The sequence below is a fragment of the Glycomyces sp. NPDC046736 genome, assembly GCF_040645615.1.
Classification (GTDB): Bacteria; Actinomycetota; Actinomycetes; order Mycobacteriales; family Micromonosporaceae; genus Glycomyces.
Genome location: NZ_JBEYYO010000019.1, coordinates 1 through 108,250, shown reverse-complemented (window position 1 = coordinate 108,250; position 108,250 = coordinate 1). Strand labels below are relative to the sequence as shown.

118 protein-coding genes and 1 tRNA gene (1 of these 119 cut by a window edge) are annotated in these 108,250 nt (G+C 70.9%); 71 read left to right on the top strand and 48 right to left on the bottom strand.

Annotated elements, in window-relative coordinates:
• Positions 1-3,423, bottom strand: the 5' portion of a protein-coding gene (dnaE, locus tag AB0B28_RS18420; protein ID WP_360122611.1) for a DNA polymerase III subunit alpha. Its footprint begins 120 nt before the window's first position; 3,423 of the gene's 3,543 nt are visible here — the first part of the coding sequence; its start codon is at positions 3,421-3,423; its stop codon lies beyond the left edge, outside the window.
• A gap of 75 nt (positions 3,424-3,498) precedes the next feature.
• A complete protein-coding gene (locus AB0B28_RS18415) occupies positions 3,499-4,359 on the bottom strand; it encodes a helix-turn-helix transcriptional regulator (RefSeq protein WP_360122608.1) in 861 nt (286 codons plus the stop codon).
• 129 nt (positions 4,360-4,488) lie between these two features.
• Between AB0B28_RS18415 and AB0B28_RS18410 the strand changes: the two genes are divergently transcribed.
• From AB0B28_RS18410 to AB0B28_RS18400, 3 genes are all read left to right on the top strand, one after another.
• Positions 4,489-4,872, top strand: a complete 384-nt coding sequence (locus tag AB0B28_RS18410; protein ID WP_360122605.1) for a hypothetical protein — start codon at positions 4,489-4,491, stop codon at positions 4,870-4,872.
• A gap of 145 nt (positions 4,873-5,017) precedes the next feature.
• On the top strand, positions 5,018-5,998 hold the full coding sequence (locus AB0B28_RS18405; RefSeq protein ID WP_360122602.1) for a DUF4192 domain-containing protein: 981 nt from the start codon (positions 5,018-5,020) through the stop codon (positions 5,996-5,998).
• Positions 5,999-6,244: 246 nt separating this feature from the next.
• Positions 6,245-6,850 (top strand): molybdenum cofactor guanylyltransferase, encoded by a 606-nt coding sequence (locus AB0B28_RS18400; RefSeq protein WP_360122599.1) that lies wholly within the window; start codon positions 6,245-6,247, stop codon positions 6,848-6,850.
• A 479-nt stretch (positions 6,851-7,329) separates the two neighbouring features.
• Here AB0B28_RS18400 and AB0B28_RS18395 read toward each other — a convergent pair whose 3' ends face one another.
• Both AB0B28_RS18395 and AB0B28_RS18390 read right to left on the bottom strand, forming a co-directional pair.
• Complete coding sequence (locus AB0B28_RS18395; RefSeq protein WP_360122596.1) at positions 7,330-8,253, bottom strand: rhomboid family intramembrane serine protease; 924 nt, start codon at positions 8,251-8,253, stop codon at positions 7,330-7,332.
• A gap of 10 nt (positions 8,254-8,263) precedes the next feature.
• Positions 8,264-8,776, bottom strand: a complete 513-nt coding sequence (locus AB0B28_RS18390; protein WP_360122593.1) for a peptidylprolyl isomerase — start codon at positions 8,774-8,776, stop codon at positions 8,264-8,266.
• A gap of 116 nt (positions 8,777-8,892) precedes the next feature.
• On the opposite strand from AB0B28_RS18390, the gene AB0B28_RS18385 reads away from it, so the two are divergent.
• The gene (locus AB0B28_RS18385) at positions 8,893-9,255 is read left to right on the top strand and encodes a hypothetical protein (RefSeq protein WP_360122590.1); all 363 of its coding nucleotides are present in this window, start codon (positions 8,893-8,895) and stop codon (positions 9,253-9,255) included.
• A 386-nt stretch (positions 9,256-9,641) separates the two neighbouring features.
• Here AB0B28_RS18385 and AB0B28_RS18380 read toward each other — a convergent pair whose 3' ends face one another.
• Positions 9,642-10,739, bottom strand: a complete 1,098-nt coding sequence (locus AB0B28_RS18380) for a PLP-dependent aminotransferase family protein (RefSeq protein ID WP_360122587.1) — start codon at positions 10,737-10,739, stop codon at positions 9,642-9,644.
• 288 nt (positions 10,740-11,027) lie between these two features.
• Between AB0B28_RS18380 and AB0B28_RS18375 the strand changes: the two genes are divergently transcribed.
• Together AB0B28_RS18375 and AB0B28_RS18370 are read left to right on the top strand one after the other, a co-directional pair.
• Positions 11,028-11,546 (top strand): YbhB/YbcL family Raf kinase inhibitor-like protein, encoded by a 519-nt coding sequence (locus AB0B28_RS18375; protein WP_360122584.1) that lies wholly within the window; start codon positions 11,028-11,030, stop codon positions 11,544-11,546.
• Positions 11,539-12,696, top strand: a complete 1,158-nt coding sequence (locus AB0B28_RS18370; protein WP_360122581.1) for a thiolase family protein — start codon at positions 11,539-11,541, stop codon at positions 12,694-12,696. Before AB0B28_RS18375 ends, AB0B28_RS18370 begins: the two co-directional genes overlap by 8 nt.
• A 130-nt stretch (positions 12,697-12,826) precedes the next feature.
• Here AB0B28_RS18370 and AB0B28_RS18365 read toward each other — a convergent pair whose 3' ends face one another.
• Entirely contained in the window at positions 12,827-13,087 is a 261-nt protein-coding gene (locus tag AB0B28_RS18365; RefSeq protein WP_360122578.1) for a cell division protein CrgA, read from the bottom strand.
• A 379-nt stretch (positions 13,088-13,466) separates the two neighbouring features.
• Here AB0B28_RS18365 and AB0B28_RS18360 point away from each other — a divergent pair, with 379 nt between their 5' ends.
• From AB0B28_RS18360 to AB0B28_RS18340, 5 genes are all read left to right on the top strand, one after another.
• A complete protein-coding gene (locus AB0B28_RS18360) occupies positions 13,467-14,462 on the top strand; it encodes a class E sortase (protein ID WP_360122575.1) in 996 nt (331 codons plus the stop codon).
• 1 nt (position 14,463) lies between these two features.
• Positions 14,464-14,754 carry a hypothetical protein gene (locus AB0B28_RS18355; protein WP_360122572.1) on the top strand — a complete coding sequence of 97 codons (291 nt, stop codon included), beginning with the start codon at positions 14,464-14,466 and terminating at the stop codon, positions 14,752-14,754.
• 21 nt (positions 14,755-14,775) lie between these two features.
• Positions 14,776-15,354: an aminodeoxychorismate/anthranilate synthase component II gene (locus AB0B28_RS18350; RefSeq protein WP_360122569.1), complete on the top strand. Its 579-nt coding sequence runs from the start codon at positions 14,776-14,778 to the stop codon at positions 15,352-15,354.
• Positions 15,355-15,462: 108 nt separating this feature from the next.
• Positions 15,463-15,900, top strand: coding sequence for a hypothetical protein (locus AB0B28_RS18345; RefSeq protein ID WP_360122566.1), 438 nt, complete (start codon positions 15,463-15,465; stop codon positions 15,898-15,900).
• Between the two features lie 37 nt (positions 15,901-15,937).
• The gene (locus AB0B28_RS18340; protein ID WP_360122563.1) at positions 15,938-16,798 is read left to right on the top strand and encodes a YihY/virulence factor BrkB family protein; all 861 of its coding nucleotides are present in this window, start codon (positions 15,938-15,940) and stop codon (positions 16,796-16,798) included.
• On the opposite strand, the gene AB0B28_RS18335 is transcribed toward AB0B28_RS18340, so the two are convergent.
• Both AB0B28_RS18335 and AB0B28_RS18330 read right to left on the bottom strand, forming a co-directional pair.
• Positions 16,795-17,457 carry a response regulator transcription factor gene (locus AB0B28_RS18335; RefSeq protein WP_360122560.1) on the bottom strand — a complete coding sequence of 221 codons (663 nt, stop codon included), beginning with the start codon at positions 17,455-17,457 and terminating at the stop codon, positions 16,795-16,797. The genes AB0B28_RS18340 and AB0B28_RS18335 overlap by 4 nt on opposite strands.
• A complete protein-coding gene (locus AB0B28_RS18330; RefSeq protein ID WP_360122558.1) occupies positions 17,454-18,611 on the bottom strand; it encodes a sensor histidine kinase in 1,158 nt (385 codons plus the stop codon). The genes AB0B28_RS18335 and AB0B28_RS18330 overlap by 4 nt, the downstream gene beginning before the upstream one ends.
• 191 nt (positions 18,612-18,802) lie before the next feature.
• Between AB0B28_RS18330 and AB0B28_RS18325 the strand changes: the two genes are divergently transcribed.
• The 6 genes from AB0B28_RS18325 to AB0B28_RS18300 all read left to right on the top strand — a co-directional run bounded on the left by AB0B28_RS18325 (position 18,803) and on the right by AB0B28_RS18300 (position 22,669).
• Positions 18,803-19,807 (top strand): carboxymuconolactone decarboxylase family protein, encoded by a 1,005-nt coding sequence (locus tag AB0B28_RS18325; RefSeq protein WP_360122555.1) that lies wholly within the window; start codon positions 18,803-18,805, stop codon positions 19,805-19,807.
• Entirely contained in the window at positions 19,800-20,213 is a 414-nt protein-coding gene (locus tag AB0B28_RS18320; protein ID WP_360122552.1) for a DUF6220 domain-containing protein, read from the top strand. Before AB0B28_RS18325 ends, AB0B28_RS18320 begins: the two co-directional genes overlap by 8 nt.
• 206 nt (positions 20,214-20,419) lie before the next feature.
• Positions 20,420-20,956: a hypothetical protein gene (locus tag AB0B28_RS18315; protein WP_360122549.1), complete on the top strand. Its 537-nt coding sequence runs from the start codon at positions 20,420-20,422 to the stop codon at positions 20,954-20,956.
• A gap of 101 nt (positions 20,957-21,057) precedes the next feature.
• Positions 21,058-21,627 (top strand): NUDIX domain-containing protein, encoded by a 570-nt coding sequence (locus AB0B28_RS18310; protein WP_360122547.1) that lies wholly within the window; start codon positions 21,058-21,060, stop codon positions 21,625-21,627.
• Positions 21,624-22,154, top strand: coding sequence for an NUDIX domain-containing protein (locus tag AB0B28_RS18305; protein ID WP_360122544.1), 531 nt, complete (start codon positions 21,624-21,626; stop codon positions 22,152-22,154). Before AB0B28_RS18310 ends, AB0B28_RS18305 begins: the two co-directional genes overlap by 4 nt.
• A complete protein-coding gene (locus AB0B28_RS18300) occupies positions 22,151-22,669 on the top strand; it encodes an NUDIX domain-containing protein (protein ID WP_360122541.1) in 519 nt (172 codons plus the stop codon). The genes AB0B28_RS18305 and AB0B28_RS18300 overlap by 4 nt, the downstream gene beginning before the upstream one ends.
• A gap of 50 nt (positions 22,670-22,719) precedes the next feature.
• Here the strand turns inward: AB0B28_RS18300 and gndA are convergent, their stop codons facing one another.
• Positions 22,720-24,150, bottom strand: a complete 1,431-nt coding sequence (gene gndA / locus AB0B28_RS18295; protein WP_360122538.1) for an NADP-dependent phosphogluconate dehydrogenase — start codon at positions 24,148-24,150, stop codon at positions 22,720-22,722.
• Between the two features lie 144 nt (positions 24,151-24,294).
• On the opposite strand from gndA, the gene AB0B28_RS18290 reads away from it, so the two are divergent.
• From AB0B28_RS18290 to AB0B28_RS18275, 4 genes are all read left to right on the top strand, one after another.
• On the top strand, positions 24,295-25,659 hold the full coding sequence (locus AB0B28_RS18290) for a cystathionine beta-synthase (RefSeq protein ID WP_360122535.1): 1,365 nt from the start codon (positions 24,295-24,297) through the stop codon (positions 25,657-25,659).
• Positions 25,660-25,750: 91 nt separating this feature from the next.
• On the top strand, positions 25,751-26,395 hold the full coding sequence (locus AB0B28_RS18285; protein WP_360122532.1) for an SRPBCC family protein: 645 nt from the start codon (positions 25,751-25,753) through the stop codon (positions 26,393-26,395).
• On the top strand, positions 26,392-26,769 hold the full coding sequence (locus tag AB0B28_RS18280) for a metalloregulator ArsR/SmtB family transcription factor (RefSeq protein WP_360122529.1): 378 nt from the start codon (positions 26,392-26,394) through the stop codon (positions 26,767-26,769). The genes AB0B28_RS18285 and AB0B28_RS18280 overlap by 4 nt, the downstream gene beginning before the upstream one ends.
• A gap of 184 nt (positions 26,770-26,953) precedes the next feature.
• The gene (locus tag AB0B28_RS18275; protein ID WP_360122526.1) at positions 26,954-28,147 is read left to right on the top strand and encodes a glycosyl hydrolase family 18 protein; all 1,194 of its coding nucleotides are present in this window, start codon (positions 26,954-26,956) and stop codon (positions 28,145-28,147) included.
• A 57-nt stretch (positions 28,148-28,204) separates the two neighbouring features.
• On the opposite strand, the gene AB0B28_RS18270 is transcribed toward AB0B28_RS18275, so the two are convergent.
• Entirely contained in the window at positions 28,205-28,933 is a 729-nt protein-coding gene (locus AB0B28_RS18270; protein ID WP_360122523.1) for a TetR/AcrR family transcriptional regulator, read from the bottom strand.
• Positions 28,934-29,044: 111 nt separating this feature from the next.
• Here AB0B28_RS18270 and AB0B28_RS18265 point away from each other — a divergent pair, with 111 nt between their 5' ends.
• A complete protein-coding gene (locus tag AB0B28_RS18265; RefSeq protein WP_360122520.1) occupies positions 29,045-30,247 on the top strand; it encodes a DUF418 domain-containing protein in 1,203 nt (400 codons plus the stop codon).
• A gap of 99 nt (positions 30,248-30,346) precedes the next feature.
• Here the strand turns inward: AB0B28_RS18265 and AB0B28_RS18260 are convergent, their stop codons facing one another.
• Positions 30,347-31,123, bottom strand: coding sequence for an MHYT domain-containing protein (locus tag AB0B28_RS18260; RefSeq protein ID WP_360122517.1), 777 nt, complete (start codon positions 31,121-31,123; stop codon positions 30,347-30,349).
• 280 nt (positions 31,124-31,403) lie between these two features.
• Positions 31,404-33,065, bottom strand: coding sequence for a fumarate hydratase (locus tag AB0B28_RS18255; protein ID WP_360122514.1), 1,662 nt, complete (start codon positions 33,063-33,065; stop codon positions 31,404-31,406).
• Between the two features lie 250 nt (positions 33,066-33,315).
• Here AB0B28_RS18255 and rpsF point away from each other — a divergent pair, with 250 nt between their 5' ends.
• From rpsF to rplI, 4 genes are read left to right on the top strand one after another with little or no spacing between them, the layout of a single operon-like run.
• Complete coding sequence (gene rpsF / locus AB0B28_RS18250) at positions 33,316-33,606, top strand: 30S ribosomal protein S6 (RefSeq protein ID WP_360122511.1); 291 nt, start codon at positions 33,316-33,318, stop codon at positions 33,604-33,606.
• 40 nt (positions 33,607-33,646) lie between these two features.
• On the top strand, positions 33,647-34,150 hold the full coding sequence (locus tag AB0B28_RS18245) for a single-stranded DNA-binding protein (RefSeq protein WP_360122508.1): 504 nt from the start codon (positions 33,647-33,649) through the stop codon (positions 34,148-34,150).
• 46 nt (positions 34,151-34,196) lie between these two features.
• Positions 34,197-34,442: a 30S ribosomal protein S18 gene (rpsR, locus tag AB0B28_RS18240; RefSeq protein ID WP_270116456.1), complete on the top strand. Its 246-nt coding sequence runs from the start codon at positions 34,197-34,199 to the stop codon at positions 34,440-34,442.
• 13 nt (positions 34,443-34,455) lie between these two features.
• Positions 34,456-34,917 carry a 50S ribosomal protein L9 gene (rplI, locus tag AB0B28_RS18235; protein WP_360122504.1) on the top strand — a complete coding sequence of 154 codons (462 nt, stop codon included), beginning with the start codon at positions 34,456-34,458 and terminating at the stop codon, positions 34,915-34,917.
• Positions 34,918-34,968: 51 nt separating this feature from the next.
• Here the strand turns inward: rplI and AB0B28_RS18230 are convergent, their stop codons facing one another.
• Positions 34,969-35,358 carry a hypothetical protein gene (locus AB0B28_RS18230; RefSeq protein ID WP_360122501.1) on the bottom strand — a complete coding sequence of 130 codons (390 nt, stop codon included), beginning with the start codon at positions 35,356-35,358 and terminating at the stop codon, positions 34,969-34,971.
• Between the two features lie 322 nt (positions 35,359-35,680).
• Here AB0B28_RS18230 and dnaB point away from each other — a divergent pair, with 322 nt between their 5' ends.
• The gene (gene dnaB / locus AB0B28_RS18225; RefSeq protein ID WP_360122498.1) at positions 35,681-37,126 is read left to right on the top strand and encodes a replicative DNA helicase; all 1,446 of its coding nucleotides are present in this window, start codon (positions 35,681-35,683) and stop codon (positions 37,124-37,126) included.
• 223 nt (positions 37,127-37,349) lie between these two features.
• Here the strand turns inward: dnaB and AB0B28_RS18220 are convergent, their stop codons facing one another.
• The 3 genes from AB0B28_RS18220 to AB0B28_RS18210 all read right to left on the bottom strand — a co-directional run bounded on the left by AB0B28_RS18220 (position 37,350) and on the right by AB0B28_RS18210 (position 40,132).
• Positions 37,350-38,636, bottom strand: a complete 1,287-nt coding sequence (locus AB0B28_RS18220; RefSeq protein ID WP_360122495.1) for a glycosyltransferase family 87 protein — start codon at positions 38,634-38,636, stop codon at positions 37,350-37,352.
• 252 nt (positions 38,637-38,888) lie between these two features.
• On the bottom strand, positions 38,889-39,290 hold the full coding sequence (locus AB0B28_RS18215; protein ID WP_360122492.1) for an ATP-binding protein: 402 nt from the start codon (positions 39,288-39,290) through the stop codon (positions 38,889-38,891).
• 116 nt (positions 39,291-39,406) lie between these two features.
• Positions 39,407-40,132, bottom strand: coding sequence for a glycerophosphodiester phosphodiesterase family protein (locus tag AB0B28_RS18210; protein WP_360122489.1), 726 nt, complete (start codon positions 40,130-40,132; stop codon positions 39,407-39,409).
• Between the two features lie 122 nt (positions 40,133-40,254).
• On the opposite strand from AB0B28_RS18210, the gene larB reads away from it, so the two are divergent.
• The 3 genes from larB to AB0B28_RS18195 are packed head-to-tail and all read left to right on the top strand — an operon-like array spanning position 40,255 to position 42,802.
• Complete coding sequence (gene larB / locus AB0B28_RS18205) at positions 40,255-40,941, top strand: nickel pincer cofactor biosynthesis protein LarB (RefSeq protein WP_360122486.1); 687 nt, start codon at positions 40,255-40,257, stop codon at positions 40,939-40,941.
• Positions 40,938-42,383: a LarC family nickel insertion protein gene (locus AB0B28_RS18200; protein WP_360122483.1), complete on the top strand. Its 1,446-nt coding sequence runs from the start codon at positions 40,938-40,940 to the stop codon at positions 42,381-42,383. Before larB ends, AB0B28_RS18200 begins: the two co-directional genes overlap by 4 nt.
• A gap of 44 nt (positions 42,384-42,427) precedes the next feature.
• A complete protein-coding gene (locus tag AB0B28_RS18195) occupies positions 42,428-42,802 on the top strand; it encodes a PH domain-containing protein (protein WP_360122480.1) in 375 nt (124 codons plus the stop codon).
• Positions 42,803-42,891: 89 nt separating this feature from the next.
• Here AB0B28_RS18195 and AB0B28_RS18190 read toward each other — a convergent pair whose 3' ends face one another.
• The 4 genes from AB0B28_RS18190 to AB0B28_RS18175 form a co-directional block, all read right to left on the bottom strand.
• A complete protein-coding gene (locus AB0B28_RS18190; RefSeq protein WP_360122477.1) occupies positions 42,892-44,424 on the bottom strand; it encodes a multicopper oxidase domain-containing protein in 1,533 nt (510 codons plus the stop codon).
• A 266-nt stretch (positions 44,425-44,690) separates the two neighbouring features.
• Complete coding sequence (locus AB0B28_RS18185; RefSeq protein WP_360122474.1) at positions 44,691-47,825, bottom strand: AAA family ATPase; 3,135 nt, start codon at positions 47,823-47,825, stop codon at positions 44,691-44,693.
• 21 nt (positions 47,826-47,846) lie between these two features.
• On the bottom strand, positions 47,847-48,092 hold the full coding sequence (locus tag AB0B28_RS18180) for a hypothetical protein (protein ID WP_360122471.1): 246 nt from the start codon (positions 48,090-48,092) through the stop codon (positions 47,847-47,849).
• 141 nt (positions 48,093-48,233) lie between these two features.
• Entirely contained in the window at positions 48,234-50,315 is a 2,082-nt protein-coding gene (locus AB0B28_RS18175) for an MMPL family transporter (RefSeq protein ID WP_360122468.1), read from the bottom strand.
• A 95-nt stretch (positions 50,316-50,410) separates the two neighbouring features.
• On the opposite strand from AB0B28_RS18175, the gene AB0B28_RS18170 reads away from it, so the two are divergent.
• A complete protein-coding gene (locus AB0B28_RS18170) occupies positions 50,411-50,920 on the top strand; it encodes a MarR family transcriptional regulator (RefSeq protein ID WP_360122465.1) in 510 nt (169 codons plus the stop codon).
• Here the strand turns inward: AB0B28_RS18170 and AB0B28_RS18165 are convergent.
• The 6 genes from AB0B28_RS18165 to msrA all read right to left on the bottom strand — a co-directional run bounded on the left by AB0B28_RS18165 (position 50,893) and on the right by msrA (position 56,819).
• The gene (locus tag AB0B28_RS18165) at positions 50,893-52,068 is read right to left on the bottom strand and encodes a deoxyribodipyrimidine photo-lyase (protein WP_360122462.1); all 1,176 of its coding nucleotides are present in this window, start codon (positions 52,066-52,068) and stop codon (positions 50,893-50,895) included. The two genes, AB0B28_RS18170 and AB0B28_RS18165, sit on opposite strands and share 28 nt — an antisense overlap.
• A gap of 62 nt (positions 52,069-52,130) precedes the next feature.
• Positions 52,131-52,763 carry a fasciclin domain-containing protein gene (locus AB0B28_RS18160; RefSeq protein WP_360122459.1) on the bottom strand — a complete coding sequence of 211 codons (633 nt, stop codon included), beginning with the start codon at positions 52,761-52,763 and terminating at the stop codon, positions 52,131-52,133.
• 43 nt (positions 52,764-52,806) lie between these two features.
• The gene (locus AB0B28_RS18155) at positions 52,807-54,294 is read right to left on the bottom strand and encodes a molybdopterin-dependent oxidoreductase (RefSeq protein WP_360122456.1); all 1,488 of its coding nucleotides are present in this window, start codon (positions 54,292-54,294) and stop codon (positions 52,807-52,809) included.
• A gap of 490 nt (positions 54,295-54,784) precedes the next feature.
• On the bottom strand, positions 54,785-55,516 hold the full coding sequence (locus AB0B28_RS18150) for an anti-sigma factor (protein ID WP_360122453.1): 732 nt from the start codon (positions 55,514-55,516) through the stop codon (positions 54,785-54,787).
• Positions 55,513-56,136: an ECF RNA polymerase sigma factor SigK gene (sigK, locus tag AB0B28_RS18145; protein WP_360122450.1), complete on the bottom strand. Its 624-nt coding sequence runs from the start codon at positions 56,134-56,136 to the stop codon at positions 55,513-55,515. The genes AB0B28_RS18150 and sigK overlap by 4 nt, the downstream gene beginning before the upstream one ends.
• An 80-nt stretch (positions 56,137-56,216) precedes the next feature.
• On the bottom strand, positions 56,217-56,819 hold the full coding sequence (gene msrA / locus AB0B28_RS18140) for a peptide-methionine (S)-S-oxide reductase MsrA (RefSeq protein ID WP_360122447.1): 603 nt from the start codon (positions 56,817-56,819) through the stop codon (positions 56,217-56,219).
• An 86-nt stretch (positions 56,820-56,905) separates the two neighbouring features.
• Here msrA and AB0B28_RS18135 point away from each other — a divergent pair, with 86 nt between their 5' ends.
• Positions 56,906-57,271, top strand: a complete 366-nt coding sequence (locus AB0B28_RS18135; protein ID WP_360122444.1) for a VOC family protein — start codon at positions 56,906-56,908, stop codon at positions 57,269-57,271.
• Between the two features lie 103 nt (positions 57,272-57,374).
• On the opposite strand, the gene AB0B28_RS18130 is transcribed toward AB0B28_RS18135, so the two are convergent.
• A complete protein-coding gene (locus tag AB0B28_RS18130; RefSeq protein ID WP_360122441.1) occupies positions 57,375-57,638 on the bottom strand; it encodes a hypothetical protein in 264 nt (87 codons plus the stop codon).
• A 112-nt stretch (positions 57,639-57,750) separates the two neighbouring features.
• Between AB0B28_RS18130 and AB0B28_RS18125 the strand changes: the two genes are divergently transcribed.
• From AB0B28_RS18125 to AB0B28_RS18115, 3 genes are all read left to right on the top strand, one after another.
• Positions 57,751-58,923 (top strand): cystathionine gamma-synthase, encoded by a 1,173-nt coding sequence (locus tag AB0B28_RS18125; protein ID WP_360122438.1) that lies wholly within the window; start codon positions 57,751-57,753, stop codon positions 58,921-58,923.
• A gap of 66 nt (positions 58,924-58,989) precedes the next feature.
• Positions 58,990-60,357 carry an amidase family protein gene (locus AB0B28_RS18120; protein WP_360122435.1) on the top strand — a complete coding sequence of 456 codons (1,368 nt, stop codon included), beginning with the start codon at positions 58,990-58,992 and terminating at the stop codon, positions 60,355-60,357.
• 150 nt (positions 60,358-60,507) lie between these two features.
• Positions 60,508-60,580 (top strand) — tRNA-Ala (locus AB0B28_RS18115).
• A 96-nt stretch (positions 60,581-60,676) separates the two neighbouring features.
• Here the strand turns inward: AB0B28_RS18115 and AB0B28_RS18110 are convergent.
• Together AB0B28_RS18110 and AB0B28_RS18105 are read right to left on the bottom strand one after the other, a co-directional pair.
• Positions 60,677-62,236, bottom strand: a complete 1,560-nt coding sequence (locus AB0B28_RS18110; RefSeq protein ID WP_360122432.1) for an alpha/beta fold hydrolase — start codon at positions 62,234-62,236, stop codon at positions 60,677-60,679.
• 25 nt (positions 62,237-62,261) lie between these two features.
• Positions 62,262-62,729, bottom strand: coding sequence for a hypothetical protein (locus AB0B28_RS18105; protein ID WP_360122429.1), 468 nt, complete (start codon positions 62,727-62,729; stop codon positions 62,262-62,264).
• A 166-nt stretch (positions 62,730-62,895) separates the two neighbouring features.
• On the opposite strand from AB0B28_RS18105, the gene AB0B28_RS18100 reads away from it, so the two are divergent.
• On the top strand, positions 62,896-63,477 hold the full coding sequence (locus AB0B28_RS18100; RefSeq protein ID WP_360122426.1) for a helix-turn-helix domain-containing protein: 582 nt from the start codon (positions 62,896-62,898) through the stop codon (positions 63,475-63,477).
• 105 nt (positions 63,478-63,582) lie between these two features.
• On the opposite strand, the gene AB0B28_RS18095 is transcribed toward AB0B28_RS18100, so the two are convergent.
• Positions 63,583-64,134, bottom strand: a complete 552-nt coding sequence (locus AB0B28_RS18095) for a TetR/AcrR family transcriptional regulator (protein ID WP_360122423.1) — start codon at positions 64,132-64,134, stop codon at positions 63,583-63,585.
• Between the two features lie 79 nt (positions 64,135-64,213).
• On the opposite strand from AB0B28_RS18095, the gene AB0B28_RS18090 reads away from it, so the two are divergent.
• Positions 64,214-65,140, top strand: a complete 927-nt coding sequence (locus AB0B28_RS18090; RefSeq protein ID WP_360122420.1) for an SDR family NAD(P)-dependent oxidoreductase — start codon at positions 64,214-64,216, stop codon at positions 65,138-65,140.
• Between the two features lie 50 nt (positions 65,141-65,190).
• Here AB0B28_RS18090 and AB0B28_RS18085 read toward each other — a convergent pair whose 3' ends face one another.
• On the bottom strand, positions 65,191-65,796 hold the full coding sequence (locus tag AB0B28_RS18085) for a TetR family transcriptional regulator (protein WP_360122417.1): 606 nt from the start codon (positions 65,794-65,796) through the stop codon (positions 65,191-65,193).
• A gap of 88 nt (positions 65,797-65,884) precedes the next feature.
• On the opposite strand from AB0B28_RS18085, the gene AB0B28_RS18080 reads away from it, so the two are divergent.
• A complete protein-coding gene (locus AB0B28_RS18080) occupies positions 65,885-67,378 on the top strand; it encodes an MFS transporter (RefSeq protein WP_360122414.1) in 1,494 nt (497 codons plus the stop codon).
• 60 nt (positions 67,379-67,438) lie between these two features.
• On the opposite strand, the gene AB0B28_RS18075 is transcribed toward AB0B28_RS18080, so the two are convergent.
• Together AB0B28_RS18075 and AB0B28_RS18070 are read right to left on the bottom strand one after the other, a co-directional pair.
• Positions 67,439-68,080 (bottom strand): response regulator transcription factor, encoded by a 642-nt coding sequence (locus AB0B28_RS18075; protein ID WP_360122411.1) that lies wholly within the window; start codon positions 68,078-68,080, stop codon positions 67,439-67,441.
• Entirely contained in the window at positions 68,077-69,207 is a 1,131-nt protein-coding gene (locus AB0B28_RS18070) for a histidine kinase (RefSeq protein WP_360122408.1), read from the bottom strand. The genes AB0B28_RS18075 and AB0B28_RS18070 overlap by 4 nt, the downstream gene beginning before the upstream one ends.
• A gap of 128 nt (positions 69,208-69,335) precedes the next feature.
• Here AB0B28_RS18070 and AB0B28_RS18065 point away from each other — a divergent pair, with 128 nt between their 5' ends.
• Positions 69,336-71,243, top strand: coding sequence for a protein-arginine deiminase family protein (locus tag AB0B28_RS18065; RefSeq protein WP_360122405.1), 1,908 nt, complete (start codon positions 69,336-69,338; stop codon positions 71,241-71,243).
• A gap of 159 nt (positions 71,244-71,402) precedes the next feature.
• Here AB0B28_RS18065 and AB0B28_RS18060 read toward each other — a convergent pair whose 3' ends face one another.
• Positions 71,403-71,912, bottom strand: a complete 510-nt coding sequence (locus AB0B28_RS18060; RefSeq protein WP_360122402.1) for an Lrp/AsnC family transcriptional regulator — start codon at positions 71,910-71,912, stop codon at positions 71,403-71,405.
• 89 nt (positions 71,913-72,001) lie between these two features.
• Here AB0B28_RS18060 and AB0B28_RS18055 point away from each other — a divergent pair, with 89 nt between their 5' ends.
• Together AB0B28_RS18055 and AB0B28_RS18050 are read left to right on the top strand one after the other, a co-directional pair.
• The gene (locus tag AB0B28_RS18055) at positions 72,002-73,198 is read left to right on the top strand and encodes an MFS transporter (RefSeq protein WP_360122399.1); all 1,197 of its coding nucleotides are present in this window, start codon (positions 72,002-72,004) and stop codon (positions 73,196-73,198) included.
• Between the two features lie 171 nt (positions 73,199-73,369).
• On the top strand, positions 73,370-73,600 hold the full coding sequence (locus AB0B28_RS18050) for a hypothetical protein (protein ID WP_360122397.1): 231 nt from the start codon (positions 73,370-73,372) through the stop codon (positions 73,598-73,600).
• On the opposite strand, the gene AB0B28_RS18045 is transcribed toward AB0B28_RS18050, so the two are convergent.
• Complete coding sequence (locus AB0B28_RS18045; RefSeq protein WP_360122394.1) at positions 73,593-74,552, bottom strand: WYL domain-containing protein; 960 nt, start codon at positions 74,550-74,552, stop codon at positions 73,593-73,595. The two genes, AB0B28_RS18050 and AB0B28_RS18045, sit on opposite strands and share 8 nt — an antisense overlap.
• Before the next feature lie 107 nt (positions 74,553-74,659).
• Between AB0B28_RS18045 and AB0B28_RS18040 the strand changes: the two genes are divergently transcribed.
• The 8 genes from AB0B28_RS18040 to AB0B28_RS18005 all read left to right on the top strand — a co-directional run bounded on the left by AB0B28_RS18040 (position 74,660) and on the right by AB0B28_RS18005 (position 79,062).
• A complete protein-coding gene (locus AB0B28_RS18040; protein WP_360122391.1) occupies positions 74,660-75,103 on the top strand; it encodes a VOC family protein in 444 nt (147 codons plus the stop codon).
• Between the two features lie 141 nt (positions 75,104-75,244).
• Entirely contained in the window at positions 75,245-75,649 is a 405-nt protein-coding gene (locus AB0B28_RS18035) for a YbaB/EbfC family nucleoid-associated protein (protein ID WP_360122388.1), read from the top strand.
• Between the two features lies 1 nt (position 75,650).
• Entirely contained in the window at positions 75,651-75,971 is a 321-nt protein-coding gene (locus tag AB0B28_RS18030; protein WP_360122385.1) for a type VII secretion target, read from the top strand.
• Positions 75,968-76,669 (top strand): hypothetical protein, encoded by a 702-nt coding sequence (locus tag AB0B28_RS18025; RefSeq protein WP_360122382.1) that lies wholly within the window; start codon positions 75,968-75,970, stop codon positions 76,667-76,669. The genes AB0B28_RS18030 and AB0B28_RS18025 overlap by 4 nt, the downstream gene beginning before the upstream one ends.
• 3 nt (positions 76,670-76,672) lie before the next feature.
• Positions 76,673-77,659: a GH-E family nuclease gene (locus AB0B28_RS18020; RefSeq protein WP_360122379.1), complete on the top strand. Its 987-nt coding sequence runs from the start codon at positions 76,673-76,675 to the stop codon at positions 77,657-77,659.
• A 3-nt stretch (positions 77,660-77,662) separates the two neighbouring features.
• Positions 77,663-78,397, top strand: coding sequence for a hypothetical protein (locus AB0B28_RS18015; protein WP_360122376.1), 735 nt, complete (start codon positions 77,663-77,665; stop codon positions 78,395-78,397).
• Positions 78,398-78,399: 2 nt separating this feature from the next.
• Positions 78,400-78,729 carry a hypothetical protein gene (locus AB0B28_RS18010; RefSeq protein ID WP_360122373.1) on the top strand — a complete coding sequence of 110 codons (330 nt, stop codon included), beginning with the start codon at positions 78,400-78,402 and terminating at the stop codon, positions 78,727-78,729.
• Between the two features lie 3 nt (positions 78,730-78,732).
• Complete coding sequence (locus AB0B28_RS18005; RefSeq protein ID WP_360122370.1) at positions 78,733-79,062, top strand: hypothetical protein; 330 nt, start codon at positions 78,733-78,735, stop codon at positions 79,060-79,062.
• Between the two features lie 257 nt (positions 79,063-79,319).
• On the opposite strand, the gene AB0B28_RS18000 is transcribed toward AB0B28_RS18005, so the two are convergent.
• Genes AB0B28_RS18000 through AB0B28_RS17990 form a run of 3 tightly spaced genes read right to left on the bottom strand, consistent with a single transcriptional unit; the run spans position 79,320 to position 81,864 of the window.
• The gene (locus AB0B28_RS18000) at positions 79,320-80,111 is read right to left on the bottom strand and encodes an ABC transporter permease (protein WP_360122367.1); all 792 of its coding nucleotides are present in this window, start codon (positions 80,109-80,111) and stop codon (positions 79,320-79,322) included.
• Positions 80,108-80,887 carry an ABC transporter permease gene (locus tag AB0B28_RS17995; protein ID WP_360122365.1) on the bottom strand — a complete coding sequence of 260 codons (780 nt, stop codon included), beginning with the start codon at positions 80,885-80,887 and terminating at the stop codon, positions 80,108-80,110. Before AB0B28_RS17995 ends, AB0B28_RS18000 begins: the two co-directional genes overlap by 4 nt.
• Positions 80,884-81,864: an ABC transporter ATP-binding protein gene (locus tag AB0B28_RS17990; protein ID WP_360122362.1), complete on the bottom strand. Its 981-nt coding sequence runs from the start codon at positions 81,862-81,864 to the stop codon at positions 80,884-80,886. Before AB0B28_RS17990 ends, AB0B28_RS17995 begins: the two co-directional genes overlap by 4 nt.
• 85 nt (positions 81,865-81,949) lie before the next feature.
• Here AB0B28_RS17990 and AB0B28_RS17985 point away from each other — a divergent pair, with 85 nt between their 5' ends.
• Positions 81,950-84,667, top strand: coding sequence for an AAA family ATPase (locus AB0B28_RS17985; RefSeq protein WP_360122359.1), 2,718 nt, complete (start codon positions 81,950-81,952; stop codon positions 84,665-84,667).
• 21 nt (positions 84,668-84,688) lie between these two features.
• Here AB0B28_RS17985 and AB0B28_RS17980 read toward each other — a convergent pair whose 3' ends face one another.
• On the bottom strand, positions 84,689-85,015 hold the full coding sequence (locus AB0B28_RS17980; RefSeq protein WP_360122356.1) for a rhodanese-like domain-containing protein: 327 nt from the start codon (positions 85,013-85,015) through the stop codon (positions 84,689-84,691).
• Positions 85,016-85,051: 36 nt separating this feature from the next.
• On the opposite strand from AB0B28_RS17980, the gene AB0B28_RS17975 reads away from it, so the two are divergent.
• On the top strand, positions 85,052-85,678 hold the full coding sequence (locus tag AB0B28_RS17975; RefSeq protein WP_360122353.1) for a helix-turn-helix domain-containing protein: 627 nt from the start codon (positions 85,052-85,054) through the stop codon (positions 85,676-85,678).
• Between the two features lie 6 nt (positions 85,679-85,684).
• Here AB0B28_RS17975 and AB0B28_RS17970 read toward each other — a convergent pair whose 3' ends face one another.
• Entirely contained in the window at positions 85,685-86,047 is a 363-nt protein-coding gene (locus AB0B28_RS17970; RefSeq protein WP_360122350.1) for a metalloregulator ArsR/SmtB family transcription factor, read from the bottom strand.
• Between the two features lie 108 nt (positions 86,048-86,155).
• Here AB0B28_RS17970 and AB0B28_RS17965 point away from each other — a divergent pair, with 108 nt between their 5' ends.
• From AB0B28_RS17965 to AB0B28_RS17920, 10 genes are all read left to right on the top strand, one after another.
• Positions 86,156-87,637, top strand: a complete 1,482-nt coding sequence (locus AB0B28_RS17965; RefSeq protein WP_360122347.1) for an FAD-dependent oxidoreductase — start codon at positions 86,156-86,158, stop codon at positions 87,635-87,637.
• A gap of 35 nt (positions 87,638-87,672) precedes the next feature.
• Positions 87,673-88,176: an AAA family ATPase gene (locus tag AB0B28_RS17960; protein ID WP_360122344.1), complete on the top strand. Its 504-nt coding sequence runs from the start codon at positions 87,673-87,675 to the stop codon at positions 88,174-88,176.
• Positions 88,173-88,568 carry an arsenate reductase ArsC gene (locus AB0B28_RS17955; RefSeq protein ID WP_360122341.1) on the top strand — a complete coding sequence of 132 codons (396 nt, stop codon included), beginning with the start codon at positions 88,173-88,175 and terminating at the stop codon, positions 88,566-88,568. The genes AB0B28_RS17960 and AB0B28_RS17955 overlap by 4 nt, the downstream gene beginning before the upstream one ends.
• A gap of 136 nt (positions 88,569-88,704) precedes the next feature.
• Entirely contained in the window at positions 88,705-89,184 is a 480-nt protein-coding gene (gene crcB, locus AB0B28_RS17950) for a fluoride efflux transporter CrcB (protein WP_360122338.1), read from the top strand.
• Positions 89,181-89,555: a fluoride efflux transporter CrcB gene (gene crcB / locus AB0B28_RS17945; protein ID WP_360122335.1), complete on the top strand. Its 375-nt coding sequence runs from the start codon at positions 89,181-89,183 to the stop codon at positions 89,553-89,555. Before crcB (AB0B28_RS17950) ends, crcB (AB0B28_RS17945) begins: the two co-directional genes overlap by 4 nt.
• Before the next feature lie 111 nt (positions 89,556-89,666).
• Positions 89,667-89,993, top strand: a complete 327-nt coding sequence (locus AB0B28_RS17940; RefSeq protein ID WP_360122332.1) for a hypothetical protein — start codon at positions 89,667-89,669, stop codon at positions 89,991-89,993.
• Positions 89,994-90,005: 12 nt separating this feature from the next.
• On the top strand, positions 90,006-90,968 hold the full coding sequence (locus AB0B28_RS17935) for a hypothetical protein (protein WP_360122329.1): 963 nt from the start codon (positions 90,006-90,008) through the stop codon (positions 90,966-90,968).
• Positions 90,965-92,005 carry a hypothetical protein gene (locus tag AB0B28_RS17930; RefSeq protein ID WP_360122327.1) on the top strand — a complete coding sequence of 347 codons (1,041 nt, stop codon included), beginning with the start codon at positions 90,965-90,967 and terminating at the stop codon, positions 92,003-92,005. The genes AB0B28_RS17935 and AB0B28_RS17930 overlap by 4 nt, the downstream gene beginning before the upstream one ends.
• Positions 92,006-92,039: 34 nt before the next feature.
• Complete coding sequence (locus AB0B28_RS17925; RefSeq protein ID WP_360122324.1) at positions 92,040-92,360, top strand: YbaB/EbfC family nucleoid-associated protein; 321 nt, start codon at positions 92,040-92,042, stop codon at positions 92,358-92,360.
• Entirely contained in the window at positions 92,360-92,755 is a 396-nt protein-coding gene (locus AB0B28_RS17920) for a YbaB/EbfC family nucleoid-associated protein (protein ID WP_360122321.1), read from the top strand. The genes AB0B28_RS17925 and AB0B28_RS17920 overlap by 1 nt, the downstream gene beginning before the upstream one ends.
• Here AB0B28_RS17920 and AB0B28_RS17915 read toward each other — a convergent pair.
• Entirely contained in the window at positions 92,752-93,180 is a 429-nt protein-coding gene (locus tag AB0B28_RS17915; RefSeq protein WP_360122318.1) for a hypothetical protein, read from the bottom strand. The genes AB0B28_RS17920 and AB0B28_RS17915 overlap by 4 nt on opposite strands.
• A 75-nt stretch (positions 93,181-93,255) precedes the next feature.
• The gene (locus AB0B28_RS17910; protein ID WP_360122315.1) at positions 93,256-93,567 is read right to left on the bottom strand and encodes a metalloregulator ArsR/SmtB family transcription factor; all 312 of its coding nucleotides are present in this window, start codon (positions 93,565-93,567) and stop codon (positions 93,256-93,258) included.
• A gap of 93 nt (positions 93,568-93,660) precedes the next feature.
• Here AB0B28_RS17910 and AB0B28_RS17905 point away from each other — a divergent pair, with 93 nt between their 5' ends.
• Positions 93,661-94,353, top strand: a complete 693-nt coding sequence (locus tag AB0B28_RS17905; protein ID WP_360122312.1) for an alpha/beta fold hydrolase — start codon at positions 93,661-93,663, stop codon at positions 94,351-94,353.
• Positions 94,350-95,735: an MFS transporter gene (locus tag AB0B28_RS17900; RefSeq protein WP_360122309.1), complete on the top strand. Its 1,386-nt coding sequence runs from the start codon at positions 94,350-94,352 to the stop codon at positions 95,733-95,735. Before AB0B28_RS17905 ends, AB0B28_RS17900 begins: the two co-directional genes overlap by 4 nt.
• An 11-nt stretch (positions 95,736-95,746) precedes the next feature.
• On the opposite strand, the gene AB0B28_RS17895 is transcribed toward AB0B28_RS17900, so the two are convergent.
• Positions 95,747-96,637, bottom strand: coding sequence for an alpha/beta hydrolase (locus tag AB0B28_RS17895; RefSeq protein WP_360122306.1), 891 nt, complete (start codon positions 96,635-96,637; stop codon positions 95,747-95,749).
• Positions 96,638-96,717: 80 nt separating this feature from the next.
• Between AB0B28_RS17895 and AB0B28_RS17890 the strand changes: the two genes are divergently transcribed.
• From AB0B28_RS17890 to AB0B28_RS17865, 6 genes are all read left to right on the top strand, one after another.
• Positions 96,718-97,389 (top strand): helix-turn-helix domain-containing protein, encoded by a 672-nt coding sequence (locus AB0B28_RS17890; protein WP_360122303.1) that lies wholly within the window; start codon positions 96,718-96,720, stop codon positions 97,387-97,389.
• Between the two features lie 154 nt (positions 97,390-97,543).
• The gene (locus tag AB0B28_RS17885) at positions 97,544-98,377 is read left to right on the top strand and encodes a CPBP family intramembrane glutamic endopeptidase (protein WP_360122300.1); all 834 of its coding nucleotides are present in this window, start codon (positions 97,544-97,546) and stop codon (positions 98,375-98,377) included.
• Positions 98,374-99,528 (top strand): histidine kinase, encoded by a 1,155-nt coding sequence (locus AB0B28_RS17880; protein WP_360122297.1) that lies wholly within the window; start codon positions 98,374-98,376, stop codon positions 99,526-99,528. The genes AB0B28_RS17885 and AB0B28_RS17880 overlap by 4 nt, the downstream gene beginning before the upstream one ends.
• Before the next feature lie 32 nt (positions 99,529-99,560).
• Positions 99,561-100,178 (top strand): response regulator transcription factor, encoded by a 618-nt coding sequence (locus AB0B28_RS17875; RefSeq protein WP_360122628.1) that lies wholly within the window; start codon positions 99,561-99,563, stop codon positions 100,176-100,178.
• A 100-nt stretch (positions 100,179-100,278) separates the two neighbouring features.
• Positions 100,279-100,791 carry a SigE family RNA polymerase sigma factor gene (locus tag AB0B28_RS17870; protein WP_360122294.1) on the top strand — a complete coding sequence of 171 codons (513 nt, stop codon included), beginning with the start codon at positions 100,279-100,281 and terminating at the stop codon, positions 100,789-100,791.
• A gap of 11 nt (positions 100,792-100,802) precedes the next feature.
• Positions 100,803-102,287: a hypothetical protein gene (locus AB0B28_RS17865; RefSeq protein WP_360122291.1), complete on the top strand. Its 1,485-nt coding sequence runs from the start codon at positions 100,803-100,805 to the stop codon at positions 102,285-102,287.
• 226 nt (positions 102,288-102,513) lie between these two features.
• On the opposite strand, the gene AB0B28_RS17860 is transcribed toward AB0B28_RS17865, so the two are convergent.
• From AB0B28_RS17860 to AB0B28_RS17845, 4 genes are all read right to left on the bottom strand, one after another.
• Complete coding sequence (locus tag AB0B28_RS17860) at positions 102,514-103,275, bottom strand: NAD(P)-binding domain-containing protein (protein ID WP_360122288.1); 762 nt, start codon at positions 103,273-103,275, stop codon at positions 102,514-102,516.
• A gap of 98 nt (positions 103,276-103,373) precedes the next feature.
• Positions 103,374-103,853 (bottom strand): RDD family protein, encoded by a 480-nt coding sequence (locus AB0B28_RS17855; protein WP_360122285.1) that lies wholly within the window; start codon positions 103,851-103,853, stop codon positions 103,374-103,376.
• 35 nt (positions 103,854-103,888) lie between these two features.
• Positions 103,889-105,466, bottom strand: coding sequence for a multicopper oxidase domain-containing protein (locus tag AB0B28_RS17850; protein WP_360122282.1), 1,578 nt, complete (start codon positions 105,464-105,466; stop codon positions 103,889-103,891).
• A complete protein-coding gene (locus AB0B28_RS17845; protein ID WP_360122279.1) occupies positions 105,459-105,902 on the bottom strand; it encodes a hypothetical protein in 444 nt (147 codons plus the stop codon). Before AB0B28_RS17845 ends, AB0B28_RS17850 begins: the two co-directional genes overlap by 8 nt.
• 84 nt (positions 105,903-105,986) lie before the next feature.
• On the opposite strand from AB0B28_RS17845, the gene AB0B28_RS17840 reads away from it, so the two are divergent.
• Positions 105,987-106,868 (top strand): LysR family transcriptional regulator, encoded by an 882-nt coding sequence (locus AB0B28_RS17840; protein WP_360122276.1) that lies wholly within the window; start codon positions 105,987-105,989, stop codon positions 106,866-106,868.
• Entirely contained in the window at positions 106,858-107,451 is a 594-nt protein-coding gene (locus tag AB0B28_RS17835; RefSeq protein WP_360122273.1) for a GrpB family protein, read from the top strand. Before AB0B28_RS17840 ends, AB0B28_RS17835 begins: the two co-directional genes overlap by 11 nt.
• Here the strand turns inward: AB0B28_RS17835 and AB0B28_RS17830 are convergent.
• Positions 107,421-108,077 carry a response regulator transcription factor gene (locus tag AB0B28_RS17830; RefSeq protein WP_360122270.1) on the bottom strand — a complete coding sequence of 219 codons (657 nt, stop codon included), beginning with the start codon at positions 108,075-108,077 and terminating at the stop codon, positions 107,421-107,423. The two genes, AB0B28_RS17835 and AB0B28_RS17830, sit on opposite strands and share 31 nt — an antisense overlap.
• Between the last annotated feature and the right edge of the window lie 173 nt (positions 108,078-108,250).

Below are 108,250 nucleotides of genomic sequence, written 5' to 3'. Positions count from 1 at the left end.
TTGGACTCGCACTTGCGCTTCGCCGCGGTGGGTCTTGAACGTGTCGGAGAGCTTCTCGATGAGCGCGGGGTTGACCGCGGCGGCGCGCAACGCGAGGGTGATCGGCGCGGAGTTCGACTCGGGGCCGGTCGAGGTGTCGAGCACGGCGAGGTCTTGGGCGATGAGCTGCGCGGTGCCGTCGCGGCGGTCGAGTTTGCCCTTGACGCAGCACACGAGGTCGTCGGCGAGCGATTCGGACACGAGCTCGTACGTGTTGGGGAAGAAGCGGACCTCGATCGAGCCGTGCAGGTCCTCCAAGGTGGCCGAGGCCCAGAGCTTCCCCTGCTTGGTGACGCGTTTGGCGACGTTCTGGAGGATCCCGGCGACGCGCACGTTCGATCCGTCTGCGATCTCCTCGCCGTGGAGCGCGGCGATCGGGCGGTCGGCGTTGGAGGAGAGGAGCCGCTCGAACCCGTTGAGCGGATGGTCGGAGACGTAGAGGCCGAGCATCTCGCGTTCGAACGCGAGCTTGTCGCGGCGGTCCCATTCGTCGTCGGCGATCGTCAGGTCCACGCCGAGGGTCTCGGTGGTGTCGGCCATCATGCCGCCGAACAGGTCGAACTGGCCGCGGGCCTCCTCCTTCTTGATCGAGACCATCGCGTCGATGGCCTTCTCGTGGACCTCCGCGAGGCCACGGCGGGCGTGCCCGAGCGAGTCGAACGCGCCGGCCTTGATCAGCGACTCCACGGTCCGCTTGTTGCACACCGCGGCGGGGACCTTCTGGAGGAAGTCCTTGAAGTCGGCGTAGGAGCCCTTCTCCTCCCGCGCCTCGATGATCCCGGCCACGACGTTCGCGCCGACGTTGCGCACCGCGCCCATCCCGTAGCGGATGTCCTTGCCGACCGGGTGGAACATGTGCCGCGACTCGTTGACGTCCGGGGGCATGACCGTGATGCCCATGCGGCGGCATTCGGAGAGGTAGATCGCGGCCTTGTCCTTCGAGTCGCCCACCGAGGTGAGCAGCGCGGCCATGTACTCGGCCGGGTAGTTGGCCTTCAGGTAGGCCGTCCAGTAGCCGATGAGCGCGTACCCGGCGGCGTGCGACTTGTTGAACGCGTACCCGGCGAAGGGGAGCATGATGTCCCACAGGGTCTTGATCGAGTCCTTGGAGAACCCGTTGGCCTGCATGCCCGCCTCGAACGACGCGAACTGCTTTTCCAGCACGTCGAGCTTCTTCTTGCCCATGGCCTTGCGGAGCATGTCCGCTTGCCCCATCGTGAACCCGGCGAGCTTCTGCGCGATGCGCATGATCTGCTCCTGGTAGACGATCAGCCCGTACGTCTCGGCGAGGATGTCCTCCAGCGCCTCGGCCAGTTCGGGGTGCAGCGGCACGACCTCTTGGCGCTTGTTCTTGCGGTCGGCGTAGTTGTTGTGCGAGTTCGCGGCCATCGGGCCGGGCCGGTACAGGGCGTTGACGGCGATGATGTCGTTGAACTCGGTGGGCTGCATGCGCTTGAGGAGCTCGCGCATCGCCGCGCCGTCGAGCTGGAACACCCCGAGGCTGTCGCCGCGCGCGAGCAGCTCGTACGCCTTCGGGTCGTCGGTGGCCAGCGCGTCCAAATCGAGGTCGATGCCCTTGTTGAGCTTGATCGCCTCGATCGCGTCGCCGATCACGGTGAGGTTGCGCAGGCCCAGGAAGTCCATCTTGAGCAGGCCGATGTCCTCACAGGAGGGGTAGTCCCACCCGGTGATGATCGACCCGTCGGGCCTGGCCCACATCGGGATGCAGTCCACGAGCGGCTGCGAGGAGAGGATCACCGCGCACGCGTGCACGCCCGCGTTGCGGATCAGGCCCTCCAGGCCCAGCGCGGTGTCGAAGATCTGCCGGACCTCGTTGTCGCTCTCCAGGAGCCCGCGCACCTCCCCGGCCTCCTTGTAGCGCGGGTGGTTCGGGTCGACGATCCCCGACAGGGGGATGTCCTGCGCGGCGACCGGCGGCGGCAGCGCCTTGGTGATCCGCTCGGCGATCGAGAACCCGGGCTGGCCGTGGTGGACGCGCGCCGCGTCCTTGATCGCGGCCTTGGTCTTGATGGTGCCGAACGTGATGACCTGGGCGACGAACTCCTTGCCGTACTTCTCGGTCGCGTACGTGATCATCTCGCCGCGGCGGCGGTCGTCGAAGTCGATGTCGATGTCGGGCATCGAGACGCGCTCGGGGTTGAGGAACCGCTCGAAGAGGAGGCCGTGCTCGATCGGGTCGATGTTGGTGATCTTCATGGCGTACGCGACCAGCGAACCGGCCGCCGACCCGCGGCCGGGGCCCACGTAGATCCCGATCGACCGGGCGTAGCTGATGAGGTCGGCGACGACGAGGAAGTACGAGGGGTACCCCGCGTTGATGATGACGTTGAGTTCGAGTTCGGCCCGCTCCAGGTACTCGGCGGGCACGTCCCGGCCCTCGAAACGGTCCTTCAAACCGGTCGCGACCTGCTCGCGCAGCCACGTCCCCTGGTCGTGGCCCTCGGGGACCTCGATCACCGGCATCCGGTCCTGCACCGCGAAGATGTCGTCATAGGACTCGACCATCTCGGCCACGAGCAGCGTGTTCTGGCAGCCCTCCTGCCACAGGTCGTCGGTCTTGATCCCGTACATCTGCTCGGCCGAGCGCAGGAAGTAGCCCTCGCCGTCGAACTTGAACCGCTTCGGGTCGTCGAGCGTGGTCCCCGACTGGACGCACAGCAGCGCCGCGTGGGTGGACTTCTGGTCCTCGGTCACGAAGTGGGAGTCGTTGGTGACCAGCGGCCGCAGCTTCATCTTCTGCGCCATCTCGTACAGCTCGTTCTTGACGCGCATGTCGATCTGGTTGTCGTGGTCCATGATCTCCAGGAAGAAGTTCTCCTCCCCGAAGATGTCCCGGTAGTCCGAGGCGGCCTGATAGGCCTCCTTGGTCTGCCCCAGGCGGAACCGGGTCTGGACCTCACCGGAGGGGCAGCCGGTCGTGGCCACGATCCCCTCCCCGTACTGGGCGATGAGCTCGCGGTCCATGCGCGGCTTGTAGTAGTAGCCCTCGAACGAGGCCATGCTGGAGAGCCGGAACAGGTTCCGCAGGCCCTTCGAGTTCTTCGCGACCATCGTCATGTGCGTGTACGAGCCCGCGCCGGAGAGGTCGTCGGCCCGCTGGCTCGGCTCGCCCCACCACACGGGCTTCTTGTGGAACCGGTCCTGCGGGGCGATGTACGCCTCGATGCCGAGGATCGGCTTGATTCCGGCCTTCTTCGCCTCTTGGTAGAACGCGTAGCCGCCGTACATGTTGCCGTGGTCGGTCATGGCGATCGCGGGCTGCCCGAGGCGCTGCGCCTCGGCGAACAGGGGTTTGAGCTTCGCGGCCCCGTCGAGCATCGAGTACTCGGTGTGCACGTGCAGGTGGACGTACTGGTTCGACACGCTTCGCTCCCGCTCTGACCTGTGGTTTCGCCCGCTGACGGTCCCGGCTGCCGGGCCCGGTGCGGACCTTTAAGCCTAGTCTGCCGCCCGGTGCGGCCGCACCGGCTCCACGCCCGCGATGCCGCCCGACTCACCCCCGGCGGCGGCCTCGGCGAACACCCGCGCGGTGGCCTCGTCGAGCGGGAAGAACAGCTCCACGGCCAGCTCGGCGACGGTGATGTCGCGGGGCGCGCCGAACGTGGCGATGGTCGAGAACAACGACAGCTCACCCCGGGCGGTCCGCAGCCGGATCGGCAAGGCGAACGGGCTCGACGCGCGCTCCTTGAGATCGTCCTCGCCGACCGGTTCGCGCGCCGAGACCTCGGCGATCAGCTCGGTCAGGCGCTCGTCGTCGGCGATGTCGGCCTGCGCGCGAAGGCGGTCGTGGAAGTACTGCCGCACTTCGGCGAAGTTCCGCAGCCGCGGGGCCAGGCCGCGGGGGTGGAGCGCGAGGGTCGCGAGGTTCACCCGGCCGCCGAGCAGGCCGGGGTCGACCTCGTCGAGGAGCGGGGCGAGCCCGGCGTTGTGGTCGAGGAGGTTCCCGTAGCGGTCGACCACCACCGCGGGGAGCGGCTCGTGGTGCTCCAGGATCAGCGCGATCGCCTCCCGGGCGGCGGCGAGGCGCTCGTCCCAGTAGTCGGTCTCGGCCCACGCGGGCGCGTATCCGGCGGCCACAAGCAGCGCGTTCCGCTCCCGCAGCGGCACGTCGAGCGCTTCGGCCAGGCGCAGCACCATGTGGCGGCTCGGTTCGGCGCGGCCGGTCTCGATGCGCGAGCAGTGCCGCGCTGACACGCCGGTGGCCACCGATAGGTCGAACTGGCTGAGGCGGCGCTGGGCGCGCCACTGCCGCAGCAGCGCGCCGAACGCGGTGAGTGCGGGAGGACTCTGAACGGTCACGGCCGCAACGATAATCCGGTGCCTGTCCGAAGACCATGACCTGTGAGGTCATTGCGTCCAGCCCGGGTCGGCCGCAGGATCGACCACAGCACGGGCCGTCCGGCCCGGCACGAACGACCTGGAGGAACCATGACCGCAACGACCACTTCTCTGCGCACGGTGCTGCGGGTGGACGCCGTGGCCTGCGCGGCGTTCGGCGTCGCGATGACCGCGGGCGCGCCGCTGGCCGACCGCTTCCTCGGGCTCGGCACCGCTTGGGCGGTGCCGCTGGGGGTCTACCTGCTCGGCTGCGCGGCGGCCCTGGTCCTGATCGCCGGGTATCCGAACCTGGTCCGCGGCCAGGTGGCCGCGATCGCGGTGAACAACGCCGTCGCGGCAGTCGCTTTGGCGGCGTTGCCATTCACGGGCCTGGTCGACTTCACGGCCGCCGGTTACGTCCTGATGTTGGCGAGCGCGGTGCTGGTGGCGGGCTTCGCCGCGATCGAAGCGGCCGGGGCCCGCGCGCTCGCGTGACCGCCTCGGGGAGGGGAGTGGTGCATATACCACTCCCCTCGATACCCGACAAGTTATCCACAGGGCGAATTTGGTGCGAATTGGGTTATCCACAGGGCAAAAAATAATTCTTGCCAGTAGTTGACATATGACCGACAGTTGATCCATGAACGCGACACAGACCAGCATCCGCATCAAAGGCCCCACCGATCTCCTGACCGTGATCCCGCCACTGCTGGGGTTTCACCCGTCGAACAGCCTGGTCGTGTCCGGGCTGGTCGACAGCCGACTCGAATGCACCTTCCGAGCCGGCCTGCCCGGATCGACCGACCACATGGAGCACCTGACCGATCTGTCCCCGCAGCTCGAACTCAACAACTGCAACGGGTGCGTGATCGTGGCCTACGGCGAGAAGGAACTCGCCGAAGCATCGATCGCGCACGCCGCCGCGCTCCTGGACCGCGCGGGCATCGAACCGAAAGACCTGCTGCGGGTCACCGAGGGCCGGTGGTACTCGCTCACCTGCGACAAGCCCTGCTGTCCGGCCGAGGGCCTGCCAGTCCCGGAGACCTCGGCGGCCTCGTGCGAGATCGCGATCGCCGGCGCCTACGCCGCCCCGAACCGGGCCGCGATCCAAGCCGGGCTCGCCCCGGCCCCCACGGGCCGCCGCGCGGCGGTCTCCCGCGCGGTGTGCGACAAGCTCACCGAGGAAGCCGGCCTCGACTGGAGCGGCCAGCGCTCGGCCGACCTGCGCGCGATCGACCACTGGATGGCCGCGAAGACCCTCCCGGGCCCGGCCGACATCGCGGCGGTCGGCCTGGCCTTGGGCGACCTGGACATCCGCGACTACGCGGTGCGGCGCATCTCCTCGGGCGAGTTCGAATCGAACCGGATCGACCTGTGGATCTGGGTGGCCCGCCACATGGAGGAGGACCTCCGCGCCCCGGCGGCCACGGTGGCGGGCTACGCGGCCTACCGCTCGGGCAACGGCGTCCTGGCGCTCGAATGCTTCGAGCTGGCCTTGCGCTCGGCGCCCAACTACCGCCTGGCGCAACTGCTCATGGCGGCCCTCCAAGCGGGCTACCCGCCCTCGGCGCTCACCAAGGTCGGCTACGCCGACCGAGAGGAGGCCGAGGTGGGCAACTGAGCAACCCGAACCCCACCGGCCCAACCCGAACCGCAGGCAGGACTCCGGTTTCGACCGAAAACAACCGGACTGCGAGCAGTAATCCGGCTTCGGCCCCGAAGCAATCCGAGACCCGCCTGTCGATCCGCAAGCGACCCAAGAGAACCGGAAGAGAGGTGCGATGAGCATTCGAAACCCACACCGCAGGCGCTCCACCGCCCTGGACACGAGACCCCACGATCACGGGGTGATCGCTAGTCTGGTGGCATGGCTGAACTCCCGAGCGGTTTCGCCGCGATCATCCTGGTCGGCGGCAAGGCCCGGCGGTTCGCCGGGTGCGCGAAGAGCGAACTGGTCGTCGGTGGCGCGACGATCCTGGAACGGATGCTGTCGGCCTGCGAGGGCGCGGCTGCGAGAGTGGTCGTGGGCTCGCGGCCCTCCGCATCGGCCGCCCTCCCGGGCGGGGTGACCGGGCTGGTGGAGGACCCACCGGGTTCGGGCCCTGCCCACGCGGTGGCAGCGGGTCTGCGGGTAGTCCCCGAGGACTGCACGAGAGTGGCGATCCTCGGCGGTGACCTGCCGTTCCTGACACTGGAGGCGCTGCAACTGCTCATCGCCAACTCCGAGCCGGAGAACACCGGCGCGGTGTACGGCGACGACGCGGGGCGCAAACAGTGGCTGTGCGGCCTGTGGCCCGCAAGCCGAGTTCGCCAGAACGCGGCAGCGGTCAGTCCGGGGGCCCCGGCGAAGTCGCTCTTCGCCGGCATCGAAGTCAACGTCGTCCCCTGGAACGCGGCCAGCCCGCCGCCCTGGTTCGACTGCGACACCCCGGCAGACCTCGACCAGGCCCGAACCTGGGCCACCGACACGTAGCGGACCGGTCCCCGACCGGCCCCGCAGGACGGTCAACGCCGACCGTCGGCCGAACGCGAAAAGCGTCCCGGCCAGGCACACCATGCACGACAACAACCAGGGCGGGTGGGGCGAGGGGGTGGGGTGGGGGTGGGGTGGGGGCGGGGGGGGGAGGGGCCCCCGGAGCGACTCGAGCTCCAAAAGCCCGATCGCGCCGCGACCCCTCCAAGTCAAGGACCCCGGAGCGACTCGAAGTCCCACCGATCCGACCACTCCGAACGAATCTTCGAGTCGGAGGGCGCGGGAGCGTCCGCCGCAGATTCGATCGCGATGCAAGTCCCTACCCGAAGAATCCGAGGAAGACCATCGCCAGTCCGCCCCGCGAAACTCCGGGCCCGGCACGCGGCCCAAACCGCGAGCGTTGTTCGGTGAGGGCAAAGAAAACGCCGGCGGAGCCGGCGTTTTTGCTTCGAGCCGAGGCCGCCTGGCGGCGGCCTCGGTCAGATGACGTCGTAGGTGTTGTCGAGCGAACCGGTCTGGAAGAACGTGATCGCCGCGAGCGCGACCAGCAGGAGCGCGAACCACACCCAGTGGAGCTCGCGGCGCCCGCGGGGAGTGAAGATGAGGAGTGCTCCGCAGATCAGGCCGCCGATGAGGCCGCCGACGTGGCCCGCGAGGCTGAAACCGCCGATGATCGTGAACACCAGGTTGAGTCCGATGAGGACATAGATGCCGCGGTTATCGCGTTTGAGCTTGCGGTTGACCATGATCAGGAGCCCGAACAGGCCGTAGACGGCGCCGGAGGCGCCGGCGGTCCAGGTGAACGGGGAGAACAGGTAGACCGCGACCGAGCCGGCCAGCCCCGAGAGCATGTACACCGCGAAGAACCGGGCCGGGCCGAGGTCGTGTTCGAGCACCCGCCCGAACATGTACAGCACCACCATGTTGAACAGCAGGTGGATGAACCCGTAGTGCAGGAACATCGCCGTGATCATGCGGTAGTACGCGCCCTCGGACACCGTGCTCGCCGAGACGACGGTACCGAACAGGTCCACCCCGCGGCCCGTGTACGGCGGCAGGTAGCCGATCTCCGCGCCCATCTGGTGGAGCGGAGTCAGCACTGAAGACATCAGCGGCGCCAGGCTCCCGGCCGAGATGATCGCCGCGATGAACACCGCGACGTTCGCCCCGATGAGGACCTTGGTGACCGTGCCGGCCGAGCCCGAACCCGCGGCGCCGCCGAACGACGAGCGCGCTTGGCGCGTCGTTCGGCGGCCCTGGGCCACGCATTCTGGGCACTGGAAGCCCACCGACGCGTCGATGCTGCAATCGGCGCAGATCGGCCGCTCGCAGCGCTGGCAGCGCAGGTAGGTCTGGCGGTTCCGGTGGCGATAGCAGACCGGGGCAGACTGCTCGTCGCTCATCGAGGCGTCGTTACTTCTCGAGGACGACGGATTCGATGACGATGTCGTTGACCGGGCGGTCCATCGGGCCGGTGGCGGTCTTGCCGATCCGGTCCACGACGGCCTTGGAGTCCTCGTCCACGACCTTGCCGAAGATCGTGTGCTTGAAGTTCAGGTGCGGGGTCGGGCCCAGTGTGATGAAGAACTGCGAGCCGTTGGTCCCGGGCCCGGCGTTCGCCATCGCGAGCAGGTACGGCTCGCCGAAGTGGAGGTCGGGGTGGAACTCGTCGGCGAACTTGTAGCCGGGGCCGCCGCGGCCGGTGCCGGTCGGGTCGCCGCCCTGGATCATGAAGCCGTCGATGACCCGGTGGAAGATCACACCGTCGTAGTACGGGCCCGAGCCGGCCGCGCCGGTGTTCGGGTCGGTGTAGTCCTTCGTTCCCTCGGCCAGACCCACGAAGTTCGCCACGGTCTTGGGCGCGTGGTTGTCGAGCAGTTCGATCGTGATGTCGCCGGCATTGGTCTTCAGCGTCGCCTTCGTCATGGCGTCAATGGTGCCAGACGACCGAGGTTGGTCCAACTTTCTCCCCCGTTTCCCTCGACGGGTGTCACAGCCCGGTGCACGATGAGACCGACAGGCACCTAGAGGAGGCAATAACGATGGGCTTCAGCCGACACGCCACGACTCCCCGCCGGGAGGCCGTGGACCATTTCACGCAGGGAGTGACCTCGTTGAAGAACGCGGGCTTCGCAGCGGCGCGGGGGACGCGGGACGCCGCGGCGCCGAAGGTCAACGTCGTACTCGCCAAGGTCGGGCTCAAGAAGCCCCCGGCCCCGAAGTGGCCGTGGGTGGCCGGCGCGGTCGGCGCCGGGCTCGCGCTCGGGGGCGCGGCGTTCTACCTGTGGTACCGGCAGCGCTCCGAGTCGATCGGTGAGGCGCTTCTCGCGGAAGAGCTCCTCGACGAGGCCGATCTGGACGACCGGGTGCTCTCCGAGCAACTGGTCGACAGCGTCACCCGGTAGGTGGCCGCCCGGCCTCGGGCCGGGCGCTGCGGTGGAAGAGAAAACTGGAGAGGCACTGGCCGGCGGGGGCGCCGGCCAGGTGCCGGACGTGGCCGCACAGGTCGCGGCAGCATCGGGGGCCCGCGTTCGCGCGGGTCCCCGAAAGCGTTGCGCACAAAGGCAACGCCGGACCGGTGCCTCGCCCTGGGGGGGAGTGGGCGAGTCCACCGATCCGGCGTCATGGGGGCGGGAATACCGGCCTATGCGCGGCGGAGCCGCGACCACGCACCGATTCTCGCCCCCGCTTCGCGTCCTGGGAAGGGCGGCGCGGTGGCGGTTATACGCCATGGCGCATAACCGCCATCCATTCTCGACGTAACGTCACCGAACGAGAACGGACGGTGCCGTCAGCGGCCCTTGGAGGTCTCCACGGCCTTCGCGAGGCGGCGCACGCCCTCGTCGATCCGGTCGGCCTTCACCGCCGAGTAGGCCAGACGCAGGCAGGACTCGCCGCCTTCGAGCACGAAGTCGGTGCCCTTGACGACCTGCACGCCCTCTTCGGCGGCCGCGGCCGCGACCTTCGCGCAGTCCACACCCTCGCCGAGGTCGACCCACAGGAAGTAGCCGCCGTCGGGGACCACGAACTCCGCGTCCGGCAGGTACGCGCGCAGCGAGGCCGCGAGCTGGTCGACCCGCTCCTCGAGGGCGGTCCGCACGGTCGCGATCGAGCGGTCCAGGCGCCCGGAGACCGCGAACTGGTGGATCGTGGCCTGCGCGAACATGTTCGGCGCGATGTACGTGTTGGTGGCGGCCTCGGCGATGCGCTTGATGAGTCCGGCCGGGCCGACCAGGTAGCCGGTGCGCAGGCCCGGGCACACGGTCTTGGAGAACGAGCACGCGTACACGACGCGGTCGTGCTCGTCCTGATCGAGCATCGTCGGGTGCTGCTCGCCGCGGAAGCGGATGTCGAAGTACGGGTCGTCCTCGAAGATCGTGAAGTCGTACTCGTTCGCGAGCTGGAGCAGCCGCACCCGCTTCTCGCCCGAGAGCGACACGCCCGCCGGGTTCTGGAAGTTCGGGATGATGTGCGCGAGCGTCGGGCGGACCCCGCCCTTGAGGATCGACTCCAGCTCGTCGACGTCGAGGCCGTCGGCCTGGACGCGCACCGGGTGGAGCTCGCCGCGCCGCTGGCGCAGGCCCAGGAGCGTCCGGTCGTAGCTGGGGCGCTCCACGATCACCGGCGAGTCGGGCTTGACCAGCTGGTCGAACAAGAATGCGTCGGCCTGCATCGAACCGTTGGTGATCAGCACGTTCTCGGTGTTCACGCCGTGCTTGGCGGCGATCCACTCGCGCAGCGGGCCGTAGCCCACGGACGTGCCGTAGCCGGTGACCCCGGCCGGATCGGCGTCGAGCGCGGCGACCGCGGAGGCCTTGAGGCCGTCGGTGTCGACGATGTCGAGGGACGGGGCGCCCCGGGAGAAGGAGATGACGTCGGTGTTCGGCATGCAACCAGCGTAAGCGGCCCATAGGGCGGACGTCGACCGGCATGTGCGCCCTCACGGCCCGGCACCTGGAGGCAGGTGCGGGCACCCGGCGGCAGTGAACGGCCCGCCCGGCTCGCCGAGGCGTGCGCGGCCGACTCGGGCCGGGCCGCGATACGGTGCAGTGGTGGGCCTTTCGGGCCCGGGTCGTGCGTCACGAACCTCGGTTCACCCGGATCGGTGAAGCACGACCGAAGGCCGGACACTCGGCCCGGCGGGCCGACGCCCGCGGGACCCAGAAGGAGGAGGACGATGACGTCGCTCGACCGCACACAGGCCCCCTGGCCCTACGATTTCCTTCCCCCGCTCCCCTCGTTCACCGTCGTCTCCGACGACGTGGCCGAAGGCGTGCGCCTCGACCTCGCCCAGACCGCCGGGGCCGACGTGTCCCCGCACCTGGCCTGGTCGGGCTTCCCCGCCGAGACCGCCGCGTTCGCCGTGACCTGCTTCGACCCCGACGCGCCGACCGGTTCGGGCTGGTGGCACTGGATGCTCCTGGGCCTGGACGCCTCGGTGACCGAACTGGCGACCGGGGCCGCCGCCGCGCCACCCGCGGGAACCGTGCAACTGCGCAACGACTCGGGGAGCGTCGGCTACGCGGGCGCCGCGCCGCCTCCCGGCGACCCCGACCACCGCTACCTGTTCGCCGTCCACGCCCTCAAGGCGCCCGTGGACGTGCCCGAGGACGCCTCGATGGCCGTCGGGGCGTTCCACTTGACGTTCAACGCGATCGCCCGCGCCGTCATCGCCCCGGTGTACCGCAATGCCTGAAGCCGTGATCCTCGCCGCCGCCCGCACCCCGCTGGGCCGCCGCGGCGGCGCCCTCGCCGACGTTCACGCCGTCGACCTGGCCGCGCACGCGATCAACGCGGCGCTGGTGCGCTCGGGGCTGGACCCCGACGCCGTGGACGACGTGGTCCTCGGCTGCGTCTCGCAGGTCGGGGAGCAGTCCTGGAACGCCGCCCGCAACGCGGTGCTGGCCGCGGGCTGGCCCGACGCGATCCCCGGCACCACAGTGGACCGTCAGTGCGGGTCCAGCCAGCAGGCCCTGGCGTTCGCGGCCGCTTCAGTCCTGGCCGGGCACGCCGACGTGATCGTCGCCGGCGGGGTCGAGTCGATGTCGCGCGTCCCGATGGGTTCGAGCGTCGGCGCGGGCGCGGGGACGCCGTACGGTCCGGCGGTGCGGCTGCGGTACGCCGCGCACGTCGACGCCGAGGCGCCGGTGCCGTTCAACCAGGGGCTGGCCTCGGAGCTGGTGGCCGAGCGCTACGGGATCTCCCGCGAGGCGATGGACGCGTTCGCGCTGGCCAGCCACGAGAAGGCGGCCGCGGCCAGCGATTCGGGAGCGTTCAAGGCCGAGATCGCGCCGATCGCGGGCGTGGACGCCGACGAGGGGATCCGGCGGGACACGAGCGTCGCGAAGCTCGCCGGGTTGAAGCCCGCGTTCAAAGCGGACGGGTCGGTCACGGCCGGTTCGTCCTCGCAGATCTCGGACGGGGCCGCGGCGCTGGTGGTCACCACCGACGAGCACGCGCGGCGGCTGGGGGTGCGGCCGCTGGCGCGGATCGCGGCGGCGTGCACGGTCGGGTCGGACCCGGTGCTCATGCTCGACGGGCCGATTCCGGCCACGGCGAAGATTCTGCGCCGCTCGGGCCTCGACCTGGACGAAATCGACGTGTTCGAGGTGAACGAGGCGTTCGCGGCCGTGCCTTTGGCGTGGCTGGCCGAGACCGGGGCGGACGAGGACCGGCTCAACCCACGCGGCGGGGCGATCGCGTTGGGGCACCCGCTGGGGGCGTCGGGGGCGCGGCTGGCCGCCACGATGCTGTCGTGGATGCAGGACAACGACGCCCGCCGCGGGCTCCAGGTGATGTGCGAGGGCGGCGGGATGGCGAACGCGACGGTGCTCGAACTGCTGTGAGGCGAAAGCGGCGATATCACGATATTTCGTGATAAATCCGCCCTTAGGGACCCCTGGCATGAAGTTTACGCCGGGGGTCCGACATCAGTTCCGGAGAGTGGGACGCGAGGGGATCTCAGGTCGCTCGGGATCAGCGCCACTTCGAGAGTACTAGCAGGGCGCCGACCATGCAGGAGAAGCCGACGGCGAGGTTCCAGTAGCCCCACGCGGCGACCGGGTAGGCCATGCCGGAGAGGTAGAACAGCGTGAGCCAGCCGATGCCGAGCACGATGAGGACCACGGCGGCGATCGGCACCCAGGTCGGGCTCGGTTCGTAGCTCTCGCCCGAGGCGGTGTTCTTTCCCGCGGCGGTCGAGTAGACCTTCTTCTTGCGCATGCGTGACTTCGGCATCGACGACTCTCCAACTGAGGGACATGTCCGGCGTCCAGGGTACCGTCCGCCGGTGACGGGCCGTCCGCGCGGCATCGCGTAGCTCACACTCCGGATGCGCGGCAGCGCACCCCGGGTCCGTTCGAGCCGGTGAGCTGGGACGGGCCCGGGCCGGTGGACGGTTCGCAAGGCAGCGCGGAAGTCCCCCGGACCCTGGGGAATGGGCCCCCGGTTTTCAAGGGTGCCAGGAGGGTCCGACATTCCGGGCGGGGGCGGGCGGGCCCGGCGCACGTTCGGGCGATACTGCGGTTCGCGGTGCATCACTACGATGGCCTCGCGCGTTATGGTTACGACATCCCCAGGCGTTGAGAACACCGGCACGACGGAGGCGAAGCACCAGGTGAGCGATCAGGACTGGTCCCCCTTCGCGAATGAGCCGCCGAAGCCGCGGCCGGGCGGGGCCCCCGGGGCCGGGCGGGCCGGCGTCCCCAGCGGTCAGGCCAAGGTGCCGCGCCCCGAAGGCACCCCGAGCCCGCCGCTGCCGACCGAACCGGATTTCGACACGACCACCGCGCTGCGGCCCCCGCGCCTGGCGCGGGCCTCGCTCGTGCCCGAGCCGGACGGGACCGCGATCCTCCCGGTGATCGCCGACGACATGCCCGCTCCCCCCGGTGCCGAGAGCGCCTCGCGCAAGAAGCAGACGGTCAAGCGCCACCGCGGCGAGGCCGGGCTGCGGGGCACCGTGCGGGGCCTGGGCGAAGCGCTCGTCACGCTCGGCGCGGTCGTGCTGCTGTACGCGGCGTACGAGATCTTCGGGGTGTCGCAGGAGATCAACGCCGAGCAGGACACCCTCTCGGCCGACCTCGACACGATCTGGAACACCCAGGAGACCGAGGACGAGGGCGCGGCGATCCCCGAGCTCGGCGACGCGTTCGCGCGCATGTGGGCCCCGGACATCCGGGCCGAGTCGTGGACGCTGGTCGAGGGCACCAAACCGGCCGACATCGAGTACGCGCCGGGCCGGTTCCTCGACGGCGCCTACCCCGGCGAGCAGGGAAACTTCACGCTCGCGGGCCACAACGTGCCGGCGATCTTCCAGAAGATCCGCGACCTGGAACCCGGAGACAAGGTCGTGATCGAGACCAAGGACTACTTCTACGTCTACGAGGTGCAGTCGCACGAGGTGGTGGACGAGACGCAAGTGGACGTCACCGCGCCGGTGCCGCGCAACCCCGGCACGCCCCCCGGGGACGACGACTTCTGGTTGACGCTGTTCACCTGCCATCCGCTGTGGGACAACTACGAGCGCTACGTCGTGTACAGCCTCCTGGTGGACACGATCGAGCGCGACCCCGAGGGCGACCTGCCCGAAGCCGCAGTCGACGCGGAGGCCTGACGTGTACTCGTGGATCTGGAAGAAGCTGCCCGGCGGCCTGCCGGGGAAGATCGGCGGCTCGGTGGCCCTGAGCGCGGGCATGCTGCTGCTGCTGTGGTTCGTGGTGTTCCCGGCGGTGCGCCCGCACATGCCCTGGAGCAATGTGGACCCCGCCGGCGAGGTGAACATCGAGAGCGACCAGTCGCCTTCGGAGGGCGAGACGTGCACGCCGGGCCTGGACTGCCAGAACACCGAGTTCGACCCCGAGGACTGGCAGACCCAGCAGTCGCCCGGCGCCGAGGACGAGGATTGACGATCATGCCGGGACGCGGTGATGCGTAGCGTACTGGTCGTGGACTTCCGCGACTCGTTCGTGCACACCATCGTGTCCTACCTGCGGGCCCTGGGCGCGCGGGTGGAGGTGCGGCGCTCGGACCGGACCGACGCCCGAGAGGCGGTGCGGCTGCGTCCGGCCGGGCTCCTGCTGTCACCGGGGCCGGGGCGGCCCGACGAGGCCCGGCTCGGGCACGAGCTGCTCGACCGCTTCGCAGGAGAGATCCCGGTGCTCGGCGTGTGCCTGGGGCATCAGGTGATCGCCGAACATTGGGGCGCGACCGTCTCGCGCGCGGCCGAGCTGCGGCACGGCGAGACCTCCCCGATCCGCCACGACGGCGCGGGCGTGTTCGCGGGGCTCGCGAACCCGTTCACCGCGACCAGATACCACTCGTTGGCGGTCGAGCGCCGCTCGGTGCGCGCGCCCTTGGAGGTGACGGCCACCAGCGAGGACGGGACCGTGATGGGGCTGCGGCACCGGGGCCTGGACGTGGAGGGCGTGCAGTTCCATCCCGAGTCGATCCTCACCGAGGACGGCAGCGCGCTGCTGGGGAACTGGTTGGCGCGCATCGAACGTTGAGTTCGGCGCGCTCGGCCCGTGCGCCGAGACCACCGATCGGCGGTGCGGTCGCCTAAGCTGTGTGCGCACGTCTCGGGCGCCGTCCGGCGCCCCTACCCGGGGAGCCGCATGAGTGACCAGGACTGGGATCCTCGCCGTAGGCCCGCGGGCTCGGTGCTGGCCGGGGTCCTGCTGCTGCTGGCGGGCGCGTGGCAGGTGTTCGTCGGCTACGCGGTGGCCGGCGGCGAGACGTACCTGTTCACCGGCGGCGGCTACTGGTACCGGGCCGACAACACCGGTTGGGGCTGGGTGAACATCGCGATCGGGGTGGCCGCCATCGTGATCGGGTTGGCGCAGCTGGGGTCGGGGCGGCGCATGGAGCGGCTGCGGCGCACCGCGGCGCCGGGCCTGTTGGTGGCGGTGCTGTCGGCGCTCAACCAGTTCTTCCTCGCGCCGCAGTTCCCGCTGTGGGCGACGCTGGTGATCGCGGTGGACGTGATCGTCATCTGGGAGTTGGCGACGCGGGTGCGCACTGAGGACGACGAACCCGATCGGATGACGCGTTAGGCCCCATTCGGTGCCCGTTCCTGGCACGGTTGGGGTCATGGGACGTTCGATGGTGGCCGCGGGGAAGCGGTACGGTGCCGCGAATCGGGGCGACGCGGCCGCGGCCCTGACGTATTACTCGGTGCTGTCGCTGTTCCCGGCGATCCTGGTGGGGACCTCGATGATCGGGCTGCTCAGTCCTGACGCGACGGACGCTTTGCTGTCGGGGGTGGCCTCGCTCGCGCCGGAGGACACGTTCGCGATCATCGAGGACGCGGTGGCGCGGCTCCAGGTCAACCCGCGGACCGCGGGCGCTCTGGCGCTGGTGGGGCTGGCGACGGCGCTGTGGGCGGCGTCGAACTATGTGGCGGCGTTCTCGCGGGCGCTCAACGCGGTCAACGGGACCGGTGAGACCCGCACGTGGTGGCGGGTGCTCGTCGTGCGCATCGTGCTGACCGTGGTGGTGGGGGCTTTGACGGCGGTGTGCGCGGTCGTGGCGGCCACGGGCGGGTCGGTGGCGCGGGCGATCGGGCATGCGATCGGTGCCGACGACGCGGCGGTGACGGTGTGGAACTGGGTGAAGTGGCCGATCATCGTGGTGCTGGTGGTCGTGATCGTGGCGTTGCTGTACTGGCTCGCGCCCGCCAAGCGCACGCCGCTGCGGCGGCGCGCGCCGGGGGCGGCGCTGGCGGTGGTGCTGTGGCTGGTCGCGTCGGCCGGGTTCGGGTTGTACGCGGCGAACTTCGGCAGCTACGACGAGACGTACGGTGCCTTGGGCGGGGTGATCGTGTTCCTGGTGTGGCTGTGGATCACGAACGCGGCGTTGCTGTTCGGTTCGGAGTACAACGCCACGGCCGAGCCCGAGACCGACACGGCGGGGACCGCCGAAGGGGAGGCCGGGGAGCCTTCGGCGGCTTAAGCGGCGCCTTTGGGTTGGACCAGGCCCGATTCGTAGGCGAAGACCACGAGTCCGGCCCGGTCGCGCACGGCGAGTTTCATCATGGCGCGGTGGACGTGGGTCTTGGCGGTGGCCGGGCTGATGAACAGGCGCTCGGCGATCTCGGTGTTGGTCAGGCCGCGGGCCACCAGCGCCACGATCTCGGTCTCGCGGCTGGTGAGGCCTTCGACTTGCCCGGCGAGGCGCGCGGGCGGGTGGGCCACGTATTCGGCGACGAGTTTCGCGGCGATCGGCGGTGAGAGGAGGGTCTCGCCTGCGGCGGCGGCGCGGACGCAGCGCAGGAGTTCTTCGGGTTCGGTGTCCTTGACGAGGTAGCCGGCGGCTCCGGCGCGGAGCGCGTCGAAGACGTAGGCGTCGAAGGAGTAGTTGGTGAGCATGACGACGCGCAGGGCGTCGAGGCGGTCGTCGGCGGCGATGGCGCGGACGGCGCTGATGCCGTCGCCGCCGGGCATCTCGACGTCCAGGAGCGCCACGTCGGGCCGGTATTCGGCGGCGAGGCGGACGGCGGTGGGGCCGTCGGCGGCTTCGGCGACGACGGTCATGTCGTCTTCGGCGTCGATGAGGGCGCGGAAGCCGCCTCTCATGAGCGGCTGGTCGTCGGCGAGGAGCACGCGGATCATGAGGCGGCCTCCGGTTCGAGTGCGGGGCGGGTCTGCTTCGGCACCTCACGCGACTCGGTGTCGGGGAGGGTCGCGCGGACGGTGAACCCGAACTCGCCCGGTCCGATGTGGAGTGTGCCGCCGATGGCGTCGACCCTTTCGCGCATGCCGGTCAGGCCCCGTCCGGGTTCGACGCGGCCGGGCGCGCCGTTGTCGGCGACTTCGACGTCGAGTGCGCCGTCCTTCTGGTGGACGCGGACGCGGACGCGGTCGCCGCTGGAGTGGCGCACGGCGTTGGTCAGGGCCTCTTGGACGATCCGGTAGGCGGCGTGGTCGGCCTCTTCGCCGATCGCGGCCGCGTCCTCGATCTCGCATTCGATCTCGATCGCGAAGCCCAGGCCCCGGTAGCGGTCGGCCAGGGCGGTGACGCGGGAGAGGCGGTGGCCGTCGTCGTCGCGGAGCATGGTGAGGGTTTCGCGCAATTCTCGGGTGGCGTCTTTGGCGGCGGCTTCGACGGCGACGAGGGCGGGAGCGGGTTCTTCGCCTCTTTTGCGGGCGAGGTGGAGGGCGACGCCGGCTTGGACGCGGATGACGGAGATGGAGTGGGTGAGGGAGTCGTGGAGTTCGCGGGCGATGCGGACGCGTTCGTCGGCGGCTTTGCGGCGGACGGCTTCTTCGCGGGTGTGTTCGGCTTCGGCCATGTAGGCGTCCCTTTGGCGGCGGGATTCGCCGGAGATGAGGGCGACGTGGAGCCAGCCGATGATGAGCATGGACTGTTGCAGGACGTCGCCGGTGAGCTGGAATCCGGCGGATTGCCAGTTGCCGAGGCCGGTGGTGGCCGAGAGGATGAGGACGATGGTGATGGTGAGTTTGCGGTGGCCGAGGTAGGTGGCGACGGCGATGGAGACGAGGGCGGGGATGGCCGAGAGGGGGCCGATGTGGAGGTGGCCGCCGATGACGAGGAGGGCGACGTTGGCGAACATGACGGCGCGGGGGTAGCGGCGCCAGAGGGGGAAGAGGAGGGGGCCGATGACGAGGATCGGCCAGCCGTACCAGGCGAGGCCGTCGTTGAGGGTTTTGGCGATTCCCGAGATGAGGGTGTCGGCCAGGAGGACCGCGGCGACGGCGAGGTCGAGCCTGCGCCCGCTGAGGCGGCGCGCTTGGTGTTTCGGCATGGGGCCATCTTATTGCGGCTGGTCGCGGGCGTCGTCGGCTCGCGGTGCAGGCCACAAGTACTCCGCAGGGTGTAGGCGGGGGTGTGCGGTGCTGCGTTCGGCGCGCGCGGGATTGTCGGCGCGGGGCGGACGACGCGGTGCGGCGGGGCGGGAAGGCTTGGGGGACGCGACGATGAGTGGAGGAGCACCCCATGTCCCCTGTTGTGCAACATGTCGTACCGGTTGAACCGAAACGCGCCGATGGCCTGGTGGCCGAGGTGTACGGGCAGGTGCGGTCGGAGCTGGGCGTGATCGGTCCGGCGATCACGATGTTCTCGCCGGCGCCGGAGCTGTTGGCGTCGGTGTGGGCGCTGCTGCGGGAGTCGCTGCTGGTCGGTGGGCCCGAGGAGCGGAAGGCGAAGGAGGTCGTGGCGACGGTGATCGCGGTGCGGGGCGGCTGCCGGTTCTGCACGGACGCGCATTCGATGATGTTGCACGCGGCCGGGGAGGCGGAGTTGGCAGAGGCGCTGCGTGCGGGGCGGGCGCCTGCGCAGTGGTCGGCGTTGGCGGATTGGGCGGTCGATCCGGGGCCGGAGGGGCCGTTCGCGGCGGAGGCGGCGCCGCGGTTCATCGGGACGGCGCTGGTGTTCGAGTTGATCACGCGGCTGGTGCGGGCGATGGGAGCGAATGCGTCGCCGAGTCCGGTGACGCGGACGAAGTTGGGGCGTTCGGTGGCGTCGCGGCTGGTGCGGGAGGCGGTGGCCGCGGAGGTGGAGCCGGGCCTGAGCCTGGGTCTGCTGGAGCGGTGGCCGGATTGGGCGCGGGAGATCAAGGTGCGTGAGCCCGGTTGGGCGCCGGGTTCGCCGGTGGGGCGCGCGTACGGGGCGTTGCGGGGGATGGCCGCGTACGGGTCGATGCTGCTCAGCGAGGAGGCCGCGGACGCGGTGGCGCGGACGGTGGGCGCAGCGGGGACCGAGCTCAGAGCGCGGCCTCCGGTGTTGGCGGGGGCGCGGGATCTGCCTGCGCAGGCGGGGCTCGGGGCGCGGCTGGCGGTGTCGGCGGCGCTGGCGCCGGGTGCGGTGGCGGCTTCGGATGTGGAGCAGTGGCGGGGCGATGTGTTCACCGACCACTGTGTCGTACACCTGTTGACGTACGGGGCGATGACCGCCGTGGACGCCGTGCAGGACGAGATCGAGACGAGGAATGTCGATGCTTAAGTTCTTTCGGGTCTGGACGATCCTGCTGCAAGTGCTGATCGGGGTCCAGTTCTTCCTGGCCGGGTACGGGGCGATCGCGGCCGGTTCGCCCGATGAGGCGTTCTCGCTGCACATCATGAACGGCCGCTTGATCGCGGTGGTGGCGCTGCTGGGCATCGGGTTCGCGGCCCTGGCCCGCTCGGGCGGCAAGCTCGTGGGCTTCATGGCCGGCGCGTTCGGCCTGGTGGTCTTGCAGTCGCTGATCGCTTTGGTGAGCGTCGCGGGCACGGTCCCGGGCCAGATCATCTTCGGCTTCCACGCGATCAACGCCCTGATGATCATGGGAGTGGTCGAAGCCGCGGGCCGCCTCACCAAGAAACTCCAGGCAGAACGCAAAACCCCGACCTTGGAACCGGCCACGGCCTAAGGAAACCCGAAAAAGGGCCCGCGGCGATTTCGCCGCGGGCCCTGCGTTCGCGATCACACGTCACCCGTCCGGGGTCGGCGTGTCGTTGCCGTGAAAGCGCCTCAGTCTGTAGTGTTATGTATACATTCCTACGCAAAGCGCCTTCGGAAACTCGCAGATCGGTGTCACCACGGGTTGCAGGCCGAAACCGAGAAGGGAACTTGACAGTGACTGTCTACGCGTTCGAGCTGCATTTCTCCGCCCCGCCCGGCGAGCAGGTCATCGACGCCTTGTACGAGGCGGGCTGGGATGACGCCGTGATCGGCTTCGATCCGGAAAAGGGCGGGGAAGGATCGGCGTTCTTCGACCGCGAGGCGCCGTCAGCGCTGCAGGCGGTCGTCTCCGCGATTCGACAGGCGCGCAAAGCGGGGGTTGAGCCGCTCGGCGTCTCCGAGGACTATGTCTCCTTGAAGGAGATCGCCGAGCGTACCGGTCGGACGGTGGGCGCCGTCGATCACTGGGTAACCAATCGGCGCGGCCCTGGCGACTTCCCCGAGCCGCGGGTGCCGCGTCCGCGGGTGAGCCTGTATTCGTGGGCCGAGGTGACGATGTGGCTGGTGACGAACGGCCTCGCCGCACTGTCACCGGCCGATGTGGAAATCGCTCGGGTCTGCGAGGTGGCCGACGCCACGCTCCGCGCCAAGCGACTCCAGCGAGACCTGCCCCCCGCCGACCAGGAGGCACTGCTGGCAGCAGTCGCCTGACAGAAGACGTCGCTGCCGGGTTCTTGAAGGCTGGGCCCGGCGGCTGCGTTCTGCGATCTCGGTGGATTGTCGTCGCTGGGTTCGGGGCACATACTCGGGGGATGGCCGAGAGAGAAGCAGAAGTGATCCGGCGGCGGTGTGCTCGGGTGTTGTTGGTGGATGAGGCCGATCGGGTGCTGTTGTTCTACAGCCGGGACTACATGGGGCCGGGGGTGGAGTATTACGTCACTCCTGGTGGGGGGTTGGACGCTGGGGAGAGTCTGGAGGAGGGGGCGGTTCGGGAGGTGTTCGAGGAGACCGGGTTGCGGCTCGATCCCGGGGAGCTCGGGCCTGTCGTGGCGGAGACCGCCGGGGACTGGTCGGACAGTCCTGAGCTGGTGATTCATTCCGAGGACGTGTACTTCTTCGCGCGGGTGCCGCACTTCGAGCCGGTCCGGGACCGGTTGGAGACCGTCGAGCGGGCCGAGTTCACCGCCGCGCGCTGGCTCGGCCTCGACGAGGTCGCCGCTTGCGATGCGCGCGTGTTCCCCGCCGCGATCTCGGACCTGCTGAAGGCCCTCGTAGACGGTGCGAGACCCGTTGCGCCCGTACGGCTCGCGTGGGGCGCGTGGCTGTGGGATGCCGATAGAGACTGGACGCCTACGCAGCGTGCCACCATAATTGAGCGGTGAACGCGACGAACGAAACACCCCGAATCGACCGGTACGGTGCACGGTGCATCGTCATCGACGAGCAGGACGCGGTCCTGTTCATCGGCCGGTCCGCCCTGCCCGAGCGGCCCGCGCGGTGGTTTCTTCCCGGTGGCGGGATCGACGCGGGCGAGCGGCCCGTCGACGCCGCGGTGCGGGAGCTGCGCGAGGAGACCGGGCTGCGGCTCGCACCCGCGGACCTGGCCGGGCCCGTCGCCCGCCGCACGTTCACCCGCTCCCGCGACGGGGAGGTGTTCACGCAGGACAACTACCTGTTCTACACGCGCGTCGAACGGTTCACCCCGCGCGTCTGCGGCGGAGACGCCTACGAGCAGGACCTCGAGTTCCGGTGGTTCACCGCCGCCGACCTGGCGACGGCCGAAGGCACCGACGACCCGTTCGACCCGCTCCTGCACCTGATCAAACGGCTCATCGACGGTGACGTGCCCGACGAGGCGCTCCGCCTCGAACCGGCCGGGAGCCCCACCACCGACACTTCAGTGCGATGACCATCGAATCCGAGACCGGCGCCGATTTCCGCGTCTCCGCGCGCCTGCTCATGCTCGCCCCCGACGACACCGTCCTCCACGTCGGCGGCACCCGCTGCCGCGCAGGCGTCGAACGCTGGTTCACCCCCGGCGGCGGCACCGACCCCGGCGAGACCCTCGCCCAGGCCGCGGCCCGGGAACTCCACGAGGAGACCGCCTTCGACATCGAACCCGCGGCCATCGGCGAGGCGGTCGGATACGGCGTCTACGCGTGCTTCCCGCGCCACCGGCTCCTGATCCAGAAGAACTGGTACTTCTTCCTGCGCGTCGAACGCTTCGAACCGCGCATGCTCGTCGACACCGGCTACGAGAAGGACCTCACCTTCCGGTGGCTGCCGATCGACCGATGCGGCTCCACCGACGGGATGCTCGAACCCCAGCGGCTCGTCGACCTCGTCAAGCGCCTGCGCGACGGCGAACGCCCCACTGAACCGGTCGACCTCGGCGGGTCCTACGGGCCCGAATTCACGCACTGAGACGCCGAACGGCACCGCCCCGAGGGCGGTGCCGTTTCGCTTGCGCGGCTTTAGAGTTCGATCTCGTTCCGGTCGCCCGACCAGTCCGTGTGGAACGTGCCCTCACGGTCGACGCGCCTGTACGTGTGCGCGCCGAAGAAGTCCCGCTGGCCCTGGATCAGCGCCGCCGGGAGCCGGCGCGAACGCAGACCGTCGTAATAGGCCAGCGCCGAGGAGAACCCCGGGGTCGGGATGCCCGCGAGCGCCGCGGTGGCGACGACGCGGCGCCACGCGTCCTGCGCGTCGGTGACGATCTTGGTGAACTCGGGTGCGGCCAGCAGCGTCGGCAGGTCGGGGTCGGAGCGCCAGGCGTCGGTGATGCGGTCGAGGAAGCGGGCGCGGATGATGCACCCGGCGCGCCATAGCGCCGAGCACGAGCCCAGGTCGATGCCCCAGTCGTATTCGGCGCTGGCGGCGGCGATCTGGTCGAAGCCTTGGGCGTAGGCGACGATCTTGGATGCGTACAGCGCCTGGCGGACGTCCTCGACGAAGTCCTCGGGGAAGTCGGGTTTGGCGGCCGGGCCGGTGAGGAGGTCGACCGCGCCTTCGCGCTGCTTCACTCCCGAGGAGAGGGCGCGCGCGAACGTGGCCTCGGCGATGCCGGTGACCGGGACGCCCAGGTCGAGGGCGTTCTGGACGGTCCAGCGGCCGGTGCCCTTCTGCCCGGCCTGGTCGACGATGACGTCGACGAGGGGTTTGCCGGTGGCGGCGTCGGTGTGGCCGAGGACCTCGGCGGTGACCTCGATGAGATAGGAGTCGAGGTCGCCGGCGTTCCATTCGGAGAAGACGCGGGCGAGGTCGGCCGGTTCGATGCCGACGCCGCGGCGCAGCAGGTCGTAGGCCTCGCCGATGAGCTGCATGTCGGAGTATTCGATGCCGTTGTGGACCATCTTGACGAAGTGGCCCGCGCCGTCGGGGCCCAGGCGGGTGCAGCACGGGGTGCCGTCGGGGGCCTTCGCGGCGATGGCTTCGAGGATCGGGCCGAGGGACTCGTACGATTCGGCCGAGCCGCCGGGCATGATCGCCGGGCCCAGGAGCGCGCCCTCTTCGCCGCCGGAGACGCCGGTGCCGACGAAGTGGAGGCCCTTTTCGCGCAGCGCGGCTTCGCGGCGGCGGGTGTTCTCGAAGTGGGCGTTGCCGCCGTCGATGATCATGTCGCCCGGTTCCATGAGGGCCGCGAGCTGGTCGATGACCGCGTCCGTGGCGCTGCCGGCCTGGACCATGATCATGGCTTTGCGGGGGCGTTTGAGGGAGGCGACGAAGTCCGCGAGCTCCTCGGCGGGAACGAAGTCGCCCTCGTCGCCGTGCGCTTCGACCAGCTCGGTGGTCTTGGCGTGGGTGCGGTTGTAGACGGCGACGGTGAAGCCGTGGCGGGCGAAGTTCCTGGCGAGGTTGGAGCCCATGACGGCCAGCCCGACCACGCCGATGTCGGCGGTGCTCATGCCTGTCTCCCTTGTGTTGCGTAAGAGGTTCTGCGACCCGATTGTCGCCGGTCGGCCCGGCGCGGGGCGCACCACGGCCGATCGTATCCACGCTGCGGGATCGGCGCGCGCGCCTGGCGGGGAAGTCCGTCATAGGCTGGACGGATGCAGTACTACGAATCGGTCTTGGACCTCATCGGGAACACCCCGCTGGTGAAGCTCAACGCGGTCACCGAAGGGGTGGCCGCGACCGTGCTCGCGAAGGTCGAGTACCTCAACCCGGGCGGGTCCATCAAGGACCGGATCGCCCAGCGCATGATCGACGAGGCCGAGGCCTCGGGCGCGCTCCGTCCCGGAGGGACGATCGTGGAGCCGACCAGCGGGAACACCGGGGTCGGGTTGGCGATGGTGGCGCAGCGGCGCGGCTATAGTTGCGTGTTCGTGTGCCCCGACAAGGTCTCCGAGGACAAGCGGAACGTGCTCAAGGCGTACGGCGCCGAGGTCGTGGTGTGCCCCACGGCGGTCGACCCGGAGGACCCGCGCTCCTATTACAAGGTGTCGGACCGCCTGATCGACGAGATCGAGGGGGCGTGGAAACCCGACCAGTACTCGAATCCGGCGAACCCGGCTTCGCACTATCACGGGACCGGCCCCGAGCTGTGGGCCCAGACCGAGGGGCGGATCACGCACCTGGTCGCCGGGGTCGGCACCGGTGGGACGATCACCGGGCTGGGGAAGTACCTCAAGGAGGTGTCGGGCGGGAAGGTGCAGGTCGTGGGCGCCGACCCGGAGGGTTCGGTGTACTCGGGCGGGACGGGCCGCCCGTACCTGGTCGAGGGCGTGGGCGAGGACTTCTGGCCCGAGAACTACGACCGGGCGCTGGCCGACCGGATCGTGGAGGTCACCGACGCCGAATCGTTCGCGATGACCCGCAGGCTGGCCCGCGAGGAGGGCCTGCTGGTCGGCGGCTCGGCGGGCATGGCCGTGGTGGGGGCGTTGGCGGTGGCGCGGGACGCGTCCCCTGAGGACGTGATCGTGGTGGTCCTGCCCGACGGGGGCCGCGGGTATCTGTCGAAGATCTTCAACGACGCGTGGATGACCGAGTTCGGGTTCATGGGCGGCTCGGGCCAGACCACGGTCGGCGAGGTGCTGGCGAGCAAGGGCGGCGACATCCCCGAACTCGTCCACGTGCACCCGCAGGACACGGTGCGCGAGGCGATCGACATCATGCGGCAGTTCGGGGTGAGCCAGATGCCGGTGCTCAAGGCCGAGCCGCCGGTGACCTCGGGCGAGGTCGCGGGTGCGGTGGCCGAGCGGGACCTGATGGACGCGCTGTTCAGCGGCAAGGCCACTTTGCACGATCCGATCGAGCGGCATGTGGGCGAAGGCCTGCCGACGATCGGTTCGGGCGAGCAGGTCGAGCGGGCCGTGGCCGCGTTGCAGGACCGGGACGCTTTGATGGTGTTCGCCGAGGGGAAGCCGGTCGGGGTGCTGACGCGTCAGGACCTGTTGACGTACGTGGAGAACTGAACGTTGCCGCCGGGTCCGGGGTTTCCCGGGCCCGGCGGTGTGTTCGGGTGTAGCCTCGTTATATAAGTCGCAACTTATACAAGGAGGTCTCATGTCCGATCCCAACGACCCGATCGCCGCCGCCGGGATGGTGGCGCGCGAGATCCGCACCGGCGAACGAGGCGGCGAGGCCACGAAAGTCCTGGTCGCGCGCCGCACCTACCGCGCCGAGCAGACCGACGTGTGGGACGCCCTGACCAACCCCGAGCGGCTCCCCCGCTGGTTCCAGCCGATCAGCGGCGACCTCGAAGTCGGCGGCCGCTACCAGTTCGAAGCCCAGGCCGGCGGGATCGTCGAACGCTGCGACGCCCCCGAGACCCTGGCCGTGACCTGGGAGTTCGGCGGCGGCATGTCCTGGCTCGAAGTCAACTTGTCCCCCGGCGGGGACGGCACCGTGCTCGAACTGGTCCACGAGGCCCCCGTCGACCCGGCCATGTGGCGCCAGTACGGGCCCGGCGCGGTCGGCATCGGCTGGGACGGCCTCCTCCACAGCCTCGGCTTCTACCTCGCCACCGCGTCCTCGCTCGACGCCGAGGAATGGGAGGCGTGGATGACCGGCCCCGAAGGCGCCGACTACGCCCGCCTCCTCGGCGACGCCTGGGGCGCGGCCGCGATCGCGGGCGGCGACGACCCCGAGGAGGCGAAGGCCGCCGTGGACGCCGTGGTCGCGTTCTACACCGTCCCGCCGCAGGCGTGAGCGCCGACGCCGCCTTCGAAGCCCTCGGCGACCCGGTGCGCCGCAGGATCATGGAGCTCCTGGGCGAGGGCGAACGGCCCGCCGGGGCCCTCGCCGAAGCGCTCGAACAGGCCGGGCGCCGGATCTCCCAACCCGCGGTCTCGCAGCACCTCAAGGTGCTGCGCGAGGCCGGACTGGTCACCGTCCGCGCCGAAGGCACCCGCCGCATCTACGGCGCCGACCCCGAAGGGCTCGCCGCCGTCCAGGACTGGCTCGCCCGGTTCGCCGACGGCTTCTCAGGCCCACTCGACGCGCTGGCGACCGAGCTCGCCCGCGGCAAAAGAGAGCGGCGCCTCGCCGGGGAAGCGGCCCGCGAAGGCCGCGGCGCGGCCTGACCTGCGCTCCCACTCACCGCTCCGAATAGGAAACATCCCGACTCGTTCGGTTGCGGGCCTTGGAAAATCGGCCCGCATACCGGGCGAGTCGGATTTTCCCCCTCCCTGAGACCTTGACAAACTTCGATGTGACGGACACGATGAGGGACATACATTTAGGAATCTTTAAATATCTGGAGGACCCTTGCGACTCTCGCGCAGAGCGGCGATCACCGCCGCCACCGCACTCGCGACGGCCGTGGCCGCCATCGCGGTCCCCGTCGCCTTCGCCCACCAGGCAGGCGCTCAGGCCGTGTGCGAAAGCGCCGCCTGGCAGTCCGGCTCGGTCTACGTCGGCGGCGACCGCGTCTCCCACCAAGGCCGCGAGTACCGCGCCAAATGGTGGACCACCGGTGAGACTCCCGGCACCACCGGTGAATGGGGCGTGTGGGAGGACCTCGGCGCCTGCGACGGCTCCGGCCCGACCGACCCGCCCACCGAAGTGCCCACCGAAGAGCCGACCGGCGGCCCCGGCCAGGAGGACGTGCTGCTCACCGGCTACTGGCACAACTTCGACAACGGCTCGGGGGTCATGGAGCTCAACCAGATCCCCGCCGCGTACGACATCGTCGCCATCGCCTTCGCCGAGTCCACCTCGACCCCCGGCCAGGTCGACTTCGCGCTCGACTCCAGCCTGCTGAACGCGGGCTACACCGAGGCCGAGTTCAAGGCCGACATCGCCGCGATCAAGGGCCAGGGCCGGGACGTGATCATCTCGGTCGGCGGCGAGAAGGGCAACGTCACCATCAACGACGGCACCACCGCCGCGGCCTTCTCCTCTTCGATCATCGCCCTGATGGACGAGTACGGCTTCAACGGCGTCGACATCGACCTCGAACACGGCATCAACCCCGGCCCGATCGAGACCGCGCTGCGCTCGATCTCGGCGGCCAAGCCCGGCTTCGTCTACACGATGGCGCCGCAGACGATCGACTTCCAGTCCGCGCAGGGCAGTTACGCGCAGCTGGCGATCAACACCAAGGACATCCTCACGATCGTCAACATGCAGTACTACAACTCCGGGTCCATGCTCGGCTGCGACGGCCAGGTGTACGCCCAGGGCGACATCGACTTCCTCACCGCCCTGGCCTGCATCCAGCTCGAAGCCGGACTCGACCCCAGCCAGGTGGGCCTGGGCCTGCCGGCCGTGCCCAGCGCCGCGGGCTCGGGCTACGTCAACCCGACGATGGTCAACGACGCTCTCCGGTGCCTCCAGACGCTGCAAAGCTGCGGCGACTTCGTGCCCGACCAGGCCTACCCGGGCATCGGCGGGGCCATGACCTGGTCGATCAACTGGGACAAGACGAACGGCTACAACTTCGCCAACACCGTCGGCTAGACCGCTGCTCCCTGAGATGGGACCGGCCCCGCTCGCAGAGCGGGGCCGGTTCCGCGTTCAGTCCGCTTGCGCGGCGACGCCGTCGAGGATGAGGTCGAGGCCGAAGCGGAAGTCGACGTCGGCCGAGTCGGCCCCGGTGTCGGCGAACGTGTCCGAGGCGAACAGCGCCGCCGCGTCCGGGAACCGCTCGGGGTCGACCAGCGCGGCCATCGCCCGGCCGTAGGCGAGTTCGGCGCCGGCCTGGTCGAGGCCGGTGCCGCTGCGCCCGGCCGCGAGGCTCTGGGCGAGGCGGGCCATGCCCTGCACGTAGTCGCTGACGATCATCACGATGCGGACCTTGGGGCCCCAGTCGAGGCGGCTGCGGCGCATCGAGCGCAGGCCCGCGTCGAACCAGGCGATGCCGTTGGGGCCGCTGGGAGGGCCCGCAACGCGCAGGTCGGCGAGCCAGGGGTGGCGCTCGATGCGATCGGCGAGGGCCTCGGCCCAGGCGGCGAGGCTCTCGCGCCAGGGGCCTTCGGGGAGGTCGGGGGGCGGTCCGACGCCGTCCTCCATGAGGGCGATGAGCTCGTCCTTGGAGCCGACGTGCCGGTAGAGGGACATCTTGGTGACGCCGAGGGCCTCGGCGACCTTGGGAAGGGTGACCTCGGCCAGGCCGCCCTGGTCGGCGAGGGCCACCGCGGCGTCCACGACGGCGTCGACGTCGAGGCGCGCGGGCCGCCCGAGCCGGGTCTGCGAAGGGAGGCGCCACAGCCTGGCCAGTTCGATCGGCACCTCGGGCTCGTCCATGTCGCCTCGTCACCTCCGCATCGGATTCGGGGGTCATCATCGCACACCTATTTAGTGTCTCTAGGATACTATCTTTGGGACACTAAATCCTCTAGCTTTGGAGGCACCCCGGTGACCGCCGATCTGCAATCCCCGCCGCGCACCGCGCGCGGGCCCGTCAACGCCGCCGAGCGGGCCCTCGCGCCCGACCTCGCCCGCGGCGCGATGCTCCTGCTCATCGCCCTGGCCAACTCGGCCGGGGTCTTCCTCGCCGCCGGGCCGGGCCTCGAACCGAACCCCGAAGGCGCCGAGCGCGTCTACAACTTCCTCATGGTCGAGCTCGTGCACGCCCGGGCGTTTCCCCTGTTCGCGCTCATGTTCGGCTACGGTCTGGTGCAGCTCGCGCGCCGCCAGGCAGCCTCGGGCGCGAGCGAGGGCCAGGTCCGCTCGGTGCTGCTGCGCCGCAACGGCTGGCTCATCGTCTTCGGCGCCCTGCACGGCCTGCTGCTCTACTCCGGGGACTTCCTCGGCGCGTACGGCCTCATCGGGATCGCGTTCACGCTGGTCCTGCTCCAACGCTCGGACAAGGTCCACCGCTTCGCGCCGTGGTACCTCGCGGTCGGCCTCGCCTACGTCGCGGCCCTGGCGTTCATGGCCTTCGCATCGTTCGCCCCAGGGGACGCGTCCGCCCCGGTCAGCGCGTTCCCGTCGGTCCTGGCCGACACGTACTGGGCCTCACTGGTCGAGCGCGCCGCCGAGTGGCCCGCGCACACGCTCATGCTGCTGCCGATGATCCTCATGGTCTGGGTCGGGGCGTGGGCCGGACGGCGCCGCCTGCTCGAAGAGGCGGGCCGCCACCTGCGCCTGCTCGGCTGGGCCGCCGCGGGCGGGTTCGCGATCGCCGTCGCGGCCGGGATGCCGATGGCCCTGCTCTCGGCCGGGTACCTGAGCGTCGACGAGGAGACGGCCGGACTGGTCAAGATGCTGTACGAGACCGCCGGGTTCTTCGGCGGGATCGCCTACGGGGCCGTGTTCGGCCTGGTCGCGCACGCCTTGACCCGCCGCGGTCGCCTGGGCCCGGTCACGACCGCCGTCAGCGCGCTCGGCCAGCGCTCGCTGAGCGGCTACCTGTTCCAGTCGGTGGCCTGGATGGTCCTGGCGATGCCGTTCACGCTCGCGCTCGGCGAGCGCTTCGGCAGCCCCTTGATCGTCTCGGGGGTGTGCGCGGTCGCGGTGTGGCTGGTGACGGTCGCCGCGTCGGATCTGATGCGGCGCTTGGGGTATCGCGGTCCGGCCGAGACGCTGCTGCGGCGCCTGACCTACGGGAAGCGGTGAGAGCGCGGCCCGGGCGCCGCGGCGTCCGGACCGCTCGGGCGGCTTCGACCTTGATGACCCCGATGGGGTGCGGTGCGGTCCCAGAGGGCCCGTGCCGCTTCAGTTTCCGCTCGCGAAGCCCTGCTCGATCGAGGACATGCGCGCTTCGGTGCGCAGTTCCTCCTCGGTCGGGACGGTGACCACGGTGAAGATGAGCACGAGCAGCACGATCGCGGTGAGGGTGGCCATGGGGAAGATGAGGTCCATGGAGTGCGCGCCGTGGGCCTGCTCACCGGATTGGCCGCCGATCTGGACGCCGAGCATCGCGGTGTAGTGCATGAGGTTGACCGCGAGGGCCATCACGACGGCGGCCAGCCACATCGCGGCCACGCGTTCGAGCCGCCAGGCCATCCACAGCGCGGTCGTGGCGGCCACGACGGCGATCACGACCGCGGCGGCGACGTAGCCGGTGCGGTGCACGAGTTCGACTTCGGAGCTGAGCGCGGCCATGCCCATGTAGTGCATGGCCGCGACGCCGACGCCGGTGAACAGGCCCGCGCACGCGAGCTTGAGCACCGAGTAGCGGCCGAGGCCGATCACGAGCAGGCCGCAGGCGACGACCACGACGGCGGTGACCGCGCTGAGGGTGGTCAGCAGCGGGTCGTACAGGAGCGAGGCTTCGGCGATGTCGAAGCCGAGCATCGCCACGAAGTGCATGACCCAGATGCCGGTGCCGCCGATGGCGAACGCGGCAAGGACCAGCCACAGAGCGCGGCGGCCGAGGGCGTCCTGGCGGCGGGCGTGGCGGGCGATGAACAGGCCCAGGGCCGAGCCGGTCATGGAGACGACGAAGGCCACGGGGAGGGTGATGTAGCCGTGGTTGAAGTGTTCGATCATGGCGATTCCGGGGGGATCGGGCGGGACGAGGCTGCGAAGCGGGCGCGGCAGCGATCGAAGCCTAACCTCGCCGGGCCTTCGGCGGGGTTCCCGAGATTCTCCCCATTCGCCTTGTACCTGCACTGATGCGGCACTTCGCGGCGGGATCGGACGGGCCGATTCGAGGCAAAACCAGGTGTTACCGGTCATGCGCCGCGCGGGTTTTCACCCGCGCGGCGTCCGATTCCGACCGATCGTCCCGAATCGGACCGACCGTTGGGCGTCCCCCGAAAGGGTGAGACTACGAGATGCTGATGCGGGGCCTCCGGCCCACGGTGAGCACCGGCTGGCGGGTGGCCTCGTAGAAGTCGTTGCCCTTGTCGTCGACCACGATGAACGCCGGGAAGTCCTCGACCTCGATCTTCCAGACCGCCTCCATGCCCAGCTCGGGGTACTCCAGGACCTCCATGGACTTGATGTTGTCCTGCGCGAGCTTGGCCGCGGGGCCGCCGATGGAGCCGAGGTAGAACCCGCCGTGGGACTTGCACGCGTCGGTGACGCGCTGCGAGCGGTTCCCCTTGGCGAGCATCACGAACGAGCCGCCCGCGGCCTGGAACTGGTCGACGTAGGAGTCCATGCGCCCGGCCGTGGTCGGCCCGAACGAACCCGAGGCGTAGCCCTCGGGGGTCTTCGCGGGCCCGGCGTAGTAGACGGCGTGGTCCTTGAGGTACTGCGGCATGGGCTCGCCGGCGTCGAGGCGCTCCTTGATCTTGGCGTGCGCGATGTCGCGGGCGACCACGAGCGTCCCGGTGAGCGACACGCGGGTCTTCACCGGGTGCTTGGAGAGCTCCTCGCGGATCTCGCTCATCGGCCGGTTGAGGTCGATGCGAACCACGTCCTCGTCGAGGTCGTCCTCCTCGACCTCGGGCACGTACTTGCTCGGGTCGGTCTCCAGCTGCTCCAAGAACACGCCCTCGGCGGTGATCTTGGCCATGGCCTGGCGGTCGGCCGAGCAGGACACGGCGATCGCGACGGGCAGGGACGCGCCGTGGCGCGGGAGGCGGACGACGCGCACGTCGTGGCAGAAGTACTTGCCGCCGAACTGGGCGCCGATCCCGAACTGGCGGGTCAGGCCCAGCACCTCTTGTTCGAGTTCGACGTCGCGGAAGCCGTGCCCGAGCGCCGACCCCGCCGTGGGCATCGAGTCGAGGTACTTCGTGGAGGCGTACTTCGCGGTCTTGAGCGCGTACTCGGCGCTCGTGCCGCCGATGACGATCGCGAGGTGGTAGGGCGGGCACGCGGCGGTGCCGATCTGGCGGAGCTTCTCCTCCAGGAATCGCATCATCGCGTCGGGGTTGAGGATCGCCTTGGTCTCCTGGAACAGGAACGACTTGTTGGCGCTGCCGCCGCCCTTGGCGATGAACATGAGCTTGTACGCGTCGTCGCCGTCGGCGTACAGCTCGATCTGGGCGGGCAGGTTCGAGCCGGTGTTCTTCTCGTCCCACATGGTCACCGGGGCCATCTGGGAGTAGCGCAGGTTCAGGTCGCGGTAGGCCTGCCACACGCCGCGCGAGAGGTGCTCCTCGTCGCGGCCGTCGGTCAGGACGTGGCGGCCCCGCTTGCCCATGACGATCGCGGTGCCGGTGTCCTGGCACATCGGCAGGACCATGCCTGAGGCGATGTTGGCGTTCTTGAGCAGGTCCATCGCCACGAACCGGTCGTTGCCGCTGGCCTCGGGGTCGTCGAGGATGGAGCGGAGCTGCGCGAGGTGGGCCGGGCGCAGGTAGTGCGAGATGTCCTTGACCGCTTCGGCGGCGAGGGCGGTGAGGGCCTCGGGCTCCACGGTGAGGAAGCGCCTTCCGGCGGCCTCGACGGTGCCCACGCCCTCCTTGGTGAGGAGGCGGTACTCGGTGGTGTCCGGTCCGGTGGGAAGCAGGTCGGTGTATTGGAACTGCGCAGTCACGCGTTCCAACTTAGCGCGAAGCGTGATCGGCTTCGATGTGAGGCGAAGCTCAGTCCCGCGCCTGCCTTCGATTGTCGGACCCTGGCGGTAGCGTCACACCCAGGTGGCGCGGCGCGGCCGCACCGCCTGCGAGCAGGTACGATTGCGCGGTTGTCCTCTCCGAGCCGCTTGGCCCGGGAAGGCACACGCAAGTGATTCCTCCTGCTGCGGAGAGACCGCAGCCGATGAGACCAAAGGAGGTGGAGCGATCTTGCGGCATTACGAACTCATGGTCATCCTCGATGCGAACATCGAAGAGGCCCAGGTCAGCCCGACGCTGGAGAAGTTCCTCAAGGGCGTCAAGGACGCCGGGGGAACCGTCGACAAGATCGACGTCTGGGGCCGGCGCCGTCTCGCCTATGAGATCAACAAGAGCAACGAGGGCCTCTACGCCGTCGTCGACCTGCAATCCGAGCCCGGTCCCGTCGCTGAGATGGACCGTCAGATGCGGCTCAACGAGTCGGTGCTGCGGACCAAGGTGCTGCGACCGGAGCTTCGGTAACCCGACCTTTGCAACTGCGAGACCTTAGGGAGAAGAGGTCATGGCAGGAGAAACAGTCATCACGGTTATCGGCAACCTCGTCGACGACCCCGAACTGCGTTACACGCCGTCCGGTGCCGCCGTCGCGAAGTTCCGCATCGCATCGACCCCGCGCACGTTCGACCGCGAGTCGAACGCGTGGAAAGACGGTGAGGCTCTCTTCCTCACCTGCAGCGTCTGGCGCCAGTACGCCGAGAACGTGGCCGAGTCCCTCTCGCGCGGCACCCGCGTGATCGTGCAGGGCCGGCTCAAGCAGCGCAGCTACGAGACCCGCGAGGGCGAGAAGCGCACTGTGTACGAGCTCGACGTGGACGAAGTCGGTCCGGCTCTGCGGTTTTCCACCGCGAAGCTCAACAAGACCGGCGGCGGTTCCGGTGGTGGCGGTCGTTCCTTCGGGGGCGGCGGCAATTCCGGTGGTTCCGCGCCCGACGACCCTTGGGCCTCGGCCGCCCCGGCCGGCGCGAGCGCCGGCAACGCGGGCTTCGACGAGGACCCGCCGTTCTAACCGGGCCCCGACCCGGAACGATCTCGAGTAAGAGGCAAGACGACACATGGCCAACCCGAAATCGGCTCCCCTGCGGAAGCCGAAGAAGAAGCCGAACCCGATTGACAAAGAGGGTATCGAGTACATCGACTACAAGGACACGGCGCTGCTTCGGAAGTTCATCTCCGACCGCGGCAAGATCCGTGCCCGCCGAGTGACCGGTGTGACCACCCAGCAGCAGCGCCAGATCGCCGCGGCCGTCAAGAACGCCCGCGAGATGGCCCTGCTCCCGTACACCAGCCAGACCCGCTAGGAAGGAGCGTCTTATGAAGATCATTCTGACTCATGAGGTGCCCAACCTCGGTTCGGCCGGTGACGTGGTCGAGGTCAAGAACGGCTACGGCCGTAACTACCTGCTGCCGCAGGGCTTGGCGATCGCCTGGACCAAGGGCGGTCAGAAGGAAGTCGACGCGATCCAGCGCGCCCGCGCGGCCCGCCAGATCCACGACCTGGACAAGGCCCGCTCCATCGCGGACCAGCTGAAGCAGACTGACGCGCACATCGTCGCCCGCACCGGCGACGGCGACCGTCTCTTCGGGTCCATCACCGCCGCTGACGTGGTCAAGGCCGTCGACGAGGCCGGGGGTCCCAAGATCGACCGCCGCCGCGTCGAGCTGACCTCCGCCATCAAGGCGATCGGCACCTACGACATCGCCGTGAAGCTGCACCCGGAGGTGACCGCGAAGTTCAAGCTCCAGGTCACCCCGGCCAAGCGCCGCAAGAAGTAGGCCAGAAGCGAAGGCCCGCAACCGGTACCGGTTGCGGGCCTTCGTCATGCCTCAGATGACCCACCCGGCGGTCCGCAGGATCACCGTGACCAGGCCGGCCCCCAGGATCGCCGCGGCCGAACCGGCCACGCCCGCCCGCCAGCCCGCGCGCGGCAGGCGCAGCAGCACGGCGACCAGCAGGCTCGCGGTCAGCGAGGACAGCGTCCAGGCCCACCCGCCCGCGACCGCCGCGCCCACCCGGCCCGCGACCGTGCAGCCGGTCTCGGCGCACTTGGCGTCCACAGGGGGCTGGGCCACGACCCACACCAGGTAGACCAGTACCGGCACCGCGTACCAGGCCAGCGTCACCAGCAACGTCGGAGTGAACGCGCGCTCACCGGGCCGGTCGTCGCCCTCGGGGTCGAGCCGGGGCCTGCGCTCGGGGCGCTGGGGGGCGTTCATGCGCCGAGGTCTCCTCTGATCCGTGCCGGGGTCTGCCTCACTCTAGTACCCAAGTTGGCACGAACGAATTTCCGTCCACAGGCAGTGGACAACGAACGCACAGCTCAAGCAAGTGAACCGAGGACCGTTCGGGTCTGTGTCCACAGGTTGTCCACAGGCCGGGGGCGGGTTATCCACAGGTTGTCCACAGGTTTGTCCACAGCCCGTCCACAGGTCGGTTTGCAACGGTGCCGGACGCGACATAGCGTCGTTGACGCCGCGGTTCTGTCGTATGCAAGCGGTACATTCTCCATGAACGCACGGTGACCGAGGGGGTGAGGGCATGACCGACGTGTCGACGGAAGGCGCCTATTCGCGGGGCGCGAACGGCTCGGGCGGCTCCTATTTCGACACTCCCCCCGAGGACCCCTTCGCCAGCGGCGGAGGCGGCGGCGGTTCGCGCGCGTTCGAGCGCACCCCGCCCCAGGATGTCCAGGCCGAGATGTCGGTGCTCGGCGGCATGCTCATGAGCAAGGACGCCATCGCCGACGTCATCGAGGTCCTCGGCTCGGGCGACTTCTACCAGCCCAAGCACGGCATGGTCTTCGACGCCGTGATCGAGAAGTTCGGCAACGGCGAGCCCGCCGACGCGGTCACGATCGCCGCGGCCCTGGCCGACTCGGGCGACCTCGCCAAGATCGGCGGCGGCCCTTACCTGCACGACCTGCTCAACGCGGTGCCCACGGCCGCGAACGCCGGGTACTACGCGAAGATCGTCAAGGAGAAGGCCATCCTGCGCCGCCTCATCGAGGCGGGCACCAAGGTCGTCCAGTACGGCTACGGCGGCGGCCAGGGCGGGCGCGACATCGACGACCTGGTCGACCTCGCGCAGCAGGCCGTCTACGAGGTCACCGACAACCGGCAGAGCGAGGACTTCGCGGTCCTGTCCGACCTGCTCCAGCCCGCGATGGACGAGATCGAGGCGATCGGCGCGAGCCAGGGCCTCATGACCGGCATCCCCACCGGTTTCGCCGACCTCGACCGGCTCCTCTCAGGACTCCAGGCGGGCCAGCTCATCATCGTGGCCGGGCGCCCCGGCGCCGGCAAGTCAACGGCCGCAATGGACTTCATGCGGCACGCGTCCTTGCACCACCGGCACGCCGCGGCCCTGTTCTCGCTCGAAATGAGCAAGCTCGAAATCGTCATGCGTCTTTTGAGCGCCGAGACGCGGGTGCCGATGCACGTCCTGCGCTCGGGCGATTTGTCCGACGACGACTGGACGCGCCTGGCCAAGCGCATGGGCGACATCTCCGAGGCGCCGCTGTTCGTGGACGACACGGCCTCGATGACCATGATGGAGATCCGGGCGAAGGCGCGGCGGCTCAAGCAGCGCCACGACCTCAAGCTCATCGTGGTCGACTACCTCCAGCTCATGACCTCGCCGAAGAAGACCGAGTCGCGCCAGCAGGAGGTCTCCGAGATCAGCCGCGGGCTCAAGCTCCTGGCCAAGGAGGTCGAGTGCCCGGTGATCGCGGTCGCCCAGCTCAACCGCGGCCCCGAGCAGCGCACCGACAAGCGCCCGCAGCTGTCGGACCTGCGCGAGTCCGGTTCGCTGGAGCAGGACGCCGACGTGGTGATCCTGCTGCACCGCGAGGACTACTACGACAAGGAGTCCCCGCGCGCGGGCGAGGCCGACTTCATCGTGGCCAAGCACCGCAACGGCGCCACCGACACGATCACGGTCGCCGCGCAGCTCCACCTGTCGCGTTTCGTCGACATGGCCGTCTGAGCAACTTCGCAAATCCGGCACTAGCCTTCAAAACGGACACCTGGGGACCCCCCAATTCAACTATGCCGCAGGGGTACGACATCGCCTGAAAGGTTACGTCCCGAACGCGGGCCGGTCCGCCGTAAGGTGCCGTGCGCCGCGGCTCGGACGTGTGGGAGCCAGTGGTGCGGCGGGACGGCGGCATGGCCGGAACGGTGTGGAGCTGGCGCGCGGCGGCTCGTGGTCAGCGCCACCACTCGACCGCGAGCGAGGGGCCGGGGCCGGTTTCGTGTTCGAGTTCGTCCACCGCCTCGTCGTCCTCGGGCTGGTCGGCGAAGAGGGCGGCCGTGGCGGTGCCCGCGATCGCGTCGCGCAGCGGGAGCCACCAGCCGAGCAGGACCACCGGGTACAGCAGGTACCCGAAGCGGGTCGAGGGCATGAGCATGAACGCGGCCGAGAGCCCGGTCGCGCACCACAGCGCCGCGGCGGCGGCCGAGGCCGGAGGCCGCGTCCACAGCAGCCATGCGATCACCAGCGCGGCCACGCCGAGCAGCGCCGGGGCGATCACGCCGCCGCCGGGCAGGTGCTGCGCGATGAGGAACCCCGGCAGCGGCGACTGCGCGGGCGAGGTGACCACGCCGTGGCCGAGGCCGAACGCGAGCACGTTGTCGAAGAACCCTCGCGCGTCGAAGACGAGTACCGGCAGCATCGTCACCGCGACCGGGATCGCGAATCCGGCCAGGTAGCGCCGCAGGTCACGGCGCCACAGCAGGAACGCCAGTACCACGGCCACCGGCCACGCGAACAGTTTGAGCGCCGCGGCCGCGCCGATCGCCAGACCGGCCGCGAAGGACCGCTCGCGGTGCGCGAACGCCAAAGCGAGGACCATGAGGGCGACGACGGGCATGTCGTCGCCTCCGGTCGCGAACGTCAAGGCGCACACCGGGAACAGGAAGGTCGCCTGGATCGCTCGCAGGAGCGTGCCCTTGCCGGCCTGACCGGCCAGGAGCCGGGCCGCGCCGACGGCGCAGGCGAGGGCGGCGAGGAGGAAGTAGAGGCGCGCGTCGGTCCACCAGTGGTGGCCGCCGAGCGCGGCGGGGATGCCGAAGAGGGCCATGCCGGGCTGGTAGGGGTTGTAGCCCAGGAGCGGTTCGGGAAGGGCGGCGATGGTGTCGGCGTGGAGGTAGGGGCTGCCGGTGTCGATCAGGCGGGTCGCGGAGGCCTCGACGACGAGGACCTCCTCTTGGGCGCGGCCCGGGGTGCCGTTCGCGCGCTCGACGGCCATGACGACGAGAGGGATCGCGGTGACGGCGGCGGCGGTGGCCCCGGCGACGAGGGCGCGGCGCCTCCAGAGTTGGCCGGGCTGGGCGAGGAGAACAGCGGCGCAGATCGCGGCGGGGAGGTAGCCGCCGAAGGCGATCGCGCCCCACCCGGCGTGGGAGTCGAGGGTGGTCCACAGCGCGGTCGCGCCCGCGAAGAGGGCGGCCAGGCCGTAGCAGGCGAGGTCGATGAGCACGGGTCGGTTGGACACCCGGACAGCGTACGGGGACGGCGCGAACGGCGTTTCCGGGCAGCACCGAGGTCCTCGGCCCCTGGGGTAGTGGGCCCCGGTTTTCAATGGTCCCGGCAGGGTGTGACATTTCCGGAGGTTCGCGAAGCCGCGCAACGGAAGTGAGACGGAGGTCTCACAGCGGGGGCGCGAGGACGAGAGGGGAAGCGCGGGTCGGCGAAGCGGCGGCGGTCGGCCAAGGGAAGCCGGTCGGCGAAGCGGCTGCGCCTTCAGTCAGCGGAGGGGGATTCTGGCCCAGACTTCTTGGCTGCCGTCGCCGAGGGTGCGGGCGCCCCAGTCGTCGGACAGTTTGGACACGATGAACATGCCGCGGCCGTGGGCCGAGTCGAGGTTGACCGCGCATACGTGGGGGTGGGTGCGCGAGCCGCCGTCGACGACGCGGACCTCGACGTCGGCGGGGCCGAGGGTGTAGGTGACGCACAGTTCGCCGCCGGGCAGGGGCCGGGCGTGGCGGACGGCGTTGGAGACCAGTTCGGTGGCGCACACGAGGAGGTCGTCGCGGGCCTCGTCGGGGAGGTCGGGGAGCGAGTCGCGGAGCCAGCGGCGGACCTGCCCGGGCGCTCCGGACTGGTGGGGGACGCGCAGCCGCTCTGGTGCCGGTATCGCAGCGGGCATCGCGTTTCCCCTTCCTTCCGACGTGCCGTGGGGAGGCTATACAGCAACCTACCTGTTGCCGCGCCATGACGCCAGCATTACCGTCGGACCCCGAGTCCGTCTTGTCCCACCGCGTTTCAGCCGCTGAGGGTCTGCCTCACGGCCGCGGGCCGGTCGGTGAAGATGAGGTCGACGCCGAGCCCGGCCATGCGATGAGCCGTGTCGGCGTCGTTGACGGTCCAGGTGTACACCTCGTAGCCCGCCTCGTGGCTGCGTTCGACGAATTCGGGGCTCGACTCGATGTAGTCGACGCGTGAGGACAGCACCTGGACGCCCTCGGGCGGGCGGCGGAACGGGTACTCGAAGATCCACACCAGGGGCGTGTCGACGTCGAGCCTGCGCCAGGTCTTGAGCGCGGCGCGCGAGAAGGACATCACGGTGACGTCGAGCCCGGGCCAGCGCCGCAGGGTCTCCCACAGGCGCAGTTCCAGGCGGGGCCCGAACTTGGAGGGGTGTTTGGCCTCGATGAGGAGTTTCAGGTCCTTCCCGGAGTCGACGACGAGCGCGAAGAGCTCTTCGAGGGTGGGGATGCGCTCGGCCTCGGGGTTTCCGGCGCAGTCGGGGTGGTTGTGGGCGAAGTTGAGTTCGCGCAGCTGGGCGAGGGTGAGGTCGGCGACCGCGCCTTTGGCTCCGGCGGTGCGTTTGACGGTGCGGTCGTGGTGGAGCACGAGGTGGGCGTCGGCGGTCAGGCGCAGGTCGAACTCGAACGCGTCGGCTCCTTCGACGATGGCCTGCCGGAACGCGGCCAGGGAGTGCTCGGGGAGGAACTCGTTGGCGCCTCGATGGGCGGCGATCAGCGGCATCGACACTCCTTGACGATAGTCGGTGCCGGAGACACGCGAGGGAACGCTGCGGGCGGGACGGGTGTGCGGGTCGTGGACGGTTCGGGTGGCGGTTCGCATCCCGAGCGGGAGAGGATGGGTTCGTGCATTTCGAGGGGGAGGCCTACCGCGACCTGGGCTGGGCCAAGATCGACGTCGGGCGTCCGGCCCGGACCGGGACGGCCGAGGCCGTGTACGCGGCGGGGAAGACGCCTGAGCAGGTCGTGGGCGCTCTGGCCGCGTTGCGTGAGGCGCATCCGGCGCGGGTGGCGGTGGCGACGCGCTGCGACGCGGCGTGTGTGGAGGCGGTGCGGGCCGCGTTCGGCCCGGAGGTCCTGGTGGAGTCGGGCGTGTGCGCGGTCGGGGCGTTCCCGGCCGCGGAGGCCGGGCCGCTCGCGGTGGTGTGCGCGGGGACTTCGGACCTGCCGGTGGCCAGGGAGGCCGAGGTGGTGGCGCTGGCGAACGGGATCGACGCGCGGCTTGTCGCCGACGTGGGCGTCGCGGGTCTGCACCGGCTGCTCGACAAGGTCGGGGAGCTGCGGGAGGCGGCCTGCGTGATCGTGGTGGCGGGCATGGACGGGGCGCTGCCGAGCGTGGTGGCGGGCCTGGTGAGCGCGCCGGTGGTGGCGGTGCCGACGTCGGTCGGGTACGGGGCGGCGTTCGGGGGGCTGGCGCCGCTGTTGACGATGTTGAACTCGTGTTCGCCGGGGGTGTCCGTGGTGAACATCGACAACGGGTTCGGGGCGGCGATGAGCGCGGCCCGGATCCTGGGTGTGAAGGCGGAGCGGTGACGGTCGCGTGGTTGGACTGCTCGGCTGGTGCCAGCGGTGACATGTTCCTGGGGGCGTTGGTCGACGCCGGGGTCGGGTTGGACGTGATGCAGGCGGCGGTGGACGCGCTGGGGACCGAGCCGGTGCGGTTGCGGGCCGAGCGGGTCGCGCGGCACGGCCTTGCGGGTGTGAAGGTGCACGTCGAGGTGCCGGAGGTGGCCACGGATCGGCGGTGGCGGGCGATCCGGGCGATGCTCGAGGGCGCTGGGCTCGACGAGCCGGTGCGCAAGCTCGCGTTGGGGGCGTTCGCGCGGTTGGCGGCGGCTGAGGCTGCGGCGCACGGGATCGACGTGGAGGAGGTGCATTTCCACGAGGTGGGTGCGCTGGATTCGATCGCGGACATCGTTGGTGCGGCCGCCGGGTTGGCGGCGTTGGGGATCGAGTCGGTGACCGCTTCGACGGTGACTGTCGGCGGGGGGACGACGCGCGGGTCGCACGGGTCGATTCCGCTGCCTGCTCCTGCGGTGCTGGCCGTGCTCGCTGACGCGTTCGCGCCGGTGGTCGGCGCGGTGCCGTACGAGGCGTGCACGCCGACGGGAGCGGCGATCATCGCGGCGGCGGCTTCGGATTACGGGCCGCTGCCGGAGATGGTGGTGGAGCGTGTGGGCGTCGGGGCGGGCGGTCGCGACCCGCAGGAGCGGGCGAACCTGCTGCGCATCGTGATCGGGCGGGAGGTTCGGTCCACTCGGGTTGCGGCCCATGCGCATCGGCACCGGGTGGGTGCGGCCGACGAGTCGCATCCGCACGGCAGCGCGGATGCGCGGGAGCCGCATGGGCACTCGCACGACCGCCACAGCCACAGCCACAGCCACAGCCACAGCCACAGCCACAGCCACGAGCAAGTCCACCACGGCGACCACGGCGACCACGGCGACCACGGCGACCACGGCGACCACGGCGACCACGGCGACGGCCAGGATCGCACCGAACTCCTTGCGCGGCAACCCGCCGCTTCCGCTCCTCGGCCCGTCGTGATCGAGACCAATGTGGATGATCTTGACCCGCGCGTCTGGCCCGCCGCGCTCGCGGCGCTGCTCGACGCCGGGGCCTCAGACGCTTGGCTCACACCGATTCTCATGAAGAAGGGCCGTCCCGCGCACACCGTGCACGTGCTGTGCCGGGCCGAGGCGGTCGACGCGGTGCGGGCCGCGCTGGTGCGGCACACCACCACGATCGGCATGCGCTCCTACGAGATCGACAAGTACGCGCTCGACCGGGAGTACACCTCGGTGGTCGTGGACGGGTGCGAGATCGGCGTCAAGATCGCGCGCCAGGACGGCGAGATCGTCAACGCCTCAGTCGAATACGAAGACGCCGCCGCGGCCGCGAAGGCACTCGGGCGGTCGGTCAAAGTGGTCATAGCGCAAGCCACGTCCCTTGCGGCACAGCACTATCCGCGCTGAAACGGTGTCAAGCGACACCAGCTCGCACCCGATATCCTGCCCGCATGATCGATTTCAAGAACGGCTCGGTATTCAAGCTCAAGCTCACCGAGAAGCCCGGCTTCGCCAATGAGGTCCAGCCCCTGCTCGTCGACGATGAAGAGGTCGCGCTGGTCTTCGAAGGCGTGCGCGACTTCGTGGTCTTCACCAACAAGCGGATCATCGCCGTGAACGTCCAGGGCATCACCGGCCGCAAGCGGGACTACTCGATCCTGCCCTACAGCAAGATCCAGGCCTACTCGGTGGAGACCGACGGCCTCATGGACAACGACGGCGAACTCGACCTGTGGTTCTCGGGCCTGGGCAAGGTGCGCTTCGAGTTCAAGGAGAACGTCGACCTGCCCGCCATCGCCAAGCACATCGCCTCCAACTCCCTTTAGCTTCAAGGCGGGCGGGCCTTGGGTGCCTACGTCCGGCCCGCCCGCCTCGCCGCCCGGAGCCCGACCCGGGCGGCGGCGCTCCCTCGGCCTCAGCCGTGGGCGTGCGCCGAGTCGACAGTCGGGACCTGCCCGATCTCCTCCCCCTCGCCGAGGACCACGAACTGGCCCATCATCCCTGCGTCCTCGTGGGCGAGGATGTGGCAGTGGTACATGTAGGGCACGTTGGGGTCCGTGTACTCGCTGAAGCGCATCGCGATGCGATAGTGCCGCTTCGGGATCAACTGGATCGTGTCCTTCCAACCCCGCATGTGCGGCTCCGGCTCCTCCCCGTTCACGTCGAGCACCTGGTACTGCACGTCGTGCACGTGGAAATTGTGCGCGTACACGTCCGAGTTCGAGACCTCCCAGACTTCGACGGTGCCCTCGCGGACGCCGAAGTCGATGCGCTGCATGTCCATCGACTCGCCGTTGATCTGGTTGAAGCCCGAGAGGGCGAACCGGCGCTCCTCGGCGACCTCCGCATCGGCCAGGTCGGGGGCGGTGCTCATGACCGCAGGGACCTCGGTGTCGTCGCTTAGCGAGTCGGCCGCGCGGAACCTGCAGACGTCGAGCTTGTCGTCCCCGCCGTTGAAGCGGTTGAACGGGCCCTGGTGGGCGTCCTCCAGCGGGTAGGAGCGCAGATCGACGGTGTCGCCGGGCTCGAACGCGACCACGATCTCGGCTCGCTCACCCGGTGAGAGCGGGAGCCGCCGGGTCTCCCAGGCCTCCGGCAGGAGGCCGCCGTCGGTGGCGACCAGCTGGAACGGCCGGTCGTCGCTGAAACCGAAGTTGTAGATGCGGGCGTTGGAGCCGTTGAGCAGGCGCAGGCGGACCAGCCGGGTGGTGACGTCGAAGTAGGGGCCGAGGGTGCCGTTGACCATCACCTCGTCGCCGATGGTGCCCTGGGTGCCCATGAACCGGCCGCCTTCGACCATCTGGTTGTTGCCCACGAACTTCTTGTCCTGCACCACCATCGGCAGGTCGTCCACACCGTAGGTCTGCGGCAGGCCGAGCGCCTGCGACTCCTCGTCGTCGATGATGATCATCCCGGCCAGGCCGCGGTAGACGTGCTCGGCGGTCTCCCCGTGCGGGTGCGGGTGGTACCAGAGGGTCGACGCGGGCTGGTCGATCATCCACTGGGGCGCCCAATCGCCGCCGGCCTCGACCATCTGATGCGGCCCGCCGTCCATGACCGCGGGCAGGTGCATGCCGTGCCAGTGGATGGAGGTCGCCACGTCGAGCGAGTTGCGCACCGCGAACGCGACCTCGTCGCCGCGCTCGACCCGGATCGTCGGGCCGAGGTAGTCGCCGTTGACGCCCCAGGTGTCGGTGGCCTTGCCGTCCTTGAACTGCGTCGCGCCAGCCCGGATCTCCAGGTCGAACACGCGTGAGCCAGAGGAGTCGGTGACGGATTCGGCCAGCGGGGGGACCACCAGGGGCTTGTCGAAGTCGATCTTGCCGAAGGTGTCGATCCTCGATGCCGAGTACACCCAGGCGAACGCGCCCGCGCCGCCGAGCGCAATGGTGCCGATACCGATGCCCCCGCCGATGAGGGTCCACTTGAGTGCTTTACGCCGCTTCATGTCCGCAATACTCGTGCGCGGGCCCGACCCCGGCATCGGGCGAGAGAGGTCAATCCGCATACCACCGGAGGACTACGCGGACCGGGCGAGTCAACCCGCAGTAGCGGTCGGAAGCGGCCAGGCCACGCCGAACGCCGCAGAAGGAAGGTGCGGCGGTGCGGCGGTGCGGCGGTGCGGCGGTGCGGCGGTGCGGCGGTGCGGCGGTGCGGCGAATGATCATCGCAGGCCCGCCCACGCCCACGCCGCGACGATTGCGGGGCGAGAGGTCAGGAGTCGGTGAGGTAGCCGCGGAGGTGGGCCGCGTTGACCGCTGCCGCTCGGCCCGCCACTTCGAGTTTCGCCATCGCGCGGGAGAGGTGGACGCTGACCGTCTTCTCGGAGATGAAGAGTTCGGAGCCGATCTGGCGGTTGGTGAGGCCCTTCGCCACCTGGCGGATCACCGCGAGCTCCCTGGGAGTCAACGGGGTCGAGGTGGGGACCTCGGCGTCGAGGCGGGCGCGTTTGGCCAGGGCCCCGAGGGCCTGGCACAGCGGTTCGGCGCCGAGGCCGAACGCGGTGGCCTTGGCCTCCTTGAGGACCGCGGCGGCCTCGGTGCGGGACTCGTTGCCGGGCAGTGCGAGCAGCGCTTCGGCGAGTCGCCATTGGGCGTAGGCCTGCCGGTACGGTTCGGCCCAGTGGCGGCCTGAGGTCTCGGCCGTTTCGAGGGCGGCGAGCGTCTCGGAGGCAAACGGGTCGTTGAGCGCCAGTTCGAGGCGCTCGGTCTCGTCGAGCGCGATCCCGGTGCCGGTGGCGACGAAGCCGGGCGCGGCGCTGCGGTAGTCGAAGGCCTCGGCGGCGGCGCGCCACAGGTCGGGGTCGCCGTCGGAGTTCAGGCGGGATTCCTCCGCGGCGAGCTGGGCGAGCCAGGCGCGGCCTTCGGGGCCGAGGGTGCCCGAGAGCGGCCGGCCGTGTTCGAGGAAGAACCGGGCCCGCTCGCCGAGGCGCTCACCTGCGGCGACGGCGGCTTTGGCGCCGTCGAGGTCGCCGCCTTGGCGGCGTTCGTGGGCGAGGTCGGCCGCGGCGCCGACGCCGGCGACGCACACCGAGAGCCCGGCGAGGTAGTAGCCCCGCATGCGGGTCATCCACTCGGTGGCCTGCTCGGCGCGGCGCAGCGCGTCGGCGGGGCGGCCCCGCCAGCGGTCGAGTTCGGCGCCGCACAGCGAGGCGAGCGCGAGGACCTGGCCGTCGAGCTGCCAGCGGTCGGCGAGGTAGTCCAACCGGCGGTCGGCGGTCTCGAAGCGGCCGCGCGCGACGTCGACGAGGAGGACGGCGGCGGTGAGGCGGGTGAGGACCACGCCGGGGAGGACGCTGGAGGCCATCTCGCTGCTGGCCTCGGCCTCGTCCCAGCGGCCGAGCATGTAGGCGCACATGACTTCGCGGACGGCCAGTTCGATGCCGAACCCGCTCCATTTGTCGCCGGTGCGGCGGGCCAGGTCGGCGCCGCGTTCGAAGTGGACCAGCGCTTCGTCGAGGCGGGCGTGCTCCATGAACACCAGGCCGTTGCGGAAGTGGGCGCGCAGTTCGACCTCGTACCAGCCGATGCCGCGCACGAGCGCGAGGGCTTCGGAGTGCTTGGCGACCGCTTCGTCGGCGGTGAGGCGGCCTCGGCGGAACTCGGCGGTGGCGACGCTGAGGATCGCGTCGGCCTTGGCGGCGAGGTGGGCGGTGTCGTCGCCCATGGCCCCGGTGCTGGCCTCGGGGTCGACTCCGGCGGCGGTGATGGCGTCGGCGGTGGCGATGGCCTCGGCGGCCCAGCGGGCGGGGGCGTCCTCGTCCCGGTAGCGGTTGGCGTCGCTGGTGCGGGCGAGGATGGCCTGGCTCCAGGCCTTGACGGCGTGCGGCTCGTCGTCCTTGACCAGTTCCCACGCCTCCATGGCGACGCGGTGGGCGTCGGGCTCGTCGCCTTCGATGGTGAGGAGGTAGCGGGCGTATTTGCGGCGGGTGGAGGCCCTTTGGACGCGGTCGCCGGAGGCGTCGGCGAGGGCCACGGCGGCCGCGGAGTAGGACTGGGCGCGTTTGATCTCGCCGGAGGCCTCGGCGTTGGAGGCGGCGCGAAGGAGCAGGCGCAGCTCGGTGATGCCTTCGGGGCGTTTCTCGGCGGGGACGCGGTTGAACAGGGCGAGCGCGCGTTCGAGGTGCAGGAGCGCTTCGGCGGGGGCGGCGAGCTCGACCGCCTCGTTCGCGGCGCGCACGGAGGCCGAGAGCGCGCAGGGGAAGTCGCCGGACTCGTTGGCGTGGTGGGCGAGTTCGGCTTCGGCGCCCTTGCCGTCGTCGTCGGCGAGGGATTCGGCGATGCGCTGGTGGAAGCGGATGCGCTCGCCGGGGAGGAGGTCGGAGTAGACCGCTTCGCCGAGGAGGGCGTGGCGGAAGGCGTAGGTGTCGGCGCTCTTCTGGACGATGATGCCGTGGGAGATGGCCGCGCGCAGGGCCTGGTCGAGTTCCCTTTCGTGCCGCAGGCCGGTCTCGTCGAGGAGGGTCCAGGCGGCGGCGTTGAGTCGGCGGTAGGTGAAGCGGCGGCCGAGGACGGAGGCGAGGCGGACGACCTGCTTGGCGGCTTCGGGGAGGCGTTCGAGGCGGGCGAGGAGCACTTCGGCGAGTTCGAAGGTGACGGTGTGGGTCTCGGCGGCGGCCAGTTCCTCGGCGAGGAAGGCGTTGCCCTCGGAGGCGGCGGCGATCTTGGAGACGGTCTGCTCGTCGAGCCCGGTGTTGAGTTCGCGCACGAAGTCGGCGGCGTGCTGGGCGTCGAAGGGGTCGAGGTGGAGGCGCTGCACGGCGGGGAGTCGCACGAGTTCGGCGAGGAGGGGCCGGAGGGGGTGGCCGCGGTGGAGGGCGTCGGCGCGGTAGGTGCCGACCAGGAGGAGGCGCTGGGCGGTGAGCCGGGAGGTGAGGAACGCGAGGAGGTCGCGGCTGGAGCGGTCGGCCCAGTGGAGGTCTTCGATGACGATGGCGACCGGCTGCTCGGAGGTGAGGTCGGCGAGGGCGGCGTGGAGGGCCTCGAAGAGGCCGAGGCGGCCGAGGTCGCCTTCGGCGGCGACGGGGTGGCCGGGCAGGAGGGGGCGCAGGCCGGGATGGGCGGCGACGAGGTCGGGGAGGTCGCGGGCGAGACCGCCGACGATCTCGGCGAAGGGCAGGTAGGGGAGGGCGGAGTCGGCCGTGTCGAGGCAGTGGCCGGTGACGGTGCGGACACCGTCACCGGCGTGGTCGGCGAACTCGTGGAGGAGCCTGGTCTTGCCCACGCCCGCGTCTCCGGAAAGGAGCACTGTCGCGGGGCGGCCTCGCTTCGCGGCGTCGAGGGCGTCCCGGAGGGCGGCCAGTTCGGCGTCGCGGGCGAAGAGCGGAAGGTCGGAACCCAGGCGCGGCATGTCAGCAATCATGACATGCCCTTATGACACGGTGGTGGTGTCATTTCCGGAGGCGGCCGCGTCGGTGGCCGTCTCGTGCCTGCGACCCAGCGCGCGGGCGACGCGGTCGGCGACGCCGGTCTTGTGGGCGTTGCGAGCGCCGTCCCCGCCGCGGCGGGTGGCCTTGGCGGCCTTGACGAGCTTGCGGGCGAGGCGCTCGTTCTCGGCGCTCTTGCGGAGCTCCTCGGCACGGGCGTAGTGCATGTAGTGGAGGTCGAAGTCGTTCATCCTCAGTCCTTCGGTGTTGCGGCCGGAGCTTTTCCGGCCTGACACCAATACTCGGGCTGAGGCCCGGGCCGGGGCATCAGCAGTCCGCGTCGCCCCGGCCCTTACCCGGCTTAGTTCCTCTCGCGTGAGGCCTGAAATCCCTTACTCGCGGCCTGAGGGCCTTACCTTCGCGAGCTTCGAGGGCCACCAGACGCGGCGGCCGAGGTCGAAGGTGAGGGCCGGGACGAGCAGCGAGCGGACGATGATCGTGTCGATGAGCACCCCGAACGCGACCACGAACGCGATCTGGGCGAGGAACAGGATCGGCAGGACCGCGAGCGCCGAGAACGTCGCGGCCAGCACCACTCCGGCCGAGGTGATGACCCCGCCGGTGGCGACCAGGCCGCGCAGCGTCCCGGCCCGGGTGCCGAGCCGCACCGACTCCTCGCGGACCCGGGTCATGAGGAAGATGTTGTAGTCGATCCCCAAGGCCACCAGGAACACGAACCCGAACAGGACCACGGTCGGGTCGGCTCCGGGGAAGCCGAGCAGGTGGTTGAACACGAGCGCCGAGACGCCCATGGTCGCGCCGAAGGACAGCACCACGGTCGCGGTGAGCAGGAGCGGCGCGAGCACCGAACGCAAGAGCAGCATGAGGACCGCGAGGATGACGGCGAGCACGATCGGGATGATCACGGCCCGGTCCCTTTCGGAGACCTTCAGCGTGTCGAGCTGGATCGCGGTGGGGCCGCCGACTTTCGCGTCGGCTCCGTCCACGTCGTGCACCGCTTCGCGCAGACGCTCCACAGTGGCCTCGGCGGCTTCGCTGTCGGGGGCGTCCTCCAGGACCGCCTCGATCATGACCAGGCCCTCGGCCTCGCGGACCGCGCCGGACTCGTCGACGACCGGCGCCGCCGAAGCGACCCCGTCGACCTCGGCGGCCGCGAGCACTTCCTCAGCGGCATCGGCGTTCGCGATGATCACCGCGGGCGTGCCCGAACCGGCCGGGAAGTGCGCGGCGAGGACCTCTTGACCGGCCACGGAGTCGACGTCGGTGAGGAACACGTCGGTCTGCGCGGTGCCGTCGGCCTTGAGCTGCACCATGAACGCGGCGGCCACGGCCAGGCCCGCGGCCGTGACGACCCAGACCAGGCGCGGGCGGCGGCGGACCAGCCCGGCCACGCCCCGCCACAGGCGCGACCCGCCTCGGACCTTGGCGGTGCGCCTGGGCCAGAACGCGGCCTTGCCACAGATCGCGAGCACCGCCGGGAGGAACGTCGTGGCGGCCACGAAGGACGCGGCGATGCCGATCGCCGCCACCGGCCCCAGGCCCCGGTTGGATTCGAGCTGGCTGAACAGCAGGCACAGCAGGCCGAGCGTGACCGTGCCCGCCGAGGCCGCGATCGGTTCGATCGTGGCCCGCAGCGCCCGCCGCACGGCCGTGAACCGGTCGGCCGAGGCCAGTTCCTCGCGGAACCGCGCCACCAACAGCAGCGCGTAGTCGGTGGCCGCGCCGAACACGAGGATGAACAAGATGCCCTGCGACTGGCCGTTGAGGCTGATCACGTCGGCGTCGGCGAGCGCGTAGACCGCCGCGCTCGCGGCCGCCAGGGCGAACCCGCTCGACAGGAGCACCAGGATCGGCAGCAGCGGGGAGCGGTAGACGAGCACCAGGATCACCGCGACGACCGAGGCCGCCACCAGCAGGAGCAGGCCGTCGACCTCCCCGAAGGCCTCGCCGAGGTCGGCGCCGAGCGCGGCCTGGCCGGTGACGAGCACTTCGAGGCCGCCGGGACGATCCTGGTCGAGGATCTCGCGGATCTCGGCCACCGCTTCAGCGTCGTCGGTGCCCGAGTCGATGACGACGACCATCTGCGCGGCCTCGGGCGGGGTCTCGTCGGAGGGGAAGGGTTGCGGCGGCGGCCCGGCGTTGAACGGGAGCTCGGCCAGCTCGGTCCCGGCGCTCGCGAGGTAGGCGAAGTCGGCGTCGGAGAGTCCCTCAGTGCGTTCGGCGACGATGATCGCGACTGTGGAGTCGGAGTCGGTGAAGGCCTTGCGCAGCTCGTTGACCTCGGTGGACTCGGCCGAGGACGGCAGGAACGCCGAGCCGTCGTTCTCGGCGACCTGGCTGAGCTTCCCGGCGAACGGGCCCGCGAACGCGGCGACGGCGAGCCACGCGAGGGCGAGCAGCGCGGGCAGCAGCCAGCGCCAGCGGGGGACGGAACGGGGTCGGTCGGGGGCCATGGCGGGACTCCTGCGCGTTAGTTCAGTCGAAAAGTATTTCGATCATCGAAATAGTAGACTACAAGGCGGCCCACTTCACCGATTGGACGGCGCGCATGACCCGCGACACCCAAGACGGCCCGGACGCGCCCTCCGACCAGGACCTGACCCGGCTGCTCCAGACGCTCACGGTCGAATCCGACCGGTACGCCGAGCGCTTCGGGGCCCGCCACGGGCTCCACCGCACCGACGTCAACGCGCTCGCGCTGCTCCTGGACGCGGCCCGCCGCGGCGAGCCGATGTCGCCTTCGGCGCTGGCCCGGGAACTGGAGCTGAGCCCTTCGGCCACGACCGCGCTCATCGACCGGCTCGAAGCGGTCGGGCACGTGGCGCGCGAGAAGCCCACCGGGGACCGCCGCCGGGTCGCTTTGACCGTTCCCGAAGCGGGCCTTGAGGAAGGCCGCAAGATGTTCGTGCCGCTGGCGCGGGCGTTCGCCGCCGCGTGGGCCGGGTTCGGCCCGGCCGAGCGGGAGGTCGTGGCCCGGTTCCTGGACGTGAGCACCGAGGCGATGAAGGCCGTCAGCGCCGAATGGGAGCCTCACGAGCAGCCCCAGCGGCGGCGGTAGACCCGGTCGGGGTCGAAGCGGGCGGCTTGGCGCTCGTGGTTGAAGCCGCGATTGGGCCGGGTGTCGTTGCCGGTCCCGGCCGTCCACTGCCAGTTGCCCCAGTTGTTGGCCTCGTCGAGGTCCACGAGGTGGCGCGCGAAGTGGTCGGCGCCGTCGCGCCAGTCCAGGCCGAGGGTGCGGGTGAGGTATCCGGCGCAGATGAGCCGGGCCCGGTTGTGCATCCAGCCTTCGGCGAGCAGCTGCCGCATGCCTGCGTCCACGATGTCGACGCCGGTGGTGGCGGTGCGCCAGGCCTGGAGGGCGGTGAGGTCGGCGTCCCAGTCCTCTTCGATGTTGCGCTTGTACGGGGTGTCGATCAGGGCCGGGAACGCGGCGAGGACCTGGCGGTGGAAGTCCCGCCAGCACAGCTGCCGCACGAACGCCTCGGGCAGGCGCGGATCGGCCGCGAGGACGCGGGCCGAGAGGCAGCCGAGCGCGAGGTAGGGGCTGAGGCGGGAGGTGCGGTCGGCGGCGAGGTCGTCGCGGCCTGAGTCGTAACCGGAGGCCTCCCAGTCGTCCAGGCGGGCGAGCGCGGCCCGTTCGCCGCCGGGCGGCAGGTCCGCTTCGGTCGCCTCGGGCCTGAGGTCGTCGCTCTCGGGCAGGTCGGGGACGCGGAGGCGGTCGACCTCGGCCGCCACGTCTCTCCAGCGGGCCTGCGACCAGGCCCTCCAGTACGGGGTGAAGACCTTGTAGTGGTCGCCGCCGCCGCTGGGACGCAGCCGCCCCGGCTCGACCGCGGACGGTCCGGCCGTGGCCCGGTAGGCGATGCCTTCAGTTTCGCAGGCCTCGGCGAGGTCTGCTCGCAGCTGGGTCTCGAACCTCCCGGCGTCCCTCGCGCACACCACGGCCCGCGCTCCGGTCGCCGCGGCCACCTTCATGACCTGCTCGACCGTGGGGCCCGAGCGGACCACGAGGTCGCCGCCGAGGTCCCTGAGCGATGCGCGCAGGTCGTCGAGCGATTCGAGGAGGAACCGGCGGCGGTTCGGGTTCGAGCGCCGCCGCGGATCGTCCACGTAGAGCGGCACGATCCGGTCGGCCCCGGCCGCTTCGGCCAGCGCCGGGTTGTCGTGGACGCGCAGGTCGGCGGTGAACAGCAGCAGATCGGTCATCTCGGCTCCAGGACGACGTCGACGGGGCCGTCCTCACTGGACGGCCCCGGCAGCGTATCGGTTTACGGCATGAGGACCGTGTCGATGATGTAGACCGTGGCGTTCGCGGTCTGCACGTTGCCGCAGACCACCGCGGCCTCGCCGTTGACGGTGAAGTCCTCGCCGGAGCCGGTCACGTCAAGGGACTCGCCCTGGAGCGTGGCGTGCGTGCCGGTGAGGTCCTCGGGCGCGAGGCGCTCGCCCACCACGTGGTAGGTGAGGATGCTCGTCAGCGTCTCCTGGTCGGCCAGGACCGCGTTCAGGTCGGCCTCGGGGATCTTCGCGAACGCGTCGTCGGTCGGCGCGAACACCGTGATGTTCTCAGCGGAGTTCAGCGTGTCGACCAGGTCGGCCTCGGTCACAGCAGTGACCAGTGTGGACAGGACCGGGTTGTTGCTCGCCGCGGTCGCGACCGGGTCGTCGGCCATGCCCGAGAAGGAACCCTCGCCGTCGGCGGGCACCGCGGAACAGGCGGCGCCGAACTCGCCGGTGGCCATGTCCTCCTCGGTGGTCTGCTCCTCGGTCATCTCCTCTTCGGTCGAGGTGGTGTCCTCGGCGTCGCCGTTCCCGTCGTCCGAACCGCAAGCGGTCAGGGCGAACGCGAACCCGGCGGCCACTACGAGCGCTCCGGTGCGCTTCAGGAGTCGATTGCTCATCGTTCTTGCCTTTCTGTGTTGGTCGGGGCCTTGGCCCCGGGTCTCATTCGGCGGTGACGACGACCGAGTGCCACCCGGTCGCGCCGTCGGGGAACGGCGGCTGCCGCTCCTCTGTCTGTAGGTCCTCGGTGTCGGCCGCCCGCACTTCGAGCTTGTGGCGGCCGGGTTCGGCGTCCCAGGTCAGGTGCCATTGACGCCACGTGTCGGGGCCGATGACGGGCGCGAGCTCGGCCTCGGTCCACTCGCCTTCGTCGACGCGGACCTCGACCAGCTCGATGCCCCTGCGCTGGGCCCACGCGACCCCGGCCACGGCCACCGGCCCGGCCGGAATCGTCCCCAGGGGCTTGGGGGAGTCGATGCGGGAGAAGGTCTTGATCGGGGCCTGGGCGGCCCAGTCGCGCTCGACCCAGTACGGGTCGTAGTCGTCGAAGGAGGACAGTTCGATCTCGACCAGCCATTTCGTGGCCGAGACGTACCCGTACAGGCCCGGGACGATCATGCGCACCGGGAAGCCGTGCTGGTGCGGGAGCGGCTCGCCGTTCATGCCCACGGCGATGAGCGCGTCCCGGCCGTCGGTGCAGGCCCTGGTGGGCGTGCCCGCGGTCCAGCCGTCGGCCGAGCGGGAGACGACCTGGTCGGCGCCGGGCTCGGGGCGGGCCTCGGCGAGGAGGTCGGCCAGGGGCGCGCCGAGCCAGCGGGCGTTCCCGGCGAGGGTGCCGCCGACCTCGTTGGAGACGCAGGAGATCGTGATCTCGCGTTCGACCAGGCCGCGGTCGAGGATGTCCTGATAGGAGAGTTCCATGGGGTTGGCGACGCGGCCGCCGATCTTGAGCCGGTAGTCGTCGGGGAGCACGCGCGGGAGCACCAGGGCGGTGTCGACGCGGTAGAAGTCGGAGTTCGGGGTCAGGTACGGGGTGATCCCGGGGACGTCCAGGCCGGTCCCGGCCGGGCCCACATCGGTCGGCGGGGGCAGCCGGAGCGCCTCGCGGGCGGACTCGAGGTCCGAAGTCCCGCTCAGCCGCCATCCGGCCGCCCCCGCCAAACCGGCCCCCGCCAGGGCGATGAGCACCCCGCGGCGGTCGACCACGCGGCCCGGGACCGGTGCGGCGGCTCTCTCCCGCAGCAGCACACCGAGCACGAGGGCACCGCACGCGGCCCCGACGAGGGACGGAAGGGCCCACGAGGGCCCGGCGGCGGGACGGGTGAGGGCGGCTGCCGCACCCGCCACGCCCAGGAGGGCGAGCACGATATAGCCGACGGCGACGCGGCGGCGTGCGAGCACCCCGGTCACCGCGGCGAGGACGAGCAGCACCAGAGCGATCCCGCCGAGGAGCACGAGCTTGTCGTACTCGCCGAACGCGCGGATCGCGAACTCCTTGAGCGGCTCGGGCGTCGCGTCGATGAAGGCGGCCCCGATCGCGGCCACCGGCGCGCTCCCGGGAGCGATGGCCGCGGCCGCGAGCTGCGCGGTGGCCAATGCCACGGCGGCGCACGCGATGCCGGCCAGAGCCGCTGTCAGTTTCGCCTTCATGCCCCCGATTCGGGGCCGGACCGCCCCCGGATGGGTCCCGGCCCGAAGAAATTCGGATCAATGCCGTGAGCAGGCACGAAGCGGGCCGGATCCGAAGATCCGGCCCGCTTGCGGTGGTCGTAGTCGCCCGGCGAAGGCGGCGGCCCGGCGGCGAAGCGCGTCCTGCGCCACCCGCGCCGACCGGTGAAACCGGCCCGGCCCGCCGTGGCCGACCGGCCGAAGCGCGGTACGTCCGCACCGACCGGCAAAACCCGCCGCGTTCCCGCGAAAGCGACAGGTACTCGCCTCGCGCGTCGACGGTGCGCCGCGCCCGACGAAACGCGACGCTTCCGCCGGTCGCCACCGGCTCGCCCGAACGATTCCGCCCGACCGGGCCGCCCTCGGTGCTACGCGGGCGCGGAAGCGACCAGAACTCACCCGACGCGACCGGCTCGCCCCAGCGAACCCGCCCGGGCGGGCCGCTCGGCGAGGAGCGGCCCCACCTGCGGCGCTACGCGGGCAAGGCCACGTCGGCGATCATCGGGAGCGTCGGGCTCGTCGAGCCGCCCGCCGGTTCCTCGGTCACGCCGATGAGGTCGGCGTCGCCGAGACCTTCGACGAGCATCGTGGCCGAGGAGTCGCCCGGGTCCATGACGCCCGCCGACTGCTGGCCTTCCGCGTCGACCAGCCACAGCTGGTACGCGCGGTCCTCGCTCAGAGCGGCGAGGTCGGAGACGACCACGACCGCGTCGTCGAGCGACTCCGAAGCGATCACCGTGACGCGCCCGCCGCCCTCGGCCTCCTGGTAGGCGACCTCGGCGTCGGCCGCTTCGAGCACCGTCGCGACCCGGTCCTGCTCGGTCGTGGACTGGAGCACCGCCACCGTCCCCACGATCCCCGCGAACGCGGCCGCCACCGCGATCGCCGCGGCCCCCAGCGCCAGACGCCAGCGCGGCATCCTGACCCGGCGCCGCTGGGGCCGGGCGCGCGCCGGTTCGGGAGCGGGAGCGGGCGGGGCCTCCTGGCGGGTCCGGTGCGCGGCGTGCAGCACCCGGTCGCGAAGGCCCGCGGGCGGTTCGGCGATCGTGACGTCGGACAGGCGCGCGACGGTCTCGCGCAGTTCGGCGGCCTCGGCCGCGCATTCGGCGCACTCGGTGAGATGGCGCTCCACGAGGGTGCGCTCGTCCTCGTCGACCGCGTCGAGGACCCACGGGCCGATGAGGGTGTGGACGTCGGCGCTCATCGTGCCACCTCCAGGCAGTCGCGCAGTTTCACCAGTCCGTCGCGGATGCGCGACTTCACGGTGGGGACGGCGGCCTCCAGCAGGACCGCGACCTGGCGGTACGTGTGGCCGCCGTAGTAGGCGAGCGTCACGGCCTGCCGCTGGAGCTCGGTGAGGGTCTTGAGGCAGCGCCGCACCTGCCGGTGTTCGAGGCGGACCGCGGCGGCCTCGGCCACCGCGTCGTAGCCCTCCTCGGTGGGCGCGTCGGCCGCGGCCGCGCGGCGCTCGCGATCGCCCGAGGCCTGCGCCGAACGCACCCGGTCGACCGCGCGGCGATGCGCGATCGTGGCAACCCAGGCACTGGCCGAACCGCGGCGCTCGTCGAAGCGGGTCGCGGTGCGCCACACCTCGATCAAGACCTCCTGCGCGACCTCCTCGGCCTGGGCCGGATCGCGCAGCACCCGCAGGCACAGCCCGTAGACGCGCGGCGCGGTCAGGTCGTAGAGCTGCGCGAACGCGTCCTCGTCGCCCAGCGCGGTGCGATGCAGCAGCTGCTCGGGAGTGTCGGCGGCCTCGCCTGGGACGGCGGTCAGCCGCGGCTGCTCACGGCGTGCCGCACCGCTGCCTTGGTCGGATGTCATCGCGCTCCCGTCTCGAGTACTCGCGGATGGTTCGGAGCGGGGCGCGTCGCGGATGGGTCGGTACTGGAGGGAATTCCCGGTCAGGCCCGCGGCGGCTCGACGTCGACCTGCGCGCGGACGACCCCGACGGGGCACGAGAGCCCGTTGGGGCCGTGATTGCAGTATCCGTTCGGATTGTGGTGCAGATATTGCTGGTGGTAGGGCTCGGCGAGCCAGTACGCGCCCGCCGGGACGATCGCGGTGGTGATCGCGCCCAGCCCGGCCGCGCTCACGACCGGCGCGAACGCCTCACGGCTGGCCTCGGCGGCGGTCTGCTGCTCGGGCGTGGTCGTGAAGACGACGGATCGGTACTGGGTGCCGATGTCGTTGCCCTGGCGCATGCCCTGCGTCGGGTCGTGGTTCTCCCAGAAGACCTTGAGCAGGTCCTCGTAGGCGACCAGCGCGGGGTCGAACACGACCCGCACGACCTCGGCGTGCCCGGTCAGGCCCGTGCACACCTCTTCATACGAGGGCTTCTCGGTGTTGCCGCCCATGTAGCCCACCGAGGTGGTCCACACGCCGGGCACCCGCCAGAACAGCCGCTCCGCGCCCCAGAAACAGCCCATCCCGAAGTAGGCGATCTGGGCGTCGGGGCCCGGCGAGCCCTCGATCGGGTGCTTCAGGACCGGATGCACGATGCTCATTCGGCAAGTCTGTCACGGGGGAAAGACGTTCGCCAGGCGTCGCCCGATGCCGCTACGGTGTGCGGATGGTTTCAAAGATCGGACAAGTGTCCTTCGACGCTCGCGACAGCTACACGCTCTCCAAGTTCTGGTCGGCGGTCACCGGCTACGTCGAGAACCCGAAGTACCCGAACGCGCCCGAGGACGAGGAGAACTTCATCGGCCCCGGCGGCGAGGACCCCGGGCTGCTGTTCATCAACGTCCCCGAGGGAAAGAGCGTCAAGAACCGCCTGCACCTCGACCTGGTCCCCGACACCACCCGCGACGACGAGGTCGAGCGGCTCCTCACCCTGGGCGCGACCCTCTACGAGGACCACCGCAGGCCCGACGGCACCGGGTGGGTCACCCTCAAAGACCCCGAAGGCAACGAGTTCTGCGTCGAGCGCTCCGAATCCGAGCGCGCCGAGGCCTGAATCCCTCGGCCCCAAGTGAACAGTCAGTGAAGACGACGCCGCGGGCGCCCCGAGATCGGGGCGCCCGCGGCGCGAAGTCGTTCCGGATGGCCTTGCGGCGGCGCTACTTCTCGGCGCTGGCGTCGAGCTGGCCGTCGCCGTCGACGTCCACGGCGGCCGTGTCGTACACGCCGTCGCCGTCCTGGTCGATGAGCACGTGGTCGATCACGCCGTCGCCGTCGACGTCCACGGCCTTGAGGTCGGCCACGCCGTCGCCGTCCACGTCCACGTGGTACTCGACCGAGCCGTCCTCGTTGCGCCGCACGCCGACAGTGTCGTCGACGCCGTCGCCGGTGATGTCCATCTTGTGTACTTCGTCGAAGCCCATGAGGCGTCCCCTCCGTGAGGTTGGTTCGATCTGTGAAGCCGGGAAGTGTTGACACTGCACGATAGCGTGCCTATCACACTGCATCGGTACTCGCGTCGGTTAGCGTAGGGGCATGCATGAAGGCACAGGGTCCACCTCTGTCACGGGCGGCGTCAGGGGCCACGGGTTCTCCACGCTCGCCATCCACGCCGGGCAGGAGCCCGATCCGCTTACGGGAGCGGTGGTTCCGCCGATCTACGCCACCTCGACCTACAAGCAGGACGGCGTCGGGGGGCTGCGCGGCGGGTACGAGTACTCGCGCTCGGGCAACCCCACGCGCACCGCTTTGGAGGCTTCGCTGGCCGCGATCGAAGGCGGCTCGCACGGCTTCGCGTTCGCGTCCGGGCTGGCCGCCGAGGACGCGATCCTGCGAGGGCTGTTGGCCCCCGGCGACCACGTGGTGATCCCCGACGACGCCTACGGCGGCACGTTCCGCCTGTTCGACAAGGTCGCGGCCAAGTGGGGCCTGCGGTACACCGCCGCCCCGCTGACCGACCTGGCCTCGGCCATGAACGCGGACACCAAGATGGTGTGGGTCGAGACCCCCACCAACCCGCTGCTCAACATCGCCGACATCGAGCAGATCGCCGACCTGGCGCACCGCTCGGGCGTGACCGTGGTCGTGGACAACACGTTCGCGAGTCCTTACCTCCAGCAGCCGCTCGCGCTGGGGGCCGACATCGTGGTCCACTCGACCACCAAATACGTCGGCGGGCACTCCGACGTCGTCGGCGGCGCGGTGATCGTGAACGACGACGAACTCGCCGAGAAGATCGGCTTCCACCAGAACGCGATGGGCGCGGTCGGCGGCCCCTTCGACGCGTTCCTCACCTTGCGGGGCATCAAGACCCTCGGGGTGCGCATGGACCGCCACTGCGACAACGCCGAACGCGTCGCCGAATACCTCGCGGGCCACCCGAAGATCGCGGAGGTCCGCTACCCGGGCCTGGCCACGCATCCGGGACACGACCTGGCAGGCAAGCAGATGAAGCGCTACGGCGGCATGGTCTCGTTCCGGCACAAGGACGGCGAGCAGGCGGCCCTGGACGTGTGCGGGCGCACCGAGGTGTTCATCCTCGGCGAATCGCTCGGCGGCGTCGAATCGCTCATCGAGCACCCCGGGCGCATGACCCACGCGTCCGTGGTCGGCTCCGCGCTCGAAGTCCCCGCCGACCTCGTGCGCCTCTCGGTCGGCATCGAAGACGCCGACGACCTCCTGGCCGACCTGCGCCAGGCGCTCGGCTAGCCGGCGGGCGCGGACCGAGTCCGCGCCCCCGTCACCGCCAACCCCCGCGAGAAAGAAGGACGAGCAGTGAGCTGGTCGGGAACCACCGCGCAGCAGATAGCCAAGGCGGTCCGGCGCGGCGACGCCGACGCCGCGATCGTCGTCGACCACCACCTCCAGCGCATCGAAGACCACCGCGAGGGCGAAGGCGCCCTCACCGGGGTCCGCAAGATCGAGTCGCTCGCCGAGGCCGCGGCCGTCGACGAGATCGACAACCGCGACTCTTTGCCCGCCGCCGGGGTCCCGGTCGCGGTCTGCGAGCAGCTGCCGGTCACCGGGCACGCGCCCAGGCTCGGCTCCAACGCGGCGGTCCTGCCGATCGCCGACACCGATCACCAAGCGGTGCAGCGCATCAGGGGCGCGGGCGCGGTCGTGGTGGCGTTCGGACGCTCCTCGGAACTGGGGCTGTGGCCCGCGACCGACGACGACGGCAACGTCCCGGCCAACCCGTGGCGGCCCGACCGCGGCATCGGCGGGCCCTCCGGCGGCACCGCTCTGGCGGTGGCCACCGGCGCGGCCCCGATCGGCATCGGACTCGACGGACCGGGTTCTGCCGGCGGGGTGCGCACCGCGGCCGCGGCCTGCGGGATCGTGGCGTACAGCCCCGAGCACGTGCCCGCCGACATCGACGCCGACCCCGACCACTGGCTCGGCGGCCACGTCGGCGTCATGGCCACCACCGTCGAGGACGCCGCGCTCGCGTACGCGGCGCTGACGCACCGGGCCCCGCGCGGCACCGGCGACCCCGGGCGGCTGCGGATCGCGGCCACGAACGCCGCGCCGCTGCCCGCCCGCGTCGACGAGGACGCCACCACGTGGCTGCTCAAAGCCGTGCGATCGCTGACCGACCTGGGCCACGACACGTTCCGGGCCAAGCCGCGCTTCGGGGCGCGGCTGACCTCGGCGTCCTCGGGGGCGTGGACGTGCGCGGCGTACCTGCGCAGCCTCAAATGCGGGCCCGACGGGCTCCAGCGGCGCACGCGGCGGCTCGTCTCGGTCGGCGAGCGTACGTACCTGCGGGGGCTGTTCGGCGGCGTGCTCGGCGACGGCAACCGGGTCCGGCGCCACCTGGAGGACTGGTTCGACCAGGAGGACTACGACCTCCTGATCACCCCGGGCCTGCCCGCGGCCCCGCCCGCGGCCCGCGACTGGTCGGCCGACACGCTGCGCGCCAACGTCACCCACCTCGCGGGCACGGCCACCTTCACCGCGCCCTTCGGCCTCGCGGGCCTGCCGGCCCTCGTCGTCCCGGTCGGCATGCGCTCGGACGGCGCCCCGGCCACGGTCCAACTCGTCGGCCCGCCCGGCTCCACCGGCCGCCTCTTCGACGTGGCGGCCCAACTGATCGCCAAACTCCGCCCCCGCCGCTACGCCCCCGGCCTCAACTGGAACTAGCCACCGGGCCCCTCTCTCCCGAGAGGGGCCCACAAAACCCCAGCTCACAAACGTGACCCCCATCTCCGCCCCCACCCCGGCCCCACCCCGCGCCCCTGTGTAAACTTATGCGGGTTCCAAGGTCTCCGACCTTCCGGAACACCACACCAAGGGGCTTTGGCGCAGTTGGTAGCGCGTTTCCATGGCATGGAAAAGGTCAGGGGTTCGAATCCCCTAAGCTCCACAGATATTGAGTACATTAGGGACCTTCTTGTTGAAGGTCCCTATTTTGTTGCCCTGTGCCTGGGACCGGTTCGGGGCGAGGAGGGCACTGCGACGGTCAGTCGAGGGTGCAGGTGGCTCCTTCGTCGGGGGTTTTGAGGTCGACGATGTACTCGCTGACGACGTCGTTGACGCATGCGTTCGCGCCGCTCATTGCGACGGTGTGCTGTTCGCCTTCTACGGTGAGGAGGGTGCCGCCCAGGGTGTCGGCCAGGGTGACGCCGCCCTCGTACGGGGTGGTGGGGTCGCCCGTGATGGAAATGGTGAGGGTGGCGGGGAGGCCCGTGATGTCCTGCGCGTACGGGTAGGTGAGCTCGGTGTCGCCCGGCATGGCCTCGCAGCCGTCGCGCGCGCCCTCGACGCTCTCTCCCGGGTCCAGGAACGGGGCTTCCTCCCAGATCTGCGCGCGCAGCTCCTCCTCCTGCTCGGGGGTACGGCGCTGCTCGTCCATGCAGTTGATGACCACGTTCGCCTCGAGGTAGTTCGACCAGACCCCGTCGGAGCCGCGTTCGGCGAACCCGTCGCCGAGGGCGAGCAGTGTGTCGCCCTTGCCCTGCGTCAGCTCCGCGATCCCGGCCTGTACTGCGGGCCAGGTCGTGGACTGGTAGAGCCCGCCGATGACGGCGCCGATCGCCGTGTTGAAGTCCACGGTCCGGCCGCTGCTGGTCGTCGCGGGCTCATCGATCAGCGGGCGGACGATCTCCTGGAACCGCATCAGCGCCTGATCGCGGTCCTGTCCGAGGACGCAGTCCGGGGTCTGAGTGCAGGCGTCGGCCATCAGGTCGAAGGAACGCTGGAACCCGGCGTATTGAGTGACCTTCCGTTCGGCGGTCTGCAAGGTCGGGTCCTGGGCGCCGTCGAGGACGAGCGCGCGGACCTTCGAGGGGAACATCTCCGCGTACACGGCGCCCAGCCGCGTCCCGTAGCTCTGCCCGATGTAGGTCAGCTTCTCGTCGCCGAGGACCGCTCGGAGGATGTCCATATCGCGCGCGACGTTCGGCGTGCCGACCTCGGCGAGGAACCGCTCGCCGCCGGTGCGTTCGACGCACTCGTCGGCGATCGCCTCCGTGTCCGCCGCCGTCCAAGCGCCCTGGAGGACCCCGGCGGGGAACACGATCCCGGTCTCGTCGTTCTGCTCGTCGGAAAAGCAGTCGATGGCCGGGGACGACGCCGACACACCGCGCGGATCGAAGCCGACGATGTCGTACTGCTCGGTGATGGCGGTGTCTTTCAGACCGACGGAGGCGATGATGGCCTGCAACTGGCCGGAACCGCCGGGGCCGCCCGAGTTGACGATCACCGAGCCCTTCGCGTCCCCGCTTGCGGCCATCCGCGTCACGGCGAGTTCCGTGGTGCCGTCGTCGGGGCGGTCGTAGTCGACCGGAACCGTCAGGCGGGCGCACTCGGCGCGGGTGACGGCGGCGAACGTCGTCTCCTGAAGTTCGGTGACGGCATAGCCTTCGCAGGACTCGAACCGCAGGTCCTGGTCGTAGAAGCGGCTCAGATCGGGCGCCGTCTCAGCGGTGTCCGTGGTGGCCTCCGTCGTGCAGGACACCAGGAGTGCTGCCGGGACGAGTGCGGCGGCGAGGAGGGCGGGGAATCTGTGCTTTCTGCGCATGATGCGTTCCTTTCGTGTGAAGTCTCTAGTGCCCGAGTACCTGGATGCCCAGTCCGCCGAGGACCGCGACGGCGACTCCCCAGACCACCACCGACACCAGTTCCCAGGCGAGGACCCTGCTGGGGTTCGCGCCGAAACCGACCATCGCCGCGGACGAGATCTGCGTGGGGTGGCCGATGAGCGCGACACCAGGGATCCCGAATCGCTGGAACAGGCGGCCGACGCGCTCGCGTCCGGGAGAGGTCGTCGCCGGCTCGGGCGTCGATCGGACACGTCGTCGGATCCGGCGCGAGAGGAAGACGATGAGTACGACCACCGCGGCGTTCCCCGCGATCGCCGCGCTCGCCGCGACGGCCGGATGCAAGCCGATCGCGACGCCGATGAGCGTCCCGGTGTACGACTCGACGAACGGGATGGTGGCGACCAGGAAGACGGCGAACCATTGAAGCCAGTCGGGGAACGACTGGGTGAAGTCCTGCAGGGTCTCGATCATGAGGTCCCTCCTTTGAAGTGCGTGTATGCCGCACGGCGTGTGCGGTCGGACGGGTAGTCACCGGCGACGCTTGTCGAGCTCAATGACTAGCACATTGTGCTAACACGTACGGTAGCACAATGTGCTAACGTGGTGCTGCTTCGGTTCGAAGAACACGGGAGGGCCCATGAGCACGCGACGCAAGATCCTGGACGCAGCCACGTCGATCATGGAAGAGGGAGCGGGGCAGCGCCTGACGGTGCGCGCCGTCGCCGAGCGGGCGGGTGTCGGCATGGGAACGCTGCGGCATCATTTCCCGACACAGCGCGCTTTGCTCGACGCCGTCCTCGCGTCGATGTACGAGTCGGCGATGCCCGACGACCGCATCCACGACACGGCGGTGCCCGCGCGGCAGCGCCTCATCGACAACCTGGGCAGGCTCGTCGCCGCCATCGGCACGGGAGACGAGGCTCGGGCGCTATGGGGTGAGATGTTCCAGAACTACATCAGCCTCGACGCGCCCGACGACGTCCGCGCCACCTACGCGGCCTTCGACGAACAGGCCGCGCGTCGCGTCGAGACGTGGCTCTCGGTCCTGGTCGAGCAGGGGGCGCTCGAAGAGGGCGACAACACGGCCAGGGCGCACTTCCTCCTCAGCGTCGTCAACGGCCTCGTCCTCTGGCGGGCGCTGCCGCTCGCGCAGTCGCCTCTGGTGCGCGAGGTCGACGCGCTCACACTTGCCACAGCAGCGTTGCCCTTCACGCAGTAGTCCGTCGAGCGGCTCCTCGGGGCGAGGGCGCTGCCTCACGATCACGGCGCGATCAAGGGCGGCTCGCCGATGATGCGGGGAGTACCGAGCGCTCGTGCGCTCGCTTCAGCGTGTGGACTCGTCGTGCGGGCGAAGCCCGTTGACCATGACGTCGAGCAGGAGCGGGTGGTCGCTCGGATCACCGAGGCGGGCGGCGTACTCCACGCCGCATGCGAGCTGCTGGATGTGCTCGATCGAGAGGTCCGGACGGATCCGTCGCTCGGCGATCGCGGCGTCGAGCGCGACGGAGGCGGCGCGATGGAACTCGTCGCGAAGCGCGCGCACCTCGGCGGAGACGTCCTCCGCGATCAGCAGTTCCTTCAGCCCGTCGCGCACCAGCTGTAGTTCCGCGCCCTTTCGGACCAGGTCGACGAACTCCGCGCCGGGCGTGGACGACTCGGCGATGCGCCGGGCGGCCCCGGCCAACTCCTCCAGGGCGTCGATGTTGAGGGCCTCGATCAGCGACGTCACCGTCGCGAAGTGCCGGTAGACCGTTCCGACACCGAGTCCGGTCTCGCGGGCGAGGTCGTTGAGGCGGATGGTGTCCGACGGGCGCCCTCGCGCCGCTTCAAGGATGCGCGTGCGGGAGCGGGCCGCGTCCGATCTCATGGCGGGCATTCGGTCATCCTAGCGAAAGCGGATGGGCCATCCGCTTGTGCTACCTTAAACGGATAAGTTATCCGTATTGGAGGATCGCATGACGTGGAACCCGCATCGACTGCCCGATCTCACCGGGCGCGTGTACGCCGTCACCGGCGCGACGGGAGGGATCGGATACTTCGCCGCGGAGCAGCTCGCCGCTGCCGGCGCCGAGGTCGTGCTGGCATCGCGATCCGCGGAGAAGCTGCGCCGGGCGAGCGCCACGATCGAAGAGCGGGTACCGGATGCGGTGACGCACCATGTGCAGGTCGATCTCGCGTCCTTGGCGTCCGTCGCGGCGGCGGCCGAGCGGCTCGCGGCCTTCTCGCGTCTGGACGGGATCTTCCTCAACGGCGGGCCGATGCAGTTCTCCGGCAAGGCGATCACCGAGGACGGGCTGCCGTTGCTGCTCGGCGCCCACGTGGTGGCCAACGTCGCCCTCGTCTCGCGATTGCTCCCGCGCCTCGGCGAGCAGGGGAGCGAACACGGCCACAGCCGCATCGTCCACGCCTCGACCGGCTTCGTGAAACAGTTCCCCATGCGAGTGGACGCCTTGGACCGCACGCCGCGAACCGGCATCGCGGCGTACGTCAAGGCGAAGACGGCCACCGAGGTGTTCGCCTACGAGCTCGATCGACGCATCCGCGCCGCGGGGTTGCCCGTCTCGTCGATCCTGACCCACCCCGGGGTCGGGGTCGATGCGAAGACACCGCGCCGGACCGGCATCCGAGACGAGACCGTGCGCTATCAGCGCAACCCCTACACCCCCTGGGCGCAGGGCAAGGACGCCGCGGCGTGGTCGGGAGTCCGCGCGCTGACGGATCCTCACGCAGAGGGAGGCGAGTTCTACGGACCCGCCCGCGGCACGCGAGGAGCGCCGATCCGGATCGACGCGAACCGGGCGACCGCGAATCCGGTTCCCGGGATCGCGGCGAACGTCTGGTCCTACCTCGCCGACGCGAGCGGCGCGGGATCCGTTCTCTGAGTTGCCCGTAGGCGTCGACGCCCCTGCGCCTCGCGCGGCCCGGAACCGGCTCAGCCCAGCTTCGTCGCAGCGACGTCGCCGAGCGCCGTGAAGTAGGCGTCGAGCAGGGGGCGCAGGTTCGAGTCGGGCGTGCGAGCCCATTCCTGCCAGGCGAGGTCGACGGCGGCGACTCCGGCGGCGGCGAGGGCGCGGGCGGCGCGGTCGTCGCCGAGATACCCGCGCAGCACCTCGGCGACGGCCGACTGCTCGCTGCGCCGCTGGGAGGCGAGGTGTCCCTTGAGTGAGGGCACATCGGTGATCATGCGGATGCGCGCCCGCAGCGGGTCTCCGCGCGTCTCGGCCGTGTCGATCATCGGCTCGGCGGCCGTGCGCATGATCGCCCACACGGTCGTGCCGGGCTCGGCCGCGTCGGCGGTCTGCGCGACCCGCTGCGCGAAGGCGCCGGCGCGTTCGGCGGAGCCGCGTGCGGCGGAGACCACCGCTTCCTCCTTCGAGGCGAAGTAGCGGAAGAAGGTCGCGCGCGAGACGCCGATGCCGTGTGCGATCTCGTCGACCGTGACCTCGTCGAAGCCGTGTTCGGCGCAGAAGGTGGCCGCGGCGTCCGCGAACTCGGCGCGCAGGATCTCGCGGCTGCGGTCGCGCACCTTGTTGGTCATGATCTGAAATCTACATGATGATACGGTGTCTGTTGCCTGAGACGAAGTCTCACAGCAATCACGATCAGAAGAGACGGATGAACGACCGATGGCCCAGACACCGACCCCGACTCCGATCCCGGACGTCACCCTGGCCTGCGCCGATGGCGGCGGGACGCGCGAAGCCGACGACGCGCCGAAGCGTGCGGGGGTGATCGTCGCCGTGCTCGCCTTCGCGGGTCTCGGGGCGTCGTTCATGCAGACGATCCTCATTCCGATCCAGGGTGAGTTGCCGAAGCTGCTGAACACCACCAGCGGCAACACCGCGTGGGTGATCACTGCGACGCTGGTGGCCGCCGCGGTCTGCACGCCCGTCGCCGGCCGGCTCGGCGACATGTTCGGCAAGCGTCGTGTCGCCATGGCCCTCCTGCTGCTCCAGGCGGTCGGCGCCGTCCTCGCCGCGCTCTCGAACGACGTGGTGACGATGGTGATCGCGCGGGTATTGCAGGGAATGGCGGCCGGCGTCATCCCGTTGGGCATCTCGATCCTGCGCGACGTGCTGCCGAGGCGGCAGCTGGGCTCGGGCATCGCACTCGTCAGTGCGACGCTCGGCGTCGGCGGCGCGCTCGGCCTGCCGGTCAGCGCGGTCGTGGCCGAGAACTTCGACTGGCACGCGCTGTTCTGGGTGGCGGCCGGCATCGCCGTGCTCGCCTACCTCGCCTATGCGGTCTTCGTGCCCTCCAGCACGCAGCGCTCACCGGGGCGCATCGACGTCGTCGGGATCGTCGGGCTCGCGCTCGGGCTCGTCGGTGTGCTCGTCGCCGTCTCGCGAGGCGGTGATTGGGGGTGGGGGAACGGGCGCACCCTGACGCTGCTGGTCGGCGGCGTGCTCGTGCTGGCGATCTGGGGCGTGATCGAGTTGCGCGTGAAGGACCCGCTCGTCGACCTGCGGGTCAGTGCGCGCGGACCGGTGCTGCTCACCAACCTCGCCTCAGTCGCGATGGGCTTCGCGCTCTTCGCGTCGAACGTGGTGTTCCCTCAGCTGCTCGTGCTGCCACGGGCGACCGGCATCGGGCTGGGGCTGACGCTCACGGTGGCGGCGCTCATCCTCGCGCCCGCGGGTCTGGCGATGATGGCCTTGTCGCCCGTCGCGGGCAGGGTCGAGCGGCGTTGGGGTGCGAAGCCGCTGCTCATCGTCGGCGCTGCGGTGCTCGCCCTCGCCTATGGGATCGCGCTGATGTTCCATGCCGAGGCGTGGCAGATCCTCGTCGTCAACGTCGTGCTCGGTGCGGGTGTCGGCCTCGGCTACGCGGCGATGCCCGCGCTGATCATGCAGGCCGTCCCGGCGCACGAGACCGGGGCGGCGAACGGGCTCAACGCGCTGATGCGCTCGCTCGGCACGAGCATCGCCGCGGCCGCCAGCGGCGCGATCCTCGCCCAGTCCGTCACGACGGTCGGCGGCGTGGCCGGGCCGAGCGAGGGCGGCTTCCTCCTCACGCTCACCCTCGGACTCGGCGCGGCGCTGGTCTGCGTGATCGTCGCGGCGTTCATCCCCCGCCCACGCGCTGACCTCGAAGTCGGTGGTGGGCCTGGAACGTATTGAGCGCTTCGTGGGTCGCGATGCCGCGCCATTCGACGCCCGCGGCCGGGCCGGCCTGGTCGGTCAGGGGGTGGCGAGGCCGGTCTTCCAGGCCCAGGCTGCTATCGCCACTCGGTTGCGGGTGCCGGTCTTTCGTTGGGCGTTGGCTATGTGGGTCTTGACGGTGCCTGGGGAGATGAAGAGCGCTGCGGCTATTTCGGGGTTGGATTTGCCGGCGGCGAGGAGTTCGACCACTTGGCGTTCGCGCTCGGACAGGGTGGGGCCGTCCTCAAGGAGGGGCTTGGGTCCGGCGAGGCCGGTCAGGAGCCGCACCGTGAGTGATGGGCTGATGAGGGTGTCTCCGGCGACCGCGGCGCGGACGGCCTCTATCAGCAGCGTCGGACCCGAGCGTTTGAGGATGAACCCGGCGGCGCCCGCATCCAAGGCGGCGCGCACGTAATCGTCGTCGTCGAAGGTCGTCACGACGATGACCTTCGCGGGGACGGACGCCTCGTTGAGGCGCTTGAGGAGTCCGAGGCCGTCGAGTCGCGGCATGCGGATGTCGGCGAGGACCACGTCGGGGCCGAGGCGACGGGCCGCCGCGAGCGCCGCTTCGCCGTCGGCGGCCTCGCCGACCACGGTCATGTCCGGTTGGGCGTCGAGGATCATGTGGAAGCCGTGGCGGACCAGGTCGTGGTCGTCGGCGATGAGGACGCGGATCGTCATAGCGGCAGCACCGCCGACACCCGCCAGGTCGCATCGTCGACCGGTCCGGCCGCGAAACTCCCGCCGAGGTCGGCCACCGAGCGTTCCAGTTGGCGCAGTCCACTCCCGCCCGCGATCCGGCTCGTCTGTCCATTGACGACGGTCGGCAGGTCGTTGGCGATCTCGACCGCCAGGGCGTCCGGGAGGCGGCTCAAGGAGATCCGAACCTCGGCGGCGTCCGGCGCGTGCCTGCGGACGTTCGTCAGGGCTTCGGCCGCGACGCGGTGCGCGAGCGCGCGGACCGGTTCGGGGACGGTGAGGCCGGTGAGGCCGCGGTCGATGACGAACGCGGTCCTCGCTCCGCCGGTCTCCTCGAACCGCCGGGCCAGGACCGCGATGTCGGTGAAGCCGTCGCCGGGATCGCGGAGGAGGTCGTCGTGTTCGCGCAGGAGCAGGACCGTGCGGTCGAGCGAGGAGAGCGCCTGGAGTCCGGCGGTCTCGATGCGGGCGAGCGCGGCCAGGGCGTGCGCGGGTTCGCGAGCGCCGACCATCTGCGCCGCTTGGGCTTGCACGACCATGCCGGTCACGTCGTGGGCGACGTAGTCGTGGAGGTCCCGGGCCAGCGACAGCCGCTGCGAGCGGCGGGCCTCGCCGACGGCCCGGTCCCGTTCGGCCCGCTGGCGGCGCAGGAGGCGACCGAAGGACGCCGCCGCGGCGGCCGCGGCCGTCCACAGCACGACCAGGAGCGCGAGTTCCTCCGGGGCGGCGGGCGGGTCCATGCGCAGGCCGACCCGCAGCGGCGACAGTCCTATCGCGACAATGGCCGCGATGAGGGCCGCCGCCTCGAATCCGGTTGCGGCCCTGCGCGAACCTGACGCGACCAATGCGATCAGCACGGCGGTCTCGGCGATCCACCACGCCGCGGCGCGGTTCGACGTGGCCGCCGCGGGATCGGCCGTCGCCATGAGCGACACCGCCGCGACGGCCATGAGCGCCCAGGGACGCAAGCCCTTCCGGCCCCAGGCCAGGACGACGGCGGCCAGCGCCGCGGGTACGCACGCGGCCGATCCGGTGGCGATCACCTCGGCCCCTGCCACGCCGAGCGCCGCCGCCGCGACCGCCCAGCGCGCTACCGTCCCCGACTTCATGGGAGCCAAGTCTAAGCAAGTCCGCGAGCCTCGCCCTCTGCCGAAAGGCAGAGTGCTCGCTCCGGAACGGGACGGGAATCAGCCGCGCGGGGATACCGGCCTCGTCTGGGCCCGATCAGAGTTGCGGCATGACCGATTCGACTGCAAGACAACGATTCCAACGACCCGCGATCGCGCTGGCCGCAGTGCTGGCGCTCGGCGCGGGGGCGGTGACCTGGGACGCCCTGGCGCGTCCCGCCTCCGCGCTGCTGCTCGCCGACACCGACCGCGACGGCAGCGTCGACCGTGACGATGCCGCGGGCCGGGGCCACTGGAGTGCCGACCGCGGCGCCATCGTGGTCCCCAACCTCGACGACGACCTCGAGGCCTGCCCGACACTCGGAGCCGACGGGGAGCGGTTCGGCGACGACGCCTTGGCCGCCTGCAACGACGCCGCGGACGAGGTGGTCAACGGCGCGGCCGACCTCCTCGACATGGCGCCGCTGCGGATCGAGCCGATGCGCGGGATCGGTGCCGGAGCGAGCGGCACGATCGCCGTGGACGAGGGCGCGCCCGCGCGGCTGTTCATCAGCGACGGCGACGGGGAGTATTCCGTGCTCGACCCGGGCACCGCGATCCCGGCCGACCGGCTGCGTGACGGGGTCGACCTGGCGCTTGAGGCCACCGACTTCGCCCGCGAGGCCGCGGGGTGGGACGGGTTCGTCGACGTGACTTTGACCGTCCGGGACGGGCGGAGCCTCGACGCCGACAGCGTCCGCATCCGTGTCGCGCCGCTGCTGCTGAGCCACGAGCTCGCGCCGATCGACCGAATGATCGTGTCCGACAACGGCACTGGCGTCGAGGCCGCCGAGCGGGCCGGATACGACATGGACGCGGAGGCGGCCCCCGTGCACGAGGGCGAACAGGCCTTCCGGGACGACCTCGCCGCGGGCCTGGAGTCGGCCGGGCTCGACGGGGCCTTGACCATGTACCCCACCGGGGACGACCGGTGGATGCGGGACCAGTTCATCACCGGTTACGCCTCCATGCCCGGGCCGGGCGGGACCCCGCACACCATGACCGTGGTGCTGCGCTCGGCGGTCGTGGACCCCGAGGGCAGCACCGAGGAGTTCCCGCTGCGCGACGCGGGGCGGCCGGCGTTCACGCTGCTGCGCGGGGCCGACACCGCCGCCGTCCAGACCTACAGCCCCGAACGGGTCGGCCAGGACGAGTACAACGTCTTCTGGGGTTCGTTCAGCTCCACCGGGAACGTCATCGTCGCCCCGCCTTACTCCACTGGTGAAGGCGCCTGGCCCGCCGGGAGGATCCTGTACGGCTCGGACGGCGGCGACGCCGCTCCCGACCCCGCGTTCGTCGAACTCCTTGAGGCGCAGCGCGATCAGGAACCGCTCGCGATCGACACGAGCTGGCTCGGCGTCGGCCACATCGACGAGTTCCTGTCGTTCACCGCGGCCGACAGCCCCCGCGGCTGGGCGGCGGTCGTCGCCGACCCGGCCTTGGGGACGCGGCTGCTCGAAGCACTGGTCGCCGAGGGCCTCGGCGGCCAGGAGCTGGTGCAGGGCGCCGACACCGACGCGGCCATGACCGTCGCGGAGGCGCTGGCGGCCCCGGATCTCGTCGAGGGCAACCGGATCGCGGCCGAGGGCGTCGAGGCGGCGCTCGCGGTGCTGACCGAGGAGCTCGGCCTCGACGAGGAGGAGATCGTCCGCGTCCCGGCGGTGTTCACCGAACTCGTCGTGGAGGGCTATCCGCGCCAGGGCATCGTGGCGAATCACATGCCCGCCATCGTCAACGGCGTCGAGACCGGTACCGGTGCCTTCCTCGCGATCCGCCCCCACGGGCCGCGTGACGGCGCGGGGCGGGACGTGCTCGCGACCGCCGCCGAGGCGGCCTTCGACGGTGTCGGCAGCCGGGTCCTGTGGGTCGAGGCCTGGGACTACGGGCACGCGGTCGGCACCGTCGGCGGTGAGGTCCACTGCCTGACCAACGCCTTGCGCGACCAGTCCGGCACCGCCCCGTGGTGGCGAGAGTCCTAGGCGGTGTTTAAGAACTCGCGGCGAGTCGGTATCCGAGTCCATTCGTTCGCTCGCGAGGCGGAAGGCCTTTCGAATACCGGTGTTGTATTCGGAAGGCCGACAACGAAGCGAGCGGGCGAATGGGCCGGATAACGGCCGGCGGGGGTTCTTAAACACCGCCTAAGGCCCCTGGTGGGACCAGCCTTCGGAGTTGTGGACTTCCCTGTCGGTGTGGGCCGGGGCGAGGGGTCGGCCTTCGTATTGGGTGGAGAGGACGATGTGGGTGCGCATCTCGCCGTGGTCGCCGAGTTGCTCGATGAGGCCTTCGAAGTGCGCGAGGGACGCGGCGCGGACCTTGAGCATGGTGCAGTGCTCGCCGGAGAGCTTGTGGATCTCGGTGATCTCGGGGAAGTCGTCGGCGGTGGTGTTCTTGAGCAGGCAGCGGCCGTTCGTGCAGCGCAGTTGGATGAACGCGGTGAGGGGCTGGCCGGCTTTGGCGGCGTCGATCCGGGCGGTGTAGCCGGTGAGGACGCCGGACTCCTCCAGGCGGCGCACCCGCTCGGCCACGGCGGGGGCGGAGAGGTGGATGCGGCGGCTCAGCTCGTTGTAGGACAGGCGGGCGTCGGACTGGAGTTCGGCGAGGATCTTCCAGTCGATCTCGTCGGGTTCGGACGATCGCCAAGTCTGCACCGGATTCTCCTTTCGTTCGCAACGTCAACTGGTCCCAGGCCGGTTCGTCGGCCATTCCAATCGCCTTGGCGGCCTTTTAGTCTCGGCGCATGGCAGTCAACACTACATCGGCCGCAGTGCCCTCCGGCCGCTCGATGCTCCAGAGCGCGGGGATGCGGACGCTGCGCGCGGCCGGTGTCGTGGGCGGGTTCGCGCAGTCGCTGACGGGCGCGACGGGATCGCTGCTGGCGTTCGAGGTGACCGGATCGCAAGCGGCGGCGGGGCTCCCGATGACCGCGACGGTGGCCGGTGCGGGGGCCGCGGCGGCCCTGTCGTCGCGGCTGGTCGCGTCCTACGGGCGCAGGAGGGCGCTGTCGTCGGGGGCCGGGGTCGCCGTCTTCGGTTCGGTCCTGGTCGGCCTCGCCGCGCTCACGTCGTCGCTGGCGCTGGTGCTGGCCGGGTGCGCGCTGCTCGGGGCGGGGACGGCGATGGTGATGCTGTGCCGGTACGCGGCGGCCGAGCTGGTGCCGGAGGCGTTGCGGCCCAGGGCGATGGCGTCGGTCCTGGGGGCGACCACGATCGGGGCGGTCGCCGGGCCGAACCTGCTGGCTCCGATGGGCGCGGCCGCGGCGGGCCTGGGATTGCCGGAGCTGAGCGGGCCGTTCGGGTTCGGGGCGTTGGCGTTCGGGTGCACCGCGGCGCTGCTGTTCGCGGGGCTGGGCGACGACCGGCCCGGACCGGAGGCCGTGCCCGCGAGCGGCGGCGAGGGCGCGTCGGCGCTGCCGGGGCTCTTGGTGCTGAGCGTCTCGAACCTGGTCATGATCGGCGTCATGACGATGGCGCCGGTGCACATGGAGCACCGGCACGGCGGCGGTCTGGCCGTGATCGGGCTGGTCATCAGCATCCACGTGGCCGGGATGTTCGCGCCCTCGACGCTCAGCGGGCGCCTGGTGCAGCGCTTCGGGCCGTCCCCGATGGCGATGGTCGCGGGCGTCTCGATGTGTGCCGCCTGCGCCCTGGCGGCGGCCGGGGCGGCCTCGCCGTGGACGCTCGGCGTCGCGATGGCGGCCCTGGGCGTCAGCTGGAACCTCGCCCTGGTCGCGGGCAGCGCCATGCTCACCGCGGCGGCCCCCCGCCGGGCCCGCCTCAAGCGTGAGGGCCTGGGCGAAGTCGGCATGAGCATCGCCGCCGCAACCGCGGGCCTGGCCTGCGGTCCCCTTGCGGCCCAAGGCGGCTACGCCCTCGTGGCCATCGTGGGAGCCGCTGCGGCAGTGCTGATCCCGGCCACGATCGCGTTGCGTCCCTGACCTGCGATGTCACGGCATCGCGGCGTGCGGACGCGATCGGCACGACCCTCCTCATCGCCAAGCGGCCCAAGGCGGCCGAGGCGGCCAGCGTGGAGTCTCGGGGAACCTTTCGACTCCGGGGCCGCTCTTCTTATTGCGGGCCGACGGTCCGCGAACGAGAGGAGACCCGAGATGACATCTCGGGTCTTCCGCGCACTCGCGGCGGCCCTGGCAGTCGTGTTCGCGCTCGACTCGGCCGCCCATCTTCTCTGGACGACCGGATCGACCTGGCCCGCCGACGACACCCGGCTGCCGTCCTATGCGCTGCTCGGCTCCGAAGTCTCCTTCGCGTCGGGCGTCCTGCCGCCGCTGGTCGGCATGCTGAGCAGAAGCCACAATTCCTTTATGGAAAGTCCTAAGTAGAATTTTGATCGGCAGTCGGCGCAGCCGCGTCGTCGAGGTGGGCGGCCAGCGATCGGGCCACTTCGGCGAGGTCGGGCGGGCCGATGACGCGGAGCGGGGCGTCGAAGCGGAGCAGGTCGGCGAGCAGGGCCGTCCACGACCAGGAACCGGCGGTGACGCGGCAGGCCCGCTCGCCGACCGGTTCGACCCGGCCTTCCCGGATCCAGGGGGCGACTTCGCTTGCGGGGAGGGCGATCTCGACCTCGCCGGTGCACGGCCAGCGGTCCTGGTCCTTTGAGCCTTTCGCGCGGGCGTCGACGAAGGTGCCAGCGTCGCCGGTGGGGACCTCGCGCGGCGCGAACCGGGGGCCGGTCGGAGTGCGCGGGCGCATGCGGTCGAGCCGGAGGACGCGCCAGTCCTCGCGTTCGAGGTCCCAGGCGACGAGGTACCAGCGGCCGTGCCGGGCAACGAGCCCGTGCGGCTCGGCCCGACGAGGGTCGCCGAGGTAGTCCAGGCGCAGGGTCATCCGGTCGCGCACCGCGTCGCTGACCGCCTCCAGGACGGCCGGACTCACGGGGGCGGCGCTGTCGGGACCGCTGGTGAAGCGGATGCCGTCGACGCGGCGGCGCAGCCGCGAGGGCATGACCTGCCGCACCGTCGCCAAGGCCCGCTCGGCGGCCTCGCCGATGTCGACCCCGCTCGCGGCCGCGCCACGCAGGGCGACCGCGATGGCGACGGCCTGCTCGTCGTCGAACAGCAGCGGCGGCAGCTCCGAGCCCGCTTCCAGCCGGTACCCGCCGTCGGGTCCCTTGGCCGCGCCGATCCGGTATCCCAACTGCCGCAACCGGTCGACGTCGCGCCGGACGGTGCGCGTGGTGACCCCAAGTCGCTCGGCGAGGGCCGCCCCGGGCCAGTCGCGGCGCGCTTGCAGGAGCGAGAGCAAGGTGAGCATTCGCGAGGAGGCACCGTTCATGGGCTCATTCTCGCGCAAGAAGCGGACCGAAACCGTCCTATACCGCTGTCACGCTCGTGCCCAGGCCGATGTTCGTCGGCCCGAACTTCACGAGACGAGGACACGTCATGGCACTCACCACCACCGCCCACCTGAACTTCCCCGGCACCGCGCGCGCCGCGCTCGACTTCTACGGCGGCGTGTTCGGCGGCCGGATCCAGATCACGACCTACGCCGAGGTCGGGATGCCCCCGGAGGCACCGGGCGCGGACAAGGTCGTGTTCGGGCAGGTGCTGGCCGACAACGGCTTCCGCGTCATGGCCTACGACATCCCCGGCCGCACCGAGCCGTTCACCGACACCACGACTCGCGAGCAGGGGGCGACCATCACCGACCGGCCGTTCTTCCTGTCCCTCAGGGGCGAGACGCTCGACGAGGTCACCGGCTACTGGACCGCTCTCGCCGAGGACGCGACGATCATCGAACCGCTCGCCGCCTCAGCCTGGTCCCCGGGATTCGGCATGCTCACCGACCGCTTCGCCGTCACCTGGACCATCGACGTCGCCGAATGACCGCCGCCCGGTGCCGAACCGGGCCAGCCCCGGTTCGGCACCGGCACAACGGTTGTCGGTGATGTTCGACTCCCCTCCGGATGGCAAATGGGAGATATCCTCGGATGACGCACAGTCCCAGCGAATCCCGGAGGGTCCCAGATGCAGTCTCCATTCGACAGTCCGATGGGATCAGGCGGCATCGACATCGAGGCCGTCCGGGAACGGCTTCGCGGCCTTCAGGAAAGCGCCGCGCAGCGGGCGGCCGCGACGCAGGAGCTCTCGGAGCAGCTGCGGGCCGTCACCGCGACCGCCACGGACGAGGCGCACGTCGTCACCGTCACCGTCGACTCCAGCGGCAACGTCACCGATCTGCGCCTGAGCGAACGCATCCGGGGCCGCCAGCCCGACTGGCTGAGCGAGACCATCATGGCCACGATCGGGGCCGCCCGCGCGAACCTCGCCGAACAGACCCGCGAGGTCGTGGAGCGGACCGTCGGCGCGGACTCGGCGACCGGGCAGGCGATCGTGCACCGCTTCGACGGCGGCGCGGGGAGCGGGGCCTGACATGCCCAGCGTCGACCCCGAGCAGCTTCGCACCCACGCGCAGAACATCGACAGCATCGCCGACGCGTTCGCCGACGTCATCGGCGCCGGCGACCAGATCATCGAGGACGACGAGGCCTACGGCCTGCTGTGCCAGTGGATTCCGCCCATCCTCGCCGAGCGCCAGCAGGACCAGCAGGAGATCACCAAGCTGCTCCAGACCAACCTCGGGAAGATCGCCGGCGCGCTGCGCGAGAGCGCCACCGCGTACGAGAACACCGACGAGGAGGCCGCCGCCTCGTTCGAGCGGCAGGAATCCGAACTGGGGGACGGTTCCCGATGAGCGACAACCCCTTGGTGGCCGACGTCGAGTCGACCCGCACCGCCACGACCGGTTTCTGGCCGATCGAGGACGCGAAAGGCGTCGTCACCGCGATCGAGTCCGGCAACTGGATCAGCGGCGGACTCGCCGTCACCGGGGCCGCGCTCAGCGGCGCCTCGATAGTCATGGACCCCATCGGCTCGCTCCTGTCGGCGGGCATCGGCTGGGCGATGGAGTACTTCGAGCCGCTGCGGCAGATCCTCGACGACCTCACCGGCAAGCCCGACGTGGTCACCTCGCATGCCGCGACGTGGACCAACATCGCGGCCGCCATGGGGGACATCGGGATGCAGCTCGACGCGGCGGTGCAGTCGGACCTGACCGAATGGGACGACGCCGCCGCCGAGGCCTACCGGCAGAAGATCCTCTACGGCGTCGAGGCCGCGTTCGGCCTGGCCGGGGCCGCCGAGACGCTCTCGGCCGCCACGACCGCGGCCGGGAACCTCGTGCAGGCGGTGCGCGACACCGTGCGCGACCTCATCGCCGACCTCGTCGCGCGCGTGATCGTGTGGGCGGTCGAAGCGATCTTCGTGGTCACCATCCCGGTCATCGCCTCGCAGATCGCGGCGGCCGTGGTGCGCTGGCTGGGCATCATCACCGGGCTGGTCGACGCGCTCGTCAACAGCCTGCAGGACCTGCTGACCCTGGTGCGGGGGTGACCGTTGCGCGCCTTCAGAAGATCTCTGGTCCTCCTCGCGGTCCTCGGCGCCGCGACCCTGCTCCAGAAGCGCCCCAAGCCGGGCAGTTCCGACGACGACAGCGGCGGCAGTCGTCCCAAGCGCAACAAAGGCGGGCAGGACGCCTCCACCGGTGACATCCAGCGGACCGCCCGCTCCAACGCCGAAGCGCTCGACGTCGACAACCCGACCCGCAACGATTCGGACCCGAACAACCGCGACGGCGACGACGGCGCGAACCCGCCGGGCGACCTGCCGCGCGACGAGAACGGCAAGCCGATCGTCGACCGCGACGACAAGGACGGCGTCCGCTCGCTGTACGACCAGCGCAACGAGGACGGGACCTGGCCCAGCGACGTGGACCTGCCCGAGGGCTGGGGCGTCCGCTCCGACGGGCTCATCCACGACGAGAACGGCTACCCGGTCCGCGACCCGGACAAGCCGTACACCTCCGACCGCGACAAGTACTTCCCGTCGGGCTTCAGCCAGGACACCCACAACGCGATGGTGCGCGGCTACACCTCCGAGGGCGGCCAGCCCGACGGCACCACCGGCACGTTGGAGGGCGGGCGTCCCAAGCCCGACAGCCCCGAGCTCCGCTACGAGGTGCGCGACGGCGTGCCCGTGGACCCCGAGACCGGCAAACCGATCCCCCGCGACCGCCTGACCTGGCATGACGCAGACGGTAACGAAATCGACTACTATCGCACCAATTCCAAGGGCGAGACGGTCACCAACGTGACCTACGATCACGAGACACCGGTCGTGGAGTACTGGAACAAAGAGGGCTACAAGCAGTCGTGGGACGAACGCCAGAGGTGGTACAACGACCCCGAGAACCTGTCGCCGATGCCCTCGAAGGACAACTCGTCGAAGTCCGGTGAGGCCACGGACGGGGAGACCTACCGGTACAAGGACCAGGAACCGCTCGGTCCGCCGCACGGGAACTACACGCCGAAGGGGACGAAATAGCGCATGGACGTCGTCGCCGCGTTCCGCGAGAAGATGCCGCTGGAGGACTTCCCCGGCATCCCGCACACCTGGGTGAGCACCAAGCCGAACCGCTTCGCGCGCTTGATCTTCCTGGCCCGGCCCGACGGGCAGGCGCTGTTCCAGATCAACGCCAAGCCCGACACCGACTGGGACGACGTGGGCGGGTTCATCCGCTTCGCGCACGCCCACATCGCGAAACTGGCGTACGCCGCGCCGATGGTCGCCGTGCCCGGGCTCGCCTTGCGCCGCTACCGGTTCGACAGCGCGATCGCGGTCCTGCCCGCCGCCGCCGACCTGACTCCCGCCCACGACCCGGAGATCGACACCCGCATCTACGGGCTGTTCCCCGGATGGCGGTGCGAGGTGTCGATGACCGAGTCGGAGGGCGTCGCGAACCGCCGGTACCGCCGCGAGCTGACCGTGAGCGACTGGACTCGGCAGCCGAAGCCGTTCATAGCGTTGACCTATGGTTTCGCGGTCGCCGGCAAGCGGAACGTCGAGCACCCCGAGCCGTTCACGACCAGTCTCGACGACGTCGAGTCGACCTTGGGCCGCATCCGCGAGGCCGACTCGGGCTGGCTCGAGTGCGAGAACTGGAACGGGCGGAGGTTCCGGATCGAGTCCGCGCGAGGCAAGGGCCTCACCTGGGACGGCGAGCCGATCAAGCCCGAGACCGTACCGGAGCGCCTGCGGGGCTTCGCGATCGGAGGGAGTTGAGGATGTTTCTGCGTTCTGATTTCGAGCTGGAGACCGAGCGGGCCGATGCCGAGCAGGTCGAGGCGCTGCTGGAGTCCCTCGGGCGGGTCGACAAGCTCATCGCGATCCTCGGCTCGGCGCCGCAGACCTACATATCCACAGTGTTCTTCCCCGAGGACGGCGCGTTCACCCTCGAGTTCCGCGACGGCGGCCCGGCCTTGCACTACACGGTGTCCGGGCAGTCCCGGGAGGTCGTGGTCGGGGCGTTCTTGAGCTACCTCGCCGGCGACAACCGCTGGCGGACCGCCGCCGAGTGGAAGCGCGACCGCCACTACGAACTGGTGCAGGGCTGAACGATGCGATTCATCGACGACGCGACCGTCCCCGAGTTCCTCGCCGGACCGGGGCTGCGACTCATGGTGCTCGGCAGCGCCGAAGACCTGAGCAGCCAGGTCTTCGGACGCCAGCTCTCCGAGTTCGACCAGTTGACCGGCACTCGCCTCGCGATCGGAGTGGTCGAGGTGGCCCGCTCCCCCGAGACCGCCTCGGCCTGGGGCGTCCAAGGCGACCTCCCCGTCCAGATCCTCTTCCAGAACGGCGTGATGCAACAGGTCCTGCGCGGCGTCCGCTCCCCGAAGGGCATGTGGCAAGCCATGTCCGACTACCTGGACGCCCCTCACATCTGACCGGGCACCGCGGGGGGCACCGCAGCCGCGCCGCCGCCGGGCGCAATGTCGCTCCTTGGCCGCTGCTTCTCCTCTACCGGCTGTGCGTCTCATGCGTGACGCTCCCGAATCGTGTCTTCAGGCCAAGGGAAACGATCGTCACCGCTCATCCGGCGATCGGCCGCCTGGCTTTCTGGAGAACCATCTGCCGTCGACGGGTTCTTGCGGAGCTTGAGTTCGTGGTGGCGCTCTCCAGCGGTTTAGGAGGCCTTCGCGGGTCAGTCGCCGAAGTCTATGGTTCCTCTTTTTCTGGCGTTGGATTCGAACCAGTGGAGGGAGAGGATTGCGGGGATGAGCCAGGCTGCGGCTGTTGCTGCGGCCCAGGCGAGGTTGGGGAGGATTTGGGTTGGTGGGGCGTTGTCGAGGGTGAGGCGGATTGCGGTGAGGGTGTGTTCGGGTGGGAAGGCGGCGGCTATGAGTTGGAGGGGTTCGGGCCAGTAGGAGGTGGGGACCATGGCGCCGCAGAAGGCGGTCATGAAGAGGGTCGTGATGTTGGAGAAGACGTTGCGGAGGCCGTGGAAGCGGAGGGCGAGGCTGCCGCAGCACAGGCCGAGCGGGTAGACCGTGAGGGCGGTCGCGAAGATCAGGGCCACGGTCAGCGCGGCACGGTCGGGGCTGATGTGGACGTCGAAGAGCGGGGCGAGGACGAGCAGCGCGATCGAGGCCGAGACGGTGCCCGAGGCGATCCAGGTCCAGGACCGTCCGATGAGGACGAGTGCCATGGAGCCGGGGGCGGCGGCCAGGAGCGACATCGTGCCCGACATGCGTTCCCAGGTGGTGGAGGCCGAGGTCATCATGGTCTCGGTGACTGCGATGAAGACCGCAGCGCCGACCAGGAGGTACTCGGTGCGCTCGGGGTCGCCCAGGAGCGTGCCGAGCATCGTGTAGAACACGACCTGGCACACCACGCGCACCATCCAGCCGCCGGCCCAGGTCGCGGGGGTGTACACCATCTTCATGTCCACCCAGCTCGACCACATCGCTTGGCGCAGTATGAGTATCGAGCTCATGCGAATCCCACCGTCCCGTTGCCGCGGATGCGGTGCACGAGCAACCGCATCAGAAGTGAGGTGAAGGCGAGCGTCAGCGCCGAGAGTCCCAGGATCGCCAGGAGCCGGGGCGCGACGGCGTCGACCGGCCCGGGCGTGAGGCTGTCGCGCAGGAGATCCGTCGCCCAGGAGAGGAAGAACGCCTTCGAGGCGACGTCGAGTCCGAAGGGGAGCATCGCGGCGGGGACCATGACGCCGCCGAGCAGGAAGAGCGGGAACGACAGCGAGTTCTGGAAGCTGCGCACGTTTCGGCCGACCACGAACACCGAGGCCATGAGCGCCCCGGCGGCCGCGATTCCGAACGCGGTGGCGGCCAGGGCGGCCGCGAACACCAGCGGGTGCGGGACGGTGGCCACGACGCCGAAGCCCAAGGCCCCCACCAGCCAGCATTCGACGATGCCGATGAGGCTGATCGCGGTGATGACCACGACGCGGCCCAGCACGATGGCCCACAATGGGCCAGGGGTGGTGAGCAGCGCTTCGAGGACGCCGGCCTGGCGGTCGCGGAACAGCGACTCCCCCGCCTCGAAGACGGCCATGCCGAGCGCGGTCATCATCACCGGAGCCAGCAGCGCGTACACCGCCAGGTCATCGCGTCCACTGTGCTCGGTGATCGAGAGCATCACCACGGCGAAGAACGGGGCGTTCACCAGTGTGAGCAGCGAGCCCGGTTCGCGGCGGAACTCGCCGAGCTGCACGCGCATCGCCGCCGCCGCGGTGGTCGAGGCGAGCGTCATGACCGCACCGCCATGCCGCGGTCACCGATGAGATGCAGGTAGACCTCTTCGAGGGTGGGCGGGGCGGTGGAGACGTCGCCGACCCCGGCTTCGACGAGCGTCCGCAGGACCAGCAGCGCGGCCCCGTACCGGTTGGTCTCGACCAGGATCGAACCGTCGTCATTGCGGCGCAAGGCCTCCACGCCGTCGAGCCCGGCGATCCGCTCGGCGAGCGCGTCGGCCACGCCCGAGGCGCGGACCCGTTCGTGCTTGGACAAAAGCTCGCCGAGCACGCGCGGCTCCTCGCAGCGCAGGAGGCGGCCGTCGTCGATGAACGAGACGCGGTCGCACAGCGCCTCGGCCTCGGCCATGTCGTGCGTGGTCAGCAGGATGGCGCGGCCCTCGCCGCGCAGTTCCTCGACCAGGTCGCGGAACTCGTGCGCCGACACCGGGTCCATGCCGACCGTGGGCTCGTCGAGGATGAGCACGCGCGGGTCGCCGATGAGACCGCGCGCGAGGTGCAGGCGCTGCTTCATGCCGCGCGAGAACGTCTCCACAGTGGAGTCCGTGCGTTCGGCGAGGCCGACGCGTTCGAGCAGCGCCTCGCTGCGCCGCCTGGCCTCGCGGCGGCCGAGCCCGTAGAGCGCGGCCCAGAACCGGAGGTTCTGCCCGGCGGTCATGCGGGCGTAGAGGCCCCGGTCGCCGCCGAACACGATGCCCACGACGGGTCGGACGCGGCGCGCGTCGGCCACCACGTCGAAACCGTCCACTTTGGCTGTTCCCGAGGTCGGGAGCAGCACGGTCGAGAGGATCTTGCACAGCGTGGTCTTGCCCGCGCCGTTGGGGCCGAGGAGCCCGTGGACCTCGCCGGGGCCCACGGTCAGGTCGAAGCCGTCGAGGGCCACGTGGTCGGGCCCGTGCTTGGAGGTGAAGACCCGGCCGAGGCCGCGCACCTCCACCGCGTTGCGACCCGGCGGGTCGATGCCGATCATGGTCATGCACCGATGGTCCTGCGCCCGTTCGCCTCTGGCACTACGTGCTTTCACGTACGCGTCCGCTCCGACTCCGCTCTACGCTTGCGGTATGACCTCGCCTCCCCTGATCGGCCGCGACACCGTGCTGCCGCGGATCCAGGACGCCTGGGAGCGCTTGGCCGCGGGCGGGCCGGTCGCGGTCACCGTGACCGGTGAGGCCGGGATCGGGAAGACCCGGCTGCTGCGCGAAGCGGTCGCGGCGACCCGGCCCTCACTGCTGCTGTACGGCACCGCCCGCGCCGACGGGGCCGCCCCGCACGACTGGTTCGCCAGTGCCGCAGCCGAGACCGAGCGGCCTGAGGCGATCGACGAACGCGTCTGGCGGGTCCTGCGCCAGGAGCGGGCCGAGGCCCTCTTGATCCCCGACGGGGCCATGCTGCGCACCGCCGTCGCGGCCGTCCGCAGGCTCGCCGGGGCCGGTCCGGCGCTGCTGGTCGCCGACGACCTCCACTGGCTCGACCTCGAAAGCCTCACCCTGTGGGCCGAGCTCGCGGCCGCCCGGGACCTGCCCGTGATGCTCTTGGCGGCGAGCCGGGACGCCGAGGAGGCCCGCCACCCGGCCGCCGCCGCGCGCACGCTCGCGCGCCTGGCCGCGGCCCCGGACGCGACCGGGATTCGCCTCGCGCCGCTCGACGGGGCCCAGACCGGCGAGCTCATCCGGGCCCGCACCGGATCGGCGGCCGACCCGGCCCGGGCCCGCGCGGTGCACCGCCGGACCGGCGGGAACCCGTTCTGGATCAACGAACTCATCGACGCCCGCGCGGGCCACGACGCGCCGCTGCCTGGTCACCTCGCCGCGCTCGTGCGCTCGCGCCTGGCCGGGGCCGACCAGCGGGCCTGGGCCCTCGCCCGCGCCGCCGCGCTCCTTGGCGAACGCGTCGACCTGGACGTGCTCCTGTCCGTGGCCGGGCCCGAGGCGTTCGCATCGCTGCCCGAACTGCTCGCGGCCGGGGTGCTGGTCCACGGTGAAGGGGCGCGATTCCCGCACGCGCTCATGCGGGAGGCCTTCGCCGCGACCACTTTGCCCGAGGAGTCCGAACGCCTGCACCGCAAGGCACTCGCGGCGGCACTCGAACGCGGCGACGACGCCGCGGTCACCGTCCATGCTGGAGCCGTCGGGGAAGGCGAGCTGGCGGTGGAAGCGGCGATGCGCACCGCCGCAAGGGAACTCGACGCTTGGCTGCACGAGTCCGCACAGCGCACGGCCGAACTCGGGCTCAAGTGGGCGCCCGACCATCCCGGGCTGCTCGATCTCGCCGGGAGGGCCGCCAAGCAGGGCGGCGACTTCGCCTCGGCCCGAAGGCATCTCGACAACCTCGCCGCCGTCGGCGACAGACGCGAGCAGTGCCTGGCGCATCTTCAGCTCGCCGACCTCAACTGGCACGAGGGCCGCGCCGCCGACCAGTGGCGCAGCCAAGAGAGGGCCGAGGCGCTGGCCGAGCCGGGGAGTCTTGAGCACGCGCGGTGCGCGACCGGGCGCACGATCCTCTTGGTGCGGTCCGAATCCGATGCGGCCGTGATCGACGCGTGCGACGCGGCCGAGCCGCTCATCGCCAGGCACGGCCTCGCAGGGCAGCGGCGGGCGGTGGCGATCAGCCGCGCGACGGCCCTGTACCGGTTGGGCGACAAGGAGACCAGTGTGGCGGTCTTCCGGGAGGTGTGGCGCGAGGCGGCCGCAGCCGGGGACGTGCGCAAGCTCGCGCGGACGGTGAACAACCTGCTGGCCGTGCACCTGGGGGACCTGCCCGAGGCCGAGGCCTGGCGCCTGTACGCCGAAGGCGTCTCGGCGGTGGGCGAGTTGGGGATGGCGGTGTGGGGCGGGAAGATCCAGCGCAGCGGGGTGGACACCGCGCTGCGCTTCGGGGACCTGGAGCGGGCGTGGGAGCTGGCGTGGTCGCGGTGCCGGGACGAGCCGGACCCGCACGAGCGGGCGGTGCTGACGGCGAAGGCCGGGCTGCTCGCGGCCGAGCGCGACGACCGGGAGGTCGCCGAATCGTGCCTGCGTGAGGGCCTAGCGCTGATCCCGGGGATGGACCAGGGATGGGTCGTGACCTACCAGCACTGGCTGGCGGTGGCGATCGCGGCGCGGTGGGGCGACCGGGCCGACGTCGCGGCCGCGTTGGACGGGTACGAGGCGTCCGTTCCGCTTGAGCTGCATCGGCTTCGGCGCTATCGGGTGGTCGAGGTCGCGCGCATGGCGGTCGACCGTGGAGTCGATGCGGCTGCGGTGCAGCGGTTCCTGATCGCCTCGCTCGGCGAGGTCCCGGTCCCGGACAGCGCCGACGAGGCGCGGCTGCACATGGCGATGCGTCTGTCCACAGGAGACTTCGAGGGCGTGGTGCGGCTCCTCGGCGTCGAATCGGGCGCACTCACCGGGACGGTCCTGCCCGCCTACCGGGCCGAAACGCTGCGGTACGCGGCCGAGGCGCGGCTGCGCCTGGGCGATCCCGAAGGAGCCGCCGAGCACGCGACGGCCGCGCTCAAGCTGCTCGAACGCTGGCCCGGGCACCGCAGGGACCGGGTCGCGGGATTGCTTGGGCGCGTGCGGGATTCGAGTCCGCTCCAGAGCCTGACGCGGCGCGAGACCGAGGTGCTCCAGGCCGCGGCCCGGGGCCTGCCGAACCGCCGGATCGCCGCCGAACTGGGGATCTCGCAGCGCACCGTCGAGGTCCACATGTCGCGCATCCTCACCAAGACCCGGGCCCAGACCCGCACCGAGGCGGCCACCAAATGGCTGGCGGGACCGTTCGCGCGCCAGATGGAGTGAGCGCCTCGGCGCAGCCCGCGGCTACGCGGATTCGACGGGCAGGCCCGCGTCGACCCAGTCCTCGATGCCCTCCTTGTACTTGCGGACCGCGGTGTACCCCAGGGCGGTCAGGCGCCCGGCGACCTGGCCGCTGTTGGGGCAGGCGGGATTCGAGCAGTAGGTGACGATCGCGGCGTCGCGGTCGGGGAGCAGCCGCGGCGCTTCGGCGTCGACGTCGGCGAGGACGAGCGGGACGGCGCCGGGGAGGTGCCGCTTGGCCCAGTATTCGCCGCCGAGGGCGTCGACCACGGTCACCGTGCCCGATTCGATCGCGGACTTGAGGTCGCCTCGGGTGATGAGCTCGGTCATGGCATCGCCTTCCAGTAAGTGGACTATAGTCCAGATGTGCCTGACGATCGTAACGGACCACAGTCCGTTTCTGCAACCCCGCTGGAACTGCTGCGCACCCCGCCGCCGCCCAAGGAGCGCTCCGACGCCGCACGGAATCGGGCCGCGATCCTCGACGCCGCCGCCGAGCTGTTCGCCGAGCACGGCGTCGAGTCGGTCTCGATGGACCAGGTCGCCGAGGCCGCCGGGGTCGGCAAGGGGACACTGTTCCGCCGCTTCGGCGACAAGGCCGGGCTCGCCGTCGCGCTGCTCGACGCGCGGGAGCGGGCCCTCCAGGAGGCCGTCCTGTCCGGCCCGCCGCCGCTGGGACCCGGTGCGCCCGAAGCCGAACGGCTGCTCGCCTTCGCGGACGCCTACCTCGACTACGCGCTGGCGCACCTGCCGCTGGTGCGCATGTCGGAGACGGCGAGCGTCGGCGCGCGCTACCGCATCGGGGCCTACCGGTTCTGGCACCGCCACGTCACGATCCTGCTGCCGCGCTCCCCCGACGCCGCGTCCACCGCGCACGCCCTGCTCGCCGGGGTCGCGGCCGAGCATTTGAGCGCGATCGTGCCCGAGATCGGGGAACACCGCGTCAGGGCCGGGATCAGGCGCCTGTGGGCCGCCGCGGGCGAAGCAGGCTGAGGCGCGTCAGCAGCAGCCGTTGTGCTCGGCGGGGTTGGAGAGCCCGGCGAGGGCGCGGAGGGGTTCGGCGAAGGCGTCGCAGCACAGGGCGTAGATGTTGCTGCGGCCCTTGGGGGTCACGGTGACCAGGCCGAGTTCACGCAGCGGCGCGAGGTGGTGGGAGACGAGGGTCTGGGCCAGGCCGGTGGCGTCGGTGAGCTCGCGGACGGTGCGGGGGCGTTCGGAGAGCAGGAGCACGATCGCGAGCCGGTTCTCGTCGGCGAGGGCCTTGAACTGGGGCGCGAGGTCTTTGGCGCGCGCGGTCACCGAGGCGTCGGAGCGCTCGGCGGCGGTCACGTCGGTCAAGGTGAGTTCGATCGTGCGGCTCATGCGTCAAGTAAACCACAGAACTTGCTATCAACAGTAATTGCTGATATTACTTAGACGAGTTGATGTGACTGCGGTTGTCGCGGTCACCCGGACGCACTGGAGCCCGCCATGTCGAACCCTACCGTTCGCCCAGTTCAGACCGTCGCCGTCATCGGCGCCGGACCGGTTGGCCTCGCCGCCGCCGCGCACCTGGTCGAGCGCGGCCTGACCCCGATCGTCTTCGAAGCCGGTGCGGGACCGGCCGACGCGATCCGCCAGTGGGGGCATGTGCGCCTGTTCTCGCCATGGCGGTTCGACATCGACGCGGCCGCAAGAAGGCTGCTCGAAGCCCAGGGGTGGGTCGGACCGGACCCGGACGGCCTGCCCACCGGCAATGAGCTGATCGACGCCTACCTTGCGCCGCTTGCGAAGAGCCCCGAGATCGCGCCGCACCTGCGCTACGGCACCCGCGTGGTCGCCCTCTCGCGGCTCGGCGTCGACAAGACCCGCACCATCGGCCGCGAGGGCCGCCCGTACCTGGTGCGCACGCATTCGGTTGAGGGCGAGTGGGCCGACGTGATCGTGGACGCGGTGATCGACGCGTCAGGGACCTGGGGCCAGCGCAATCCCCTTGGCGCACACGGCCTGACCGCGCCCGGCGAGGACCCGGCCGCGGCCTGGGCGGCCGGGCCGCTGCCGGACGTGCTCGGGGACCGCGACCGGTTCGCGGGCAAGCGCACGCTCGTGGTCGGGATGGGCCATTCGGCCGCGAACACGCTGCTCAACCTCGCAAAGCTCGCCGAGGCCGAGCCGGGCACGGCCGTGACCTGGGCGATCAGGGGCGACTCCCCGGTGCGGCTGTACGGCGGCGGGTCGGCCGACGCGCTCCCGGCGCGGGGCACGATCGGCACGCGGCTGCGCGATCTGGTCGCATCGGGCGCGATCGAGCTCGTCACCGGGTTCGCGATCGACCGCTTCGAGTCGCATGCGGATGGCTCGGTTGCCGTGGTGGGCAACGTGAACGGTGCAGAACGGCTCATCGAGGCCGACCAGGTCGCGGCCGCCACCGGGTTCCGGCCGGACCTGGAGATGCTGCGCGAGATCCGCCTGGACCTGGACACGACGGTCGAGGCGCCCGCGAAGCTCGCGCCGCTCATCGACCCGAACTTCCACTCGTGCGGGACCGTGCCCGCGCACGGCGAGGCCGACCTCGCCCAGCCCGACGAGGGGTTCTATCTGGCGGGCATGAAGTCCTACGGCAGGGCGCCGACGTTCCTGCTCGCCACCGGGTACGAGCAGGTCCGCTCCATAGCGGCGGCCCTCGCCGGCGACCGGGAGGCGGCCGACAAGGTGGAGCTGGAGCTGCCCGAGACCGGCGTGTGCTCGTCGTCGCGCGCTCTGGAGGCGACCTCGATCGCGGAGGCGAGCGAGGCGGGATGCTGCGGCTCCAGCCCCGACGCTGGCGCGAGCTGCGGGACCACCGAGACCGGCGGCGGTTGCGGGACGGCCGCGCCGGTGACGATCGGCGCGCGCGGCCTCGCCACCGGTGTCCCGCACGGCCATTCGGGCGAGCGCCTGGAGCTCAAGCCGCGCGGCGGCTGCTGCGGCTGACCGGTGCGCGTCAGCGTCCTTGCTACGGTGCCCCGATGATGCGAGTGCTGATCACCGGGGTGTCCGGGGTGGGGAAGTCCGCGGTCGTCGGGGCGCTGACGGCCCGCGGGCTCCGCGCGGTCGACACCGACTACGGCGGCTTCTGCGCCCCGGGCCCCGACGTCGACCCGCCGACGCAGGTCGCGCAGCCGGGCTGGGTGTGGCACGAGGCCCGGATGCGCGCGCTCCTCGACACCGCGGGCGAGGAGCCGCTGTTCGTGAGCGGGTGCGCCCCGAACCAGGGCCGGTTCTACCCCGACTTCGATCGCGTCGTCCTGCTCAGCGCCGCACCGGAAGTGGTCCGGCGGCGGCTGCTCGGCCGCACCGGGAACCCGTACGGCAAGGGGCCGGGCGAACTCGAACAGGCCCTGCGCGACCAGGCCGAGGTCGAGCCGCTGCTGCGCAACGGCGCGACGTTGGAGATCGACACCGACGCCCCGCTCGCGGCCGTGGTCGATCGCCTCCTCGACCACGCGCACACTCCAGAAGGGACACCATGAAACCGTCAGTGCTGTTCGTCTGCGTCCACAACGCGGGCCGGTCGCAGATGGCCGCCGCGTGGCTCGCGCACCTCTCCGAGGACCGGATCGAGGTCCGCTCGGCCGGGTCGGCTCCGGCCGTCGGCGTCCACCCGGTCGTGATCGCGGCCATGAAAGAGGTCGGCATCGACATCGCCGGGCAGGTGCCGAAGGTCCTCACCTACGAGGCCGTCGAAGCCTCCGACGTGTGCGTGACGATGGGCTGCGGCGACGCGTGCCCGGTCTTCCCCGGCAAGCGCTACCTCGACTGGAGCCTCGACGACCCGGCCGGGCAGGGCATCGAGGCCGTGCGCGTCATCCGCGACCAGATCAGGGCCCGCGTCGAACGGCTCGTCGGCGAACTGCTGCCCTGATACGGTGGTCGGGATCGGCCTCGAGGGGCCGCGCGGTGGTGGGGCCCACCGGATCCGAACCGCGGCGCGAGCCGCCAACGGTCCCTGCTTGTGAACGAACGCGCCCGCGGGCGCCGCACGAGTAGGAGCAGCACCCATGGCCGGTCCCCCCGAAGAGCTTCGCGAACCGCTCGACTCCGACGTCGACCTCACCGTGCCCGCGCAGCGGCGCGAACTCGAACACCACCATCTGGCGGTGCTCGGCGCGGTCGCCCTCGGCGGCGCGATCGGCGCGGCGGCCCGGTACGCGGCCGCGGTCGCCTGGCCGACCGCGGACGGCACGTTCCCGGCGACCACCATGGTCGTGAACATCGCGGGCTGCGCGCTGATCGGGGTGCTCATGGTCGTCGTCACCGAGAAGCAGGTCCATCCGCTGACCCGGCCGTTCCTGGGGACGGGCGTGCTCGGCGGGTTCACCACGTTCTCGACGTACGTCCTGGACATCGAGGTCCTGCTCAAAGCCGGAGAGGCGGCCACCGCCGTCGCCTACCTCGCGCTCACGCTCGTCGCCGCGCTGGCCGCGGTGTGGACCGCGACCTGGGCCACCCGGCGGCTGATCGAGAGGAGGCGGCCGTGACCTGGGTGCTCGTCATCGTCGGCGGCGCTGCCGGAGCGTGCCTGCGCTACCTGACCGACCGCGCGGTCCAGGCCCGCAACACCACCATGTTCCCCTGGGGCACGTTCTGCGCCAACATGATCGGCTGCCTCGTCCTGGGCCTCCTGGCCGGGGCGACCGCGGCCGGAGCCGCCCCCGACCCCGTCCAAACCCTGGTCGGCACCGGTCTGTGCGGGGCGCTGACGACCTACTCGACGTTCTCCTACGAGACGATGCGCCTGGCCCAGAGCGGCGCGCGCTTCCTCGCCGCGGCGAACGCCTTGGCGTCCATAGCCGCAGGTCTGGGCGCACTGGTCCTGGGCCTGACCTTCGCCGAGATCATGTGGAGATGAGCCGAGGTCGCGGATTCGGCGTTGCCGAAGGTTCCTATGATCATGAAACGGTGCCGATCGCACCGGATCCAGGATTGGAGACCTCCCTTGGTAGTCCAGGACATCGAAGCGATGGACAATTCACGCGATCGCATGTATTCGCTGGCCGACGACGCGAACACCCTCAAAGAGGCCGCGGCCGACGCCGACCCTGAGTTCGGGACCTGGGGGCCGTTCCTCGGCGCGCTGGTCGGGATCGCGTACAGCAGTTTCGTGAGCTGGCAGGTGAACTCGCTCATGGAGGACGTGCCGGCCGCCATCGAGGCGCACGGCATCCGGCTCGACGCGTGCGCCCGCGCCTACCAGGAGACCGACGACGACATCGCCGCCCAGATGGAGATCGTCCAAAGCTCCCTGGACGAAGTGGCCGCGGCCGTCCAACAGGCGCAGATCTGCTAGCGGAGGACTGACATGAGCGACGAACTCGACTACGCCAACGCCGACTACGACATGGACCAGGCTCTGGGCGACCAGCCCGACACCGACTTCCTGTCCGTGAACTCCGTCGAAGACGGCTTGAGCATGACCGCGGTCGGCGCGGCCAACAACCTCCAGACGGCCCTGAGCCAGGACGACCCCAACATCGAGATGGCCGCGGCCGCTGCCGCCGAGCTCGGGATGCAGGCCGTCGGCTGGTTCACCGACCCGATCGGGGCCCTGGTCAGCAACGGCCTCGACTTCCTCATCGCGGTCATCCAGCCCTTGGAGGACATGCTCGGTTTCGTGACGGGCAACCCCGACCGTCTCCAGAACGCGATCGAGCGCTGGAGCAACATCCAGCAGGCCTGCTTCTCGCTGGCCCAGGAGGTGCAGCACGTCGCGGACGCCGGGCTCGGCGAGTGGGACGACGAGGCCTCGGTGATCGCCAAGCAGCGCATCAGCGAACTGGCCGACGCGATCGGCGGCATCGGCGTCAAGTCCGGCACCTGCCAGCACTGGCTCGGCGTGGCCCAGCTGCTCGCGCAGACGCTCCAGGAGGTCATCAAGTCGATCATCTCCAACTTCATCTCGCAGCTGATCATGACGTGGCTGGCGGCGATCGCGGCCGCCGCGGTGACCTTCGGCGCCTCCACCGCCGCCGCCGGGACCTGGACGGCCATGATGTCGGCGCGGAACATCGCGCAGGGCACCAAGACCATGAAGGCCGGCATGAACATCTCGAAGATGCTCATGGAAGCGGTCCGGAACATCAGCACCGACCTCGCCAAGCCCGGCAAGATCCTCGACGCGGTCAAGAACGTCACCGCGATCGCGACCGCGACCGCGAACAACCAGACCAACCGCACCCAGACCAACCACTCGAACGCGAGCGACGGCGGCGCCGACTACAGCGGCCAGGACTACGACTCCATCTCCGGCGCGATCCACTCGTGAGCCGCTTCAAGGTCCGGGCCGAGGGCTGGGAGGCCCGCGCGCATCCGCTCGCCCAGCACCGGGTGTTCGCGGGCGGGGCGGCGCACCCGGGCCCGGACCGGAGCGTCCTGCGTCTGCGGCTGGGCAAGGTCGGCGAAGGTCGCCCTAGCAGCAACAGCAGCAAACCCGACACCTGGGTCCACCCGGGCACGCCCGTGGTGCTCGTGGACGGGACGCCCTGCGTGCAGGGTTACGGCGCCATTGACGTCGAGCTGCCGCTCGGACCCCACGACGTCGAGGTCCAGGCGGGCGGCTCGAGGGGCTGGTGGCGGGTCGAGTCCGCTCCGAACGCGGTGACCGAGCTCGACTTCGTGAACGACCTGTACCAGGACCGCGCCTCCGGCCGTCGCTGGTACTTCGGCCCTGCGGTCAAGCGCCACTCCAGGCGCCTCATGCGCTCGTCTCGGCACGATCAGCCGTGGCTGCCGTTGGCGACCGATCCGCCGCTGGAGGTGGCCGCGTCGCTCGCGCCGATGGGTCCTTCGCGCCCGGAGGTCCCGGCCGGGTTCGGGCTGCTCGTGCTCGATCTGCGCTGGGAGTTCGTGTGGCAGCGACTGGCCCATCCCGAGGGGACCGGGCAGGCCCAGATGCGGCACTACGGCGAGCCGCAGCCGTCGAAGCACCGGCCCTGGCTGGAGGCGCCGACGCTGGTCGTCGACGACGTCGAGGTCGAGGCCCGCTGGGCGCGGCTGTGCGTCCCGGTCCGGCCCGGAGCGCACGTGGTCGACCTGGCCGTCCCCGACGGCTCCTCCGCCGACCACGGGTTCGCCACGCTCCAGGAGACCGTCGAGGTCGCGGCCGGTCGGATCCAGCGCTCCACCGTCACCGCCGAGGTCGTGCAGGTCCACGACGGCGAGGACTACCGGCTCTACGTGATGGAGCTGAGCTGCGAGTCCCACCGCCCGGCCAAGGCGCTCCCGGCCTACCCGGACAAGCGCCCGCCGCTGCGCCGCATGGACGGCGAGGACCGCCCGCACCGGGCCTACAGCATCGCCTGACGTCCGCGAGCGGTCATCGGATACCGTTCGGTCCATGGACCAACAGCGGAGTTTCCCCGACATGGGTTTCATGAAGAACCTGGTCGAGCAGGCCGAGGCCGAAGCGGTCTCCGAGGCCGGCATGGTGCGCATCGTGGCCGGGCCCGGCGGCCAGGTCAAGGAGATCGATCTGCGCAACAACGCGTTCGAGCTCAGCGGCGTGGAACTGGGCGAGGTGATCGTCGCGACCATGCGGGACGCGCACGGCAAGCTCCAGCGCGAGCTCGCCGAGACCGTGAGCCGGGCGACCGGGCTCAAGGCCAAACCCGAATCCTTCGGCGGCGGACTGTCGCCGGTGACCGGCGAGGAGCGATGATGAGCGACGGACACGTGCCCGACCTGGAAGAGATGCTCTCCCGCCTCGACCAGATGCAACGCGACGCCGAGGCGACCCTCGCGAAGTTCGAGGAGCTCCACGCCGACATGGACGAGGTCGAGGCGGTCTCCGAGGACGGCTACATCACCGTCCGCCTCAACGCCGACGGCCAGGTCGTGCACATCGGCATCGCCGAGCAGGCCATGCGCGCCCGCCAGACCCTCGGCAACGCGATCCTCGCGGTCGTGGCAGAGGCCAACGCCGCGTACGGGGTCCAGATGGCCGAGATGGCCCAGGCGCTGGGCGGCAGTGGCGTCGACATCCAGGCCATGGTCGAGCGCTACATGCCCGAAGACGTGCGCGAGAGGGCCAACCGCACGCTCGGCCGCGACTAACCGACGACCTCGTGGCCTGAGGTTCGGGTGTGGCTGTCGGGGGCGGTGGCGCATTCCCAGCATTCGTAGCGGGTGCATTCGACGCAGATCGAGGTGTTCTCGAGGCGGTTGCTCGCGCCGCAGCGGCAGGAGACGCGCAGGCGCAGGCGCTCTTCCCAGCCGTCGCTGCCGCCGATGGCCGCGAGGGACTTCTCGATGAGTTCGCGCATCTCCGGGGCGTCGGCCGCGGGTGAGCGGTGTTCGCCCTTGGCCGCGAAGGGCGCGAAGCGAGTCGGGTCGCCGTGCTTGAGGAACCAGCAGTACAACAGGTCGAAGGCCGGGCCGGTCACGAGGTCGTCGGAGACGCGGCGACGCTCGATGACCCGCTCCAGGCGCTGGGCGAACGGGATCGACAGGTCGTAGACGATCGCGTCGACACTGCTCATGGGGCCCTCGCTTCCACGCGCCGAAAAGGCGGCGAACCGCCGCAGCTCCGATTCTAGGCACGCCCGAGGGCCCGATCAGGCGGTGCTCCGCACCGATCCGAGGATGCTCGGGAGGATGCCGGGGTAGCGGTCCTCGATCTCGGCCAGGCGCAGTTCGTTGCGCCTGCGGCTGCCTTCCTGGGTGACGCGGATGATGCCGGCCTCGCGCAGGACCTTGAGGTGGTGCGAGAGCGTGGACATGCTCACCGGGACGTCGAAGCCGCCGCACACCACGCCGCCGGCGGCGCTGAGCTGGCCGACGATCTGGAGTCGCACCGGATCGGCCAGGGCGTTGAGCACAGTGGCGAGGTCGAGCGAGGCGACGTCCGGGTGATGGAGTGAGCGCACCCGGCGAGCCTAACACCATTTCGAGTATTTGACGATGATCGAAATCTGTCCTAATGTTTTCGATCATCGTCGAAATATCGAAGGAGTGGTCCGATGGCCTTGCACGTCAACGAATGGGGCGCCGGCGACCGCGTCGCGGTCCTGATCCACGGGCTCTCGACCAGTTCGCGGTCATGGTCGCGACTGGCGCCCGAACTCGCCCGGCGCGGCTACCGCGTGCTGGCCCCCGACCTCGCCGGGCACGGGAAGAGCCCGCGCGGCGCCTACAGCCGCGAGGCCTGGGCCGACGACCTGGCCGCGAGCCTGCCCGGGGGCCCAGAGCTCGCGATCGGGCACTCGCTGGGCGCGGTGCTGCTCGCGATGCTCGCCGAACGCCTCGCCCCGGGCCGGGCGGTCTACCTCGATCCGGCCTGGTATCCGTGGCAGGGCATCGGATACGGCGCGGCGCAGGAGGGCATCCGCTCGCTGAAGGACCTGACGACCGACGAACTCGCGCTCATCCATTCAGGATGGTCCGAAGAGGAAATCAAATCGCGGCGAGCCGAACTCGACGACTGGGACCCCGAGACGACCCGCATGCGCTACCTGGAGACCGCGTACGTGCCGGTGTACCCGGTGGTCCCCTCCCTGATCCTGCGCGCCGACGGCAGCGAGCTCGTGCCCGCGCCGCTGGCCGACCACTTCACCGACGTGGGCTTCAAGGTGCGCACCGTTCCCGGCACCGGCCACTTCGTCCACAATGACGACCTCGCTGGAACCCTTGCGGCCCTGGAAGGCTGGGTGTGACCGGTCCGAGCCGCGCGGCGGTCGCCGTGGCGCTCGCGGCGACCTTCGCGCAGCTGCTCGACCTCACCATGGTCAGCGTCGCCGTGCCCCACCTGCGCGCGGACCTCGACGCGGGCGCGGGAGCCGGGCAGCTGGTGATCGCCGGGTACACCCTCGCGTACGCCTGTACACTCGCCACCGCCGCGCGCCTGGGCGACCGGTACGGCTACCGGCGGCTGCTCCGCGTCGGCCTCGCCCTGTTCGCCCTCGCGGCAGCCTGGTGCGCGATCGCGGACGAGCCGGTCGCGTTCATCGCCGGCCGCGTCCTCCAAGGCGTCGCCAGCGGACTCATGGCCCCGCAAGTGCTCTCGGTCATCCAGATCAGCGTGCCGCGGGAGCGGCGCCACCGCGCCATGGCGTACTTCGCCGCCGCGATGGGCCTCGCCTCGCTCATCGGCCCGATCCTCGGCGGCCTGCTCATCACCGCCGACCCGTGGGACCTCGGGCGGCGGCTGATCTTCGGCGTCGACATCGCCGTCGCCGGGGCCGCACTCGTCGCCGCCCGGATGCTTCCTCGAACGCGTGGAGCGAACCAGCGGATCGACCACTTTGGAGCGGTACTCGCCATGAGCGGACTCGCGCTCCTGCTGGCACCGCTCACCCTCGGACGCGACAGCGGTTGGCCCCCTTGGACGTTCGCCTCGATCTTCCTCGGCGTCTCGGTCCTGACGGTCTTCGCCGCGACCCAGCGGCGCACGGCCGCGCCGCTGCTGCACCCCGACGTGTGGCGGCACCGCTCGACCAGGGCCGGGATCGGCCTGGTCCTGGTCTTCAACGCGGGCGTGCCCTCGTTCTCCTACCTGCTGTTCGTCCACCTCCAGACCGGCGCGGGCCACTCGGCCCTGGGCGCGGGCCTGGCGGCGAGCCCGTTCGCGGCCGCGGCGATCCTCGGCTCCCACCTGGGAAGGCGCCGCGACCTCGGACCCGCCGCACTCACCTCGGCGGCTGCCGTCATGGGCCTGTCGATGGCCGCGCTGGCGCTGTCGACCTGGTTCGATCTGCCACTGTGGACGCATCTGCCGTGGTTCGCCGCGGCCGGGGCCGGGTTCGGGGTCTTCACCGCCTCGGCGTTCACGTTGGTGCTCAGCCGGATCGACCCCGCGGCGGTCGGCTCGGTCTCCGGCCTGCTCCCGACCGCGCAGCAGCTCGGCGGCACGATCGGCGTCACCGCCGCCGGACTCGTCCACGCTTCGGTCCTCACCGACCCGAACCGGGCGATGAGCGCGGCGCTGGTCTACGAGGCGGCGGTGTTCGGTCTGGCCGCGGCCCTGGCCTGGAGGCTGGGGCGAACGCGCCCAACGGGCGTCCCGCGAGCGAGACGCCGGGCTGAAGCGACGCGCTGAAGGCTTGCGACTCAACCGATTCCCGAACTCGCCCGGTCGGCCACAGCGCGGATCTCGTCGGCATACTTCGGCCAGACGCCGCGGGGGAGGTCGTGGCCTACGCCCGGGGTGATGACGAGGCGGGCGCCGGGAATGGCGGCGGCGATTTGGCGGGCGGCCGAGAGACGCAGGAGCTGGTCGGCGTCGCCGTGGAGGACCACGGCGGGGACGCGGAGTCCTGCGAGAGCGCCGCCGCTCCAGTGGGCGCCGAGCTGGCGGCCCATCGGGCCGTTGTCGCGGATCGGGCTCGCTTCGTCCTTCTCGATGCGGGACAAGGCCTCCGCCTCGTCGAAGGGGTAGCCGGGCGAGGCGAGGGCGCGCGAGACCGCCAGCGCCATCGCCACATCGCCTTGGGGAGTGTCGGGGAAGCTGAGGCGGGCCATCTTCGCGACGGTGCCGAATCGGATGTGGCGCAGCAGTTGCAGGCGGGTCGCGTCGCTGGAGACCGCGGCCGAGGTGGCGATGCTGCGGACGCGGGATGGGTGGCGCAGGGCGATGCGCTGGACGTTCAGGCCGCCGTTCGAGTGGCCGAACAGGTGCGCGCCGTCCCAGCCCATGGCGTCCATGACCGCGGCGGCGTCGTCGGCCACGTCCTCGCCGGTGTAGGCGGGGACGCGGCGGCCGAACAAGGCGGTCACGGGGGCGGCCTTGGCGGTCGGGAAGTGCGTGGACTGGCCCGCGTCGCGGTTGTCGTAGGCGGCCACGTGGAAGCCGCGCCCGATGAGCTCGTCGGCGAACCCGCGCGGCCACCAGTGGCGGGTCACGGCCGAGCCCATGACGAGGAGGAGCGGGTCGCCGCCGGTGCCGCCTAGGTCTTCGTAGGCGATGGCGACCGGGCCGTTGTGGGCGTAGCTGGTGGTCATGGCGGCTCCTCCGAGTTTGCGAACGTTGTTCTCGAACTATAGCGTTCGAGTACAGTGTTCGCGAACATCGAGGAGGCGAGATGACCGACGAGCCGATCTGGCTGCGGCCCGAACGCGCCGCCACCGGCCGCCCGGCCGAGCGCAGCCGCGCCGAGATCACCGCCGCGGCCCTGGCCGTCGCCGACCGCGGCGGGCCCGACGCGGTGTCGATGCGCGGCGTGGCCGAGGAGCTCGGCACCGGCCCGGCCTCCCTGTACCGCTACGTGACCGGCCGCGACGACCTCCTCGACCTCATGGTCGACGCGACCGCCGCCGAGTACCGGCTCGCCGCGCCCACCGGCGACGCGGCGCTCGACCTCGCCGACCTCGCCGAGCAGGCGCTCGCGATCATGCTGCGCCACCCGTGGCTGCCCGAACTCGTGCTCACCCGCCCGGTGCTCGGCCCCGGCACGGTCGCCGTGCTCGACCACGTCCTCCTCATCCTCGACGGTTACCCTGGCCCGGCCAAACTGGAGGTGTTCGCGCTGCTCAACGCCATCACCGCCACGTTCGCGCTGGGCGAGATCGCCGCTTCGAAGCGCGCCGGGCACGCCGCGGCGTATCTGGCGTACGTCGCGGCCTCGGGCGAGCGGCCCCGCGTCACCGAACTCATGGCCGAGCTCGCCGAGACCGACGCGGGCGGGCGCCGCCGCGAGCGGCTGCGGGAGCTCATCGGCAATCTCGTCGATTCGCTGCCGACCTCGGCGCAGTAGCGGCCGGACTCGAGCGAACGCGACCGCCGGCGCCGGTTCGTCCCCCGTGCGAGCTACGGGCGGGTGTCCACCTGAAGGTGATGGCGCGCAGCGGTTCGGCCCGTAGCGTTCGGGTCGGTCGCAAACGGTTGCGGCTCTGGGGAAAGGAGTCTCGATGAGACTGGTCTGGCAGTTGCTGGCGGTGGGGGCGGTCGCGTACGCGGGGGGCGGCACGCTCCAGGCGTTGGACGCGAGCCCATGGGTCGTCCTGGTGGTCGGGTTGGCCACGGCCGCGGTCTCGGTGCCGGTGTACCGATGGGTCGTGGGCCGGACCGAGCGCCGCCCGGTGGTCGAGCTCGGCCGCGAGAGGGCGGTGGCCCGCCTCGGGTGGGGATCGCTGCTGGGCATCGCGATGTTCGGCTTCGTGATCGCGAACATCGCGCTCCTGGGCCACTACGACGTAGCGGGCATCGGGTCGCCCACGGGCGCGGTCGGACTGCTGGGGTTCATGGCCGCCGCCGCGGTGACCGAGGAGCTGCTGTTCCGCGGCGTGCTGCTGCGGATCCTCGAAGGCTGGTGGGGGACTTGGCTTTCGCTGATCTCGACGAGTCTGCTGTTCGGCCTCGCTCACCTGGCCAACCCGAACGCGACCCTGTTGGGCGCGATCGCGATCGCGATCGAGGCCGGGGGGATGCTCGGCGCCGCGTATATCGCCACCAGGAACCTGTGGCTGCCGATCGGCCTGCACTTCGGATGGAACCTCGCCGCCTCGGCGATCTTCAGCACCGAGGTCTCCGGCAACGACACGGCGCAGGGGCTCTTGGACGCCGCGACCAGCGGCCCGATGCTCGTGACCGGCGGCGATTTCGGCCCCGAGGGCAGCGTGTACGCGGTGTTCGCGGGCCTCGCACTGACGGTGGTGTTCCTGTGGGTGGCGAAGCGGCGCGGAAACCTGGTGCCGATGCGACGGGCCGACCGGGCCGAGGCCGCCGCTAGACTGCCGCAGTGAAGGATCTTCGGCCGATCCCCCGGTCGTGGCGGCGGCTCGACGTCGCCGTCCGCGACCTCCTCCTCGGTCTGCTCCTCGCCGCCCTGTCGTTCCTGCCGGCCCTGCGCGGCCATGAGACGCAGGTCGGCGACCTCCCTCCGCGCCCCTTCGACGCGGTCGCGGCCCTCGCGCTCGTCCTTTTGTGCCTGCCGATCGCCCTGCGGCGCCGCATGCCCGCGACGAGCCTCGCGCTCGTCTCGCTCGGGTTCGCCGTCGCCTCGCTCGGGCAGTACCACCTGGGGGCGAGCACCGCGCTGCCGATCGCGGTGCTGAGCGCGGGGGTGCACCTGGAGCGGCTGCGACGCACGGCGATCGCCGTCCTCACTGCGTCCTATGTGGGCCTCGCCTTCGGCCTGGCGCGACTGGGCTCGACCGAGGGCCTCGAAGGGTTCGCCACGTTCTATCTCCTGCTCGCGGTGATCTGGGGCATCGGCGCCCGGGTGCGAGCGGGCCGGATCGCCGAGGCCGGGCGCAGGGAGGCCCTCGCCGCGACCACTCGCGCGGCCGAACGGGCCCGCATCGCAAGGGAACTGCACGACGTGGTGACCCACCATGTGACGGCGATGGTCGTGCAAGCCGAGGCCGCACGGTACCTGACCGCCGCCCCCGACCGCCTCGATCGGGCGCTCGCGGCGGTGGGCGAGACCGGGCGAAAGGCCACGACCGACCTGCGGCACCTGCTCGACCTGCTCGATGCGGGCGAGGACTCCGGACCCGAGGCGCGCTCCCCGCTCGCGGGCAGGTTCCTCACGCTCGTGGAGCAGGCCCGCCGGTCCGGGCAGCCGGTGGCGTTCGTCCAGGAGGGGGAGCCGTCCCCGACGGGCGGCAGCGCCGACCTGGTGGCCTACCGGGTCGTGCAGGAGGCGTTGACCAACGCGCTCAAGCACGCCCGCGGCGCCGACACCTCCGTACTGGTGCGACACGGTACGACCGCGATCACCGTCGACGTCGCCACCGCGAGCGCGGTGCCCAGGGAACAGGAGACCGGCGGCGGCCGGGGCCTGGCCGGACTGCGCGAACGCGTCGACCTCTTGGGCGGCGAGTTCAGCGCGGGCCCCGAGAACGGCGGTTTCGCCGTGCGGGCCCGCGTCCCCGCCCAGGGCGCGTCGTGAAGCCGATCCGGGTCCTGGTGTGCGACGACCAGATGCTCGTGCGCACCGGCCTGGTCACGATCATCGACGCGCAGTCCGACCTGGAGGTGGTGGGCGAGTGCGGGGACGGGCGAAGCGCGGTCGACCTGGCCGCGCGCACGAGCCCGGACGTGGTGGTGATGGACGTGCGGATGCCGGTGCTCGACGGCATCGAGGCCACCCGCAGGCTCGCCGGGGCCGCGGTGGCGCACCCGGTCAAGGTCCTCGTGGTGACCACGTTCAACCTCGACGAGTACGTGTACGAGGCGCTTCGCGCGGGCGCGAGCGGGTTCCTGCTCAAGGACGCGCCGCCCGCCCAACTGCTGCAAGGGATCCGGACCGTCGCCTCGGGTTCGGCGCTGCTCGACCCGATCGTGACGCGCCGCCTCGTGGGCCGCTACGCCGCGCGCATCCGCCCCGAGGGCGGCCCGCAGGACCTGCCGCTGACGCCGCGTGAACTGGAGGTCCTGCGCCTCATCGCCGAGGGCCTGTCCAACCGCGAGATCGCCGCGGCCCTGTTCATCAGCCAGGAGACCGTCAAGACGTTCGTGTCGCGCATCCTCGCCAAACTCGGCCTGCGCGACCGGGTCCAGGCGGTCGTCTACGCCTACCGCCAAGGACTGGTCACCTAGCGGGACGGGCCCGCTCGGATCGCGTCGCACATTCTTGCCAACCTCCGGGCGCCGCGCGGAGTATTCACTGGGCAAGGCCCCACACCCGGAGGGAGGACCAGTGACGCCGACCCAGCAGCAGGAGGCCGAGTTCGAGTCGTTCGCGCTCGCGCAGCGCTCGGCGCTGCGCCGCTACGCGTACTACCTGAGCGGGGACTGGAGCGAGGCCGACGACATCGTGCAGAAGGCGCTCGCGAAGCTGTTCGCGGCGTGGAACCGGATCGAGCCGACGGGCGCGGGGGCGTACGCGCGGCGCGTGGTCACGAACGTGTTCTTCTCCCACCGGCGCCTGGCGTGGGTGCGCAAGGAGCGCACCGCCGAGCGCCTGCCCGAGACGGCGATCGAGCGGCCGCAGGAGGAGGTCGACCTGCGGTTGTCCGTGGGTGCGGCGATGGAGCGGCTCACTCCGAGGGAGCGGGCCACGCTGGTGCTGCGGTTCTGGGAGCAGCTGTCGGTGGCCGATACCGCCGCGGCCTTGGGCTGCTCGGCGGGCACCGTGAAGAGCCAGACCGCAAGGGGCCTGGGCAAACTGCGCCGCGAACTGGCCGAACCCCCTTTGGTGCGGGCGCGATGAGAGGAGGACCTGTGGATCACGACCCCGGAGCGGTGTTCACGAAGGCGCGGCCCGACGACGACGAGCCGCCTTCGAAACTCGACGTCAAGCAGGCGATGCGCGAGGGCTACCGCGCCCGGCGCCAGAGGCGCGCCCTCGTGGGCGGCGCGGCCACCGCGGGCGTCGCCGCCGTCGCGGCGGTGCTCGCCCTGTCGCTGACCGGTCTCCCCGGGACCGGCGAAGGCCCTCCGGCCGGGCAGGACTTCGGTTTCGACCCGGCCCATGCGGGCTATCCATATGCGCCGCAGGAGGAATGGGCCGTGCCGCAGCCGGAGTTGGACGCGGCCGCTCGGGAGGCGTTCGGGGAGCTGGCGGTCGAAGGGGGCTTCCTCGACGCGGGAGCGCTCGACTACGAGCTGCCTTCCGACGACGAGGTCACCGAGATGATGGCGAGCAGCGGCCGCGGATACTACGAGGCGCTCACCGAGCTCGGCTACGTCAACCTGGCCTTGCATTTCGAGCCGTGGAGCGTGCCGGGCAACGGCGTCGGGGTGCACCTTCGCGGCTACACGGCCTCCGACGGCGACGAGGAGGCCGAGCGGTCCGCGTTCACCCTCACCGCGCTCCAGCCCGGCGGGTGGACGGTCGAGCCGGGGCCGGTCGGGGACGCGCAGTTCCCGCAGCACCTCCTCGACGACGGTCCTTCATGGACCGATGAGGCACCGGAGTTCACCTCCGAGGACTCAGGCGACGGCCGCACGGTGATGATCGCCGACCACGGCTGCGCACTGGAGGCGGCGGTGGTCTACCCGAACGGCTCGGCGTTGCGATCGTCATGGGACCTCGACTGCGAAGGGCAGGGCCGCGAGCTCAGCGTCGTGGACTTGCGGGCGGCGATGCTCGCGATGCCCGAGACCGATTACGACACAGGTGAACTCGCTGCGCCGGAGTCCGCGCTGCCGCCCGGATGGGCGTTCGACGAGGAGTGGCCCGCGGAGGTCGAGGCGGAGCTCGGGGCCAGCGTCACGGGCGTCACCGACGCGGTCGAGGCGGCCGTGCCCGGGGCCGAGCTGGCGTCGGCCAATGCGGTCCAGCTCCAGTTCGGCGGCGCGCAGACCGTGCGACGCCAGTATTCGACCAGGTACGAGCTGCCATATATCGACGCGAACGCCGTCGCGGTGAACCTCAGCATCCGCTATGTCCTGCCAGGCGGGTGGACCGAGGGCCTGCCCGCCGAGGACGAGAGCGGCGACGCGTACCTGCTCTCATGCGGCGCCGACAAGCCAGACGTGTGCGAGACGACCGAAGTGGACGGCCGCACCGTCGCCACCCGAGTGTTCGACCTGGGGGACAACGAGGCCCGCTGGGTGGTGGTGTTCGACCCGGCCGGTTGGGCGGTGGCCGTGGAAACCTCTCACGCCGGCCCGATCGAGGGGTGGGACCTGGAAGCGCTTGTGTCCCTTGCCGTCTCGCTGCCAGCGCCGGTCTACGACCCGGCCGCGTACGAGATCGATTGACGCGTCGGCGGGCCCGGGCTGGGCCCGCCGATGTGTCGGCGCAGGTCGTCGGTCCCGGGCCGAGTCCTCGACGCGTCTCAGCGCGGGTCGGCAGCCCGGGCCAGGTCAACCGATGCGTCTCAGCGCAGGTCGACAGGCCCGCCGACACGTCCACGGCGGGCCCGTTCGGCCCGCCGACTCGTGTCAGCGCAGGTCAACAGACCCGGGCCGAGTCCGCCGACTCGTGTCAGCGCAGGTCGTCGAGCAGGCCCGAGAGGGCCCGTTTGAGCGCTTCGGCGTTCGCCTCGTCGAACCAGGTGGTGCGGATGCGCTCGTTGTTGCCGCCGGGGGTCTCGTGGTCGGCGGCCAGGCGCGCGAGCGAACGCGTGCCGTCGCCGAGCGAGCGGCCCACATCTCCGAATGCGCCCCGCACGTACCGTTCGGCGTCGGCGGGGTCGATGCCCTGCTCGGCGACCCAGGACGCGAGCGTCGCGAGGTAGGCGTAATGCGTGGTCAGGGTCCCGGTCACGGCCGAGTAGACGTCGAAGTCGGCTTCGGCGGCCACCGGGAGGACCCCGCCGAGCCGCTCGAAGACCGCGTTCCCCACCGGGTGCGACGGGTAGGCCAGGGTGAGGCACTGGCGTTCGCGCACCGAAGGGAGCGGGATCGCGCGCACCAGGTCGACGTCGTCGCCGACGATGCCGCGAAGGTCCTCATTGGACACACCGGACATCACGTTGATCACCGTTGCGCCCGAAGCGAACCTCACGCCTTCGAGGGCTTCACGGCGGTCGGGTTTGCGCATCGCGGCGAACACGATGTCGGCGTTGCCTGCGACCTCCTGGTTGCTCGCGCAGACCCGCACGTTCGGGAAGCGGGCCGCCAGCTCGGCGGCCGCGGCGGCGCCGCGCGGCGAGAGGAACACCTCCGCCGGGTCGTCCCCTCCGGCGAGGCCTTCCGCGAGGGCGCGGCCGATCTCGCCGACGCCGATGATCCCTATGCGCTGCACTGTGTCCGCCTCCAGGTCACGGCCCGCACCCGCGGCGGACCCCGCAGCGACGATACCGGGTGGGGTGGGCGAACCCGCGCCCTCTGCGAGTCCAAGCCCTAGGTTCGGGGCGTGAGCGGGTAGCCGTTGACCTGGACGTCTCGGGTGCGCCGCACGTCGATGCTCACGTGCGGGGGCGTGCCGGGGATGATGCCGCCGCCGGCGATCGCGGCGACGAGGACGAGCGGGAACAGGATGGTCCGCGTGAGCATCGCCCACGGGCCGCGGGCGCCCAGGCGGCGGCCGTCCCGCTGGCGCACCAGGCGGGTGCCGGTCCACAGCCCGCCGAAACAGCGCCCGCCGCCGAACCACAGGCCGTACACCAGCGGCGTCACGAACAGCAGGACCAGCACGCCGATCGCGAGCGCGCCGTCGGCGAGCGCCATCGCGTCCCCGATCCCGAGGAAGACCACGGCACCGATCGCGAACAGGACCAGGAAGGCCAGGAAGTCGACCAGCCACGCGAACAGGGCCGCCCAGCCGCCCGCGGGCACGAACGGGGTCCCGTCGCCGAAGGTCAGGACGCGATGATTCGACATGTCCGGAACCTTATCCCCTGCCGCAGGCCGCGGCCTCAGACGATTTCGAGGTTCGCCATCATGCCCATGTCCTCGTGTTCGGCGTTGTGGCAGTGGAACAGGTAGCGGCCGCGGTAGCCCTCGAAGCGGGTGATGATCTCGGCCGACTCGCCCGGGCGCAGGGACACGGTGTCCTTCAGGCCCGCGTCGTGCGGCAGCGGGTCGCCGCCGCCGCGGGAGAGGATCCGGAAGCCGACGAGGTGCAGGTGGACGGGGTGGTGGACGTCGGCCACGAGCCGCCACACCTCGACGTCGCCGAGGCGGGCCGTGACGTCGGTGCGGGCGGGGTCGAACGGGAGGCCGTCGACGAGCCAGCCGTGGCGCCCGTCGTCCATGCGCCCGGACCGGAACGCGAGGTCGCGGACCTGGGCCGCTTCCGAACGATCCCAGGAAGGGAGGTCGTCGGCGAGGGTCTGGGGGATCGGTGCTCGCTGGCCGGGCCGCACCGCTTTGAACCGCATCACCTCGGCGGTGCGGCCGGTGCCGAGCCGGTTCACCAGGCGCACTCCGGATCCGAGCGGGACCTCGCCGAAGTCGAGGAGCAGGTCGTAGCGTTCGGCGGGCGCGACGGGGAGGCGCTGGTGCTCCACCGGGGCGGCGAGGAGGCCCTGGTCGGCGCCGATCTGGACGAGTGGGAGCGTCCGGCCCTCGTCGGTGACCGCTTCGAACTCGTAGTGCCTGGCGTTGGAGCCGTTGAGCAGTCGCAGGCGGTAGATGCCGGTGTCGACCTCGTGTTCGGGCCAGGGCGCGCCGTTGACGAGGACGACGTCGCCGAGCACGCCCGCGACGTAGGGCTCCTCGACGCCGTGCTCACCGGTCAGGGTCGGGTCGAGCGCGGGGTAGGCGAGCTGGCCTTCGGCGTCGAAGGCGCGGTCGGCGACCATGAGCGGCAGCTCGTGGTCGCCGCCGGGCAGGTCGAGGGCGTCCTCGACGTCGTCGCGCACGAAGTGCATGCCCGCCAGGCCTTTCCAGATCGCCGGGGCGGTGAAGTCCATGCGGTGGTCGTGGTACCAGAGCATCGCCGCGCGCTGGTCGAGCGGGAACCCGTACTCGCGCGACGCGTTCGTGACCTGGGCGCGGTCGTCGGCCATGTGGTGGCCATCGTGGCCGGTCCAGCCTTCGGGGAGCACGAGGTCGGTCGGGTAGCCGTCGGAGGCGGCCGGGGTGCGGCCGCCGTGGAGGTGGACCACGGTGGGGACCGGCAGCTCGTTGCGGTGGGCCACGGTGACGGGGCGGCCGCGCCGCGATTCGATGGTGGGGCCGGGGAAGACGCCGTCGTAGGTCCACAGTCGAGTCGTGAAGCCGGGGAGGATCTCGGCTTCGGCTTCGCGCTGGATGAGCTCGTAGCGCTCCCCGTCCGGTGTGGACTGGATCGGGGCCAGAACCGGCGGGATCGGCAGCGGGACCGAGAACGCCTGGGGCAGTGGCACTTCGCTGCGCAGCACCTCGCCGGTCTCGGCGGGGCGGCGGGCCCATCCGGTCGACAGCGCCAGGCCTCCGGCGGCCACGAAGCCGATCCCGGCGCCGATGCCGAGCATCCGGCGCCTCGTCACCGGCAGGTTCACGTCAGGCATCGGCTCGGACCTCCTTGCGGCGGCGGGGAAGCGGGCGCGCCCAAGCGGCCGCGAACACCGCGGCGATGCCCGCGACCAGGGACACGCCCAGCGGGAAGTGCAGCCACAGCGCGCCTTCCATCCCCGCGAGGTACTGCGCGGTCGCGCCGAGGGTGAGCGCGAGCGAGGCCCAGAACGGCCAGGCGCGGCGCACCCGGATCCAGACCGCTGCGGCCACTGCGATCTGCGCGAGTCCGATGTACGACACCAGGTCGGCGCCGATCACATGCCATGCGAGGCCGTCGAAGTCGCCGCTGAGGTACACCCCGGCGAACACCGGCTGCGCGAAGCCCGCGACGAGGTGGGCGGTGACCAGGCCCCGGAGGACCCAGCCGCTGGCGTCCGTCCCTGGCTGGGGCGGGGCGTCCGGTTCGGCGAGCGCCGATCGTCGATTCATGAAGCCCACGTTATGACTTCGCGGTTAATCCGACAAAGACCAATATCGCTATGCTGTTATAACCGAGCCGTCATGAGGAGCCCCGTGGAACTGCATTCGCTGCGCCAATTCCTCGCCGTGGCGCGCCTGGAGCACCTGAGCCGGGCCGCCGAGGAGCTGCGTGTGGCCCAGCCTTCGCTGAGCCGCACCATCGCCCGGCTTGAGGCCGAACTGGGCGCGCCGCTGTTCGACCGCTCGGGTCGGTTGCAGCTCAACGACACCGGACGGGTCTTCCGCGATCATGTGGAGCGCGCGCTCGGGGAGCTGGAGGCGGGCCGCCGGGCCGTGGCCGTGGCGGCTTCGGGCGGGGTGGGCAGCGTGCGGCTCGCGTCCGAGACGTTCCTGCCGCTGACCGGGCCTTTGGCCGCGTTCAAGGCCGCGCATCCCGAGGTCGAGGTCCTGCTGCGCCAGTTGGCACCCGCCGAGATGCGCCGGGCGCTCGACGCTCAGGAGGTCGACCTGTGCCTGGCCTCGCAGCCGGTCGGCACCGCGAGCTCGGCGCAGGCCGTGGTCCGCGTCGAACCCGTGTGGCTCGCGACCCCGCCCGACCACCGCTACGCGGGCGCGGACCGAATATCCATTGAGGACCTCGCTGACGAGCCGTTCGTGATCACCCGGCCCGGGCAGTGGCAGCGCAGGCTCCTGGACATGCTCTTCGCCGACCACGGCCTCGAACCGCGCGTCACGTGCGAGACCGACGAACCGGCCGCCACGTTCTCGCTGGTCGCCGCCGGTCTCGGCCTGAGCCTGTTCCCCGCGGGAGCCCGCGACACGTTCCCCGAGCAGGGCGTGGCCTGGGCAGGCATCGACCACCCCCGCTGCATCCGTACCTTGAGCCTCCACTGGACCGACGACGCCCGCCTGCCCGCCGCCGCGCGCCTCATGCGTTCGCACATCACGGAATGGACCTGGAACGATGGCAGATGAGCCCCCAGTCTGGGCGCACGAACGGGCAGAGGTGCGCCCTCATGATCCTCAATGGACGATTCGTGCCGCGAGCGAGCGTGAACGGCTGAGCGAACTGCTCGGTCCGTGGCTGACCGCCGACCTCGAACACGTCGGCTCCACCGCGATCCCCGGCCTCGCCGCCAAACCGATCATCGACCTGGCGGCAAGCGTCACGGGTCTCGACGCGGTCACCGCCGCGGCGATGGAAGGCCTTGCGGCGGAAGGCTGGTGCCACGTCCCGCCGAGTCTCGACGGCCGGCCCTGGCGGCGCTTCTTCGTCAAACCGGACGCCTCCGGACGCCATCGCGCAGCCCACCTGCATCTCATCGAAGCCGGACACCCGCGCTGGAGCGAACAGATCGCGTTCCGAGACGCACTCCGCGCCGATCCCGCACTCGCCCGCGACTACGAGCACCTGAAACGCCGCCTGTCGGCCCGGCACGGCGACGACAGGGAGACGTACACCGAGGGCAAGGCCGCTTTCATCGCGGCAGCGCTGCGGCCGCAGCCCTGGGTCCGAGGCGATGGCGGTCAGCGGCGGTCTATCAGGCCCGCTTCGTAGGCGAGGATCGCGGCTTGGACTCGGTTTTCGGCGTTCAAGCGGGTGAGGATGGCGCTCACGTGGGCTTTGACGGTGCCGGTGGAGATGTGGAGGCGGGCGGCGATGTCGAGGTTCGAGCGGCCTTCGCCGAGGAGGGTGAGCACGTCCCTTTCGCGGGGTGTGAGGGCGTCGATCTGTTTGCGCGCCGGGACGGCGCGGGCCAGGGTCTCGGGGCCGAGTTTCGCGATGAGCCGGTGGGCGATGCGCGGCGAGAGGTAGGCCGCGCCGTCGGCGACGGCGCGCACGCCGATGATGAGTTCGCGCGGGTCGGCGGCCTTGAGGAGGAACCCGTTCACGCCCTCGCCGAGCGCTCGGGCCACGTATTCGTCCTCGTCGAAGGTGGTGAGCATCGCGACGGCGGTGTCGGGCGCGACGCGGCGCAGCTCGGCGGCGGCCGCGAGGCCGTCCAGGCGGGGCATGCGAATGTCGAGGAGCGCGACGTCGGGGCGGTGCGCCCGGGCGAGCTCGATGGCCTCGGCGCCGTCGCCGGCTTCGGCGACGACCTCGATGCCGGTGTCGGTGGCGAGGATCGCGGCGACCCCGGCGCGGATCATCGCCTCGTCGTCGGCCAGCAGCACTCGGATCATTCGGTCCCCTTGAGGTCGTGCCCCGGTGGGGCGGTTGCGATGGTCGGCCGGGGCTCGCGGAGCCACCTGCGCCGGGCCCCTCGAGGGGGCGATTGTGAATTCAGCTCTTCTTCCTCCGGGGGCCCGGGCGGGGGGGGGGCGGGGCGGGTGGCGGGGGGCCCGGGGGGGGGGGC

Coding starts and splice junctions, on each gene's coding strand:
- AB0B28_RS18410 (WP_360122605.1), top strand. CDS start 4,489: ATGACCGCAACGACCACTTCTCTGCGCACGGTGCTGCGGGTGGACGCC.
- AB0B28_RS18405 (WP_360122602.1), top strand. CDS start 5,018: ATGAACGCGACACAGACCAGCATCCGCATCAAAGGCCCCACCGATCTC.
- AB0B28_RS18400 (WP_360122599.1), top strand. CDS start 6,245: ATGGCTGAACTCCCGAGCGGTTTCGCCGCGATCATCCTGGTCGGCGGC.
- AB0B28_RS18395 (WP_360122596.1), bottom strand. CDS start 8,253: ATGAGCGACGAGCAGTCTGCCCCGGTCTGCTATCGCCACCGGAACCGC.
- AB0B28_RS18390 (WP_360122593.1), bottom strand. CDS start 8,776: ATGACGAAGGCGACGCTGAAGACCAATGCCGGCGACATCACGATCGAA.
- AB0B28_RS18385 (WP_360122590.1), top strand. CDS start 8,893: ATGGGCTTCAGCCGACACGCCACGACTCCCCGCCGGGAGGCCGTGGAC.
- AB0B28_RS18380 (WP_360122587.1), bottom strand. CDS start 10,739: ATGCCGAACACCGACGTCATCTCCTTCTCCCGGGGCGCCCCGTCCCTC.
- AB0B28_RS18375 (WP_360122584.1), top strand. CDS start 11,028: ATGACGTCGCTCGACCGCACACAGGCCCCCTGGCCCTACGATTTCCTT.
- AB0B28_RS18370 (WP_360122581.1), top strand. CDS start 11,539: ATGCCTGAAGCCGTGATCCTCGCCGCCGCCCGCACCCCGCTGGGCCGC.
- AB0B28_RS18365 (WP_360122578.1), bottom strand. CDS start 13,087: ATGCCGAAGTCACGCATGCGCAAGAAGAAGGTCTACTCGACCGCCGCG.
- AB0B28_RS18350 (WP_360122569.1), top strand. CDS start 14,776: ATGCGTAGCGTACTGGTCGTGGACTTCCGCGACTCGTTCGTGCACACC.
- AB0B28_RS18345 (WP_360122566.1), top strand. CDS start 15,463: ATGAGTGACCAGGACTGGGATCCTCGCCGTAGGCCCGCGGGCTCGGTG.
- AB0B28_RS18340 (WP_360122563.1), top strand. CDS start 15,938: ATGGGACGTTCGATGGTGGCCGCGGGGAAGCGGTACGGTGCCGCGAAT.
- AB0B28_RS18335 (WP_360122560.1), bottom strand. CDS start 17,457: ATGATCCGCGTGCTCCTCGCCGACGACCAGCCGCTCATGAGAGGCGGC.
- AB0B28_RS18330 (WP_360122558.1), bottom strand. CDS start 18,611: ATGCCGAAACACCAAGCGCGCCGCCTCAGCGGGCGCAGGCTCGACCTC.
- AB0B28_RS18325 (WP_360122555.1), top strand. CDS start 18,803: ATGTCCCCTGTTGTGCAACATGTCGTACCGGTTGAACCGAAACGCGCC.
- AB0B28_RS18320 (WP_360122552.1), top strand. CDS start 19,800: ATGCTTAAGTTCTTTCGGGTCTGGACGATCCTGCTGCAAGTGCTGATC.
- AB0B28_RS18310 (WP_360122547.1), top strand. CDS start 21,058: ATGGCCGAGAGAGAAGCAGAAGTGATCCGGCGGCGGTGTGCTCGGGTG.
- AB0B28_RS18300 (WP_360122541.1), top strand. CDS start 22,151: ATGACCATCGAATCCGAGACCGGCGCCGATTTCCGCGTCTCCGCGCGC.
- gndA (WP_360122538.1), bottom strand. CDS start 24,150: ATGAGCACCGCCGACATCGGCGTGGTCGGGCTGGCCGTCATGGGCTCC.
- AB0B28_RS18290 (WP_360122535.1), top strand. CDS start 24,295: ATGCAGTACTACGAATCGGTCTTGGACCTCATCGGGAACACCCCGCTG.
- AB0B28_RS18285 (WP_360122532.1), top strand. CDS start 25,751: ATGTCCGATCCCAACGACCCGATCGCCGCCGCCGGGATGGTGGCGCGC.
- AB0B28_RS18270 (WP_360122523.1), bottom strand. CDS start 28,933: ATGGACGAGCCCGAGGTGCCGATCGAACTGGCCAGGCTGTGGCGCCTC.
- AB0B28_RS18260 (WP_360122517.1), bottom strand. CDS start 31,123: ATGATCGAACACTTCAACCACGGCTACATCACCCTCCCCGTGGCCTTC.
- AB0B28_RS18245 (WP_360122508.1), top strand. CDS start 33,647: ATGGCAGGAGAAACAGTCATCACGGTTATCGGCAACCTCGTCGACGAC.
- rpsR (WP_270116456.1), top strand. CDS start 34,197: ATGGCCAACCCGAAATCGGCTCCCCTGCGGAAGCCGAAGAAGAAGCCG.
- rplI (WP_360122504.1), top strand. CDS start 34,456: ATGAAGATCATTCTGACTCATGAGGTGCCCAACCTCGGTTCGGCCGGT.
- AB0B28_RS18230 (WP_360122501.1), bottom strand. CDS start 35,358: ATGAACGCCCCCCAGCGCCCCGAGCGCAGGCCCCGGCTCGACCCCGAG.
- dnaB (WP_360122498.1), top strand. CDS start 35,681: ATGACCGACGTGTCGACGGAAGGCGCCTATTCGCGGGGCGCGAACGGC.
- AB0B28_RS18215 (WP_360122492.1), bottom strand. CDS start 39,290: ATGCCCGCTGCGATACCGGCACCAGAGCGGCTGCGCGTCCCCCACCAG.
- AB0B28_RS18210 (WP_360122489.1), bottom strand. CDS start 40,132: ATGCCGCTGATCGCCGCCCATCGAGGCGCCAACGAGTTCCTCCCCGAG.
- AB0B28_RS18195 (WP_360122480.1), top strand. CDS start 42,428: ATGATCGATTTCAAGAACGGCTCGGTATTCAAGCTCAAGCTCACCGAG.
- AB0B28_RS18190 (WP_360122477.1), bottom strand. CDS start 44,424: ATGAAGCGGCGTAAAGCACTCAAGTGGACCCTCATCGGCGGGGGCATC.
- AB0B28_RS18185 (WP_360122474.1), bottom strand. CDS start 47,825: ATGCCGCGCCTGGGTTCCGACCTTCCGCTCTTCGCCCGCGACGCCGAA.
- AB0B28_RS18180 (WP_360122471.1), bottom strand. CDS start 48,092: ATGAACGACTTCGACCTCCACTACATGCACTACGCCCGTGCCGAGGAG.
- AB0B28_RS18175 (WP_360122468.1), bottom strand. CDS start 50,315: ATGGCCCCCGACCGACCCCGTTCCGTCCCCCGCTGGCGCTGGCTGCTG.
- AB0B28_RS18170 (WP_360122465.1), top strand. CDS start 50,411: ATGACCCGCGACACCCAAGACGGCCCGGACGCGCCCTCCGACCAGGAC.
- AB0B28_RS18165 (WP_360122462.1), bottom strand. CDS start 52,068: ATGACCGATCTGCTGCTGTTCACCGCCGACCTGCGCGTCCACGACAAC.
- AB0B28_RS18160 (WP_360122459.1), bottom strand. CDS start 52,763: ATGAGCAATCGACTCCTGAAGCGCACCGGAGCGCTCGTAGTGGCCGCC.
- AB0B28_RS18155 (WP_360122456.1), bottom strand. CDS start 54,294: ATGAAGGCGAAACTGACAGCGGCTCTGGCCGGCATCGCGTGCGCCGCC.
- AB0B28_RS18150 (WP_360122453.1), bottom strand. CDS start 55,516: ATGAGCGCCGACGTCCACACCCTCATCGGCCCGTGGGTCCTCGACGCG.
- sigK (WP_360122450.1), bottom strand. CDS start 56,136: ATGACATCCGACCAAGGCAGCGGTGCGGCACGCCGTGAGCAGCCGCGG.
- msrA (WP_360122447.1), bottom strand. CDS start 56,819: ATGAGCATCGTGCATCCGGTCCTGAAGCACCCGATCGAGGGCTCGCCG.
- AB0B28_RS18130 (WP_360122441.1), bottom strand. CDS start 57,638: ATGGGCTTCGACGAAGTACACAAGATGGACATCACCGGCGACGGCGTC.
- AB0B28_RS18125 (WP_360122438.1), top strand. CDS start 57,751: ATGCATGAAGGCACAGGGTCCACCTCTGTCACGGGCGGCGTCAGGGGC.
- AB0B28_RS18110 (WP_360122432.1), bottom strand. CDS start 62,236: ATGCGCAGAAAGCACAGATTCCCCGCCCTCCTCGCCGCCGCACTCGTC.
- AB0B28_RS18105 (WP_360122429.1), bottom strand. CDS start 62,729: ATGATCGAGACCCTGCAGGACTTCACCCAGTCGTTCCCCGACTGGCTT.
- AB0B28_RS18100 (WP_360122426.1), top strand. CDS start 62,896: ATGAGCACGCGACGCAAGATCCTGGACGCAGCCACGTCGATCATGGAA.
- AB0B28_RS18095 (WP_360122423.1), bottom strand. CDS start 64,134: ATGCCCGCCATGAGATCGGACGCGGCCCGCTCCCGCACGCGCATCCTT.
- AB0B28_RS18090 (WP_360122420.1), top strand. CDS start 64,214: ATGACGTGGAACCCGCATCGACTGCCCGATCTCACCGGGCGCGTGTAC.
- AB0B28_RS18085 (WP_360122417.1), bottom strand. CDS start 65,796: ATGACCAACAAGGTGCGCGACCGCAGCCGCGAGATCCTGCGCGCCGAG.
- AB0B28_RS18080 (WP_360122414.1), top strand. CDS start 65,885: ATGGCCCAGACACCGACCCCGACTCCGATCCCGGACGTCACCCTGGCC.
- AB0B28_RS18075 (WP_360122411.1), bottom strand. CDS start 68,080: ATGACGATCCGCGTCCTCATCGCCGACGACCACGACCTGGTCCGCCAC.
- AB0B28_RS18070 (WP_360122408.1), bottom strand. CDS start 69,207: ATGAAGTCGGGGACGGTAGCGCGCTGGGCGGTCGCGGCGGCGGCGCTC.
- AB0B28_RS18065 (WP_360122405.1), top strand. CDS start 69,336: ATGACCGATTCGACTGCAAGACAACGATTCCAACGACCCGCGATCGCG.
- AB0B28_RS18055 (WP_360122399.1), top strand. CDS start 72,002: ATGGCAGTCAACACTACATCGGCCGCAGTGCCCTCCGGCCGCTCGATG.
- AB0B28_RS18050 (WP_360122397.1), top strand. CDS start 73,370: ATGACATCTCGGGTCTTCCGCGCACTCGCGGCGGCCCTGGCAGTCGTG.
- AB0B28_RS18045 (WP_360122394.1), bottom strand. CDS start 74,552: ATGAACGGTGCCTCCTCGCGAATGCTCACCTTGCTCTCGCTCCTGCAA.
- AB0B28_RS18040 (WP_360122391.1), top strand. CDS start 74,660: ATGGCACTCACCACCACCGCCCACCTGAACTTCCCCGGCACCGCGCGC.
- AB0B28_RS18035 (WP_360122388.1), top strand. CDS start 75,245: ATGCAGTCTCCATTCGACAGTCCGATGGGATCAGGCGGCATCGACATC.
- AB0B28_RS18030 (WP_360122385.1), top strand. CDS start 75,651: ATGCCCAGCGTCGACCCCGAGCAGCTTCGCACCCACGCGCAGAACATC.
- AB0B28_RS18025 (WP_360122382.1), top strand. CDS start 75,968: ATGAGCGACAACCCCTTGGTGGCCGACGTCGAGTCGACCCGCACCGCC.
- AB0B28_RS18015 (WP_360122376.1), top strand. CDS start 77,663: ATGGACGTCGTCGCCGCGTTCCGCGAGAAGATGCCGCTGGAGGACTTC.
- AB0B28_RS18010 (WP_360122373.1), top strand. CDS start 78,400: ATGTTTCTGCGTTCTGATTTCGAGCTGGAGACCGAGCGGGCCGATGCC.
- AB0B28_RS18005 (WP_360122370.1), top strand. CDS start 78,733: ATGCGATTCATCGACGACGCGACCGTCCCCGAGTTCCTCGCCGGACCG.
- AB0B28_RS18000 (WP_360122367.1), bottom strand. CDS start 80,111: ATGAGCTCGATACTCATACTGCGCCAAGCGATGTGGTCGAGCTGGGTG.
- AB0B28_RS17995 (WP_360122365.1), bottom strand. CDS start 80,887: ATGACGCTCGCCTCGACCACCGCGGCGGCGGCGATGCGCGTGCAGCTC.
- AB0B28_RS17990 (WP_360122362.1), bottom strand. CDS start 81,864: ATGACCATGATCGGCATCGACCCGCCGGGTCGCAACGCGGTGGAGGTG.
- AB0B28_RS17985 (WP_360122359.1), top strand. CDS start 81,950: ATGACCTCGCCTCCCCTGATCGGCCGCGACACCGTGCTGCCGCGGATC.
- AB0B28_RS17980 (WP_360122356.1), bottom strand. CDS start 85,015: ATGACCGAGCTCATCACCCGAGGCGACCTCAAGTCCGCGATCGAATCG.
- AB0B28_RS17970 (WP_360122350.1), bottom strand. CDS start 86,047: ATGAGCCGCACGATCGAACTCACCTTGACCGACGTGACCGCCGCCGAG.
- AB0B28_RS17965 (WP_360122347.1), top strand. CDS start 86,156: ATGTCGAACCCTACCGTTCGCCCAGTTCAGACCGTCGCCGTCATCGGC.
- AB0B28_RS17960 (WP_360122344.1), top strand. CDS start 87,673: ATGATGCGAGTGCTGATCACCGGGGTGTCCGGGGTGGGGAAGTCCGCG.
- AB0B28_RS17955 (WP_360122341.1), top strand. CDS start 88,173: ATGAAACCGTCAGTGCTGTTCGTCTGCGTCCACAACGCGGGCCGGTCG.
- crcB (WP_360122338.1), top strand. CDS start 88,705: ATGGCCGGTCCCCCCGAAGAGCTTCGCGAACCGCTCGACTCCGACGTC.
- AB0B28_RS17940 (WP_360122332.1), top strand. CDS start 89,667: ATGGACAATTCACGCGATCGCATGTATTCGCTGGCCGACGACGCGAAC.
- AB0B28_RS17935 (WP_360122329.1), top strand. CDS start 90,006: ATGAGCGACGAACTCGACTACGCCAACGCCGACTACGACATGGACCAG.
- AB0B28_RS17925 (WP_360122324.1), top strand. CDS start 92,040: ATGGACCAACAGCGGAGTTTCCCCGACATGGGTTTCATGAAGAACCTG.
- AB0B28_RS17920 (WP_360122321.1), top strand. CDS start 92,360: ATGAGCGACGGACACGTGCCCGACCTGGAAGAGATGCTCTCCCGCCTC.
- AB0B28_RS17915 (WP_360122318.1), bottom strand. CDS start 93,180: ATGAGCAGTGTCGACGCGATCGTCTACGACCTGTCGATCCCGTTCGCC.
- AB0B28_RS17905 (WP_360122312.1), top strand. CDS start 93,661: ATGGCCTTGCACGTCAACGAATGGGGCGCCGGCGACCGCGTCGCGGTC.
- AB0B28_RS17895 (WP_360122306.1), bottom strand. CDS start 96,637: ATGACCACCAGCTACGCCCACAACGGCCCGGTCGCCATCGCCTACGAA.
- AB0B28_RS17890 (WP_360122303.1), top strand. CDS start 96,718: ATGACCGACGAGCCGATCTGGCTGCGGCCCGAACGCGCCGCCACCGGC.
- AB0B28_RS17885 (WP_360122300.1), top strand. CDS start 97,544: ATGAGACTGGTCTGGCAGTTGCTGGCGGTGGGGGCGGTCGCGTACGCG.
- AB0B28_RS17875 (WP_360122628.1), top strand. CDS start 99,561: ATGCTCGTGCGCACCGGCCTGGTCACGATCATCGACGCGCAGTCCGAC.
- AB0B28_RS17855 (WP_360122285.1), bottom strand. CDS start 103,853: ATGTCGAATCATCGCGTCCTGACCTTCGGCGACGGGACCCCGTTCGTG.
- AB0B28_RS17850 (WP_360122282.1), bottom strand. CDS start 105,466: ATGCCTGACGTGAACCTGCCGGTGACGAGGCGCCGGATGCTCGGCATC.
- AB0B28_RS17845 (WP_360122279.1), bottom strand. CDS start 105,902: ATGAATCGACGATCGGCGCTCGCCGAACCGGACGCCCCGCCCCAGCCA.
- AB0B28_RS17835 (WP_360122273.1), top strand. CDS start 106,858: ATGGCAGATGAGCCCCCAGTCTGGGCGCACGAACGGGCAGAGGTGCGC.
- AB0B28_RS17830 (WP_360122270.1), bottom strand. CDS start 108,077: ATGATCCGAGTGCTGCTGGCCGACGACGAGGCGATGATCCGCGCCGGG.